Genomic DNA, 114,181 nt, shown 5'->3' with positions numbered 1-114,181 from the left:
TCCATATGCAGCACGCTGACGCGGCCGGCGTTGAGCGCCTGCGCCACCTGCGCGTCGGCGCCGAGCCCGCGCGCGACTTCGTCCAGGCCGACTTCACGCTGTTGCCCGCGCCGTTCGCTGCTCTTGGACGCGAAGCGCCAACGGTTGTACTCGGCCCAGATCAGCAGCAGCGCGACCACCACGCCAGCGGTGGCGGGCAGGGCGAGCATCAGGAACGGGTCGACCTCGTGCTCACGCAGGTACAACTCCGAGGCGACGCTGCGGATGCCGAGCAGCCACATCACCAGGGTCACCACCGGCGTCCACAGATACAGATACGCCAGCCAGAACGCGCCGGTGATCACGCCCCACATCGTGCGCGGCAACGCGCGCTGCGCGCCGGGTTTCTGGATCAGGCGCGAGTCGTGCTTGTGCGCGTTCGGATTGATTTTGACCGGCCGACCGCTGCCGGTGCCGCCTGCGTCGGCGGCATTGCGAACATCCGTATTCATCGAATTCCCCGATCCGGGCTGACCCAGGTCGCGCGGGTGCCGCGGCGCTTGAGCAACGCCTTGGGCACGGCGGTGACCGTGGTCGCGAAGCTCAACAACCAGTACGCCATCGGGTACCAGATCATCCAGTAGTAGTTGCGGCCGACCCCGGTTTCGTAGCGGCGGTCGATGATGATGCTGGCGGCGAACTGCAGCAGGCAGATCAGCGCCAGGATCACGCCGTGCCACGACGGCAGCAGCGTGGTCACGCGCAACTGCACAGGCAGTTCGACGAACAGTCCGATCGCCCACAACGCGATGATCAAGGCCATGGTGTAAGCCCAGATCACGCTGAGCACATACTCGGCCAGCACCACCCACATGCGGCGCTTGCGCCACGAGAACAGATCGCGGGTGTGGCGCATCAACACCTCGACGCCGCCCTGGGCCCAGCGCAAACGCTGTTTCCACAAGCCCTTGAGGGTTTCGGGCATCAGGATGAAGCACATCGCGTTGGGTTCGTAGCGGATGTCCCAGTGGTCCATCTGCAGGCGCCAGCTGATGTCGATGTCCTCGGTGACCATGCTGTCGGACCAGTAACCGATCCGGTGCAGGGCGCTGCGCCGGAACGCGCAGATCACCCCGGACACGGTGAAGATGCGGCCGTACACGCGCTGGGCGCGCTTGATCATGCCGATGATCGAGGAGAACTCGCCGACCTGCAGGCGGCCCAGCAAGGTCGAGCGATTGCGGATGCGCGGATTGCCGGTGACCGCGCCGACCCGCGCGCCCTGGCACAGGTGCCAGACCATCCAGTGGGTCGCGTATTCGTCGAGCAGGGCGTCGCCGTCGATGCAGACCAGATACTCCGAACGCGCGGCGAGCGCGCCCATGCGCATCGCATTGGCCTTGCCGAGGTTGCGGTCCAGATGGACCACGCGCAGTTGCGGATGCTGGGCGGCGAGGCGGTTGAGCTTGTCGCCGGTGTCGTCGCGGCTACCGTCGTTGATCGCGATCACTTCGAACTGCGGATAGCGCTGGGCCAGCGCGGCGGCGATGGTTTCGTGGACGTGGTCGCCTTCGTTGTGGCACGGGATCAGGATCGACACGAACGGTGCGTCGTCCATCGCCGGCGGCGTGGTCCGCGGCAGCGAACCGCGTTCGCGGCGGAAGTAGTAGTACAGCCCGCCGGAAATCCAGAAGAACGACATCACGATCGGATAGAAGAACGCGAACTGGAACAGCAAGGCGAGCAGCGGACTGGCGGCTTGATTCATGACGGTCTCGGGACGATCGTTCCGATGCGCTGGGCGGCGGGTGGCCGCTCAGCGCTCGAGGTAAGGGAAGCCGCGCGCGGACATGATTTCGCGCGCGTCGCGGGTCGAGGGCTGATCGTCGATGAAGTTGTCCGGGTACCAGGCCAGGTGGCGCGCGCCGTCGGCCTGCAGGCGATGGGCCATGGCTTTCAGACGCGCCGCAGGAATAGGGCATGTCGACCGGCCCTGCCGGTCAGGCTTATCGCACTGTCGCCAGTCGACGGTCTGCAATTCGAAGATCGTGCGCGCCAGGCCGCGCGGCGACTTTTTGACCTGCGCGACCAGATGATCCATCCACGCCTGCGGGTCGCGGCTGTTCTCCATCCACGGCATCGCCATCACCGCGGTGTAGTCGTAGGCGCGGTTGAACGCGGCCAGGTCCTGGGCGAACCAGGCCTCGCTCTTGGGATCGAGCACGGGCGCGGCGAACAGGTTGCGCACGGTGATCAGCTTCGGCCGCCATTTGCCGGCGGCGCGCGCGAGTTCTTGGGTGAAGTCGATCAGCGCGGCGGTGCGCGCGGCCGGATCGGCCGGCGCCTGGCCGCGCAGTTCGTCGTCGCGCAGCAAGGCGTCGTCGTGGAACAGCAGGCCTTCGGTGTAGCCGCTGATCGCGAGGTCTTCGTAGATGTCGGCGACGATGCGGCGGGTGTCGGGCGCGAACGGATTGAGGCGGAAGGTTTCCTTCGGGTTGCTGGCCTTGATCGCCAGACGCTCGCGCAGGGCCGCGTCGGGCAATTCGTAGCCGAGCACCGGCAACCATGCGAACACCTTGACGTGGGCGCGGGTCTTGAGCTGCCAGGCGACGCGGTTGTACAGGTCGGCGCGCATCGGCATGTGCCGGTTCGGGAAGTACAGCGCGTCGGCCGAGCCGTTGCCGTCGGGATCGGCGAAGGCCTGCAGGAAGATGTGGCTCGGGCCGATCTGCTTGACCCGCTCGATCAGCTTGTCGAGATTGCGCGCCTGCTGGGCCGGGTCGGCGTCGTAGACGTAGTCCAGGTCGATCTGCAGCGCGCGCACGCCGTCGAGTTCTTCGTCGTGGCGCAGTTCATAGGCCAGATCGTTGACGGTCGGGTTGTCGAACATCAGCAGACGCGCCAGCCCGTGCAGGTCGGCGCCGATCTTCTGGTGGCGGCCTTCAAGGTCGAAGGTCACGGTCATGCCGAGCTGGTCGGCGATCGCGTTGGTCTGGCTGTTGTAGGCCGCGTACGGCCACACCACCGATTGCGGCGCGACGCCGAGCTCGCGCTTGATCTTGGTGGCGCTGTCGGTGAGGTCCTTGCGCACCCGCGCCAGGTACTGCGCTTCGGTTTCGTAACGCTGCGATTGCGTGTTCCATTCGCGGGTGATCGCCGCGGGCATGGTGTTGCCCTGCGGGTTGGAGGTCACGCCGCGGTGCAGGTTGTCGCTGTGCGAGGCGATCTCGATCAGGCCCGAGGCCTGCATTTCGCGCAACTGGTCCCAGGTGACGAAGTCGTCGTGGGTGAACATGCGCGGGCCGTAGTCGACCTGCTGCTCGCGCGGCAGATCGACCCAGCCGGTCACCACCGCCATCAGCGCCGGATAGCGATAGGCGCGCAGCAGCGGGAACACTTGGGTGTAGATGCTGCGCAGGCCGTCGTCGAAGGTCAGCAGCACGGCCTTGGGCGGCAACGGCTTGCCGCCGCGCGAGGCGGCGATGACGTCGCTGAGCGGCACCGGGCGATAGCCGTGGCCGGACAGCCAGTCCAGGTGCGCGGCGAAGTTCTGGGTGCTGACCGCGTAGGCGTCGGGGTCGCCCTTGCGCGCGACGTCGTCGCGGATGTCGTGGTAGCTCAGCACCAGCAGTTCGCCGTTGCCTACGTCGACCCGGGTCATGTCCGGCGCTTGCGCGGCGGTGTTGGCATCCGCGGCCCAGGCCGAACCCACGCTCGCCATCGCCAGCATCAACACGAAAATCATCCAGCGCCGCATCGCGCCGCCCATCAAACCGCTCATTGCTCACCCCAACGGAAAGTCATATCGAAGCCCAGCCGGTCTTCGCGCACGCCGTCGTAGACGGGGCGCGACCAGTTGATGCCGTAGTCGAGCGTGCGGCCGGTGGCGAAACGCCATTCGTGTTCGTAACGCAGCTGCGGCACCCAGTAACTGCCGTAGCCTTGCTGCCAGTACGGGCCGGCCTGCACGGTCAGGCGCTGGCGGAAGTGGCGCTCGTAGCGGCGCCAAGCCAAGTGATCGATGCGCAGGCCCAGATTCAAGGACGCGTCGCGACTGGGATTGAAGTAGGGCACCTCGGCGTCGCGGCGGCTGGCGCGGCTGGTCGCCAGATCGGCTAGGCCGTCGATCAACAGATGCGGCTGGGTGTACAGACGCTGCGCGCCGCTCAGGCCGAACGCGGTGCGGGTGTTGTCGTCGCTGTAGCGCAGTTGCTGCGCGCTCGCGCTCAGCGAAGTGCGTTCGCTCGGCGTGTAGCGCAGGCCCAGGCTGAAGGCATCGGCGTTGATGCCGGCGCGGCGCGCCTGCAACGAAGCTTCGGGCGTGCCGCGATACCACGACGCGGTACCGCGCCACAGATCGTTGAAACGCCAGCCGGCATCGAGGTAATAGCCGGTGCGGTCGCTGCTGTCGAGCCAGCGATCGTTGGCGCGATCGACGCCGAAACCGACGGTCAGGCGATCGTAGGCGTACAGGCCGCCGACGCCGCTGCGACGGTCGTGGACGCGATCGGTGCCGAGATCGCCGTTGGGGTAATCGGCCCAGGCGTCACGCGCATGCGCGGTCAGTCGCCAACGGTCGTGGATCAGCGGGCTCATGATTTCGAAGCGGTGTTCGGCATCGCGCGAGCCCAGCGGCGACGCGGTCGCGCCGCCGCCGCGCGCCTCGCTGCGGCCGCCGGCGGTGCCGATCAACCATTGCCAGCCCAGGCGCCGATCCCAGGATTCGGCCATCTGCTTGACCTGCACGTCGCGCGCGCGATTGGCCAGCAATTCGTCGTGGATCGGACGGGCGAGATCGACCCGTTCGTGTTCCAGATACGCACCGATCTGGCCGATGCGCGCGCCGACGTTGGTCGGCTCCAGGGTGTTGGCCATCTGGAAACGTTCCAGCGCGCGATCGATCCAGCCGCGCTTTTGATAGGTCACGCCCAGATCGCTCTGCAGGCCGGCGTTGTTCGGTCCGATCGCGGCCATTTCCTCCAGGCGCCGCTGCGCGCCGACCGTGTCTTCGCCGTACAGGCGGATCATGGTCTGGTGGCTGTCGGCGTCGTAGTGGCGCCAGTTCTCGTGGCTTTCCTTGGCGCCCTTGACCCGCACGAACGCCGGCTCGGCGGCCTTGATCTTGTCGAGTTGCGCGTAGGCGTCGTCGAAGCGCTCGCTTTCGGAATAGGCGTAGGCCAGTTGCAGCTGCGAGTCGTTGTCCTCGGGCCACTCGCGCACAACGTGCTCGAGCACGCTCGCGGCTTCCTGCGGATGCTTGTCGGCGAGCAGCGATGCGCCGACCTTGGCCAATGCGTACATCGGCAGTTGCACGTTCTCGGCCTGCAGCGCGCGGTAGCGCTGCACGACCTCGGCGTGGCGCTCGAGATGGTTGAGCATCACCAGTTCGTCGAACCGCGTGCGCAGTTCGGCCTGCTGTTGCGCCGGGGTCTGGTTGGCGCGGTGTTGTTCGAGGATGCCGCGGGCGTCGCGCATCTCGGTCAGGCGCTGCGCTTCGTTCTCCGGAAACAGGGTGCCCCACAGCACCCGGCGCGCCAGGCGGTCCGAGCTCAGGCGCTGGCGTTCGGCATCGCTGAACAATGCCGGCCGCGCCTCGGCGAGGGCCCAGGCGCGCTCGGCGCCGCCCAGGTCGGCCAGGGTGAGCACCTGCAGCCGGTACAGTTGCTCGTCGTCCGGACGCTGTACTTGTGCACGTTCGATGCGCGCAAGCGCGGCCAGCCACTGCCGGTCGGAGCGCAGGCGCTCGATTTCGGGCAGGGGGTCGGAGGCGGTTTGTTGACGCGTAACGGCAAAAGCTGACGTAGCAGGACAAGTTGCGGCTGCGGTCGCCAAGGCGATGGAGAGGGCAAGACGATGCTGTATCGGCATGGGCAACCGAGATCCGTATGGCGGGGGAGATTTCAGAGGGTGAAGCAGTTCCGAATGAAATGTGATTTGCATCACATTGCGAAGTATTGACGCAAAAGCTGTGCCAAAGCTCTGTGAATACGGCGCGGATCGCGTGTCACAAGTGCTTGTCTGAATTGGTTTTTTTGCAGAGTGAAGCGGTCATCGGATGCTGCGTCGCGGTTTGACAAGCCCGATTTAGATCGATTCAAATCGGGGTATAAGGGGCGCTGGCAACGTTTTCAGTGTTGCGGCGAATCACGGGCGACAGGCCCGCGTGAACGGGAGCGGGCATGTCGGCAATCAGCAGCAATCGCCGGGGCGGCAGCGCGGGCAACGGCGCCTGGATCTCGGCTCTGGTCGGTTTGATCGGCGTGTGCATGGCTCAGGGCGCGCTCGCCAAGCCCGCGCGGACCTTCTGGACCTCGTTCGAAGCGGCCGATCCGCCGCTCGCGCTCGGCCCGGCCGACAGCCCGCGCTTGAGCGCCGACGGCGGCCCGCCCGCGGCCGCGGCCTTGACCGCCAAGCCGGAGGTCGGTTTCAGCGGGCTGCGTTCGCTGCGTTATGAAGGCATCAGCGGCGGCGAACAGCAGGCGCAGGTGTTCAATGTCGACATCGCGGTCGGCAAGGACAGCGAACTGTCCTACAAGGTGTTCCCGCTGTCGGCCGCCAATCAGCCGGTCGTGCCCGGACAGCCCGCGGTGTCGCCGCTCGACAATCTGCGCAACGCCTCGACCTATGTAGCGATCGACCTGCTGTTCGACGACGGCAGCCGCCTGTCGCAGCGCGCGCCGCTGGATCGCCATGGCTTCGCCTTGAGCGCGCGCGGCCAGGGCCAGGCGCGGCTGCTGTATCCGGATCAATGGAACGCGGTCGCCAGCCGCATCGGCGAAGTCGCGGCCGGGCGGCGCATCCGCCAGATCCTGGTCGTGCACGACGGCGATCGCGGCCTGGCCTATCGCGGTTATCTCGACGATCTGCGCATCGGTCCGGTGAACACCGCGCCGGTGTCGGACGCGCAGGCCGCGCAGCATCCCAGCGACTACGTCGACACGCGTCGCGGCAGCAATTCCAACAGCCGTTATTCGCGTGGCAATACCTTTCCCGCGGTCGCGCTGCCGCACGGTTTCAACTTCTGGACACCGACCACCAACGCCGGTTCCCACTGGATTTACCAGTACCAAGAGCGCAACGGCGACGACAACCGGCCGCGCATCGAAGCCTTCGCGCTGTCGCACGAGCCCAGCCCGTGGATGGGCGACCGCCAGAGTTTCCACATCCTGCCGGCGCTCGGCGGCGGCGCGGTCGAACTCGATCGCGGCAAGCGCGCGCTGAGTTTCGGCCACGATCAGGAAACCGCGCGCCCGGATTACTACAAGGTGCGGTTCGACAATGGCCTGATCGCCGAACTGACCCCGACCGACCACGCCGCGATCCTGCGTTTCACCTATCCCGACGCGCAGGCGCGATTGCTGTTCGATCAGCGCGACGAGCACGGCGACATCGTTGCGCATGCGGACGGCCGCGGCCTGAGCGGCTGGACCGAAAGCAAGAGCAAGCTGTCGACCGGCGCGAGCCGGCTGTATCTGTACGCGCGTTTCGATCAGCCCGCGCGCGAGGGCAAGCGCGAGGCGCCAAGCGCCGGCCGCGAGCGCGTCTCGGCCTGGTTCGATTTCGATCTGGCGCGGGTGCGCGAACGTCAGGTCAGCCTGCGCATCGCGACCTCGCTGATCTCGGTCGAGCAGGCGCAGCGCAATCTGGAACTGGAAATCGCCGCGGACGACAGTTTCGACACGGTGCGCGAACGCGCGCGCGCCGCCTGGGACGCGAAGCTGGGCATCGTCCGCATCGACGGCGCGCCGGAACACGAACGCGCGACCTTGTATTCGAATCTGTACCGACTGTTCCTGTACCCCAACAGCGGCTACGAGAACACCGGCAGCGCGCAAAGCCCGCGTTATCAGTATGCCAGCCCGTTCTCGCCGGCCGCCGGCGCGAGTAACGGCGAACGCACCGGCGCTGCGATCGTCGACGGCAAGGTCTACGTCAACAACGGTTTCTGGGACACCTACCGCACCGCGTGGCCGGCCTACGTGCTGCTCACGCCGACCGCAGCCGGCGAGATGATCGACGGCTTCGTCCAGCAGTACCGCGACGGCGGCTGGATCGCGCGCTGGTCTTCGCCGGGCTATGCCGACCTGATGGTGGGCACCAGTTCCGATGTCGCCTTCGCCGATGCCTGGCTCAAGGGCGTGCGCAATTTCGATGTGCGTTCGTTCTATCAATCGGCGATCCGCAACGCCTCCAGCGTCAGCACGGTGCCGGGCGCGGGGCGCAAGGGCATCGAACGCGCGATCTTCAGCGGTTATGCCGACAGCACGGTCGACGAAGGCCTGTCCTGGTCGATGGACGGCTACATCAACGACTTCGCGATCGGCCGGCTGGCTTCGGCCTTGTCGCGCGAACCGGCCGGCGACGATCCGTACCGCGCGCATTACGCCGACGACGCGGTGTACTACCGCAATCGCGCGCTGGGCTACGTCAATCTGTTCAATCCGGCCGTGGGTTTCTTCGTCGGCCGCCATCGCGACGGCCGCTGGCGCTACACCGCCAGCGAATTCGACCCGACCCGCTGGGGCGGCGACTACACCGAGACCAACGCCTGGAACATGGCCTTCCACGCGCCGCAGGACGGCGCCGGTCTGGCCGCGCTGTACGGCGGTCGCACCGCGCTGGGCAACAAGCTCGATCAGTTCTTCGCCACGCCGGGCACGTTCGAAGTCGGAAGCTACGGCGGAGTGATCCACGAAATGATCGAAGCGCGCGACGTGCGGATGGGCCAGTACGGCCACAGCAATCAGCCCTCGCACCATATTGCGTACATGTACGCGGCGGCCGGGCAGCCGTGGCGGATCCAGGAAAAGGTGCGCGATATTCTCGATCGCCTGTACGTCGGCGGCGAGATCGGTCAGGGCTATCCGGGCGACGAGGACAACGGCGAGATGTCGGCGTGGTGGTTGTTCAGCGCGGCTGGGTTCTATCCCTTGCGCATGGGCTCGCCCGAGTACGTGATCGGCGCGCCGCGCTTCGAGCACATGAGCATCCGCCTGGAAAACGGCAAGGAACTGCGGATCAACGCGCCCAAGGTGAGCGAGCGCAATCGCTATGTGCAGTCGTTGAAGGTCAACGGCCAGCCCTGGGATCGGCTGAGCCTGCCGCACGAGCTGTTGGCGCAGGGCGCGGTGCTGGATTTCCGCATGGGTCCGTCGCCGTCGAACTGGGCCAGCACGCCGCAGGCGCTGCCCGAATCGCTGAGCGCCGACGGCGAAACGCCGGCGCCGCTGCGCGATCTGAGCCGTCGCGACAATGCGAGCGTGGCCGGGCTCAACGCCAAGCAGGCGGCGGGCTTGTTCGATAACGATGCGACCACCGCGGTGCGGCTCAACGCGCCGATGCCGCTGCTGAGCTGGAGTTTCAAGACCGCCGCCACGGTGCGCGTGTACACGCTGACTTCGTCGAACAAGCGTAGCGATCCGCAGGCTTGGGCCTTGCAGGGTTCCAACGACGGTGCGCAATGGGTGACGCTGGACGAGCGCCGCGACCAGGCGTTCGCCTGGCGCCGGCAAACGCGTGCGTTCGCGATACGCGAACCGGCGGCGTATGCGCGGTATCGATTGCGCCTGGTCAACGATGGCGAGGGGCCGGGCGGAATCGAGTTGGCCGAGGTGGAGTTGCTGGGCGAGGCGAATTGATTCGGGTTCCCGCCTGAGCGTGTCGTGGCTTCGGGCTGGCCTTGTAGGAGCGGCGCGAGCCGCGACCGCGGCAACGCAACTACGGCGTAGGTTTCGCCACAGGCGTGATTTCGCGGCCGCGACTCACCTCGCTCCTACAGGGGCGCATCGTGGCTTCGGGCTGGCCCTGTAGGAGTTGCGTAAGCTGCGACCACGACAACGCAGCCACGGCGAGGGTTTCGTCGCAGGCGTGATCCCGCGGTCGCGACTCACGTCGCTCCTACAGGACGCATCGTGGTTTCGGGCTCGCTCTGTAGGAACTGCGTAAGCTGCGACCACGACAACGCAGCCACGGCGAGGGTTTCGTCGCAGGCGCGATTTCGCGGTCGCGACTTGCGTCGCTCCTACAGGGGCGCATCGTGGCTTCGGGCTCGCCCTGTAGGAGTTGCGTAAGCTGCGACCACGACAACGCAGCCACGGCGAGGGTTTCGTCGCAGGCGTGATTTCGCGGTCGCGACTCGCGTCGCTCCTACACGGGCGCATCGTGGCTTCGGGCTCGCCCTGTAGGAGCTGCGTAAGCTGCGACCACGACAACGCAGCCACGGCGAGGGTTTCGTCGCAGGCGTGATCCCGCGGTCGCGACTCACGTCGCTCCTACACGGGCGCATCGTGGTTTCGGGCTCGCCCTGTAGGAGCTGCGTAAGCTGCGACCGCGGCAACGCAGCCACGGCGTTGGTTTCGTCGCAGGCGTAATCCCGCGGTCGCGACTCACGTCGCTCCTACACGGGCGCATCGTGGCTTCGGGCTCGCGTGATGCGTCGTCGTGAATCGACGGGCGACAACGCAGCGCCGTCGATCGGAAAGCCGCGCAAGATGAATCGCGATCGGCCGATGCGCTCATTCCGACTGTGACGCGCCGAACGTTTTTACGAAAACCTCATGCCGATGTCGCAAATCGCGCCGGCCGCTGGCGCGAATCGTTCCCGTTGTGTCCCGGTATCGCCCCTGAATCGTCCTCGGAACCCGCTTCCGCGCGCGCTAGCTTCGGCGATGCAGTCGACCCATCCACGCAGAACGATTCTGCAAAGAGGCTCACCATGGAACTGGAAAGCAAAGGACCTGGCGTTGCGGCGTTGAGGCGCTGCGCCGCGGTGCTGGTATCGGGCTTGTTGCTCGCCGCGCCGATGGCGCAGGCGCAGAACTACGAGGGTTATTACGGCAATACCGAGTGGCGCGATATCGGCGAAGACGTGAAGACGGTGAAGTACTGCCCCGGCAACGGCTCAATCGCCGTGGGCACGCGCCGCAACAGCGACACCGATCAGGTGTTGGTCACCCGCGTCACCGATACCGGCGTGACCGACAACGTGCTGCCCAACACCTGGCAGCGGGCGTACTACATCGGCGGCGGCAAGCACTCCGCCGGCTACGGCATCATCGAACTCAGCGGCGGCGCGGGCTTCGCCGTGACCGGCGGTCTGCGCACCGACCAGGGCAGTTACGCCTTCGTCATGCGCCTGGATTGCGAGGGCAATCCGGTGTGGACCACCTTGCTCGACAACCGCGAGCCGGCCAATCGCGCCACCGGTTACGACCTGATCCAGAGCGGATCGGTGATGCCCAGCAGGGCCGCCGCGGGCGGCGACATCGTCATGGTCGGCGAGGAAATCCAGAACGGCCGCACCGTCGGCCGCATCGCGCGCGTCGACCTGGCCGGTAACGTGGTCTGGGACCACCAGTACGATGGCCACGAATGGCCGTCGCTGCAGTTCCGCGCGGTCACCGAAAACCTCGCCAATACCGGCGCGTGGACCGACCTGGTGATCGCCGGCACGGCTACTTCGGCCAACGGCGTTCGCAACGCGCTGATGTTCCGCGCCACCGGCGCCGGAGCGCCGGTGTGCAGCACGACTTTGGGCGATGAAAAGGATCATCGCGACTTCCATGGATTGACCCCGTTGCTCGGGCGCAACTTCATGGGCGAGACCGTACTGGTCGGCGCGGCGACGGGCTTCAGCGAAGGCGCGCCGTCGCAACCGTACCTGGTGCGTTACTCGCGCGCGAGTTGCAGCCCGAAAGTGCAGGCGGTCTGGAACGATCGCGAGAAGCTCAGCTTCACCGCCTACGACGTGGTCGAGGCGACGATGTTGGACGGCCTCAACGGCGCGCTCGCGGTCGCCGGCACGGTCGGCGCCAGCCAGGGCTTCGTGCTCGCCGCCGACCCGGCGACGCTGCGCGAATACGGCGCGCTGACTCAGCGCCGCTACGGCGACAACTTCCGCGAAAGCCTGTATGCGATCGACCGCAAGGCCGACCGCTTCATCATGGCCGGCACCACCGGCGCCGACTGGGCCGGCAACGGCGATCCGCAGGATCTGTACCTGGTGCAGGTGGATGCGGCGCTGCATACCCAGTGCGCGGACCTGTGGTATCCGCAGGCCGTCAACGTCGATCTGCCGCCCAAGGACCTGTGGCCGCAGTACCAGCGGGTCGACAAGTTCTTCGCCACCCAGACGCCGTTGGACAAGGCCAGCGAATGGGGCTATGCCTGCGAACTCGATCCGCCCGAAGGCTGTCCGGGCGTGATCGACAACGGCACGGTCATGCTCGGCGTGCATCCGACCGCGTACTTGAACATCGAGTGCCCGGCGATTCCGATGTCCAGCGGCCTGTACGGCACCACCCTGGTCGGCTTGCGTTTTCTGCCCACCAATGGCGAAGCCTCCGCGCCGGGCGCGCCCTGCGAAGGCTGGGGCGTCGCCAATGCCGACCCGGCCGCGCCGATCAGCGGGCATACCTCGCGCTGCAACGGCACGGTCAACATGGTGGTGAATTCGTTCACCACGCCGACCTCGCCGCCGATCGACACGGCCAATTCGGTGGTCACCGTCGCCAACACCTTCCGGGTCACGCACCGGTTCACGCCGGCCCCGCAGACGCCTTACCTGTATCGCGTGGACGTGTCGATCCAGAACGTCGGCAGCAAGGCGATCAAGGATCTGCGTTATACCCGCGGTATCGACTACGACGTACCGCCGAATACCTTCTCCGAGTACATCACCCTGGCCGGCAGTTCGCCCTTGCTGTTCGCATGGAACACCAACGGCTTCACCTCGCTCGACCCGTTGGCGATCCATCCCAGCAGCGGCGCGGTGACCGACAGCGGTCCGAGCGATCGCGGCTCGCACATGGACTTCCGGCTGGGTTCGCTGGCGGTGGGGGCGACCCGTTCGTTCGTGACTTACTACGGTGCGGCGCCGAACGAGCCCGCTGCCTTGGGTGCGTTGGGCGCGGTGGGGGCGGGGCTGTATTCGCTCGGTCAGGCCAACTGGGACGGAATCAGTCTGTGGACCGCGCCATTGCCGGGCATCGACGGCCGCGACAACGGCCGGCCGGGCACCTTCATGTACGGCTTGCAGACGCGTTAATCGTCGATCGTCATCGATGAGGGCATCGGACCGCGCAGGCCATCGGCCTGCGCGGTTCGCGCATCGGTTCGACAGCGCCGCAACCACAGGTGGATCGCGCCCGCGAACGCCGCGGCCACGATCAGCACGGCCAGCCACTTCGCGGCTGGCATCCGGCCTTCGCGTTCGATCAGCCAGCCGGCGATCACCGTCGCCAGCGGCATCGCGCCCATGGTCGCCGCCGAAAACCAGGTCATCTCGCGGCCCATGCGGCTCGCCTCGGCGTTGCGTTGCAGCCACGACAGCGATTGGATGCCGTAGAAATTGGATGCGCCCGCGAGCAGGCAGAATGCGAGCAGAGTCGCCGCGAGGTTCGCGTTCCAGGCCAGCAGGCCGTAGGCGAGGGCGGCCAGGCTCCAGCAGGCGAGGATCTTGCGCAGCACGCCGTGCATGGCCGCGCCGACGGTCGACGCCAGGCCGGCGGCGATCGCGATGCCGATGAACTGGCCGACGTAGATCAGGAAATAGCGCGGGTCCTGGCGTTCGACCAGCAGCACCGGCAACAGGATCTGCACCGGTCCGAACACCAGCACGGTGCTGATCAACAGGTACAGGTAATAGCTGCGCGGAATCTGCGTGGCTTTGATGAAATCGCTATCGCTCGCGACCGTCTCGACCGACACCTCGCGCCGCCGCACCGGCCCGCGCCGTCGCACCGCGGCGATCAGCAGCAACGACACAGCGACGCTGACGGTATCGATCGCGAACGCGAGCGCCAGCCCATGGTCGCCGCTGGACGCGAGGATCAGGCTGCCGGCCAGCATCGGCAAGGCCATCGTCGCCAGACTGGAGGCGACCGCGAACACCGCATTGCCCGCGGCCAACAGGCCCTTGCGGATGTACAGGCCGAACGCCGCGCGGCCGGCCGGATAGGCCACCGCCCACACCAGGCCGCCGATCAGCGCGAGCAGATAGATCAGCTCGATGCTGATCCAGCCGAACCAGGTGGTGATCGCGAGCGCGGCATTGATCGCGACGTAAAGCGCGCGGCACCACCACAGCACCCGCGCCGGATCGGCGCGGTCGAGCGCGCCGCGAAAGAAGAACAGCAGCAACAGGCTCGGCAGCGCTTCGATCGCCGCGGTCAGACCGAGGTCGAGCGCGCTGCCGGTCAGGCGCATCACCAGGAACGGCAGTGCGATCAAGGTGAAGCTCGCGCCGAAGGTGGTGATCAGATTGTCGAGCAGCAGCCACCCGAAGCGTCGATCGCGCAGGCTGATACGGCCGATCCGCAGCAGCGTGCGCAGGCGCGCGGACACAACCGTGCGCGACGCGCTCAGCACGGTAACCGACACCGACACGCGTGAATCTTCGCAGCGCCCTGGAAAATCAGGATCGCGCGGCCGCCGCGGCACCCTGCGCGCGTCGCAGGAAGAACAATTCGTCCTGGCGTTCGACCGCCAGGCCGTAGGCGCTGGCGATCGCGCGCAGCTTGCCCGCGTCCAGGCGCCACACCGGCTCGACATCGTCCACGCCGATGTCGAGCGTCCATTGCATGCCCAGCCAATGGGTCAGCACGAAGCCGTCGGGCTTGAGCAGCCGCACCAGGGTTTCGAAATAACGCTCCACATGGCGCTGGCAGCAGCCGAAACTGGCCAGGTTGTTGTCGAGGATGACGTCGAAACTCGCCGTTTCGAATTGTTCGGCGAAGGCCTGACTGTGTTTGTTCAACAGATGGACGCGGTAATCCTGAAGGTTCAAGGCGTTGCCGTGTTGCCATTCGTTGCGCGCCACCGTGACCGACTCGATCCGCCGCGCGCTGCCGGCGAGCAGGCGCGCGACCGAGGAATTGCCGGTGCCCACGTGCAGGATGTCGCGGCCGCGCAGATCGGTCGAGGCCAACCAGCGGTTGATCGCGGCCTGATCGTCGGTCGGCTCGCATTCGGAATAGTCCAGCACCGGCCAGGTCGCATGCCGGTCGGCGGCCTCGTGGGTGTCGACCCACGGCTCGTGGCCGCAGTCGATGCGCGCCGCGCCGATATCGAAGCGCGGCCGGAACGAGAGCGAGGCGGAATGGGCTGCGGCGCTGGCCGCGGCAGCGGTCGCGGAATCGTTCATGGGGGAGGGCATCCAGGGCGTGGCGCGGGAAAGAGTCGAACGCGATCGTGCGTGTTCGATTCTTCAACGATCGTCGAGCAAGTGTCGAGCGATGCGACGCATGACGATCGCGGAACTGCTTGGCGTCGTCACAGAATAAATCCGTCCCGGCTTTCATTCTTTCTTGCGAAAACGCGACTATGCATCGTGTTTCGTCGTTCGACGGTTTCGCAAGCAACCTTATCCAAGCAGACGTTCCACCCGTTCTCTCCCCCAATCAAGCACCTGGCGTGCGGGCCCGCGTGATGCGCGGCGACCCGTATCGACGCGTCCGGTCTGCCAATCAGACCCAGCGATTCGCGGCAACGCATCGGCTTGCGCCGGGCGTGCGCGTGTCGCGCTGCCGGATGCGCGTCCCTCATGCTGAGCCAGTTCGTCCTGACCCTGGTCGTCGGTTTTTCGACCCTCGTATTGCTGTGCTGCCTGCTGTTCCTCGCCGGCTGGGCGTTCTATCGGATGCTGCGGCGGCCTTCGTCGCCGACGCTCGCGGACTATCCCTTCGTCTCGATCCTGGTGCCGTTCTACAACGAGCCCGAAGCCTCGTTTCGTACCACGCTGGAAGCGATCGAATGCAGCGACTATCCCGGCCGCATCGAAGTGCTGCTGGTCGACGACGGTTCGACCAACACCACCGCGGCGAGCGTGGTCGAATGGCTGGCGCAACCGCGGCGCAAGCACTACCGCCTGCTGTCGATCGAGCGCAACGGCGGCGCCAAGGGGCTCGCGCTGGATGCCGCGCTGCCGTGGCTGGCGGCCGATTCGGACGTGGTCACGGTGATCGACAGCGACACGGTGATCGCGCCGTGTGCGCTGCGCCGCGCGGTCGAGGCGCTGTATTCCTCGCCGCGCCACGCCGCCGCCTGCGGGCTGATCGTTCCGGCCGGTCGTCACGATTCGTGGCTGCATCGTCTGCAGTTCTACGAGCATGTCGGCGCGCTGGCGGCGATTCGCTACGTGCAGAGCAAGATCGGCGTGGTCAACGTGGTGGCCGGCGCGTTCTCCTTGCATCGCACGTCGGTGATCCGCGAACTCGGCGGCTGGGGCGAATGGCTGGTCGAGGACATCGCCTGGACCTGGCGCGCGCTCGCCCACGGCTATTCGATCGCCTACGCGCCCGACGCGGTCGCCTACACGATCTGTCCGACCACCTTGACCGGACTGTTTCGGCAACGGCGCCGCTGGGCACGCGGGCGACTGGAATCGTTCCGCGTCGCCTGGCGCATCTCCTGGCCGCGCACGATGAAGATGTTGCCGTGGTGGTTGCTGTGGGCGCAGTCGGCCTTGGTGCCGACCTTGCTGCTGCTGATCGCCGGCGCGTTGCTGTATCGCAGCCACGCCTTGCTCGGCGTCGCCGCGTTGAACTGGCTGCTGATGGCGACGCTCAACTTCATCGCCGTGCTGCATGCGCGCATCCGTCTGCAACTGGGGCCGCTGGATCTGGTGCTGGTGTCGATCTGCAACACCGTGATCGACGTGCTTCTGCTGCCGGCGAACGTGATCGGCCTGCTCGACGAATTGCGCGGACAGCGCAAGACCTGGATGACGCGCTGAGGACGGGCATGGACTGGCATCGATTCCTGCAAACCACGCCACAGGCCTATCTAGGCCGTGGCGCAACCGACCGGCGCGCGCTGGCGCTGACCTTCGACGATGGTCCCGGACAGGCGACGCCGGCATTGCTCGAGCTGCTGCGCGAGTTGGAGGTCGGCGCCAGTTTCTTCTGCACCGGCGAAGCGGCGCGCGCGCATCCGCACTTGATCGAGCGCATGCAGCGCGAAGGCCACGAGATCGGCAATCACTCGCTCACCCATGCCGACGCGCGCGGCTTCACCGCGCAGGACTGGCTGGCGCGCGAAGTGCTTCCGGCGGCGGTCGCCTTACGCGAGGCGGGACTGGCGCAGGCGCCGAACCTGTTTCGTCCCGCCTATGGCGAGATCGACGAAGCGCAGTTCCAGGCGCTGGCGGGCGAGGGTTACGCCGTGGTCGGCTGGTCGGTCGATCCGCGCGACTGGCTGGAGCCGCAGGCGCCCGGCTATGTGTCGTGCGTGGTCGAGTCGGTGCTGGCGCGCATCCATCCGGGCGCGATCGTGTTGCTGCACGACGGCGACGACGAACAGGGCCGGGCGCGCGACGGCATCGTCGAGATCGTGCGCCGGCTGGTGCCGGCGTTGCGCGGGCAGGGTTACGAGTTCGTCACCGCGGGGCGGTTTGTTCGCGCCGACTAAGGTTCAAGCCGCGGCGCAGTGTTGGTCACAATTGCTCGAAGTAGCGCTGATAGCAGATCCAGGCGGACGCGGCCGCCGCCACAAACGGCAAGCTCAGCGCCTTGAGTTCCCACGGCCGGCGCAACGCGTGGTCGGTCCAGTACAAGAGCGCGCAGTGCAGCCCGTACAGCACGACCACGACGACGCTTGCTGCGGGGAAGTAGTGGCCGACGATATGGGGCATATACAAATCGTAGGTCGACGACAGGAAGATGCTTTCCAGCGCGCAGAAACAGGCCATCGCCAGATTCAGCCGGAACATCAGCCGTGAGCTTGCCGGGTCGTGCCACATTGCGTTCATCGCGACCTTCTTGTTGTGACGATGCAGCGAACGGCTTTGCGGGATCAATCCTTGCGCACGCAGGCCTTGCAGGCTTGCGCATAGACCCGGGTCAACCCGCGTTTGAGTTCCGCCTGCGCTTGCGCGACTTCGGCGGCTCGTAGCTGCTGCGCGCTCAAGGGCGCGTGCGGGGCTTCGTGTCGAGGCCGCAGCGGTCCGGTTTGGGACGGATCGTGCTTGGGCAATTCCTGGAAAGAGGCCGGTCGCCGTGTCATGCGCCTGTCCATCTGGGAGGTAAGGGCGAATCTAGCACTGCGCGCGGATAGGCCCAAAATGCATGGCTTGCGCTTGGTTGGCGGCGACTTTGCCAGAATCGGCGGGTTTGCCGATGCATCGCCGGAAGCGGCGAGTAGCGGGCGGATGAGTCGCCTCGGTGCCGGGCGTGAACCCGAACAACAAAAAAGCCGGCGCAAGGCCGGCTTTTTGCTTTCAACGATTGGTCGGGGAGACAGGATTCGAACCTGCGACCTCTACGTCCCGAACGTAGCGCTCTACCAGACTGAGCTACACCCCGACTTCGTGAGCCGCAAATTCTAGCGGCGACCCCGGGGCCGGCGCAAGGGGTCGATGCGAATAAAATCGAAGTCGGTGGCCCGAGGGCCGTCGTGGCTGGGTTTGCGAGCCCTGAGCGGGACGCGATCCAAGCCAGGAGGCGGGGGCGGGCGCTAGACTATGACCATCGGTAACGACCCGCGCGTTACCCGTGTTTACCATCGCTGACGCCGCCCCGGCCGCAATCGCCGCACGTAACTGGAGTTTTGCTTGATCAAGCCTCGCACCCCACCCGGGGTCATGGAGCTGCTGCCCCGTGACCAGATCGCGTTCCAGCGCATGCTCGATACGATCCGCCGCAATTTCGAGCGTTTCGGCTTCCTGCCGGTGGAAACCCCGGTCATGGAGCTGACCGAGGTGCTGCTGACCAAAAGCGGCGGCGAGACCGAGCGCGAGGTGTATTTCGTCGAATCCACCGGTTCGCGCGCGAAGAACAACAAGGCCGAGGAGCGCGCCACGCCCGAGTTGGCGCTGCGTTTCGACCTGACCGTGCCGCTGGCGCGCTATGTGGCCGAGCACGAGCACGATCTGGCGTTTCCGTTCCGCCGGTATCAGATGCAGCGCGTGTATCGCGGCGAGCGCCAGCAGGCCGGCCGTTATCGCGAGTTTTACCAGTGCGATATCGACGTGGTCGGCAAGGATTCGCTCAGTGTGCGCTACGACGCCGAGCTGCCGGCGACGATCTACGCGGTGTTCTCCGAACTCGACATCGGCGCGTTCACCATCCAGCTCAACAACCGTAAGCTGCTGCGCGGCTTCTTCCAGGCCCAGGGCGTGGCCGAGGGCGAGTTGCAGGCGCTGGTGCTGCGCGAGGTCGACAAGCTCGACAAGCGCGGCGCCGACTACGTGCGCGAGACGCTCACCGGGCCGGACTTCGGCCTCAGTGCCGAGGCGGTCACGACGATCCTGGACTTCGTCGGCGTGCGTTCGACCTCGCACGCCGATGCGCTGGCGCGGCTGGACGCGCTGGGCGAGGGCAACGACACCTTGCGCGAAGGCGTGGCCGAGCTGCGCGAAGTGCTGGAACTGATCCGCGCGCTGGGCGTGCCGGAGCAGAACTACGCGCTGAACTTCTCGATCGCGCGTGGCCTGGACTATTACACCGGCACCGTCTACGAGACCACGCTCAACGATTACCCGGGCCTGGGCTCGATCTGCTCGGGCGGCCGTTACGAAAACCTCGCCAGCAACTACACCAAGTCCAGGCTGCCGGGCGTCGGCATCTCGATCGGCCTGACCCGCTTGTTCTATCAGTTGCAAAAGGCCGGCATCGTCAGCACCGCCGAAAGCACGGTGCAGGTGTTGATCACCCAGATGGAAGACGCGCACCTGCCGCATTGCCTGGCGCTGGCCAACGAACTGCGTCACGGCGGCCTCAACACCGAAGTGGTGATGGAGGCGTCCAAGCTGAAGCAGCAGTTCAAGTACGCCGACCGCGCCGGCATCCGTTTCGTGGTGGTGCTCGGCGAGAACGAAATCGCCAAGGGCACGGCCACGGTCAAGGACCTGCGTCGCGAAGACCAGTTCGAAGTGCCGCGCGGCGAGTTGGCGCGGACGCTGCGGATCGAGCTGGAGCAGTCGCGGGTGATGCCGCGGGCCGCGGCGGAGTGAGCATGCCGCGCGCGAACAGCATCGGCGGCGCGGATCGTTCGATCCCGCTGCCGGCCGTTCGCGCGCATGGATCGCGGGCCGGGCGCGGGAGTCTGCGCCCGGAGTCCGCTACACGGTTCGCCACTCGCCGGAGCGGAATCCGGAGTCATGGCGAACCGCTTTCACCCCGCGACGCGCATCCGCCGTTGCGGTTCTCAATGTGGCATTGACGCACCGACTCCCGAGTACGCTCGGCCGGGTTTGACCGTTCGCGGTTAAGCCCGCCGTTCAGATGATCGCCAGGGTGCGAGGCGAGGTTACAACTTGAACAAGATCCAACTCGATGGCCGTTCGCTCACGCGGTCGCAGCTCGTTGCCGTGGCTTACGGCGCACAGGTCGAACTGGCCGCGGCGCAATTGCCGGCGGTGGCCCGCGCGGCCGATTTCCTGGCCGAACAGGTCCGCCGCGAAGAACCGATCTACGGCGTATCCACCGGTTTTGGCAGCAACGCCGACCGTCTGCTCGGTGCGCATCATCTGCGCGACCAGTTGCCCGGCGCGAAGCCCGCGACCGAAACCCTGCACGAGGAATTGCAGCGCAATCTGATCGTCACCCATGCGGTCTGCGTCGGCGAGCCGTTCGCGCCGGAGATCGTGCGCGCGATGCTGTGCATCCGCATCAACACCCTGATGCGCGGGCATTCGGGCATCCGCGTGCAGACCCTGCAGGCGCTGGCGCAGATGCTCAACGCCGGGATCGTGCCGGTGGTGCCGCAACTGGGTTCAGTCGGCGCCAGCGGCGACCTGGCGCCGTTGTCGCATCTGGCGATCGTGCTGCTCGGCGGCGGCGAAGCCTTTTTCGAAGGCGAGCGCATGCCGGGCGCGCAGGCGCTTGAACGCGCCGGCCTGCAACCGGTCAAGCTGTCGTACAAGGAAGGCCTGGCGCTCAATAACGGCACCGCGCAGATGCTGGCCTGCGGTGTGCTCGCGCTGGCCAAGCTCGAGGACCTGGCCGACACCGCCGATCTGGCCGCGGCGATGACCATCGACGCCTTCGCCGGCCGTCTGGGCGCGTTCGCGCAGGAAGTGCATGCGCTGCGTCCGCACCCGGGGCAAGTCGAAGTGGCCGCGAATCTGCGCCGCCTGCTCGACGGTTCGACCCTGGCCGATATTCCGTATCACCTCGTGCCGCGGTTCCGCCCGTGGTTGCCGCAGAGTTGGGATACGCCAGCCGCGCAGCAGCTCAGCTTCGACATCGGCTGGGACTGGGTGCCGTTCACCCAGCGTCACGGCCGCGAGAAGTTCTACCAGCGCTTCCGTCCGTTCCGCGGCGGCAAGAAGCATCAGCCGCAGGACAGTTATTCGCTGCGCTGCATTCCGCAGGTGCATGGCGCGGTGCGCGACGCGATCGCGCAGGCCGCACGGGTGTTCGAGGTCGAACTCAATTCGCTGACCGACAATCCGATCGTGTTCCCGGATGCGCAGGCCGAACACGTCGAGCAGCAGGTGATCTCGGCCGGTCATTTCCACGGCATGCCGCTGGCGCTGGCGATGAGCTACGTCAAGGCGGCGATCCCGGTGCTCGCGAGCATTTCCGAGCGTCGCCTCAACAAGCTGGTCGATCCGGCCACCAACGATGGCCTGCCGGGGTTCCTGATCGGCAACGAGGACGCGACCGAGTCGGGTCACATGATCGTGCAGTACACCGCCGCGGCGATCGTCAACGATCTGGCCAGCCGCGCGCATCCGGCGTCGGTGTATTCGATTCCGACCAGCGCCAACGCCGAGGATCACGTGTCGATGGGCGCCAACGAGGCGCGTCACGTGCTGGCGATGGCCGACGATCTGGGCAAGGTGCTGGCGCTGGAGTTGTACACCGCCGCCCAGGCGCTGGACCTGCGTCGCGACATGATCAACGCCGCGCGCGATCTGGCCGATCGCACCGATGCGAAGGTGCTGGCCGGCAAGGTGTTCGGCGGCCCGGTCGCGGATGCGGCCGACCATGCCGGTTTCATCGCCGAGGTCGAGGGCTTGCGCGCCGAGCTGTCGGCGGCGCAGGAGTTCCGTCCGGGCCGCGCGGTCGCGATCGCGCACGCCAAACTGCGCGAGTCGATCCCGTTCCTGGATCGCGATCGCGCGCTCGACGGCGAAGTGGCGACGGCGGTGATGCTGGTGCGCGACGGCATTGTGCTGTCGGCGGTGCGTTCGGGTCTGCAGGACTGAGTGCAACACTGAGTGCGACATCTTTCTGCGCGCGCGGCCCAGCCCGCCGCGCAGACCAAAGCCCCTCTCCCGCCCGCGGGAGAGGGGTTGGGGTGAGGGCCGCCGCGGAGCTGCCCATGCCAACGGCGACGGTTTCCAATACGCTGGCGCGGTGTGCTTCCAGCCAACCACCGCCATGAACCTGATTGCCCATTCCGATCGCGCGTTCACTGTGCAGGCCATGCTGTCGCCGGCCGAATGCGAGACCTTGATTGCGCTGGCCGAACACAACGGCTTCGAATCCGCGGGCGTGCGCACCGCCGCCGGCGCGCAAAAAGCCATGCCGCATGTGCGCAACAACGAGCGGGTGGTGTTCGAGTCGGTCGAGTGGGTCGATCGGCTGTGGCAACGCCTGGCCCAGGTCGATCTGCCCGAACTGGACGGCCAGATCCCCGTCGGCCTGCCGCGCCTGCTGCGTTTCTACAAATACTGGCCGGGCCAGCGCTTTCGCATGCACAAGGACGGCCCCTGGCTCGAAGACGGGCTGAGCAGCAAGCTGACCTTGCTGGTCTATCTCAACGACGGCTTCGTCGGCGGCGATACCGATTTCCGCCAGTTCCGGGTGACCCCGAAAACCGGCGACGCCTTGCTGTTCGTGCACGACACCTGGCACGAGGGCGCGGCGGTGGAAGAGGGCGTCAAGTACGCGCTGCGCTCGGACGTGATGTACGCGCCGCGAGGCTGATCGGCCCGCGCCTAGGCGACCGCGCCGGTCGCCGCGGCCCCCCACACCCGCACGCAATCGCGCCCCTCGGCCTTGGCCAGGTACAGCGCCTGATCGGCGAACTGCAGCGCCGCTTCCACGCCCATGTCCGAGTCCGGGGTGATTTCATGGACGCCGATGCTGGCGGTGACCGGGATGTCGTGGCTGCGGCTAGGGCAGGGCTGCGAACTCAGGCGCGCACGCAGTTCCTCGGCGACGCGCGCGCCGCTGCTCAGATCATGATCGGGCAGCACGGCGACGAATTCCTCGCCGCCGAACCGCGCCAGCAGCGCGTGCTGCGGGATCAGGCATTGAGCGATCAGCCCCGCCGCCCAGCGCAGGCATTCGTCGCCGACCAGATGGCCATGGTGATCGTTGATCTGCTTGAAGTGATCCAGGTCGATCATCATCAGCACCAGCGGCCGGCTCTGCCGGCGCGAGCGATGCAACAGCGCCTCGAAGGCTTCGCGGAAATGGCTGCGGTTGTGCAGGCCGGTCAGGCCGTCGCGCTGCGCGGTTTCGCGCAGGCGCGCATGCACCTCCTCGAGCTGGGCCAGCGCGCTGCGCAGTTCGGTGGTGCGCTGTTCGACCTTGTGTTCGAGCTGATCCTTGGCTTCGCGCACCACCCGCTCGTTCTCGTTGCGCAGCGCCGCGTAGCGATAGCCCAGCGCGACCGAGAGCAGCAGCATTTCCAGGGCCGAGCCGATCTGCACGCCGTATTCGGTGATGAAGATCTTCGGCAGCAGGTCGAACGCGATCGCCGCGAACATGCCGGTGCCCAGCAGGAACGCCGACCACGCCAGCAGGAACAGCCGCGCCGGCTTGTAGCCGCGACGCAGCACGACGATGGTTTCCACCGCGATCCAGGCGATGCTGACGAACACCGCCGCCGAGGCGATCGGGGTGGCGATGCGGTACGGCGCCTGGGTCGCGATGATGCCGAGCACGACGAAGAACCCGATCATCGCCAAGCCGACCCGGTCGCCGAATCGCCAGCGCTGTTGCAGGCCCAGGAAGTTGCGCGCGAACTGTTGCATGCCGACCTGGGCCAGACAGATCGACAGCGGCACCGAGTGGTCGGCCAGCCACGGCGAGCGCGGCCACAGGTATTCGAAGCCCAGGCCGTTGAGGGTCAGCAGCACCAGACCGAACGCGCAGATATGGAACAGGTACCAGAAATAACTGGCGTCGCGCAGGGTCAGCCACAGCACCAGGTTGTAGAAGAACAGCGCCAGCAGGATGCCGTAGTACAGGCCGATGCCGAGCTGGGCATCGCGCGCCAGCTCGGTGAACGCGGTCGGCGTGTACAACGTCAGCGGCACCTGCATCGAGCTTTCGCTGCGCACGCGCATGTAGATGTCCACCGGCTCGCCCTGCGGCAGATCGATCCAGAAATTCGGGTGTCGGTAGCGGATCGCGCGCGCGCTGAACGGCTGGCTGTCGCCGCCGACCTGATGGGTCGGCGCGCCGCCGTTGCGCGGCTGGGTGTAGACATCGAGCCGGTCGCTGAGCGCGAACCCCTGCACCAACAACCAGCGCGGCACCTCGGCGCTGTGGTTGACGGTGGTGATGTGGAACCAGAACGCGCCGGGCTGGAAGCCGAACGAGCTGTTGCCGTTGGGCACCGGCCGGAACCCGCCCTGCGCCTGCAGCCGGCGGGCGGCGTCCAGGTCGAGCTTGCCGTCGCGGTCGTGGTAGTAGGCGGTGAACGGCGCCAGCGCGACCTCGCGGCTGGCGCCGTCCAGTTCCAGCGTGCTCTGCGCCGTGGCCGGCCAGGCGAGCGCGCCCAGCGCGACCCACATGAGCAGCAACAGGCAGCGCCAGCGATCGCGCAGGGTGGGGCGTGGCCGCGGCGGGGCGGCGTCGGTCGGGCGCGGGGCGCGGCAGGGCTTCGTATTCATCTTCCGTGGCGATAACGGACGCAGGCCATTGCGTCGCGGCAAGGAGGGGGAGGGCGATGGGGCGGGGCGCAGGGCGAGAGGCATGCCTGACTTCTTAACGCAAATTCGGTCCCGCTCAGGCCGGCTTGACGACCGTTCGGCGGATCGTTAATGTATTAACGCGTTAGTACATTAACGCACTCATTCAGCTTTCGCGGCCGGGCAGGTGCCTGGACGACGACGATCACTACGCACAAAGGCACAGGTTTTCCACGATGAAGCGCCGTTCCACCGACACCGACCACAGCGAAGACGCGCTCGCCGACCTGGCCACCGCGCTCGCCGGCCTGCGCACGGCCGAGCAGGTCCGCGCCTTCCTCGAAGACCTGTGCACGCCGGCCGAGCTGGAAGCCATGAGCGACCGCTGGCGGGTCGTGCCCTTGCTCAGCGAGGGCGTGCCGTACCGCGAAATCCACGACCGCACCCAGGTCAGCGTGACCACGATCGGGCGGGTCGCGCGGGTGTTCGAACGCGGCGCCGGCGGCTACGCGGCGGCGCTGCAGCGGCGCGCGGCGCGACATCGCTGATTCCGCCATCGCCTGTCCGGCCCCCCGACACAGACACCGATTCTCCCTGCGGACGCCGCGACCGGCCCACCGCACCGCCATCGCCCCGCACCGACTTCCTTTCGAGACCTTCTTCATGAGCCCTCCCGCCAGCGCCGCCGCGCGTGACCGCTTGCGCATCGCGATCCAGAAATCCGGCCGTCTCGCCGAGCCGGCGCGCGCGCTGCTGGCCGCCTGCGGCTTGAGCTGGCGCGAAAGCCGCGACCGCCTGTTCTGCTACGGCGAAACCCTGCCGGTCGATCTGCTGCTGGTGCGCGACGACGACATCCCCGGCCTGATCGCCGACGGCGTCTGCGACCTGGGCGTGGTCGGTCGCAATGTATTGCTAGAACAGGACGGCGATCGCCGGGGCCGCGGCCACGCGCCTGCGTTCCGCGAGTGGCGTTCGCTCGGCTTCGGCGGTTGCCGGCTGGCGCTGGCGGTGCCCGACGCGTGGCAATGGGACGGCCCGCAGCAACTGGCCGGCAAGCGCATCGCCACCAGCTACCCGGCGCTGCTGTCGCAATGGCTGGCCGAGCAGGGCGTCGATGCGCAGGTGGTGTTGCTGTCGGGTTCGGTCGAGATCGCGCCGCGGCTGGGCCAGGCCGAGGCGATCTGCGATCTGGTGTCCAGCGGCGCGACCCTGGTCGCCAACCAGCTCAAGCCGGTGCAGACCCTGATCGAAAGCGAAGCGGTGCTGGCCGGGCCGGTCGACAAGTTCGACGACGTGCGCGGTGAATTGGCCGACCTGCTGCTGCGCCGCCTCGACGGCGCGATGCGGGTGCGCAACAGCAAGCTGCTGATGTTCCAGGCGCCGCGCGCGCTGCTCGCCGAATTGCTGCCGATGCTGCCCGATGCCGAGGCGCCGACGGTGATGCGTCTGGACAACGGCGACGACATCGCCCTGCAGGCGCTGTGCCACGGCGCGGTGACCTGGCAGCGGCTGGAGGAACTCAAGCGCGCCGGCGCGCGCGGGCTGATGGTGCTGCCGGTGGAGGGCATGCTGGCATGAGCGCGTTGATGCAGCGCTACGACTGGAGCGCGCTGGACGAAGGCGAGCGCGAGCGCATCCTGCGCCGGCCCGCGCAGGAGACCCGTCAGTCCACCGCCGACACGGTCGCCGAGATCCTGGCCACGGTGCGGCGCGATGGTGATGCGGCGTTGCGTGTTTACGCCGAACGCTTCGATGGCCGCGTACCCGAGGCGTTCGCGGTCGGCATCGAAGAATTCGACGCCGCGCAGCGCGACCTTACGCCCGCGTTGCGCGCGGCGATCGACGAAGCGGCCGAACGCATCGCCGCGTTTCACCGCGCCGGCATGACCCCGGCGTATGCGCTCGACACCGCCGATGGCGTGCGCTGCGAACGTATCCTGCGGCCGATCCAGCGGGTCGGCCTGTACGTGCCGGCCGGCTCGGCGCCGCTGCCGTCGACCGCGTTGATGCTCGGCGTGCCGGCGCAACTGGCCGGTTGCCGCGAAATCATCCTGTGCACGCCGCCGCGCCGCGACGGCAGCGCCGATCCGGCGGTGCTGTACGCCGCGCGCCGCTGCGGCATCGAGCGGGTGTTCAAGCTCGGCGGCGCCCAGGCGATCGCGGCGATGGCCTTCGGCAGCGCCAGCATCGGCAAGTGCGACAAGTTGTTCGGGCCGGGCAATGCCTACGTCACCGAGGCCAAGCGCCAGGTCGCGCTGATCGAAGGCGGCGCGGCGATCGACATGCCGGCCGGGCCGTCGGAGGTGCTGGTGATCGCCGACCGCGGCGCGCGCGCCGATTTCGTCGCCGCCGATCTGCTGTCGCAGGCCGAACACGGCGCCGATTCGCAGGTGATCCTGCTCAGCGACGACAGCGCGCTGCTCGATGCGGTCGATCGCGAACTCGAACGCCAACTGGCCGATCTGTCGCGCGCGCCGACCGCGCGCAGCGCCTTGCAGTCGTCGCGTTCGATCCGGGTCGGTTCGATCGATGAAGCCCTGCAAGTCAGCAATCGCTACGCGCCCGAGCACCTGATCCTGGCCTTGCGCGACGCGCGCGCGGCGTTGCCGGCGGTGGACGCGGCCGGGTCGGTGTTTCTCGGCGACTGGGCGCCCGAAGCGCTGGGCGACTATTGCAGCGGCACCAATCATGTTCTGCCCACCAGCGGCGCGGCGCGTTATGCCGGCGGGCTCAACGTGGCGAGTTTCCAGATCGCGATCACGGTGCAGGAAGTGACCCCGCAAGGGTTGCAGGCGATCGGCCCGTGCGCGGTCGAACTGGCCAGCGCCGAAGGGCTGGACGCGCATCGCCAGGCGGTGCAGATCCGCCAGCGCGCGCTGGCCTCGCACCCGCCCATTCAGAACGCGCCGTCGCAATCCGTGTGATCGTCGCGTCCGACTATTCCCACCGCAGCCCGAGCATCGTGCAGCAACCCGCAGGCAGGACGAGCAAGACCATGATCGACGACAACCCCATGCAACTGCTGCGCGAGGATCTGCGCGATTTCGCCGGTTACAGTTCGGCGCGCAGCGAAAAACGCGCCGGGCGGGTCTGGCTGAACGCCAACGAGGCCGCCTGGCCCAGCGTCGCCGACGGCGAGGGCGCGGTGCGCCGCTATCCCGATCCGCAGCCGCAGCGCCTGCGCGAAGCACTGGCCGAGCTGTACGGCTGCGCGCCCGAGCAGTTGCTGGCCGGACGCGGCAGCGACGAAGCGATCGATCTGCTGGTGCGCGCGTTCTGCCGTCCCGGCGGCGACGCGATCGTGATCACCCCGCCGACCTTCGGCATGTACGCGGTCAATGCGCGCCTGCACGGCACCCGCACGGTCGAGGTCGCCTTGCGCGATACGCCGGCCGGTTTCGTCTGCGATTTCGCCGCGGTCGCGCAGGCCGCGGAAAGCGAGGGCGCCAAGCTGGTGTTCCTGTGTTCGCCGGGCAATCCTTCCGGCACGCTGTTGCCCTTGTCCGAAATCGAAGCGTTGGCCGAACGCCTGCGCGGGCGCGCCCTGGTCGTGGTCGACGAAGCCTATATCGAGTACGCCGACGGCGAATCGGCGACGAGCCTGCTCGCGCGCCGACGCAATATCGCGGTGCTGCGCACCTTGTCGAAAGCGCACGCGCTGGCGGCGGCGCGGATCGGCAGCGTGATCGCCGACGCCGGCCTGATCGCGGTGTTGCAACGCTGCCAGGCGCCGTATCCGCTGCCGACCCCGTGCGTGCAGCTGGCCCTGCGCGCCTTGGCCGAGGTACCGCGCAACACCACCAAGGCGCGGGTCACCACCGCGCGCAGCGAGCGCGAGAAATTGTTCGAAGCGCTGCGTGTATTGCCGGGGCTGCGCCAGGTCTATCCCTCGCAGGCCAACTTCCTGCTCGCGCGTTTCGAGGATGCGCAGGCCGCGTTCGACGGATTGCTGGACGCCGGCGTGGTGGTGCGCGATTTCCGCGCCGCGCCGCGGCTGGGCGACGCGTTGCGGATCAGCCTGGGCACGCCGGAACAGAACGCCGCGGTGATCGAGGTATTGACCCGGCTGGCGCGGGTGCGCGGAGTCGCAGCATGAGCGCGCTCACCCCGATTCTGTTCGTCGATCGCGACGGCACATTGATCGAGGAGCCGGCCGATTTCCAGATCGACAGCTTCGCCAAGCTGCGCTTCGTCGCCGGGGTGATCCCGGCGATGCTGAAGCTGCGCGACGCCGGCTATCAGTTCGTGATGGTCACCAATCAGGACGGCCTGGGCACCGATGCGTATCCGCGTTGGAGTTTCGACGGCCCGCATCAGTTGATGATGCAGGTGTTCGAAAGCCAGGGCATCGTATTCCGCGATGTGTTGATCGATACCAGTTTCCCGGCGGAAAACCTGCCTACGCGCAAGCCGGGCATCGGCCTGGCCCTGCCGCTGTTGAAGGATCGGAGTATCGATTGGGAACGCTCGGCGATGGTCGGCGATCGCGAGACCGACAACGGCTTCGCCGCCAACCTCGGCATTCGCGCGTTCCAGTTGCGCACGCCGCAGTTCGGCGGCGAGTGGGATTGGGCCGGGATCGCGCATGCCCTGGCCGATCGGCCGCGCACCGCGCGCGTGCAGCGCACTACCCGCGAGACCCGGATCGAGGTCGTGGTCGATCTGGACCGCGCCGGCGAGCCGCAGGTCCACACCGGGCTGGGGTTTTTCGATCACATGCTCGAGCAGATCGGCAAGCACGGCGGTTTCGCGCTGCAGCTGCGTTGCGAGGGCGATCTGCATATCGATGAGCACCACACCATCGAGGACAGCGCGCTGGCGCTGGGGCAGGCGTTGCGTGAGGCGCTGGGCGACAAGCGTGGGATCGGGCGGTATGGGTTTGATCCGCGGGTGGGCTTGGGTGATGAAACGGTAGAAGCAGGAGCGAAAAGCGAATCCCCCCTGGCCCCCCTTTTGCAAAGGGGGGAACCCGATCGGGTGGATTCGTCCGCAAGCGATTCATCCGCCCTGAATTCCGCCGCGGCGGTTTCATCCACGCAGGCTACGCACGACGAGGTTTCGTCGGCGCACGAATTCGTCCTGCCGATGGACGAAACCCTCGCGCGCGCCGCGCTGGATTTCTCCGGGCGTCCGTACTTCGTGTTCAACGGCAGTTTCGCGCGCGAACGGGTCGGCGACTTCCCGACCGAACTGGTGCCGCATTTCTTCCGCTCGCTGTGCGAAACCGCGGGCCTGAATCTGAATCTGAACGTGGAAGGTGATAACGATCACCACAAAATCGAGGCGTGTTTCAAATCGGTGGCGCGCGCACTGCGTCAGGCCATCGCCCGTCAAGGCCGGGAACTGCCGAGTACCAAAGGAGTTTTGTGATGACGGTTGTAGCTGTCATCGATTCGGGTGGGGGGAACATCGGCTCGGTGCGTTATGCACTGGAGCGGCTGGGTGCGCGTTCGATCCTGAGCGTGGACCCTGCAACGATCGCCTCCGCCGATCGCGTGATCCTGCCGGGCGTGGGCGCCGCCGCCCCCGCGATGGCGCGATTGCACGCGCTGGGACTGGTCGATCCGATCCGCCGCTTGCGGCAACCGTTGCTCGGGATCTGCCTGGGCATGCAGTTGCTGTACGAATCCTCGGAAGAAGGCGAGGTCGAATGCCTCGGACTTCTGCCGGGCCGGATCACCCGATTGCAACCAGCGCCAGGAGTACGTGTGCCTCATATGGGATGGAATCTCCTTCAGAAGCATGAATCGCAGGCCGGCAGCGAGCCGCTGCTGGCCGGCATCGGCGAACGCGATCACGCCTACTTCGTCCACAGCTACGCCGCGCCGCTGACCGAACACACCCTGGCCAGCGCCGTGCATGGCGCGCGCTTCACCGCCGTGGCGGGGCGCGGACGCTGTTTCGGCGCCCAGTTCCACCCCGAGCGCTCGGCCGCCGTCGGCTCGCGCCTGCTCGCCAATTTCCTGGCGCTGGAGGCGTGAACATGGGCAACAGCACGCTGTACCCCGCGATCGACGTTCGCGACGGCCGGGTCGTGCGCCTGCACCAGGGCGACTACACCCAGGAAACCCGCTACGAGACCGAACCGCTGGCGTTGGCCACGCGCTACGCCGAGGCCGGGGCCAAGTGGCTGCACCTGATCGACCTGGACGCCGCGCGTTACGGCGGCTACACCCTGGCGCCGCTGCTGCGCGCGATCACCACCTCCAGCTGGATGCGCGTGCAGACCGGCGGCGGCGTGCGCAGCGAGGCCGATGTCGAGGCGATCCTCGATGCCGGCGCCGACCGGGTCGTGGTCGGTTCGCTCGCGGTCAAGGACCCGGACCTGGTGATCGGCTGGCTCAAGCGTTTCGGCTCCGAGCGTATCACCATCGCCCTGGACGTGCGCCAGACCGCCGACGGCGCCTGGGAACTGCCGGTCGCCGGCTGGACCGAGGACAGCGGCGTGCGCCTGGAAACCCTGCTCGAACGCTACGCCCAGGCCGGCCTGCGCCATCTGCTGTGCACCGACGTCTCGCGCGACGGCACCATGACCGGGCCGAACCTCGATCTTTACCGGCATATCCATTCGATCGCCCCGGACGTGCAGTTGCAGGCCTCCGGCGGCATCCGCGACATCGCCGACATCGTCGCCGCCGACAGCGTGGGCTGCAGCGGCGCGGTGCTCGGCAAGGCGCTGATCGAAGGCCGTTTCCAATTGACCGATGCACTCAAACAGGTACGTCGATGTTGAATGCTGCAAACACTGACGCGGTCGGCGGCTCGCAGCTGAGCCGCCGGATCGTGCCGTGCCTGGACGTGCGCGACGGCCGGGTGGTGAAGGGCGTGCGTTTTCGCGATCACGTCGACATGGGCGACATCGTCGAACTGGCCTTGCGCTATCGCGACGACGGCGCCGACGAGCTGGTGTTCTACGACATCACCGCCAGCCCGCAGGGCCGCAGCGTCGACCGCGGCTGGGTCGAGCGGGTCTCGCGAGCGATCGACATTCCGTTCTGCGTGGCCGGCGGCATCCGTTCGGTGGACGATGCGCGCGGCGTGCTCAACGCCGGCGCCGACAAGATTTCGATCAATACCCCGGCGCTGGAACGGCCCGAGCTGATCGGCGAGATCGCCGCCGAGTTCGGCGTGCAATGCGTGGTGGTCGGCATCGACAGCCTGCGCGACCCCGACGGCGAATGGCGCGTGCGCCAGTACACCGGCGATCCTTCGCGCACCCAGGCCCTGGCCAAGCGCACCCTGGATTGGGTGGTCGAGGCGCAGCAACTCGGCGCCGGCGAAATCGTGCTCAATTGCATGGGCAGCGACGGCGTGCGCAGCGGCTACGACATCGAACAACTGCGCGCGGTGCGGGCGATCTGCGAGGTGCCGCTGGTGGCGTCCGGCGGCGCCGGCGCGATCGAGCATTTCGGCGCGGTGTTCCGCGACGCCGACGTCGACGCGGCGTTGGCGGCGAGCGTGTTCCACTCCGGCAGCATCCGCATTCCGGTCCTCAAGGCAGCCTTGCGAGAACACGGTGTCAGCGTCCGCGAACTCCACTGATCAGACCGTTCCTACGACGATCCCCGCGAGCGCGTCGTTGACGCCGCAGCAGATCGACGCCCTGGACTGGGACAAGCAGGACGGGCTGATCCCGGCCGTGGTCCAGGACGCGGCCTCGTTGCGCGTGCTGATGCTCGGCTACATGGATCGCGCCGCGCTGCGGGCGACCCTGGACAGCGGCCACGTCACCTTCTACAGCCGCAGCAAGCAGCGACTTTGGACCAAGGGCGAAACATCGGGGAATTTCTTGGACCTGGTATCGATCGAAACCGACTGCGACCGCGACACCTTGCTGGTCAGCGCGCAGCCGCACGGCCCGACCTGCCACCTCGGCCGCGACAGCTGTTTTCCCAGCGCGGCCGGCGTGTCTGAATCGTCTGACGCGTCCAACGACGCGCTGGCGTTCCTGGGCGAACTCGACGCGCTGATCGCGACGCGCGAACGTGAGCGGCCGCAGGGTAGCTACACCACCGCGCTGTTCGACAAGGGCGTGCGCTCGATTGCGCAGAAGGTCGGCGAAGAGGGCGTGGAAACCGCGCTGGCCGCGGTCGCCCAGGACGACGCGGCCCTGTGCGGCGAAGCCGCCGACCTGCTGTTCCACCTGCAGGTCCTGCTGCGCGCACGCGGCCTGTCGCTGAGCGACGCGGTCGCGGTGTTGCGCGAACGCCATGGCAAACCGCATCGGGGATCGCAGCCGGCGGGTTGACCCGTGCATTGGCGCCACGCCGCCGCTAGCCCCGTGGGCAAACTGTAGGAGCGGCGTAAGCCGCGACCGCGACACCGCGGCTACGACGCACCTCCCATCCGGGCGATCAAGGTTTCGCCGTAGCCGCCATTGCGCGGTCGCGACTCACGTCGCTCCTACAGCCTGAAACGTCAGATCGCGAAGAGAATGGGGCGCCCCCCGTAGGAGCGGCGTAAGCCGCGACCGCGAAACCGCAGTTATGACGCAACTCCTATCCGAGCGAAACAAGATTTTGTCGTTGTCGCTATGGCGCGGTCGCGACTCACGTCGCTCCTACAGTCTGAAACGTCAGATCGCGACGGCAATGGGGCGCCCCCTGTAGGAGCGGCGCAAGCCGCGACCGCGACACCGCATCCACGGCGGAACTCCCATGGACAACAACGCGCGCCGCCCGCCCACCTGTGCACACCCGTGCAAGCACGCGATACACACAGCCACCGCATAATGGCCCCGACCCACGGAGCCCGCCATGCGCCCATTCGCATCCGCCGCCTTGCTGCTGACCCTGATCGCCCCGGCCGTCGCGGCCCAGACCGCCGCGCCGTCCTGCGAGGGCAGGGTGTTCGAGGACCGCAACGGCAACGGCCGCCTCGATGCCGGCGAGCCGGGCCTGGCGAATCAACGCGTGTCCGACGGCGAACGCATCGTCACGACCGATGCGCAGGGCCGCTATCGCTTGCCGGCGGCCGACAAAACCAGTCAGTTCCTGATCAAGCCGGCCGGGTACACGACGCCGTCGCGGATCGACAGCGGCCTGCCGGATTACTGGCTCAACCTGCGCACCGCCGACGGCCTGGCGCGCGATACCGCGAAACTGAAATACGGCGGCATGCCGGAGGGTTCGACCACCTGCCGCGACTACCCGCTGGCGATCGACCGCAAACCGCGCGAGACCGATCTCGACGTATTGGTCTTCGCCGATCCGCAGACCAAGAGCGCGATGGATGTCGAGTACTACCGCCGCGACATCGTCGATCCCTTGCGCGCCGCAAGCCGCGGCAAGGGCATCGCCGACCTGGGCCTGAGCCTGGGCGACATCACCCACGACGACCTGTCGCTGTACGCGAAGCTCAACCAGGTGACCGCGCGCCTGGGCGTGCCGTGGCTGCATGCGCCCGGCAATCACGATCTCGACTTCGATGCCACCAGCGATCAGGACTCGCTACTGAGCTTTCGCCATGTCTACGGCCCCGACACCTTCGCCTGGGAAGAACCGCAGGCGAATTTCGTGGTGCTCGACGACGTGGTCTATCAGCCCGGCGGCAAGCCCGATTACATCGGCGGTCTGCGCGCCGATCAGTTCGCGTTTCTCGAGCGTTACTTGGCCGGCGCCGACAAGCGCCGGCTGCTGGTGCTGGCGATGCACATCCCGCTGTTCGACGCCGCGCCGGGGCGCGAAACCTTCCGCCACGCCGATCGCGATCGGCTGTTCGCGCTGCTGCGCGAGTTCCCGCACGTGCTGGTGCTGAGTGGACACAGCCACACGCAGCGCCATGTCCATCACGATGCCGCCGACGGCTGGCACGGTGCGACGCCCTTGCACGAATACAACGTAGGCGCGGCCTGCGGCGCGTTCTGGTCCGGGGTCAAGGACGCGCAGGGCCTGCCCGATAGCACCATGAGTGACGGCACGCCGAACGGCTACGCGCGCCTGTCGGTGCGGGCGAACGCCGAGTACGCGTTGAGCTGGCATCCGGCGCCGAGCGCGGGCAAGGCGCTGGAATCCAGCGCGGTCGCCAATCAATACCTGCGTTTGTACGCGCCGAAGACCCTGCGCCGCGGTTCGTATCCGATCCGCGGCATCTACGCCAATGTCTTCATGGGCGCCGACGACAGTCGGGTCGAGTACCGTTTGGACGACGGCGAATGGAAGCCGATGAAGCGGGTCGAACAGCCCGACCCGGCGCTGCTTGCCGAAAACGCGCGCGACGACGCCGCCGAGCGGTTGCGCGGCTACGATCGCGCCGCGATCGCCACGCCGACGCCGCATCTGTGGAACGCGCCGCTGCCGACCGATGCGGCCGCCGGCGAGCATGCGATCGAAGTGCGGGTGTTCGACCGCTGGCACGGCGAGCAGCGTCTGCGCAGCTCGTATCGGTTGCTGGAGGCCGCGCCGTGAGCGCGAAGCCAAAGGGCGGAGTAAGTGGGACCTCCAAGGGCGATGTGAGCGCGAAGGCCAAGAACGCTGTCACGCCATCGTCCATGAGAGGTAACAGCGCGACGCTCAAAGAAGTTATTAGCGCGAAGCCGAAGGGCGGTACCAGTGCGACACCCAAGGGCGCCGCGGACGATCTGCCGGTGATCGTGTTCGAAGACGCCGCCGCGTTCGAACGCTGGATACTCGCTCACCCCGAGGCCAAGGGCGTGTGGGCCAAGATCGCCAAGAAAGGCCAGGCCGTCGCCAGCATGAGCAACGATCAGGCGATCGAGGTGGCCTTGTGCACGGGCTGGATCGACGGCCAGCGCCGCGGTTTCGACGACTGCTATTTCCTGCAGCGCTACACGCCGCGCCGGCCGAAGGGGCTGTGGTCGAAGATCAACATCGGCAAGGTCGAGCGGCTGACCGCCGAAGGCCGCATGCGCGAGGGCGGCCTGCGCGAGGTCGCCGCGGCGCAGGCCGACGGTCGCTGGGACGCCGCTTACGACCCGGCCTCGACCGCGGAAATTCCCGAAGACTTGGCCGCGGCCCTGGCAGCGCGGCCCGAGGCGCGCGCGTTCTTCGAACAGATCGATCGCACCAATCGCTATGCGGTGCTGTGGCGGGTGATGACCGCGAAAACGCCCAAGACCCGCGCGGCGCGGATCGAGAAGCTGGTGGCGATGCTGGCGCGCGGGGAAAAGGTTCACGCTTGATCGATGGGGCAAGGGCTGAATGTCCTTGCCAGCGACTGGCGCGGTTTCGGGCTTGTCATGGATCCGCGGCGATCGGGCGGCCCTCACCCGCGCCTTTGGCGCGACCTCTCCCGCGAGCGGGAGAGGTGTTCTGATTTTGCCGATTATCGAAGCATCGAAGCATCGAAGCATTGAAGCATTGAAGCATTGAAGCATCGAAGCATCGAAGCATTGAAGCATTGAAGCATTGAAGCATCGAAGCATTGAAGCATCGAAGCATCGAAGCATCGAAGCATCGAGTTATGTCGTGGCAGAGGTTCCAATCCTGGCGCTTTCGACTCGGATATTGAGGCTTTCGAACCCACACGCGCACGGCGATCGCAAACAAAGCATCGGACCCGAAGCTTTTCCCCAAAGAGCCCCCGACGACGGAGCCGATCGGAATACCTCTCCCGCTAGCGGGAGAGGTCGCGCCGAAGGCGCGGGTGAGGGCCTCTGGCCGCAGCTCACGACCACAACCATACGAACACCCTCCACCAGGAATTGACGCAGGCTTTACGCCACCCGCGACCGCGCGAATAGCGCCTTTACGCCCCCGATTCCTACAGTGGCTTCCAGGCGCACCGCTCCGAGTGCGCAGTGAGTCCCGACGTGTCGATCCTGATTGTGCGCGGCCCCAATACCGATGCCGCCGTCGATTCGATGGTCCCCCCGCTGTCCGGCGAAGTGCGCGCCGCGCTGGTCGAACGCGCGGCCAGCGCCGGCAAGGCGATCTGCGTGCGCAGTTGCCGCAACGAAAACGAACTGGTCGAATGCCTGCGCGGCATGCGCGCGGCCAACACCGAACTGCTGTTGCTTGATCCGGGCGATTGCCTGCCCGCGAGCGCCAACCTGCGCGGCGCCCTGGCGCAATTGCCGGTGCCCTACATCGAGGTTCACGACGACGACATGAGCGCACCGGAGCCGTCGATCGCGCCGCATTGCGGCCAGCGCCTGCGTCGGGTGCACGGCTACTCCGCGCAGAGCTACACCCTGGCCCTGGCGATCGCGCTGGAGCACCTGGGCTGCGCCGACAGCGGCAACGACGTCCACGTCGGCACCTGAGCCGCGGCCGCAGCATGAGCGCGCATTATTTTTACTTCGCCGACTACGAAATCCTGGTCGGCGGCCGGTTCATCGTGTGGGGGCAGACCACGCTCGACTACGCGCCGGCCGAGACCGGCGCATTCGATCCGGCCGAACTGTTGAACCTGATCCGCCAGCGCGCCGCGAACGAGCACGGGGTGGAGCGCGATGAAGTGCGGGTGCGGAATTTGAGCCGGTTGTAGCGTTGGCTGTTGGTCGATGGGCGGTTGCGGGTTGCGTTGCCCGCTTGAGTTTGCGCCGTTGTTGAAATGACGCGGTCGCGGCTCGCGCCGCTCCTACATGGCCTACCTGTAGGAGCGGCGCGAGCCGCGACCGCGAAATTTCAAACGTCGGTGAGCGTCGCTCAAACCGAGTGAATCAAACCACGACCTGATCGAACCCCGTCACCCGCACATGCCCATGGGTGGCTTCGCCTTCGCGCGGCTGCGGATAATCGTCGAGACGATCCACCAGCACCGTGCCGACGCCGGCGTCGCGCGCGGCATCGAGTTCCTCGACCACGTCCGACAGGAACACGATCTCGTCCGCCGGCAGGCCGATCGCTTCGACGATGCGCGCGTAACTCGCCGCCTCACGCTTGCCGCCGACTTCGGTGTCGAACCAACCCGAGAACAGCTCGGTCAGATCGCCGGCATCGCTGTGGCCGAACAGCAGCCGCTGCGCCGGCACGCTGCCGGAGGAATACACGTACAGCTTCAGGCCGGCGTCCTTCCACTGGCGCAGCGCGGGCGCCGCGTCGGGGTACATGTGCGAGGTGAAGTCCGCGCTCTTGTAGCCGTCGGCCCAGATCATGCCCTGCAGCGCCTTGAGCGCGGTGTGCTTGCGGTCTTCGTCGATCCAGCCCTGCAGCACCTCGACGATGACCGAGTCCTGGCAGGCGCCGCCGTTCTCCAGCGCGACCGTGTCCAGCCACTTGCGCACCGCCGGCTCGCGTCCGCGCGCGGCGACGAAACCGGGCAGAGCGCGGCGCGCGTACGGGAACAGCACGTCCTTGACGAAGGAAATCGAGCTGGTGGTGCCTTCGATGTCGGTGAGGATGGCGCGGATGGGCATGGGGTCGGGGGACGAGTCGAGGCGGGGACGCCGATTGTCGCCTTTGCGGCGGCGCTCAGGCAAAAAATCGCGCCGGACGACGGCGGACAGGGTTCACGCCATGGCGGCGGCGACGTTGTTGTAGATAAGCGGGCCATTCCGGTCCGATCGGACCATTCGCATGACCCTCGAAGCGCTCGTTCTCATCGCCGACACCCCGGAAAACCACTCCATCAACGAAAACGACGCGATCGAACTGATCGGCAAATACGGGATCGCGCCGGGCAGGGTGCTGATCAAGATCCCGACCGACGACATCATTCCCGAGTTGAAGCTGCACCTGCGCATGAACCGCGACGTGGCGGTCTGGCAACTCAACGATGTGACCAAGCTGCGGCGCTTCGACCCGCTGGTGCTGGCCGACGTGGTCGAGCTCAGACGCCTGGGCGACTGAGCTCAAGCGGCTATCCGGCGCGAGCCAGGCGGCTCAGCCCGCCTGGCCCTTCTCGTAGCGCGGAAATTGCTGGGCGATGTCGGTGCCGGTGAAATGGCCGACCCAGCCGTCCGGCTCGGTGAAGAAACGGATCGCCACGAAGCTCGGTTCCGGGCCCATGTCGAACCAGTGCAGGGTGCTGTCGGGCACTGAGATCAGGTCGCCTTGTTCGCACTTGATCTCGTACACGTTCGGCTCGACGTGCAGGGTGAACAGGCCGGAGCCGGCGACGAAGAAACGCACTTCGTCTTCCTTGTGGTAATGCTCGTCGAGGAACTTGCCGCGCATGGTCTCGCGCTGCGGGTTGTCCGGGGCGATGCTGACCACGTCGACGGTCTTGAAGCCACGCTCGGCGATCAGACGGTCGATGTCGGCGCGGTAGGCGGCCATGATCGTTTCGGAACTGTCGCCAGGCTTCACTGGCTGCGCGGCCTGCCATTGTTCGAAGCCCACGCCGATCTTGGCCAGTTCGCTGGCGATTTCGGCCTGGTCGGAGGTGGTCAGCCGCGGCGTGTCGGTCTGGTCTTCGGCGAAAATGCGCAGACGGCTCATCGCTGCAGTCTCCTGAGTTCGAGTTCGCATCCGAGCAGGAATTCGAACGCCTCCAGATGGCGTCGCGCTTCGGCCATGTCGCGGCCCCAGGCGTACAGGCCATGGCCATCGATCAGATAGCCCCACATCGGCTGCCGGTCGAGGGTGGCGTCGACCTGGGCGGCCAGGGTCGGCATGTCCTGGGTGTTGGGATAGACCGGCAACTCCAGCGCCATTTCGTGGGTGGTGTTGCCGCTGAAGGCTTTCAACAGCTCGTAGCCTTCCAGATGCACGTGGCCGCGGCCGGCGTACAGGCGCGAGGCGACGGTCTGGGTCTGCGAATGGGTGTGCAGGACGCAGCCGACCTGCGGGTAGCGCTTGTACAACTGGGTATGCAGCAAGGTCTCGGCCGAGGGCCGGTGGCTGGTCGCGACCGGCGTGCCGTCGAGGTCGACGACCATGATGTCGGCCTCGGTCAGGCGGCCTTTGTCGCGGCCGGACACGGTGATCGCGACATGGCCGGCGTCGATCCGGGTCGAGAAATTGCTGCTCGTGGCCGGGGTCCAGCCGCGCTGCGCGAGTTCGCGCACGTTGACGATGATTTCCCCGGCGCAGTGCGACAGGCGTTGCGGGTCGTAGGGCAGGGCGCTGTTCATGGGGGCGAGTTTAGCGCCCCGGTGTGTCGCTTGGCAGCCGGGATTGGGGATTGGGGATTCGGGATTGGCAAGCAGCGGCTGGCCGGTGCCCCGTTTATCCCCGAATCCCTAATCCCGAATCACGAATCCCGGCTCTTCCGCAGATTGCTATGCCGCACGCTGTAAGCGAAATAGATCGCAAAACCGACCGCCGTCCACACGCCCATCAGCATCCAGTTGTGCGCGGTCATGGTCGACAGCAGGATCAGGCAGCTGACGATGCCGGCCAGGCAGACCGGCCACACGAAGGGGATCCGGAACGGGCGCGGCAGGTCGGGTTGGGTGCGGCGCAGGATCAGCACGCCCAGGCAGACCGTGGCGAACGCGATCAGGGTGCCCATCGAGGTCATGTCGCCGAGGATGTCGAGGGGGAACAGCGCCGCCAGCAGAGCGATGCCCACGCCGGTGATCACGGTGTTGATGTGCGGGGTGCGGTACTTGGGGTGGATCTTGGTGAACACCGGCGGCAGCAGGCCGTCGCGCGCCATGATCATGAAGATGCGCGGCTGGCCGATGATCATCACCAGCACCACCGACGACAAGCCGACCAATGCGCCGATCTCGACCACCAGGCGCAGCCAGCCCAGCGCCGGATGCGCGGCGATCGCGGTCACTACCGGCTCATCGGTGCCCAGGGTGGTGTACGGCGCCAGCCCGGTCATGACCGCGGCCATGCCGATGTAGAGCACGGTGCAGATCGCCAGCGAGGCGAGCATGCCGATCGGCATGTCCTTCTGCGGCTTGTGCGATTCCTGCGCCGCCACCGATACCGCCTCGAAGCCGATGTAGGCGAAGAACACCATCGAGGCGCCGCGCAGGACGCCTTCCCAGCCGTACTTGCCCGGGCCTTGCGATTCGGGGATGAAGGGCGTCCACAGTTCGGGATTGACGTACTTCCAGCCGACCGCGATCACCAGCACGATCAGGCCCGATTTCAGGATCACCATCGCCATGTTCATGGCCGAGGACTTGCGGATGCCGACGTAACACAGCCAAGTCAGCAGCAACACGATCGCGGCGGCCGGCAGGTTGGCGATCGCGCCGGTCGGACGCAGTTTGGCGTCCAGCGGCGCCTGCACCAGCGCCGCCGGCAGGGTTATGTCGAAATGTTCCAGCAAACTCAGGAAATACCCGGTCCAGCTGACCGCGACCGCCGACGCCGACACGCCGTATTCCAATATCAACATCCAGCCGATGAACCAGGCCGCCAGCTCGCCGAGGGTCGCGTAGGTGTAGGTGTAGGCGCTGCCCGAGACCGGCACCATCGCCGCGAACTCGGCATAGGCCAGCGCGCAGAACGTGCAACAGATCGCGGCCAGAATGAACGACAGCATGATCGCCGGGCCGGCGTGCTCGGCCGCGGCCTTGCCGGTGATCACGAAGATGCCGCCGCCGATCACCGCGCCGATGCCCAGCGCGGTCAGGCCCCACGGGCCGAGCGTGCGGTGCAGGCTCAGGCCCTCGGCCTCGGTATGCGCCGCGTGCGGGTGTTTGGTCGCCCAGAGTTGTCCCAGCATGTGTTTCTTCCTGGTGCTGCTTACGGCCGTGCGGCGACCTTCCGCTCGTCATTCCCGCGAATGCGGGAATCCAGGGCCTTTCATGCGGGACGCTTTGAAGTCGAGCGATCCCCGCGTTCGCGAGGATGACGATCAAACGCCGCCGGGCCTGGTGACTCGAATCCGATCGCCGATGCGATGCGCGTTACATGAAATGGAAAAAGGCCGGCGGAAAACCCCGCCGGCCTTGAGGACTTGCGCGCCGCTCAGGCCGCGTTGGCGGCCTTGCGCAGCTTGCTGTTGCGGTAGCCGTAGCCGAAGTAGATGAGCATGCCGATCACGGTCCAGCCGGTCATCAGGTGCCAATGCTCGGAGAACGGCTTCCAGAACAGGTACAGGCAGGCGATCGCGCCGAGCGGACACACCAGCACGGCCAGCGGCACCCGGAACGGACGCGGCAGGTCCGGGCGGGTGCTGCGCAGGATCAGCACGCCGATGCAGACGGTGGCGAAGGCGAGCAGGGTGCCCATCGACACCAGTTCGCCGAGCAGGCCGATCGGCAGGAAGCCGGCCAGCAGCGCGGCGAAGATGCCGACGATGATGGTGCCGATGTACGGGGTCTGGAACTTCGGATGGACCTTGGCGAAGAACTTCGGCAGCAGGCCGTCCTTCGACATCGAGTAGAAGATGCGCGGCTGGCCCATCAGCATGACCAGGATCACCGAGCTCAGGCCGGCGATCGCGCCGATCTCGACCGCGAACTTCAGCCAGCCCAGCGCCGGGAACGCTTCCAGCGCGGTCGCGACCGGCTTGGGCGTGCTCAGCATGTGGTACGGCACCAGGCCGGTCAGCACGCCGGCGACGATGATGTAGATGATGGTGCAGATCACCAGCGAGCCGAGGATGCCGATCGGCATGTCGCGCTGCGGGTTCTTGGCCTCGCCGGCGGCGGTGGAGACCGCGTCGAAGCCGATGTAGGCGAAGAACACCACCGAGGCGCCGCGGATGATGCCGTCGAAGCCGTACTTGCCCGGACCCTGACTTTCCGGGATGAACGGCACCCAGTTGTCCGGGTTGATGTACTTGGCGGCGAAGGCCACGAACAGGGTGATCACCACGACCTTGATCGCGACGATGATCGAGTTGACGAACGCCGACTGGGTGATGCCGACGTAGCACAGGCCGCTGATCGCCGCGATGATCGCCACCGCCGGCAGATTGATCAGGCCGCCGGTGTAGACGATGCTGCCGTCGACCACGTTCAGCGGCGCGGCCGCGAGCGAGGCGGGCAGGCCCATGCCGAAGGTGGTGAGCAGACTGTTGAGATAGCCCGACCAGCCGACCGCGACGGTCGAGGCGGCGAACAGATACTCCAGCACCAGGTTCCAGCCGATGAACCAGGCGACGAACTCGCCCAGGGTGGCGTAGGAATACGAATAGGCGCTGCCGGAGACCGGCATCATCGCCGAGAACTCGGCGTAGCACAGGCCGGCCAGCGCGCAGGCGATGCCGGCGACGACGAAGCTCAGCACGATCGCCGGGCCGGCATGCTCGGCCGCGGCATGACCGGACAGGACGAAGATACCGGCGCCGATCACCGCGCCGATGCCGAGCATCACCAGTTGAGTCGCGGTCAACGATCGTTTGAGCGTCGCCTCGCCTTCCAGGCCGCCCTCCACGGGTTCGCCGGCGTCCACGTGGCCGGCTGGCGCCACGGGTTTGGTGATGAACAGGCCTCTCGACATCGAACTCCCCTCTCTCTCGTAAGAAGTGATCTACGTGCCCGCCGTTCTGATGACGACGATGACCGACCCCGGAGCGGGGCGGCGGGCCACCTTAACCCAGGGTGGAAATCACCGGCAAGCTCACATCGTCATGGTTCTTGCCGCCATAATCGCGCCCCACACCGCCAGCCACACTGCAGTTTGCACATGCCAGCGAAACATTCCGACGCCATCGGCGAACTTCGTTCCAATCTCATCGAATATGCGCGACGTTGGCCGGCGGAGGCGGAACATACGCAGCCGTTTCTGGACTTGCTCGACGAGGCCGCGCGTGCCGCCGAGGGCGTGCCTGGCACGATCGACCGCGCCGATGACGCAGCGCAGCACGACGCGGCGCCGCCGGCCGACCCGTTTCTGCGCGAGCGCCTGGCCGGCCATTTCACCGGCGGCGCCTGGCTGATCGATCGCGCCGGCCGGCGGGTATTGCTGACCCACCACCGCAAACTCGGCCGCTGGCTGCAACTGGGCGGCCATGCCGACGGCGACCGCGATCTGGCCCAGGTGGCGCTGCGCGAAGCCGAGGAAGAATCCGGCCTGACCGGGCTGTCGGTGGATCCGGAGCTGTTCGACGTGGACCGTCACTGGATCCCCGAGCGCCGCGACGTGCCCGGTCACTGGCATTACGACCTGCGTTACGTGGTGCGCGCAGGCGACAACGAGGACTACGTGATCAGCGAGGAATCGCTGGATCTGGCCTGGCGCGAGATTTCCGAATTGCTCGACGATCCGGGCAGCGATGAGTCGATGCGGCGGATGGCGGGGAAGTGGTTGGCGCGTGGTGGTTCGGGCGGCTGAGCCGGCGGGATGGTTGTCGCGTGAGTACGCCACGCGCGCGCCGTCGTGGCGGTTGCGGGCCCTGTAGGAGCGACGCGAGTCGCGACCGCGGCATGTCGGCCACGTCGAAACTCGCGCCGTAGTTGTATTTTCGCGGTCGCGGCTTGCGCCGCTCCTACAGGTAGGCACGCGGCTTTTGCTCGGGCTTGAAGCCGCGCAGTTCATCCAGCGCTGCGATGCCACGGACTCGCGTTAACAACAGCGCACCCGTGGGGCGGCGCACATCCCTGTGCGCCGCCCCACGGGTGTTCTTTTGCTAACGCTAATCAGCGACTTCTCGGTGCTGGGTGAACTGCGCGACATCAGACTCAAGCAAAAGCTAAATGGCGCCCTTCGGTAATCGAAAGCCGACCTCAGGCGAGAGCCACATGGCCTCCCTGTAGGAGCGGCGCAAGCCGCGACCGCGAAACCACAACTACGGCGCAGGTTCCGACGTGGTCGAAATGCCGCGGTCGCGACTCACGTCGCTCCTACAAGAGCTGCAACGTCGCCACTTTGCCTCTTGGTGCGCGGCGCCCTTCGGGAATCGAAACCCGATCTCAGACTAGAGCCACATGGCCACCCTGTAGGAGCGGCGTAAGCCGCGACCGCGAAACCACAACTGCGGCGCAGGTTTCGACGTGATCGACATGCCGCGGTCGCGACTTACGTCGCTCCTACAGGGACTGTGATGTCGCTACGTCTTCTCGTGCTTCAACGACAACGCGCGGCGTCTACCTCGATCGATGACCGATCGAATTCAAGCCCCGATCGCCGGATCGCTGAAGCTCGCCGCGCCGTTTTCCGCGTGCCCGGCGAAACGCCGCAGGTAACCGGTATCGGTGTCGGAAGTGATGCTCAGGTCGTACCAGTGCTGACTCGCGGCGAGTGGCCAGTGGTCGCTGAGCCGCGCGCCGGGCGCCAGCGCGTACTGACGCGCGGCGGCGGTGCTGTAGCGGTTGGGTTTCAGGGTCAGGCGGCACGCGGCCTTGCCGGTGTTGACGAAGTTCAGGACCAGGCGCTCGCCAGCGGCATCGTGACGCATCGAGATTTCCGGATTGGCGCCGGTCGCGCTCAGCGCCTTGTTGAGATCGCCGCGGAACGCGCGCAGGAACCCGTTCGGCCCGAACGCGGACAGGTCGTAGACGCCGCCGCTGTATTGCCGGGCGCTCCAGTAATCCGACAGTTGGGTGCCGGCGTCGAGCGTGTAATACCACGGCCCGTCGCTGCGATTGCCGGCGTAGACGTTGTAGCAGGCGCCGGCGATGCCGTCGTTGCCGAAGTCCAGCCAGTAGCGCCCGCTCGAAGCCTCGATACGACCGTCCACGCGCAGCTCGTACGGCAGCGCGCGCGCCGGGCGCTGGCCGCGCTCCTGGCGCGGCATGCGCGGCTGCGCCGGCGCGCTGGGCTTGGCGAGTTTGCAGCTGGCATCGGCGTTGGCCATGCTCGATGCGGTGTCCGGCAGCGTCGGCCACGCCGCGTTGGGATTGGCGAAGTCGAACGCGGTGCTCAGATCGCCGGCCACGGTGCGGCGCCAGGCGCTGATGTTGGGCTCGGCGATGCCGAAGCGCGCTTCCAGGAAACGCAGCACCGAGGTGTGATCGAACACCTGCGAATTGACCCAGCCGCCCTTGCTCCACGGCGAAATCACGAACATCGGCACGCGCACGCCCAGGCCGACCGGGATGCCGTTGTAGTTCTCGGTGGCGGTGTCGACCGTGCTCTTGCCCAGGTTGGCGTTGATCGCCGGCAACGGCGGCGGCAGGTGATCGAAGAAGCCGCCGTTCTCGTCGTAGTTGATGATGAACACGGTCTTCGACCACACCTCGGGATTGGCCACCAGCGCTTCCAGCAAGCGCGCGGTCAGCGATTCGCCGTAGGCCGGCGTGGCCTCGGGGTGCTCGCTCATGATGTACGAGGGCACGATCCACGACACCGCGGGCAGGGTGCCTTCGCGCACGTCCTTGGCGAACTCGGCGATCAGGTGCTCGCCGCGCGAGGTCTTGGCGTTGGCTTCGTTGGAGCCCGGGACGATGGCCCGCCCGCGCTTGTACAGCTGCGAATTCGTATCGAGCTTGCGGAAGTTGGCGAAGTAGGCCAGCGAGTTGTCGCCGTAGTTGTCGTGTTCCTGGTACACCCGCCAGGCGATGCCGGCGTTCTGCAGGCGTTCGGCGTAGGTGGTCCATTTGTGCCCGACGAAGGTCGGCTTGTCGCGCGCCATGTCGCCGGTCCAGTTGCCGTCGTCGGCGTTGTTGACCGCCTGCGGCCCCAGATCGCCGACGGTCATGCCGCTGGTGCCGGCGAACAGATGCATGCGATTGGGATTGGTCGGGCCGTGGTGCGAACAGTAGTACGCGTCGCACACGGTGAACGCGTCGGCCAATGCGTAATAGAACGGCATGTCCTCGCGGGTGAAGTGGCCCATGCACATCGGGCCCTTGACCGAGATCCAGGCGTTGTAGTCCTTCCAGCGCGAATACGCGCCTTTCCAGCTGTGGTCGATGTCGGCCAGGCAGTGCGCGGCGGTGCTCGCGGTGTCCAGGTGGAACGGCAGCACCACGTTGTTCGGGTTGGTCGCGGTCTTGGGTTGTTCCCACACGGTCTTGCCGCCGGGCAGCGGGATCGGCCGCGGGTCGTCGAAGCCGCGCACGCCGCGCAAGGCGCCCAGGTAATGATCGAAGGAGCGGTTTTCCTGCATCAGGATCACCACGTGCTGCACGTCCTGGATGGTGCCGGTCACGCGCGCGGCCGGCGTGGCCAGGGCGGCGCGGATCGAGGGCGGAAGCAGGCTCAGCGCGGCGGCGCCGCCGGCGAGTTTGAGGAAGTCGCGACGATTCGAGGAAACCAAGGCCTTGCTCCGAAGCTGGGCGGGCACGGCATCCTGCCGTCGGGAAGCGCATCAGCGTGCGGATCGCAGGTTGCAGGATCATGGCATTGCGGTGAGCGTTGCCAGTCACGCTTTGGAAATTGCGACCTGCGTTGGCGGAGCGATTCGGCGGGATGATCGCCGCGGCGTTGCATTGCGCGTGTGTTGCGTCGCTTGCATGCCTGCATGACTGCAACAGTGAAACGAAACTGTACGGCCGCGAATTCTTTCGTATTCCGGCGCCTGAGTGGTGCGATGAATGCCGATGCAGAAGCGATGTGAGTTGCGATCGTATGGATTAAGCCGATTGAGTAGCGCCGCGGATTTCGCGGTTTACGCACGCGGTTCGAGGTTCGGCGTTCGTGTTGTTTCGTGGTCGCGGCTTGCGCCGCTCCTACAGTGGGATGGCGGGTTTTCGTCGTTCGCTAGGGCGGCGCGGCGGCGATTCGATTCAGGCCTGCAACCACAGCGTCATCAAGCGCCGCGGATGCGCGACATAGCCGGCGCGCTCATAGATGCCGCGCGCGTGCGCGTTGTCGTCGTTGACCTCCAGCCGCAACGCATCCAGGCCTTCGGCCCGGCACAGCGCTTCGACTTCGGCCAGGGCGCGCTTGGCCAGGCCGCCGCCGCGATGCGCCGGCAGCACGAACAATTCGTCGAGCAGGCCGAAGCGGCCGCCGAATTCCAGGCTGAAACAAAAGCCCAGCACGAAGTAACCGGCGATCTCGCCGTCGCGCAGGATCAGGCGCAGGTGCCCGGCGTTGGCATCGGCAACTAGCACCGACAAGGCGCGGCGCAGGGCCGTTTCGTTCCAGGGCAGATGTTCGACTTCGTAGAACGCCCGCAACACCGGGATCAGTCGGTTCAGATCGGACTCGGTCGCGGCGGCGAAAACATAGCCGCCGTTGTCGGCGGTAGCGGGATCGTTGGAGTTCATCGCAGTTGCGTCTCCTCGCCGTAGCGGTCCAGCCACGCGGTCGTGGCCGGGTCGCGCTGATGGCGAGCGCGCAGCTTCGCCCATTGTTCGCGTTCGTGCCGCAGGCGTTGCTCGGCTTCTTGCTGCAGGTGCTGCATCGCTTCGTAGTCGGACGGCTCGCCGCCGGAGAAACCGCGCAGGTCTTCGTGCTCGCTCGCGAACGCGCGCACGTCAGACGGCAGCGCGCACCAGCCGGGGCGATGCATCTGCGGCAGCTGCTCCGGTGTGCGGCACGCCGCGGTCGGGCCGGATGCGGCGTCGTGATCGGGTGCCGATGGCTGGCACCCGATCAGCAGCGCCAGCGCCAGCGTGCAAACGCACGCATTGGCGCCGGCGCCGGTGCGCCGATCAGTCCGCACGGCCGGCGAACTCGCCGGTCGCGGTGTTGACCAGCACGCGTTCGCCGTTGCTGATGTACTCGGGCACCATGATCTCCAGACCGGTCGACAGCTTGGCCGGCTTCGGACGCTTGGTTGCGGTGCCGCCCTTGAGTTCCGGCGGGGTTTCGATCACTTCGATCGCTACGCTGGCCGGCAACTGCAGGGCCACCGGCTGTTCGTCGATGATCTGCACGTAGCAGCCGCTGAGGTCGTCGATGATGTAACCGGCGTCGTCGCCGACCACGTCGGCATCGAGCGTGTACGGCGTGTAGTCCTCGTCGTCGAGGAACACGAACGCATCGCCGTCCTTGTACGAATAGGTCACCTGGCGGCGGCTGAGCTCGACTTCCTTCAACTCGTCGTCGCCGCCGACGCTGAGGTCGTACTTGGTCCCGCCGGGCACCGAGTACATGGTGAAGCGGAACTTGACGTTGCCGCCGCGGCCCTGCGGCGAGCTGCGTTCGATATCGCGCACCTGATACACGGTGTTGTTGTGCTCGATTACGTTACCTTTTTTTACGTCGTAGGCTTTCATGAGTTCGGGATTCGAGATTGGGGATTAGGGATTAGGGATTGGCGACAACATGGGACGGGGTGGGGTGGGCGGCTGTTGCCAATCCCGAATCCCCAATCCCGAATCACTGCTTACTTAGGCGCCAACCGAGTAGCGCCATCCAGGCGGATCGTCTCGCCGTTGAGATAGCGGTTGCCGAGGATGTAGGCGACCAGATCGGCGAATTCTTCCGGCTGGCCCAGGCGCGAGGGGAACGGGATCGAAGCGCTGAGCGACTGCTGCACCGACTCGGGCATGCCGTCGACCATCGGGGTCCAGAAGATGCCCGGCGCGATCGTCATCACCCGGATGCCGAAGCGCGACAGCTCGCGCGCCATCGGCAGGGTCATCGCGACCACGCCGCCTTTCGACGCGGAATACGCGGCCTGGCCGATCTGGCCCTCGTAGGCGGCGACCGAGGCGGTGTTGACGATCACGCCGCGCTCGCCGTCTTCGCCGGCCGGGTTGTGCTGCATCAGGTTGGCCGCGGCCTTGGCGACGTTGAAGCTGCCGATCAGGTTGACCATGACCGTGGTCTGGAACTGCGCCAGCGGCATCGGCGATTCCTTGCCGAGCACGCGGCCGGCGCCGAGGATGCCGGCGCAGTTGATCGCCGCGTTGAGCCCGCCGAGAAATTCCTGCGCGGCGGCGAGGTTGGCGACCACGCCGGCCTCGTCGGTGACGTCGGTCTTGAAATAACGGGCCTGGTCGGCGCCGAGCGCGGCCACGGCCTGCGCGCCCTTGTCGTCGTTGACGTCGAACAGCGCGACCTTGCCGCCGCGGGCGACGAGGTGCTGGGCCACGGCCAGGCCGAGGCCGGAGACGCCGCCGGTGATCACGGCGCGGGCGTTGTCGAGTTGCATGGGCGGTCCTGAAGGCGGAAAAGTCGCCATTCTAAAGGACCGGGCGAATCGAGGGCGGAGCCGATGGCTGGCGGGGGCGATCGCCGCCGGGGCCGGCCACGCTGGCTGCCGCCGGCTGGGTCTTCTGGCGGTCCGGTCGCGATCGCCCCGGCCGCCGTGGCGGCCGGGGCAAGCCCGATCAGCGCGCAGTCGCGCGCTCGAACTGAGGATCGGAGAACAATTGCTGCAACAGCTTCTGCACCGTGGCCGTGTAGTTGTCGAACGCCGCGGGAATGGCGATCGGCCCCATGAACGAGGACGGCCAGTGGTGCTCGGCGGTCAGGGTGCGGTCGTAGACCTGCGAATCGCCGCGCTTGATCACGAAGCGCGCCTGCACGATCGCATGGCCGTCCCCGGCCGCGGCGCCGCCGCCGTTGAGCCGGTTCTGCAGCAGTTCGCCGCCTATCTCGAGTGCGGCGTTGTCGTCCAGGCGCCCAGCGGTCTTGAGTTCGGTGCTCAAGGCATCGCGCAGGTAGGTCGAGAACTTGCCGTCTTCGCCGCCGCTCAGCGTCGAGCCACGCACGTTGAGCGGCTTGCCGTCGAGCTTTGGATCGGCGGAAAACGCGCCGACCCGCAGCGGTGCCGCGCCACTTTGACGGCTCAGCACCTCGGCGTTGGCCATGCCGGGCTGGTACTTGCTCGCGACCATGCTCACGCAGGCGCTTTGCAGCGCAAGCGTGGCGATCAAGGCCATGCGGACTAGTGCGTTCACCGACTTATTCCGCGTCGAACGCATGCTTTTCCGACAACTGCTTGAGGCCGTTCCAGACGATCTGGTCCATGACCTGATGCGCCGCGGCCTGCGGGGCGACCGGGGTCAGGCCGGCCGGGCCGGCCTTGTTGCCGATGGTCGAATGGATGGCGTGACGCACCACGGCTTCGGTGGTCTTGCCGTTGGCGGTGTAGCTGACGGTGGCGTTGTAGCCGTCGGTGACCATCGAGCCGGCCAGGCCGAAGGTCAGGCCGGTGCCGAAGCCCTTGGCGGCGGCGTTGTCGGTGATCGGCACGTTGTCGATCATCACCCGCAACTGGCCGGCGCCGGGCGTGGCCTCGCCGCTGACCTGACTGAACAACCCGGACTCGGTGGCCGCCGCCAGCGCGCGCGGCCGCAATTCGGCGGTGGCGCGGGCATTGGCGTTGCCCTTGGTGCGGAACTCGGCCAGCACCTGCACCGGCCTGGGCGTGGCCGGCGCGGCGATGTCCTTCTTGGCGACCGTCGGCAGCGCCGGATCGACATACATCTTCATGCTCAGGCAGCCGGTCAGCGACATGCTCAGCGTGAGCGCCGCCAGCGCCGCGCGCAGGGCGCGCGGTCGGATCGCGATGGACATTGGTTTGAATCCCCTGTTGATTGTTTGCTTGATTTCCCCGGAACCGCCGTGAGCGGTCCGACGGGCTTTATAGCGTGACGCCGTTCCTTTTCCAATAAGCGAAACGCTACAAATTCGCCGGCGATTCTTGCGATCACGGCGAAGCTCGGCTCAAGGCACCAGTGCGGTGTCCAGGCCGATGGATTTATGTGCTGGCGATCGTGATCGCGGGCTTACAGCGTGCGCAGATACCAGGTATTGCAGCCGCGCAATCCGCCGTAGCCCATCGGCGCTTCCAGCAACTGGAAGCTGTTGCTTTCCAACAGGCGCTGCGCGTCGCTCATGCGGTCCAGGGTTTCGGCATAGCACTGGGCGAAACCGAAGCCGCGTGCGGTCAGCAGGCAGCGTTCCAGCAAGGCCTGGCCCAGGCCCAGTCCGCGCGAGGCCGGTGGCAGGTAGAACTTGCGCAGTTCGCACACCCGGTCTTCACCGCCGAGCAGCGGCGCGATCCCGGCGCCGCCGGCGAGGCGGCCTTCGCGTTCGACCACGTAGTAGGCGCTGCGCGGCAGGCTGTAGGCGCGCTGCATGGCGTCGACTTCGCTATCGGCGACCGCGCCCGCGCCGAACTCGGCCATCACCTGGCGTATCAAGTTGGCGACGGCGGCATCGTCGCGCGCTTGGATCGGACGCAGTACGACGCCGGGCGGCAGGGTCATGGCGGTTTCCTTATCGCGGATGGCGCATCCTCGCTCAAGCCGGCGCGCTTGCGAAGGGCGCCGCTGCATCACCGCGCCGTGATCGAGGCCGGGACTTCGACGGCATTCGCATTCTTCGCGCCGATATGCGGCGCTGGCCGGGGCCGCGTGGTTTTGACGTTCCGACCCGCAAGACGGTTACAGGCCGGGGCGTCTAACCGCCGCAATCAGGGAGCGATGTCCGGCCACGCGCCGGCGTCGCGCATCAACCGCATCACTACAGGGGGATGCTTCGATGATCAGGACACTCACACGCACTGCGTGTCCGTTGTCGGCTGCGTTGCTGTTGCTTATGGCGGGAGGCGCGTCGGCTTACAAACTCTCCACCCATTCCAGCGCGGAAGAACGGCGCCTGAGCGGAATCACCACGGGCAGGTGGGCGATGGTGGAGCGCGAGGCGGCTCGATTTTCGATCAGCACCTTCACCGAGCCGGTGCATGAAGAAATCACCAATCGCAGTTATGGCTGCAATATCGCCTGCGACGGCAGCGAGGCGCTCAACGCGCCCTCGGCGGTGTTGGCGGGCGTGCGATGGAACGACGATCCTCCCTTCGCGATGACCGTCAATCAGGCGCGCGGTATTCGCTGCAACATTCGCGATACGATCCGTTTCGAAACCCAGCCGGTGTGCTGGGTCAAATTGTTTATCGACGCCAACAAGGGCGCGAAGGCGGGCAAAAGCTACGGTCCCGGCGATGCGATGCTGTATCGCACCCATTTCGGCGACCTGCAATTCCTGCATGCGATGGCCGCTCGCAACGGCGAGCCGGCTTTCGTCACCAAGGAGCGGATCATGGGGTGGTCCGAATTCGCATGGCGCGCGTCGCTGGGCGAGTACACCCTGGACACGCGCTTGAAGGAGATCCAGATCCCGGTCATCCAATCGTCGTTCGGCCGCAGCGAGTGGCGAATTCTGGACCTGTACACCCAGGGCGCCGGCGGTGGTCTGCGTCGGGTGTATGAGGATGTCGCCTTCGGCTCGCTGTTGCATACGTTGCAGGACAGCTATGCGGCCGGGCACGCGCAACGCGAAGAGGCCAGTGGGGTCGGGACATGTCCGCTGGCGAGCGGCGCGGTTGCGGCGCCGGGCGCCATTGTCGAATTTCATGCCTACAACCAGCAGAATCACGGCCTGCATGCGGATGCCGACACCGGCGCGGCGTTCGCCCGACACCTGAACAATCCCGGAAATTCAGTCGATATCGGACGCGCGTTGGTCGATGCGCGTCGGCGCAAACTGCCGTGGAGCGAGATGCAACCGTTCTTCGATTGCGTGTTCACCCTGCAACGGCCCGATGCGCCGGCCGGTCCGGGCGATCATTTCGGCGGCGGCGCTTCTTCGAGTTGACGACGGATTTGGCGCGGCCGCGACTGGCCCCATCCGGCCGCTGGACGCGGCGGCGTACCGCGCCTCGCGGCGTTTCGCCCAATTGCCGTTCGGCCGCATCGCCTACATCGAACGCGGCGAGGGCGCGGCCGCGCTGTTCCTGCACGGCGCGCCGCTCAACGGCTACCAATGGCGCGGCGCGATCGATCGCCTGGCCGCGCATCGACGCCGCATCGCCCCGGGCTTCACGGGCCTGGGCTATTCGCAGATTCTCGCCGGGCAATCGCTGGCCGCCGACGGCCAGGCCGCGATGCTCGCCGCGTTGCTGGATTCGTGGGCGATCGACGCGGTCGACCTGATCGCCCGCGACAGCGGCGGTGCGGTCGCGCAGTTGTTCGCGGTGCGTTACCCGCATCGGGTCCGTTCGATGCTGCTGAGCAATTGCGATGTCGAAACCGACAGCCCACCGCCGAAGGTGATGCCGGCCATCGAGATGGCGCGCGGCGGCCGCGCGTGAATCGAAACCTGCGCTTCGTCACGGTTGCCCCGCGCCGTGGCCCCTGGCCGCGCCCGACCGCGTTAGCAGTGGGAACATCAGGTGTCGAAACAGGGGAGTGGACATGAAGACAGCACTGACCGTGGCTGGAATGCTGGTGTGCGTCGTGGCCGCCGCCGCGCCGCTGGACGTCACCAAGCCCGCCGATCAAGGTGCCGAGCTGCAGCGCAAGCTGCTGGCCACGCCGAACCCCGCGCCAGCGCGCTTTCCGAGCTTCGATCCGCACTACCCGCCGCCGCCGGGGACGCCGGATGTGTTCCAGCTCAGCCAGGACTACCCCAAGACCTTCAAGCAAGAAACCTTTCCGTGGATGGCGATCGACTTCAAGGCCTTCCCGACCGAGTACATGGGCGCGGTGCTGAGCTACTGCCTGGAAGGCAATGTCGAGGTCGACTTCAAGGTGCAGGACAACAAGGTGCGCAAGTGGTACCACGCGCCGTGGCTGCACGACGACGGCGATCAATTCGGCGCCGGCCGCGAGTACCACCACGGCTTGACCCGCGAACGCAAGGCGCGCCCGTTCGAACTGCACCGCAGCCAGAGCGCGCCTGGGCAGAACTGGGCGGTCGGCTTCTATAACGACCGCGGCGGCACGGCCCTGGGCAAGGTCTGGCGCACCGCCAGCGGCTACCCCGATCCGTATGCCTCGACCTTCCCCGAGAACAGCGTCGCCTGCAAATTGCTGTTCACCGACGCCAGCGTCGAACAGATCCCGTACCTCGTCGGCAGCAAGACCTGGACCGCCAACATCTACCCCGACACCGCGTACAACAAACCGCGTGTCGACAAACCCATGCGTCTGCTGCAACTGGACGTGGCAGTCAAGGACCCGCGCGTGGCCGACACCACCGGCTGGATCTACGGCACCTTCGTCTACGACGGCGGCGGCGCCGGCAAGACGGTGTGGGACCGCATGGTGCCGGTCGGCCTGAGCTGGGGCGATGACCGTCAGGACCGCACCGACGCCAACCGCGACGGCGTATTCGTCAACACCTCGCTGACCCAGGCCCGCATCACCTCCTCATTGGTCGAACAGACCGGCTGGGACTACGGCAACCGCGCCTACGTCCGCCACCATGGCCTCGGCGGCCGCGTCAACGGCCCGATCGACAGCCCGGTGTCCTCGTGCATCTCCTGTCACGGCCGCGCCGGCACCTACGCCGGCACCAGCATCGGCCCCAAGAGCGGCCAGCCGATGGCGATGGCGTACTTCGCCGCGAGCAAGCCCAGCGATTTCCCGCTGAGCCAGTTCGACGAATTCTTCAAACCCATCCGCGGCGGCGCCCACATCGAAGTGCAGAACAACGAGCGCTTCGTGACCACCGACTACTCGTTGCAACTCACCGGCGGTATCCGCAACTTCTATCAGAACCTGCGCAGCCAGCCGGTCATGAAGACCTTGCATGCGCGCGGGGTGTCGGCGATGGCGGCGAAGGAGCTGCAGGCGGAGGAGCCGTTGCCTAAGGTGGCGCGGGATGCGGATTGAGGGTCGGGGCGCGCAGACGCGGTGTTGTGGTCCACAATGGGCGCTCTGAGTCCTCTCGCCGTCAACCGCACAAGGTGATCCATGGCTATCGTTGATCTGACTGGGGAAGAGATGGCGCTGATTCGCGAGGCGTTGCACTACTCAAAGCGCGCCAAGCGCGACGGCCCCGCGCCGAAAAGCCTGACCGACCAATCCATCCGCACGATAGATACTGTGTTGGCCAAGTTGACGGACGCAAAAGAACAGCAGTAATCCTGCATAAGAAAAAAGCCCCGCTCAGCGGGGCTTTTTTTAGCTTGCCGACCGCGAGCGAGGCCTACGATGCGCTCGGCGCCGAAGCCGGCACTTCCGGCCGCGCCCTATTGAATCGGGCCGACAAGGTCTTGCGCAGGCCTTCCAGCCCTTCGCCCTTGCCGGAAATCTTCAAGAACGCATAGCCCTCCAGCGCATTGCTCATCAGGTCGCTGCCCAGCGCCATGTGGGTGTCGTTGGCGCGCTCGAACAAGCGCGTCAACCGCACCAGCCGCGGCCGCAGCGCATCGAACGCGGCCAGGTCGCGGCGCATCGCCTCCAGGTCGAAATTGCGCGGCAGGATGTTCGGGTTCTGCTGCATCACGTCCACCGCCTGCCGGCAGAACGACTCCGACTTCTCGCCCATCTTGGTCAGCTGCCGGCGTTGGTCCACGTTCAAGCCGATCAACGGCGCCAGTTGCGCTTCCAACTGCGTGAGCGCCGCATCCACGGCGTCCAGTGCCTCGGCGGACAGATTCAAATCGATCAGGTTCTGACTCATCTTCGTTCCTTGATAGTCCATGTCAGTACGCCGGCCGACACGGCCGACGCGCGCAGCCTAGACCGCCGCCCGCGCGCCGAAACCCGACCCGCGCCCGCTCGCGCGCCCGCATTCACGCCCCCGAAAGCTTGCGCACACCGCATGCACCCTTGCGTGCGCAGCGCCGATGCCGGCGCGCAAGCCCGTGAGCATCGCGCGCAAGCCTTCGCGCCCGGTCGCAAGGCTCGCAGGCTTGCGATCGCAGACCTCGATGCTCCGACCGCAAGGCTCGCGATCCCAAACGCAAGGCGCAAAGTCCCGCGCGCAAGCCTTGATGCTCGCGCGCAAGGCTCGGAACCTTGCGATCGCAAGCCTTTTCGCTCCATTCGCAAGGTTCCGAGCCTTGCGGCCGGCTCTCAAAGCCTTGCGGCCCCAGCCGCGAACCTTGCGCCCGCAGCCGCCGACGCGGCGCTTGCGATCCCGACCCGCAACCGCCGCCTATCTCGTGCCATGAATGCAGCCATCAGGCACACGCCTGCGCCGCAGCGCTCCAAACCCAAAACTTTTTCGGCCGACGTCCGGCCCAGACGCCGGACGACCGCAGCGCCACACCCCGAACGCCGCCATTTGCGCGGCACGAGCGCTGCCCCCAACGACGACGGCCGGGCCTGCGAGGCTCGCTAAGCCGGGCGCACCGATTCCAGACTACGGTCGACCTGATCCGCCCAGGTCCGGAACACCGACGCCAGCGCGCGATGCCGCGACTGCTCGTGCGGACGAGTGGAGGGGCAGGGGGACGTAGCCGGATCGAGCGTGCGGGCCGCGCTCAGCAACTGATCCTGAAACTCCCGCAACTCAAAAAACGCATTCAGCGGCAGCGACACACTGAAACTGTCCAGATCGCCGCCGGACGAAGCCTTCGGGGGCATAGGGCACTCCTTCTTCCTAGGACACAACACCAGGGCCCGCGCTGCGCTCAGTCACAGGCGGGAAGTCGGGAGGCTCAAAACCGTACAGAGACGGCGGGCTTATTCCCCTTGCGGGTGTTGTATTCGCCGCCCTCCCGACGCAGGAACGCGCCGAGCTTGTGCCCGAATAGCAGACACAAAAAAACCACCGGATATTTCGGGCGTGGCAACCGCTCTGTAAGGAGTTTTGAGTCTCCGGTCGAAAGCATCGGACTCCACGTTGAGCTAGTCAAGTAGCCGAGATAAAAATTTCTTGTTTCGCTTGGGCGTCCTTACCTAACGCAATGTCACGGATCCTGCTTTGGTCAAAGCTAACTCTTTTAACTGATTTCATCTAAACGGGATTCGATCGCGAAACCGGCCAGTAACAGAAGGGGTGTTTTGGGTGCGGTCATTCTGCCTATAGAGTGCAAATTATGTCTTCGTCGCTATATGCTAAGGCGCGCTTGACAGGGGGCAGAAATGCGTCATTGGGACCATGAATGGGTCCTCCTGTTTCGGATAGGAGATTCACCTTGAAGCCAGCACGAGTCCATATTCATCTGTACAGGGTGTTTAATGCCGTCGAAGACGCGAGATCAGCCACTTCGATGATTAGGCTAATCAGTCAAGAAGCGCTTGGTGAGCGTATCCGCCAAGTCAGTGGCTCCAACGTTCGGCTTGAAATTGCTGAGCAATTCGCGGCAGGAGAAGGATTGCCCCGGAGGTGGAGATTAGACTTTGTAAAGCTTAGAGATACGGCGGGACCCGGGAAAGGTACGCGCCATGATCCTATCGAGGATTTAGATATTGAAGACGATGAGTACTTTGGAGAGGAGTCGGCCGCACTATTTCTGCCGCAGTCTGGGTATATGTTGATCCAATATAATCACTATGGAGTGAGGCCTGGTGCGATTGAAAAATACTTGTCTGGTTATGCTGCGGATGAGGCGAATGACTATGAGCTAAAAGTTGTGCTTGATCAGGATGCAGAAGCCAAATATGAAAGAGTGACTGAAGTTCGAAGGCTGTCGGTAGGAGTTGATCTAAAGCAACTTTCAGCGAATCAGCGTAGACGAGGCGATGCCTTGACGCAGGCGCTTGGTCGCGGGGCCGATATGAATGGTGCGAAGATGAAGATCGAAATTAGCGTAGGTCATGACCGTCAGCAATCACTGGTAGGGGCCAAAGCTTGGCTTAACTCACTACTTCGAAGTCCTGCCGTAGTTGCAGCTGAGGTCGCAGGCCGTGAGACTACTGACGGTAAAATTGAAACGGTTGATCTAATCAAAGAGAAGCTTTTGCATTCTCTTGATATCACACCAAACTCTGGGCGACGACTCGCTGCGGAGGATCGTTTTGTTGCGCTTGAAAGAGCATATAGAAAATGGGCGGATCGAATTCGAAATGGCTGACTCCATTGCTGCGCGAGCGATTCGCGCCTTGGTTGTTGGCGGGTCTCTGTACTCTAGCTGCCGTCATATTTCATGGGCGAGGATGGATAAAGCTTCCAATAAATTCTCCTGATAATTATTTGTCCGCCGTGATATCGCTTGGGGGCGTCTTAACGGGTTTTATGGCGACACTCAAGGCTCTGCTGTACGGGATGGGTGATGAGACCTTTAGGCGCCTTAAGAAAAGCGGATATCTCAAGGACCTTCTTCGTTATCTTCGGGAGGCGCTTTGGGGTAGCGTATTCATGTGTGTGATAGCGTTAGTTGCTTTTTATATTCCTGGTGAAATTTCGTTGCATGCAATGGTGGTTGGCGTATCTGCCTTTGCGCTCTCATCTGTAGCTCGAATAGCAAACATCACATCGCAATTATTGGCCCGGCGCGAAGTAAAAGATGATGATGTCTAACTTATCGTGTGTAGTCGAAAACCAGGGCGGCAGAAGATGGTAGTCGCACACTACCAAGGTGTTGCTACTCATCACGGCCGCACTGACCATTGCCTCTGGCATAGCGACAGCCAAGGAATGCGTGTTGCCGATTGCGGACGGTGGTGGCGTCGAGCCCTGCGGCCTCGTTGATCGGCTATATCGTCCGAGCCGAGCCGAGCCGGGACAGGTCATGGTCAAAGTCGCCGGCAAGTCCAAGCCTGTTCGAATCGTCGTCGCTCCGGATACGGAGCTTTTCACGGTGTACGGAGACGGCATCGATGCCGAGGACCTCGCACCGGGACAGCACGTCCTGGTTTGGTTTGACGGCTGCGTGCTCCCCAAACACGCAGAGCCGAGGGCTGCCGTCCTGCAGGTATGCTCGCTCGCCGCGGAGCCTTGCCCTACATAAGGCGAAAACTGGGGTCAGCAGCGACCGATATCCCAACTAGCGCAGGATGCAACCCCATGCAAATCCACTACCTCGAAATCGTAACCACCGAAGTCGACGCCGTATGCGCCGCCTACGCATCGACCCATGGCGTGCAGTTCGGCGAACCCGACGCGAGCCTCGGCAACGCGCGCACCGCGCCGTTGGCGGGTGGCGGCTTCGTCGGGGTACGCGCGCCGTTGCGCACGACCGAGGCGCCGGTGGTTCGGCCTTATTGGTTGGTGAAAGATATCGAGGCGGCTGTCGCCGCCGTGGTGGAGGCCGGAGGTCAGATCGCGGTTGAGCCGATGCTGATCCCCGGGCACGGAACCTTCGCCATTTACCTGCAGGGCGGCAACGATCACGGCGTATGGCAGCTGTAGTCGAGGATGGGTTCGTTCGTCAGTGACAGGGCGACGAATCTTTGAACTGACTGCGCGCACCGTGTGATTCAACTCGCGTACGAGCCAACGCCGAGGTGCGGCCTGCTACGGCTCAATCCGGACGCACTTGCCGACGATCTCCGACGCCGCGATCCAGCCGTTGATGAAGCCGCGGTTGTTGCCGGTCTGGAATTCCCCGGCGTTGATCGCCTTGACCAGATGCAGGTTGTCGTTGCTGTCGACGCGGCACAGCGCGATGTCGCCGACGCGGAGCGTGACGGTATCGACCGGGGCCACGGTGCACAGTTGCCCGGACTCGATCTTGCCGGTCATGGAGCCGCCGGCGGGACGAAACGTCACGTTCTCGCCGGCCTGCAGTCTGGCGATGTAGTTCTTGGCCCAGCCCACGATCAATCTCCTGCGGCTCGGCGCCGTTATCCCATCCTCTGGCCGCGTCCGTGCTCGGTTGCGGATTGGGTCTCTTGCGCCGCTGTCTGCGAGCGGGCTTGTTCCTGCTTCATTGTGTCCATCTGTTGCAGCGAACGGTCGAGCGGCTGATTTAGCGCTTCGACCGTCGATACCCGGGCGACGGCGTTGCGCACGTCGGTCGGGTCCTGGCCTTGCACGACGAACACGAACGAGCCCGCGGCATGGTGTGTGCCCTGTCGGCTGAGTGCAACGTGGTCGGCCAAGTCGATGCCCTGGGCCTTGGCTGCGACGAACGCGCTCATCGCAAGGCGCTCGCTGCCGGCGTCCGGCGTTCGACCCAGTTGGGCGTCGATGCGATGCACGCCCTGTTCGATCTGCGTGTACAGGCGGTGGTCCGGATGGTCCGCGACGCGCGGATCGGCGGGATGCCGTGCATTGGCGGGCGAGGGCGTAGCGGGCGTTGTGCGCGGCGCGGGAGATGGATCATGGGACGGCTCGGAGGCGTCGCCAGTCGTGGTAGGGCCACGCTTCGCGGTTTGCGCGTGTTGTATCTCTTCAGGCGTGGTCACCGCCGCGATCACATAGGTCTTGCCGTCGGTGTCCAGGCGCAGGCTCGCGATAGGGCTGTCCTGATCGTAGCGGCGGTCGGCGTTAGGCTGCAGTTGCAGGGCCGTGGTGTCTGGGTTTAATCCGTGCGCCGCCCAGGTGATGCGAACCGCTGCCGCACTCGCCTCGATGCGTTCAGCGCTCGGCGAGACGCCGGCATTGGCATACGCGCCCATGACGGTATCGCGTAAACGGGCCTCAGGCGTCGGCGGCGGCGGCGCTTGCACCGCTTGCGGCGGTGGGAGTGTCGCGCGCAGGACTTCGCGGGTGGCGTTCAATTCCTCGCGCAGATTTCCGCTGGCGGTGGAGTCGTAGATCATGCCGTCGCTGACCCATTCGCCGTCGGCGCGGCGCTGGTAGCGGTTGTCGTCGGAGGCGACCAGGGTGTCCACGTTCGTGCGCGCATGGGTCACGGCATCGGGCATGGGGCCGTGGGCCGCCCAGCCATTACGTGCGTAGGCGTCTTCGTAACGCGCTGCGATGGCCGGCGGACTGTTCGCGGCATTGTGCAGCACGGTATTGGCGGCGGCTTGATCCAGCTCTGCGGCGCGCTCCGGGCCGGCGGTCTCGATGCGCTTGGGGCTCATGCCGCGCTCGACGAACGCGATGACGACTTCGCGTCGCCATTCGTTGCTGTCGGCGTCACGGGTCCAGCTTGCCGGCGTGATGCTGGGTGTGTCGCTCGCGTTGGAGGATTGAACGAACGGATCGCGCTGTTTCGGCGGGCCGCCGAGCACCAGTTCGGCCGAGACGCTGGTCGATTTGTAGTTGAGTTCGTTGGCCAGCGCGGGACTGGCTCGCAACTCACTGCGTGCCGGATTGTCGATGCGGTCGTCGCTGGCATCGACCGGCGCCGTTCGCCGCCAGCCGCGATCGGGTTGGTCCGGGTCGTAGTTCCAGGTATTGCCTTGTCCGTCGTCCTGGCGATAGATGCGGCGGTCGTCGGTCCACTGCGCGATCTTGTCGCCCGCGAACACGCCCACGACTCCGCCGATGGCGCCGGTGACCAGCAACCCCGGGCCGGTCTCGACGCCGGCAATAGCGCCGGCCGTCACGCCCAGACCGGCTCCCGCGAAGCCGCCGACGGTGCGGCTGCCGAAATGGATCAGCTCGGAGGCGGCCGCGGTGTCGTTGCCTTCGCCTCGCAGACGATTACTGGTTCGAAGGGTGTCGGCCGCGTCGTAGGCATCGAGCGCCAGACCGGCGATGCCGAGGACCTTGCCTGCATGGATGCGCGTGGGCCGAACCCGGGTGGCATGGTCCACATCCAGCGCCTGCGCCGCGGTGCTGTCGACACGTTCCACCACGCGGTTCGCGCTGCGCTCGACCAGCAGATTTTCGCCGGTGGCCCGGTCGACCTTCGGGTGGGTGGGCAACTTCTCGGGCAGTTCCTGATGCCAGCTCTGCTGTTCTTGCCATGCGTCGCGGAGCGCGCGGGTCAGCACCGGGTCTTTCAGTCGAGCTTCGCGGGCTTGTTCCAGCGCGGCACCCGGCAACTGTGTGCTGGTGCGACTGTCATAGAGTTCGACGCCTTCGCGATTGAAGATCCGGATTGGTGCGTCGGTCTGCGCGTGAACTGTATCCAAGCTGGCGGGCAGCTTGTCGTATATGGCGTCGCGGGCGCCTTCGGGGACGTGGCGGCCGAAGCCGTCTCTATCTAGTTTATGTGTGAATCGGCGGTCGACGCCTAGTTCGCTTTCTAGCCGATGTGCAGCAATTGCACGTACTTCAACCTCGTAGCCCTTACTTTGCAGGTCCTTAATCAGTTCAGATGTCCATTGACCGTTGCTGAGCGTTGTATCGAAGATCAGGTTTTTCTTGGCCGAGACGGTTGCATCCAGTAGTTCATCCGCCCATTGACTTGCATCAGCGTGTGTCCGTCCTGACCACGTGTACGGCGTTTCGCGGCGAAATTCCGTAACGTGGGGGTGTGCGTCACGAAGATTGTCTGGGTCGATGACAATCGCATCGTTTCGCAACTCGCCGCGAACGGTTTCAACGAGTCCGCCTTTTCCCGCTCCGGGCTGGCCACCTAGAATTACGGCCTTGGGATGATTGAGGGATGTCTTGGAGGCAAGATTCGCATCGACAAGAATTTTTTCTTGGAAGGTCTGAGCATGTTCTTGCTCAGAAATCTTGGCATCGGTCGTGTTCATATCACATCCTTGTGTATTGCTGAAAGTACGCCCGCAATTCATGGAGATCCGACATTCCTCCGTTAACGGAATGCGCCCGGAACATCAGGACATCCTTAGCTTTCGCCTTTTCAATCGCTTCAGCATTTCCACTGGCTTCGGCTATTTTTAATTCTTCGCGCGCTTCGGAGATAAAGCTCCCTAAAGTGCCTTCAAGCGACCAGATGGCGCCATCAAATGGCATGACGCGAAAAGGGGCGCGGATGTAATCGTTTAGAGATTCTTGCAGTCGCTCGAGATGATCTGGATAGTCTTTTAGAAGTTCACGCAACCTTGGTGGAATCGGCGGCAAAGATGGCATGGGCATTCCCGTGGCTTTTAATTGGTAGGTGTGCGAGCGTTAAAATATTCTGCCAGTTCGCCGAGGTCGTATTGCGACACCAAGCAGACATGTAGCATCAAGATTTCTTTTTCTTCCGCTCGTGCGATGTCTTGATCATCTCCGGATGCCTTGGCTTGCTTGAGTTCTTTGCGCGCTTCTGACACGAAAGTGTCGAGCCTTCCTTCAAGCGCCCAGATGGCCCCATCAAACGGCATGACACGAAAAGGCTTTTTGGCGTAGTCACTCAAGGCTTCTTGTAGGCGTCGAATGTGATTTGGGTAGTCTATGAGAAGTTCGCGGATTCCCTGCGGAACTGGGGGTGTCGGCAAGGTGGACATTTTCGTGTAGTCCTTATGAGCCCGTAAGTCGGGGTGTTTTCCAACGATATGATAGCGCTGGTAGCGCGTACCAGCATTGCAAGGGGTTAGGTTAAAAGCGCACTAGCAGGGCCGCGGATTGGGCGTGTCTTTCAGGTGCTTTCGGTGGCTGAGCTGAATGACGAGTCATTCGCGATGCCCCGGGTGCCGAGTGTGTTTCGTCCGCTCATCCTGAGTTCCATGTATCGAAGTAAGTTCGAAGTTCGGACAATAGGCCCATGTCGGCTCGTGCCGAACCAAAGGTGGACCTCTTTGCCCTGGCTAGTGCGATAGCTTCCGGGTCGCCGCCGGTCTCGGCATTTCCTATCTCTTGACGCGCTTCGGCGATGAAGGTCTCCAGACTGCCCTCGAGCACCCATATCGCGCCATCGAATGGCATAAGCCGGAACGGCTTTTGGACGTAGCTGTTCAAGGCTTCTTGCAGGCGCTGGATATGGTCCGGGTAGTCCTTGAGCAGTTCGCGCAGTCCCTGCGGAACCGGAGGAGGAGGCAAGGTGGACATTCCCGTTTCTTCCTTTGAGCGCTCGGATCGACCTGGTACTTGGGTGTGAGGATAACGTCGGCCGAACGAGACGAGGTGAAGCAATTGACTCGGTTTGGCGCAAACAATCAACGTGTGCGAACAAATGTGATTCCGTTGCCGTGTATGGCGCAAGCGTTGGGCAGCGGTGTCTGCGCAATCTATCGAGCACCGGAATGGAGCGGGCAGTCCGACCGGTTTAGGAGTTTGACTGGCGTCGCGCAAGTCACTCCGTTACTTTCCCGATATCGGCTCGATGGAGCGCAACCTCAGGACGCATGGCGATATGGAGGTCCCGGAGCATTTGTGGCGGCATCCCACGGCCGCGGCGCTTGAACGGCTTGCCGCTCGGTTCGGATTTGTCGCCCATCCCTCGATGCAGGACCCCGAGGCCGAGTGGGCGGACTGCGGGCGTATCGATGAGTTTCTGGGGTTCTATGAGGCGGGCGAACTCGGTGATGATGAGCGCTTCGTGCTGATGGCGGTGGTGCTGAATTCGTTCGAGTTCGCCGATCGTGCGTTGGCGCATTGGCCGCAATGGCCGCGGACGCTGCATTTGCTGGAGCGCGATATCGCGATTCATATCCACTCGGTGCTGTATTTCGCCGGTCCCGGCGGCGGCGAGCGCAACTGGCGCATCGGGCCGGATCTTTGGGCCATCGCCGCGAGGCATACGGCCGCATTCGGGTATGTTTTGCCTCTCGGGGACGAATCGTCCTGTTCGCCGCCGGATCGTTCTTGAATCGACTGATTGGGGTTGCGATCTCAGATCCCCATGCATGGCCAACAAGCCAGTCGGCCGGCATGCACGGTTGGCGTTGGAACTGACCTATCTGTGCGGGCAACGGGTCGACGATGCGATCGCGCTGGTGGATGAGTTGAATGCGGCGGGTCGACTCGACGACGACGGCGGCTACGCCTTCCTGGTCGCGGCTACAGATGTCTTCAAAGGGCCATCCGCGCAGGCCGCGAAATTCGCCGACGCCTTGCTCGCCACGAACCCGGGCGACGCGGGGTTCAAGGCCCGAATCGTCGAGTTCGGCAAAGCCAGCCGGTCGTAATCGCGGCTTGACCGGCGATGCGCTTCACTGTGCACTTGTGGCCATCCACTCACAGAGCAATCGCGTGAAACGACTCGTACTGGTTTTGTCCTTGGTGTTCGCCACGCACGCCGCGATGGCCGGGCAGACGCGCTGTTCCAGCGACGGGTACGGCAGGACCGATTGCCGCAACAGCGACGGCACGACCACGCGCGCGCGGTCCGACGGGTATGGCAACACCACCTATCGCCGCAGCGACGGCACCAGCACCCGCGCGAGCGCCGATGGGTATGGCAACACCTATCTTCGTCACAGCGACGGCTCGGTCACGCGCGGCCGCTCCGACGGGTACGGCAACACCACCTATCGCCACAGCGACGGCACGACCACGCGCGCGACCACCGACGCTTACGGCAACACGACGTATCGTCATAGCGACGGCAGCACCCGGCGATGCCATACGGACGCTTACGGCAATACCAGTTGCCGTTGAGGGGGCGGGGCAAGGACCTTCTTAAGCCCTGCATCCGCGCGGCGCCCCGAGGCGCATGAGCAGGGCGCCGAATCGTAAGCCCGGCAGCACGACGCACAGTAGACTGTCGCGATGGACTCCCTGATCGCCGCCGCGGGGCGCGCACTGGCCGTCGGCGATGCGCTCGGCGCGCTGGATCGTGTCGCGCTGCGCGACGATCCACCGGCGCTCGCCTTGCGCGGGATCGCGATGGCCCAGTTGGGCGAGTACCCGCGCGCCCGAGAGTTGTTGCGCCGCGCCGCGCGCGGCTTCGGTGCGCGCGAAGCCTTGTCCCGCGCGCGTTGCCTCGTCGCCGAGGCGGAAGTGGCGCTGGCCATGCGCGACCTGGGCGGCTCGCCGCGACCGCTCGCGGAGGCCGCGGCGGTGCTGGAAGCGCGCAACGATCGCGCCAATGCCCTGCAGGCGCGTCTGATCGCGGTGCGCCGACAGCTTCTGCTCGGCCGTCTCGACGAGGCCGCGGTTTCGTTGGCCGGGCTGGATGCATCGGGCTTGCCGCCTTCGTTGGCGGCCGTGGCCGAGTTGGCGGCCGCCGAGTTGGCGTTGCGCTCGTTGCGAACGGCGGTGGCGCGAGCGGCACTGGAGCGCGCGTTCGATGCGGCGCAACGCGCGCGCGTACCGGCCTTGATCGCCGAAGTCGCCGAGGCGCGGGCCGCGCTCGTTCGCAGCGCCGCGCGCACCATTCACGCCGGCCATGAGCAGCCGCTGCGGCTCGATCAGGTCGAAGCATTGCTGGCATCGGACGCGTTGGTGGTGGATGCCTGCCGGCGCGGCCTGCGCGCTGGCGATCGGTGGCGGTCGCTGGCGCGGCGGCCGGTGTTGTTCGCATTGCTGTGCGCGCTCGCCGAAGGCTGGCCCGGCGATGTCGAGCGCAATGGTCTCATCGCCCGCGTGTTCCGCACCAAGCATCCCGACGACACTCACCGCGCGCGTCTGCGGGTCGAGATCGGCCGGCTGCGCGCCTTGATCGCGCCGTTGGCGGCGGTCGAGGCGACCGCGGGCGGTTTCGAACTGGTCCCGCGCGACAGCCGCGCCGTGGTCGTGCTGATGCCGCCGATCGACGGCGATCAGGCCGCGCTACTGGCCTTGCTCGGCGATGGCGCGGCCTGGTCGACCTCGGCGTTGGCGCTGGCCCTGGGCGACAGCCAGCGCACGGTCCAGCGGGCTTTGGTCGAGCTGGAGGCGGCCTCGCAGGTGCGCTCGATCGGGCATGCGCGCGCGCAACGCTGGCTGGCGCCGCCGCTGGTGGGATTCACGACGATCTTGTTACTCCCGGCCGCGCTGCCGCCTGAGTAGATTGATCTCACGGCGCCGCCATGAGCGCCCCAAGGAGACGGATGATGAGCAGCAACGACAGCACCACTCGGCAAGCCCCGACCCGGCAAGTCCCGACCCGCGCGGCAGAAATCGTGCGCGAATACGGCCCGTTCGACGGCGCCGAACGGATTCACGGCGTCACCCACGACGGCGAGCGGGTGTGGGCCGCCACCGAAGCGAACGTGCTCGCGTTCGATCCCGACAGCGGCCAGGTCGTGCGCAAGCTCGATTGCGCCGCGCACGCGGGCACCGCGTTCGACGGCACCCATCTGTATCAGATCGCCGAAACGCGCATCGACAAGATCGATCCGGCCACCGGCGCGGTGGTCGCGTCGATTCCCGCGCCGGGCAACGGCGGCGATTCCGGCCTGACCTGGGCCGAGGGCAGCCTGTGGGTGGGGCAGTACCGCGATCGCAAGATCCATCGGATCGATCCGGCCACCGGCGCGATCCTGCGCACGATCGAATCCAACCGCTTCGTCACCGGCGTGACCTGGGTCGACGGCGAGTTGTGGCATGCGACCTGGGACGGCGACGACAACGAACTGCGCCGCATCGATCCGGCCAACGGCGACGTGCTCGAGCGCCTGGAATTGCCGCACGGCATCGGCGTCAGCGGGCTCGAATCCGACGGCGCGGATCTGTTCTATTGCGGCGGCGGTTCCAGCGGCAAGGTCCGCGCGGTGCGCCGGCCGAAATCGGCGGCGTAATGCCGGCCGAAGCGATGCGCCGCCAGCGCCACGGCGGCCCATCGCGGCGAATGCGCTGAGGCGCGATTCGTCGACGATCCAGCCGCGAACACTCAGCGGCTTTCCAACCGCCACATCCATCCGGTCGATCGGCCGGAGACGGCGACGCCTTGCCCGCGATCGGTCATGGCGTCCCCCAACGAAGGCCCGTCGGGCCGAGGAGCACCGCATGAACACCGCGATAGCCGCAACGAACATCGTCGATCACCCGATCGTGTCCAGGGACCAATGGCTCGCCGCACGCATGACCCTGCTGGCGCGCGAAAAGGAACTGACCCGCCTGCAGGACGAGATCGCGCGCGAGCGCCGCGCGTTGCCGTGGGTGCGGGTCGAGAAGGAGTACCTCTTCGACACCCTCGATGGGCCGCGTCGCCTCGCCGACCTGTTCGACGGACGCAGCCAGTTGCTGGTGCAGCACTTCATGTTCGCGCCGGGTTGGGAGCAGGGCTGCAAGAGCTGCTCGTACATGGCCGATCACAACGACGGCGCCAATCTCCACCTCGCCCAGCGCGATGTCACCTTGCTCGCGGTCTCGCGCGCGCCGCTGGCCGATATCGAACGCTTCCGTCGGCGCATGGGCTGGCGCTTCCCGTGGGTGTCCTCGCACGGCGGCGATTTCAACCGCGATTTCGGCGTGAGCTTCAGCCAGGACGAATTGTCCAGCGGCAAGGTCGACTACAACTACGTGCGCCAGCCGTTTCCGCACGAAGAGGCGCCCGGTATCAGCGTATTTCATCGCGACGAAACCGGCGCGGTCTTCCACACCTACTCGCGTTACGGCCGCGGGGTGGAAGTGATGATGCACGCCTATGCGCTGCTGGAACTCACGCCCAAGGGGCGCGACGAGGACGGGCTGGATTATCCGATGGCGTGGGTGCGCCATCACGATCGCTATGAGCCGGCCGCGAGCGTGAGCACGCCGCCGTCGACGAGCGCGTGTTGCGCGAAGGCATGAACCGGCGATCCCCGGGCGAGGACGGATCATGGACATGGCATGGGCATGGCTGACCATCGCCGGACTCGGCGCCGCGCATGGCGCGAGCCCGGCGAACGGCTGGATGTTCGCCGCCGCCTGCGGCGTGCAGGCGCGCGACGACGCTCAGGCGCGACGCGCGTTGCTGCCGATCGCGATCGGGCATGCGGCATCGGTCGCGATCGTGGTCTGCGCCGTCGCCCAGGGCCTGTTGATGGATCGCGCATGGGTGCAGGGTCTGGGCGGTGCCTTGCTGATCGGCGTGGCGATCCATCGCGGGCTGCGCGGCGCCGAGGCGAGTGCGACACGCTCGGCGCTTGCCGGTCGATTTCGCACACCGGGCGGCCACGTCGGGATCGCGCTGTGGTCGTGCCTGATGGCCACCGCGCACGGCGCCGGCTTGATGCTGGTGCCGGCGCTGGTGCCGATCTGCATGAGCGGCACGCCGGCGCGGGAAATCACCGCGTCGGGTTCGATCGTGCTCGGGTTGGCCGCCGTCGGTGTGCATCTGGCGGCCATGCTGATCACGACCGGCGCCATCGCGACCGGCGTGTGTCGCGGCATCGCGCTGCGTCCGGGCTGGATGAGCGGACGCGTGCCCGCTCGCGCATGGACGGCCGCGCAGGTCGTCACCGGTGTGGTGTTGATGCTGCGAGCGGGTTAGGCGGCCCGCTCGCTGGGGTTCACTCGCTCTTGGTTTTCTTCGCGGCTTTCTTTGTGGCTTTCTTCGCGACTTTCTTCACGACTTTTTTCGCGACTTTCTTCGTGGCGCCGGCAGGGCGGGGCTTGGCGCGCGCCGCGGTATTCAGCGCCACCGCGGCGCGGATCAGCGTCTTCAAGGCTTTTTCGTTGAGCTTGTCGCCTTCGTGGACATCGATGGCGCGGCGGGTATTGCCGTCGAGGCTGGAGTTGAACAGACCGGCCAGATCGTCCAGCGACGCGCCCTTGGCGAAGGTCATCTTCACCGCGGCCTTGTAGGTCTCGCCGGTGCACACGATGCCGTCGTGCGACCACACCGGAACCCCTCGCCATTTCACTTCCTCGACCACATCGGGGTCGGCCTGCTTGATCAGCATGCGGATGCGCGCGAGCGTTTCGCCGCGCCAATCGCCCAGTTCCTGGATTTTCGCGTCTATCTGTTCGGACGCGGAGGTGTTCGCGCTTGCGTCCGCGGCCGGGTCGAGCGTGGTCGTTTTCTTCATGGCGATGGCTTCGTCTGCAGTGGTGTGCGGGGCGATGGGATGGTGCGGCGCGCACATGCTACGCATGCGCCCGGCCGGAGCGGCTCACATTTTCTCACCGGGCAGCCGCCGGGCCTGCTTCACCCAGGCGATGAACTGGGCTTCGTCGATCGGTTCGTCTTCGCGCACGTTGAGGTAGCGCGTGTGCGGGGTCCGGGATTCGCCCGGCGGCATGGGGTCGAGCGAAGCGCCGCGGAAAAACGCCACTTTCACGTAGTGGTTGAAGGTATGCATGCTGAGGAACCAGCCTTCGCCCGCGATGCCGTACAGCGGCGAGTTCCATTTGACCGCCTTGTAGACCTCGGGAACGGCCCGTTCTACCAGGGTATCGATCTGGCGGCCGATCGCGCTTTTCCAGTCTGGCATCGCCGCGATGTAGGCCTGCACGGGGGCGCCGCCGTAGGCTTTGGCTATCTGCGGATTGCCGCCGGACAGCAGGCGCGGCGTGGCGGTCTTTCCGGCTTGCGGTTTCGCTGCCGCCTTGCGCGGCTTGGGCGTCGTGGCGGCGGTTTTCTTCGCGACTTTCTTGCTGGCTTTCTTCGCGACTTTTTTCGCGGCGGGCCTGCTGGCGCTCTTCGCTGGCGGTTTCGATGTCTTGCCGGGCATGGTGTGTGCTCCAACGGACAGGTCCCTGTGCGGGCGATGATACTGATTTGGTCGGTGAATGCGCCGCGGGATGCGGGTGGCGCGGTGGGCGGGGTTGCGATGTCGCGGCTTGCGCCGCTCCTACAGGGGGCTGTGCGGGATCGTCGCAATCGGGATACTTGTCGCCGGGCTCAGGGAGAGGCAGGCATGAAGTACGTTTTGGCATGGCTGGTGATGGGATTCGCCACGGCGGCGTCGGCGACGTCGGTTCCGCAGATACCGCTCGAGGACATCGTTCGCTTGGCCGATCACGTGGTGGTCGCCAACGTCGCCCGCGTCGATATGGTCGATGGGCGCGGGCGACCGGTGACCAATCCGCAGGCGCGTACCGGTCCGGGTTTGAAGAATCAGATCCGGTTGCATCTGCGCGTCAAGCAGGTGCTGTTTTCGCGGGCCGGCGCGGTGCCGCCGACATTGACGGTGCCGCTGTGGACGATGTGGCATTACCAACTGGGCGACATGCAGGAGGTCGTGAGCGAGGAGGACAGCGTCTTCCTGCTCAAGGGCGACGGCTACGAACCCGCGTATCGCAATGGGTTCCAGCGTTCGATCGACGAAAGGGAACAGATCGAGCAGTTGCTGGCGCCTCGATAAGAATCAATGCGGGCCTGCGCCCGCTCACGGAATAAGCGCGATCATGAGTGTGTACTGGAAGGACATCGAAACCGATGCGGGCCGCTGGTTCGGTCTGGCACTGGAATGCCGCGAGGATGATGGCGGTCATCGCAAGCCGGCGTTGCGTCTGGAGAGCGGCCATAACGCCCGCATTCGTCTGGTGCAGGATCGGGCGGGCGGCGGCGAGCCGGTGACTCGCTTGTGGGCCACGCCGCTAAGCGACTATTACGGAGTGCATCTGTTGCGCAGCGATGTGCCGCTGGAGTCGCCGGTGCCTGCATCGGCGCTGGACTCGGCGGTCGTCGAACGGCATGCGGCATTGCCGGAACCGCAGCGGCTGGCGAGTTGGAGCCGCGTGTTCGCGCAGGCGCTGAGCGACGGGCCCGCTTCGTTCCTGCATGCGGGCATGTGGATGTTCATCGGGGTGCGTCCGCGCGCGGACACTTGGCAGTTCGAGGCCGGAAAGCTGCGTTTGAACTACTGGAACTGGCCGGTCAATGGCGTGCGCGATGCGCTGCGCGACGATCCGGTGCTGTTCATCGATTGGGGCGGTCAATACCCCATCGACCAGGTGTTGAACCTGCGCGCGCCGTCGTCGCCCGACGATGGCCGGGTCAAATGGTGGCGCAAGAAGGCTCGCGAAGGCGCGCTGCCGCCGATAGTGCTGTGGCGGCTCGGCTGTCTGCAGGCGTATGTGATCGTCGATGGTCATGATCGTCTGCAGGCAGCGTTGCTGGAAGATCGCCCGCCCGATTTCCTGGTGGCGTGTTCGGCCTACGAACAACCGGTCGAGCGCGATCCGGTGTCCCAGCAGGCGATGATGGCTTCGCTGCAACGGCATGCGAGCGAGTTGGCCGCCAACATGCCCGGCCGCAAGCTCATCGCGACCGACTCGCTCAATACCACCTTGATCTCGGCGTTCGACGACCGTCCCATCGTGACGCCGCGGACCTATGCCTGGGCGAGCCGGCGACCGGAATCGGAATGGCTGGCCGAGGTCGAAGCGCGGCTTGCGGCGCTGGGGCGCAGCGAGTTGTTTTGCGAGTTCGCAGAGCGCCGCTGAGCGGTTGCCGTCGGCGATGCGCCGGCTGGGTGAAGCGCACAGCCGACGGTGCGCGTTCTCGCGCGCACCGTCGGTTCGAAGGAGGGACGCAATCGTCCCTGCTGGCCCGCGTACCCGAACAACATCGATGCATGCCGCGTTATCGTCACGCTCGCCGATCGCGTCGCATCGCGCGGCATCGCATCAGAACGCGATCCACGGCCTCGTCGCACTGCCCGCGGCTTGCTTGCCGGGAACGCAGTAGTGGGTGATGTAGGCCATCGGAATCACGGTGAGGAAGGCCGCTTCCACGCCCGGATCGACCGGGCCGCCGGAAATGCCGAACAGGGTCGAGGTGGCCAGGGTGGCGCCGTCGAAGAACACATTGGCCTTGGTCGCCGAGGCCAGTTGGGTGTCGGCGTTGACCGGCGTCACCGCGCCCTGGCCCAGGGCCTGGACGTTGAGGTTGAAGGTCATCTGATAGATGTAGCCGGTCGAATAACCGCCCGCGTCGATGGTGGTGTCGGTCGACAGGTGGATGGTGCGGCGGGTCTTTTCGGATTTGATGTCGCGCAGCACGTCGATGAGGCTGACGTTCGGCGTGGCCAGCAGCGCCTGCAGGCCGGTCTGGTCGGCCGGTGGCGGCAGCGCGGGGACCGGTCCGCGCGGCGGCAGGCAGCGGTTGATGACTTCGCGTCCCGTCGCCAGCGGCGTGACCACCCAGGGTTGAAAGCCGCCGGCGCCGCGAATGCTGTTGGCCGCGGTGGGGGCCTGGGTGGGGTCGAGCGGATCCGGTGGCCGCGAATCGCCACGGTACAAAGTGATGGGCATGCTGGAACTCCTGATGGATGCGGTGCCCCGCGACGCGCGGGGCGTGGGTGCGGATGCGCAACGCGCGGCGTTGCGAGCGGCTTGGATGGGTCGTGTGCGCGGCCACGGCGTCGCCGATCGCGTCGATCGCACGCGCATTCGTGTCATGCACGACAGTTCAAACGTCGCGATCGCGACGTCGTGAAGTGGGTCGAACGAATTGCGCTGACTGTCGGAGGACCGCGTTCAACCGCGTTCGATGGGGGCGGCGCGGACCGCCGGACTCACGACCGCAGGCGCAACCACGCGCCGAAGGTTTTCGCGTCGTCTGGGCGCAATACCGCTATCGACGATCGGCGCGGCGTGCGCATAGGTGCATGCGATGGTCGGTCATGTCGGCGCAGGCGAGGATCGCGTCCTTGCCGACGAGCGATGCTGAGGCATTGGCCGATGACGCGATCGCCGCCCAGCCCGATCAGAGCAGCTTCTGCGCCCGGCAGTAATCGCGCAGGTCGTCCGGCGCCAGCCCCGGCGCGAACAGAAAGCCCTGGCCGATCAGCACGCCGAGTTCGCGCAGGAACACGCGCTGGCGTTCGGTTTCCACGCCCTCGGCGACCATGCCCAGGCCCAGGCTGCGGGCGATGCCGGTGACGGCCTGGCAGACCGCGACGTCGGACTGGTTGTCGGGCACGCCCTGCACGAACAATTGGCTGAGCTTGAGCCCGTGGATCGGCAAACGGCGCAGATAATTCAGGGCGCTGTAGCCTTCGCCGAAATCGTCGATCGACAGGTTGACCCCGAGTTCGCGCAGGCGGGTGAAGGTGCGCACGGTGTCGGGCGCGTCCTCGATCAGGACCCGCTCGGTGAATTCCAGTTCCAGCGCGCTGCCGGGCAGGCCGTATTCGGCCAGGGCGGCGCCGACGTTGTTGGCCAGGTCGTCGCCGAGGAACTGGCGGTAGGACACGTTGACCGCGACGCGCTCGATATGCAGGCCTTCGTCGCGCCATGCGCGCAACTGCCGGCAGGCTTCGTGCAGGACCCAGCCGCCGATGCCGACGATGTCGCCGGTGGTTTCGGCATGGTCGATGAAACGGTCCGGGCGCATTTCGCCGAGCGAGCGGTTGCGCCAGCGGATCAGCGCTTCGATCGCCACCACCCGGCCGTCGCTGAGATCGACCTGCGGCTGATAGACCAGATGGAATTCGTCGTTGTGGACCGCGCGGCGCAGATGGGTTTCCAGCTGCAGGCGGTGCAGTTGCTGTTCGGCCAGTTCCGGGGTGAACGCCTGCCAGCTGTTGCGGCCGCGGCGCTTGCTGTCGTACATGGCCACATCCGCGCTCTGGATCAGCTGCTGCGCGGTGCGGCCGTCGAGCGGCGCCTGGGCGATGCCGATGCTGGCGGTGATGCTGAATTCCTCGCCGTCGACGCGGAAGCTGTCGCCGAAGATCTCCAGAATGGCATCGGCGAGGCGTTCGCCGCGCAGCGGATCATCGTCGAGCGAGCACACCAGCAGAAATTCGTCGCCGCCGAAACGCGCGATCAGCGCCTGATCGCCGGCGGCCAGGCGGATACGGCGCGCGGCCGAGGCCAGCAGGCGGTCGCCGGCGGCGTGGCCCAGCACGTCGTTGACCACCTTGAAGCGGTCCAGGTCGATATACAGCACCGCCAGCGGCGAGTGCGGGTAGATGTCCAGGCGGCGTTCGAGTTCGGCCTGGACCGCGTCGCGGTTGAGCAGGCCGGTAAGCGGATCGCTGCGCGCCTGGATGCGCAGTTGTTCTTCTTCGTGCTTGCGTTCGGTGATGTCCTGCAGGGTGCCGGTGAGCACTTGCCGAACCGGATCGGCGGCGCTGGCATCGCCGATCGCGCGCACCCAGAAACCGCCGCCGTCCGCGCGCATGCCCTGCAGTTCCATGTCGATGCCGCGGCCGCCGGCGAGGGTGCGTTCGAGCGCGTTGCGCAGGCGGTGGCGATCGAGCGGCAGCAGGCATTCGAGCAGGTCGTCGATCCGCTCCGGCTCGGCTTCGCGGCCGATGATGCGCGCGGCCTCGAAGGTCAGGTACAGGCGATCGCGGCCGGCGTCCCATTCCCAGCCGCCGATGTGGGCCAGCGCCTGGGCGCGGTCGAACAGGGCGCTGTCGCGCTTGAGCGCGGTGACGTTGGAGAACAGCGCGAACACCTGGTGCGGACGGTCGCCGCCGGGCGGGAACTGCGGCACCGCGGTGACCGCGAGCCAGATCAGTTCGCGACGTTCGCGGTGATACAGCCCGAGCACGGTGCTGTCGACCACGCGGCCGGTGGCCAGCGCGATCTGCGAGGGGTATTGGTCGGTGGCCAGTTCGTGGCCGCGTTCGTCGACCAGCAGCCAGTCGCCCGAGCTGAGTTCGTCGGCGATGCTCATGCCGCTGTGCAGCGACAGCAGGCGCATCGCCGCGCTGTTGGCGTAGATGATCCGCAGCGAGTGGTCCTGCACGATCACGCCGCGATCGATCGACTCGACCAGTTCGCGGAAACGCAGTTCGGTGTCGGCGCGGCTGCTGAGGTCGCGCGCGACCGCGATGATCCGGCGCTGGCCCTCGTGGTCGAAGCCGGCCGAATGCACTTCGACCGGGAAGCGGGTGCCGTCGCCGCGCTTGTTGGTGACCTCGATGATGTAGCTGTCGCCACGGTTCAAGGATTCCCATACCGGCGCCAGATGCTCGCGCGGCAGTTCGGGATTGAGCACGTGGATCGGCTGGCCGACGATTTCCTCGCGCACGCGCCGGTGCGCGCGGGTGCCTTCGCGATTGATCTCGATCACCGTGCCGACTTCGTCGAGCACGGTGACCAGGTCGGGAATCGCGTCGAAGGCGGCGCGGTACAGCGAGCCGTCGCTGCGGCGCAGCGCGTCGATCGCCTCCGACAAAGTCGCGCGCAGGCTGTCGCTGAGGCCGGGTTCGTCGAGTGCGCGTTGCAGCGCGGCGATGGTGGCGTCCGTCGTGTCCGTCGCCGCCGCGGAGGCGGGCGGAGCCGGGCGATCGGCGGGCGCGTCGGCGTTCACGCGGCCGCCAGCGCCTTGCCGACCTTGCTGCCGGTCTCGCGTCCGAGCAGCCCGGCGAGCCAGCGGCCGGTGTCGGCCAGTGCGTTCAAGTCGACGCCGGTCTCGATGCCCAGGCCGTGCAGCATGTACACCACGTCCTCGCTGGCGACGTTGCCGCTGGCGCCCTTGGCGTAGGGACAGCCACCGGTGCCGGACACGGCCGAATCGACCACCGCCACGCCTTCTTCCAGGCAGGCGAGGATGTTCGACAGCGCCTGGCCGTAGGTGTCGTGGAAATGCACCGCCAGCGCCGCGACCGGAACTTCGGAGGCGACCGCCCTGAACATTGCGCGCGCCTTGCCCGGCGTGCCCACGCCGATGGTGTCGCCGAGCGAAACCTCATAGCAGCCCATCGCGTGCAGCGCCTTGGCCACCCGCACCACGTCGCTGACCGGCACTTCGCCTTGATAAGGACAGCCGAGCACGGTGGAAACATAACCGCGCACCGCCACGCCGTCGGTCTTGGCCCGCGCCAGCACCGGCGCGAACCGCGCCAGCGATTCGTCGATGCTGGCGTTGATGTTGGTGCGGTTGAACGCTTCGGATGCGGCGGTGAACACCGCGATCTCTTCGACCCCGACCGCGCGCGCGCGCTCGTAGCCTTGTTCGTTGGGCACCAGCACCGGGTAATGCACGCCGGGCCGGCGCGCGATGCCGGCGAAGACTTCGGCCGCGTCGGCCAGTTGCGGCACCCACTTGGGGCTGACGAAACTCGTCGCCTCGATGCTGCGCAGCCCGGTCGCCGACAGACGGTCGATCAACGCAATCTTGTCGGCGGTGGCGATCTGCGATTTCTCGTTCTGCAGTCCGTCGCGCGGACCGACTTCGACGATGCGTACGCAAGCGGGTTGGGTCATCTGGAATCCTTGCTTTCAGAGGCAGCGCTAGCAGGAGCTGTGCTTGCAGAGGCGACGCGTCGCAGCACGATCGCCTCCTTCTGGGTGTCGTACAACACCGCGCCGTGTTGGGTCAGCGCGGTGCGGATGTCCTGCGCCGATCCTTCGATCAGCGCGAATTTCTCGTCGAGTTTACGCCCGCTCAGGGTGCCGGCCGCTATCGCGTCGAGCGCGCGTTGCGAATCCGGAAGCCAGGCCCGGGCCCGGCCGTCGTCGATACGGTACAGGATCAGGAACACCGAACCGGCCGGCGAGCCCTTGACCAGCGCGTCGCCCGGCGCGCCGATCGCGCGCTGGGCGACCGACGGCGGCAGCACGATGTAGCGGTCGCGGCCCAGGACGAAGCCGGTCAGGTCCAGCGCCATGGTCTGCTCACCCATGTTCGGCCAGTCTTCGGTGTGGCAGCGCGCGTCGATGTGGATGGTCTTGGCGACGCCCTCGGCCTTCAGATGCCAGGTGCCGGGCAGGTCGGGGTCGCAGGCGAGTTCGTCGACCGGCGCGCGTTCGAAGGCGACGCAGCCGCTCAGCGCGACCAGCGCCACGGCGAGCGCGGCGCGCAGTAGGTGGGCGCGTGGCCGCCCAGGCCCGCGCGCGAGTCCGGCTGGACCGCGATAGCCCAGGCGAGGGCCGGACGCCGGAACGTGAGGATCGGCGAGGCCGGGGGCGGCGCTGGAGAGGCGGGGATCGGACAGGGTCATGGCAGCCTCTCAGCGCGCAGCAGGGGATATACGTTTGAAACGATAAACCGTGTCGCCATCGGGCAGGGAGAAAAGCTGCGGATTGTCACGCAATAGCTGACGAATCTGCTTGGCGTCGCCGGTGAGCCAGTCCGGGCGATCGGCCTCGGCGCTCGGGGTCTTGGCGTTGCGTTCTTGAACGATGCGCTTGAGCTGATCCGGATTGCCCACGTCGATGCTCAGCGAGTCGGGCCCGGCTTGATAGCGCAGCAGGCTGACCACGTTCGGGTAGTCCTTCGCGGCCTGGTTTCTGGCCGCTTCCGCCTCGCCCTTGCCGCCGGCCAGCAGCATCCAGACATCGGCGAAGTCCAGCCCCAGATAGCGATGGCCGTCGGCTTTGTACACGCGCAACTCGACTTGCCTGGATTCGAATTTCGCCGGCAGGTAGGCGCGGCACTGCGCGTCGATGCGCAGGCGGCGTTCGTCGTCGTCGCTGAATTCGGTGTCCTCGTCGGCGCGGGCGGACGAGCCGAGGATGCCTTCGCCCTTGACCAGTCCCCAGTCGCCGACCAGGGCCGGATCGCAGGCCACCGCGGCCGAGGGCGGATGTTCGACCATCAGGCAGCCGCCTAGCGAGGCGGACAGGACGATGGCCGCGGCTAGCGCGCGCAAACCGGCGATCGGGTGGAAGTGGGCAGGCATTGAGGAAGTCTCCGTAAACAGATGGCGACTGGCGATATGCATTCAAGCCGTATCGCGGTCGTAAACAGGGGATGCGGCGTTGCGCGGATCGTTGCGATCGCGCCAACGGGTTGGGTCGGCGCGCTACGGATTCGCGTTGGGTGCGTTAGCGGTTCGCACGTGGCGCCGGTTTCGTCGCCGCCTTGCGCGGCGGCGCAGGCGAGGCCTTACCGTCGCGTCGCAGGATGGCGCCAGGCGTGGCGAAGAACAGATCCTTGCGCGAGGCCAGCAAGGCATCGACCTGCCGACTGCTGCCTTTCACCGATGCGGCGATCTGCGGCTCGTCGTGGTTCGCCTTCTTTTCGCGCAGCAACGTGTCCAGTTGCTTGGCCGAGGTGATCTTGCCGTCTTCGATCCCGAGCTCGGTGTTCTCGATGCTGCCGGGTAGCGTTCCCGCGGCGATCAGGCGCGCCACGCGTAGCGTGTCGACGCCGTGGATGGCGACCCGATCCGGGGCGACGACATAGCGCAGGATCATGTAACCGTCTTGCCGCGGTTCGCTGTCGTCCTGCGACTCGTCCTGCTGCATGCGCCGGCACGACGCCGGTTGCGTCGCGGGTGTGGCCTGAGTCGCGACGATGTAGCCGCCGGTGGCATCGGGCAAATACGAGAATCGGTAGCCGATCAGGTCGGAAGGACACGCGCCGGTGTCGCGCCGGATCAAGCCGCAATCCTTGGGCAGGATGCTGATCCGCTCGGTGTCTTCATGCCCGCGCCGGGGTTCGTGCGCGCCGTGTTCCACCCATTCGCCGCTGAGCCATTGGCCGACCAGGCGCGGATCGCAGGCGACCTGGGTGCCGCTGGGCGGCGATTCGAACGAGGTGGTGCTGCATCCGCTCAGCAGGGCCAGCGCGAGGCCGGCGGCGAACAGCTTTCGTAGGTGCGACGACAGCGCGCAAAAACGCATGGGATGTCCCTCCATAGAACACACAGACCAGGGGCCGCCGAAGGTTCGGCGGCCGAGGAATCCGGCGCTCCCAGCCGGGATTGAAGCGTTTGCGCGGCCATTATTCGGCGCGGATGGGGGTGGCGGTCAAGCGGGTGGGGTTCGGCCGGTTCTACAAGGCCTTCAGCTGCTTGTTTCGTTCAAGGCCGCCATCCCTTCGTTTCCTTCAATCCGTCATTGCCGCGAAGGCGGGAATCTAGAGACTTTAGCGCCATCGTTCAGTCCGTCATTCCCGCGAAGGCGGGAATCCAGAGACTTCAGCGCGCTCTCTAGATCGTCATTCCCGCGAACGCGGGAATCCAGCGACTTCAAAGGTTCTCGCACGAAAGTCACTGGATTCCCGCCTTCGCGGGAATGACGGTAGGAAAGGACGTGCAGACCGTGAAGGTTCGATCTAAGTCCTTCGTAGTGCCTCCGACAATGCAACCGCGTACGCATACCGCCGCAGCGATCCGCGCACATACACGCACACGCACAAACTCAAACTCAAACTCAAACTCAAACAGTCTCCAACGTCACCAACACCGCATCAGCCTCGACGAAATCCCCAGCCGCCGCGCGCACTTCCGCGATCGTCCCCGCGCGCGGCGCCTTCAGGCTCAGCTCCATCTTCATCGCCTCGATCACCATCACTTCCTGGCCGGCTTCGACGCTGTCGCCGGGCGCGGCCTTGACCACGACCACGCGGCCGGGCATCGGCGCGTTGACGTTGTTACCCGAACCGGCGGCGGCGCTTTGCTGGTGGTGGTACATCGGCACCGCGTCCAGGCGCAGGCGGCGTTCGCCGTCGTGCATGACCACGCGGGTGCCGTCGCCGAGCGCGCTCAGCCGACGCGCGCGGCCGTCGATGCGCAGGCTCAGTTCGCTGCCCTGCAGGCGCGCGCCGTTGACCACGTGGGCGGCCTCCGACTGCGCCGGAATTTCGATCCGGTACTCGCCGCCGCTGCCCTGCGCCTGCAGTTCCAGGCGTTCGTCGCGACGCACGAAGGCGAGGCTGCGGCGGCCGCCGTGGCCCAGGCGCCAACCGTCGGCGATCGCCCACGGCGAACTCGGGTCGTTCGACGCCGAGGCCGCTTCGCGGCTGCGCTGTTCCTGGCTCAGCAGTTCGGCCACGGTCGCGCCGATCAGCAGGTCGCGATCGCCCTCGACGTCGTCGCCGTTCGCCGCCGGCATGAACTCATCGAGATGACGGTCGAGATAGCCGGTGTCGATCGTGCCGCCGACCACCGCCGGATGGCGCGCGAGGCGTTCGAGAAATTCGATATTGGATTTCGGCCCGACGATCTCGCACTGCGCCAGCGCCGCGCGCAAGCGCGCCAAGGCGCGCTGGCGATCGAGATCGAACACGATCAGCTTGGCGATCATCGGGTCGTAGAAGATCGTCACCGTGTCGCCTTCGATCACGCCCGAATCCAGGCGCACGTGCGCATCGGCCCGCGGCAGGCGCAGGCGTTCGAGCTTGCCCGAGCCGGGCAGGAACCCGGCTTCCGGGTCTTCGGCGTACAGCCGCACTTCGATCGCGTGGCCGCGCTGGACGATCGCGTCCTGCGGCTGCGGCAACGGTTCGCCGGCGGCGACGCGCAGTTGCCATTCGACCAGGTCCAGGCCGGTGACCAGTTCGGTGACCGGATGCTCGACCTGCAGGCGCGTGTTGATCTCCATGAAATAGAAACCGCCGTCCTGGCCGACGATGAACTCGACCGTGCCGGCGTTGACGTAGTCGATCGCGTGGCCGGCCATCACCGCCGCCGCGCCCATCTGCGCGCGCTGCTGCGGGCTCAGGAACGGCGAGGGCGATTCCTCCAGCACCTTCTGGTAACGGCGCTGGGCCGAGCATTCGCGCTCGTTGAGGTGGATCACCTGGCCGTTGGCGTCGCCGAAGATCTGGATTTCGATGTGGCGCGGTTGTTCGACGTAACGCTCCAGCAGCACCCGGTCGCGACCGAAGGCGTTGCGCGCTTCGCGCTGGCAGCTTTCAAGGTTGGCGAGGAATTCGCCGCTGTCGCGCACGATCCGCATGCCCTTGCCGCCGCCGCCGTGCGCGGCCTTGATCATCAGCGGATAACCGATGCGATCGGCTTCGCGGTGCAGATGCGCCGGGTCCTGGTCTTCGCCGGTGTAACCGGGCACCACCGGCACGCCGGCGGCCTGCATCAGTTCCTTGGCCCCGGCCTTGCTGCCCATCTTGCGCATCGACGCGGCTTTCGGGCCGATGAAGGCGATGCCCGCGGCTTCGACCGCGTCGGCGAAATCGGCGTTTTCGCTGAGGAAGCCGTAACCGGGATGGATCGCCTGCGCGCCGCTGCGCCGCGCCACGTCGATGATCGCGTCGCCGCGCAGGTAGCTGTCGGCCGGACGCGGCCCGCCGATCGGGTAGGCCTCATCGGCCTGGCGCACGTGCTGGGCATCGGCGTCGGCTTCGGAGTAGACCGCGACAGTGCGGATGCCGAGCTTGCGGCAGGTGCGGATGACGCGACAGGCGATCTCGCCGCGGTTGGCGATCAGGATCTTTTCGAACATGTCAGGTCGGGTCGCAAGTCAGTCGCGCCGGGGCGCGGTGGAAGGAGGTGCGGACCGCGGAACGGCGCGCGCGATAAGCGGATTCTCGCCGAAATCAGCGGGGTTTGTAGCGCGTGGCGGTCGCGGAATCGGGTTGCAGCGTGGCGCGGAGCATTGATCGTGCGTTTTTGGTGCGCATCGTTGCGGACGATCGTGACGAACGACGGCGATGGGGTCAGAGGCACCAGTTGGCTTTGCGCTTGTCGAGGAAGGCCGTCAGACCTTCCTGGCCTTCGGCGGACACGCGCAAGCCGGCGATCAGCGCGGCGTTGTCGGCGTCCAGGCGCGCGCCGTCGCGTTCGCCGGCGACCCGGCGCACCAGCGCCTTGGCCTGCGCGGCCGCGCGCGGGCCGGCCTTGAGCAGCAGGCCGATCTGCCGGTCGATCGCCGCATCGAGCTGATCGGTGGCGACGACGTCGTGCAGCAGTCCGATGCGCAGCGCGGTGGCGGCGTCGAAGATTTCCGCGGTCGCGAACCAGCGGCGCGACTCGCGCGCGCCGATTGCTTCGATCACGTACGGCGAGATCACCGCCGGCAGCAGGCCGAGCTTGCTTTCGGTCAGGCCGAACTTGGCTTCGGGCGCGGCGATGGCGATGTCGCAGCAGGCGACCAGGCCGACCCCGCCGCCGAACGCCGCGCCCTGAACCCGGGCCAGGGTCGGCTTGGGCAGTTCGTTGAGCGTGCGCATCAAGCGGGCCAGCGCCAGCGCGTCCTCGCGATTGGCGTCCTCGCCGGCCTGGGCCATGCCGCGCATCCAGTTCAGATCGGCGCCGGCCGAAAACGAGGCGCCTTCGCCCTCGATCACCACCACCCGCACGCTGTCGTCGGCGGCGACCGCGTCCAGGGCGCCGGTCAGCGCGGCGATCAGGATGGCGTCGAAGGCGTTGTGCAATTCGGGGCGATTCAGGCGCAGGCGGGCGACAGGCCCTTCGCGCAGGCTCAGCAGCGGGTGGCTCATCAGGGCGAGGGAGTTTGTGGGAGTTGGCGAATCATAGCGTTGCGCCCCTCGCATCCGCCCCTGTACGGCGGTCGGTGCTAGAATGAGAACAATTCCCATTTGGGACGCCACCCTTCGTGGAAGCCGCCTCTTGAAGCTGTCCGAACTGCCGCGCCGCACCGCCGCCACGGTCGAGACCGTCGATGACCACACGTCCAACGACACCATCGCAAGACGCCTGCGCGAATTGGGTTTCGTCGCCGGCGAGCGGGTCGAGGTGATGGCGGCCGGGCCGATCTCCGCCGAGCCGCTGCTGGTGCAGATCGGCTACACCCGCTTCGCCCTGCGCCGCAGCGAAGCCGCGCGCGTGCAAGTACGACTGATCGAGGAGTCCGCATGAGCGCCGCCGCACCCGCTGTCGCCGCCGCTTCGAACACCGCCGCGCAGCCGATGCGCGTGGCTCTGGTCGGCAATCCGAATTGCGGCAAGACCGCCTTGTTCAATCTGCTGACCGGCAGCCGGCAGAAGGTCGCCAACTACGCCGGCGTCACCGTCGAGCGCAAGGAAGGCCGGCTGCACGCGCCGTCGGGACGCAGCTACGCGGTGCTGGATCTGCCCGGCGCCTACAGCCTGAGCGCGGCCAGCCTGGACGAAGCGGTGACCCGCGATGTGCTGCGTGGTTTCTATCCCGGCGAACGCGCGCCCGACGTGCTGCTGTGCGTGGTCGATGCGACCAACCTGCGCCTGCATCTGCGCTTCGCTTTGGAATTGCGCGAACTCGGCCGGCCGATGGTGATCGCGGTCAACATGATGGACGCGGCCAAGCGTCGCGGCATCGACATCGACCTGGCCGCGCTGGAGCGCGAACTCGGCGTGCCGGTGGTGGCGACCGTCGCGGTCAAGCGCAACGGCGCGCAGGAACTGGTGGCGATGCTCGACCGCATCGCGATCGCGCCGCGCGAACCGCACGAGCCGACGGTGCAACTGCGCGAAGGCGCCGACCTGCACGCCGAGACCCGGCGCCTGCTCGAACTCACCGTCAGCATGCCGACCCGCACCGCCAAGATCGACGACGCGCTCGATCGCTGGCTGCTGCATCCGGTGCTGGGCTTGGTGTCGCTGGCGCTGGTGATGTTCCTGATCTTCCAGGCGGTGTACGCCTGGGCGACGCCGTTGATGGACGGGATCGAGGCGATCACCGCGTGGGTCGGCGGCTGGGTCGGCGCCAACATGCCCGACGGACCGCTGCGCAGTCTGATGGTCGACGGCATCATCGCCGGCCTCGGCGGGGTGGTGGTGTTCCTGCCGCAGATCCTGATCCTGTTCGCCTTCATCCTGGCGCTGGAGGAATCGGGCTATCTGCCGCGCGCGGCGTTCCTGCTCGACCGGATGATGGCCGGCGCCGGCCTGTCCGGCCGCTCGTTCATTCCGCTGCTGTCGAGTTTCGCCTGCGCGATTCCCGGGATCATGGCCACCCGTTCGATCCAGGACCCGCGCGACCGACTGGCCACGATCATGGTCGCGCCGCTGATGACCTGTTCGGCGCGCTTGCCGGTGTATGCCTTGCTGATCGGCGCGTTCATTCCGCAGCAAAAGGTCTGGGGTCTGCTCAATCTGCAGGGCCTGGTGCTGTTCGCGCTGTACATGGCCGGCATCCTCAGCGCGCTGATGGTGTCGTGGGTGATGAAGAAGTGGCGTCGCGACAAGAGCGAGCACGCATTGCTGCTGGAACTGCCTTCGTACCGCATTCCGCATCCGCGCGATCTGCTGATCGGCCTGTGGGAACGCGCGTGGATCTTCCTGCGCCGGGTCGGCGGCATCATCCTGGCGCTGACCGTGTTGCTGTGGTTCCTGCTGTCGTTCCCGGGCGCGCCCGAGGGCGCGACCTTGCCGGCGATCGATTACAGCTTCGCCGGCCGCATCGGCCATGCCATGACCACGGTGTTCGCGCCGATCGGTTTCAACTGGCAGATATGCATCGCGCTGATCCCGGGACTGGCCGCGCGCGAAGTCGCGGTGGCCTCGCTGGCGACGGTGTATGCGCTGTCGGCGGCCGACGACGAAGCCGCCGCGCAGGCGCTGACCCCGATCATCACCGACGGCTGGTCGCTGGCGACCGCGCTGTCGCTGCTGGTGTGGTTCATCTATGCGCCGCAGTGCATCTCGACCTTGGCCACGATCCGGCGCGAAACCAATTCGTGGAAGCAGGTCGGTATCAGCGCGGGCTATCTGTTCGCGCTGGCCTACCTGGCCTCGCTGCTGACCTATCAGGTCGCGGTCGCGCTGGGCGCGGGCTGATGGCCATGGATGCCGGCCTGTTCGCGCAGTACGTGGTGATCGCGATCGCGGTGCTGGTCAGCGCGATCGTGGTCGCGCGCAAGCAGTTCCCGAGCGGCGTGCGCCGGCTGCGCATCGCCTGCGCCTTGCCGCTGGTGCGCGACGGTCGGCCGCGCTGGATGCGCGAACTGGGCAAGCGCATCGCACCCGCACCGCGCGCGGGCGGGCCGAATTGCGGCGGTTGCGATAATTGCGGGCCGTCGGATTGATACGAAGTCTGGCTGCGCCAAGAGCCTGAGTTCGCCGCGCAGGGCGCGTATTGCACTGTAGGAGCGGCGTGAGCCGCGACCGTCATGCATGAGTTTGCGTCGTAAGCGCGATGTCGCAGTCGCGGCTTACGCCGCTCCTACAGGTAGCCCATGAAAGTGCCGGTCGATTGCGGCAAGTTTGCGGCGCAGGGCGCGTATTGCACTGTAGGAGCGGCGCAAGCCGCGACCGTCATGCAGGAGCTTGCGTCGCAAACTTGATGCCTCAGGCGCGACTCAACCGCCGCGGCTCTGCATGTAACTCAGCGCTTCCTCGAGATACCCCCGCGCCTCCTGCATATGCCGCGGAGCACACGCCTCGTCGAAACGGCTGCGGCCCTGGTCGAGCAGCAGATACGCACTGATCTCGCTGTCGCCCCACAGGTAATCGAAGATCAGCACGAAATCGTCGGCGCTCGCCTCGTTGAACGCCGCCGCGCCGCGCAACGGCGTGAGCAGGCGCAGCATTTCGATGTAGTTCTCCGAGGCCTGCAGCATCGCGATGCGCAAGGTGCGGCGCAGTTCGTCGTATTCGACCGGCGGGGTGCCGGTCCACGGGTCTTCGCGCCAGGCCTTGATCACGTCGGCCACGGTGGCCGCGTCGAGGTCGGTCAGCATGTCCGCGCCGACCCGGCCGTCGCCGGCCATCGAACGACCATCGAACCAGGCCTGCCAATCGTCGAACGACGCCGGACGCGCCGGCGTGGAATTCATGAAGGCTTCGTATTGCTCATGGCTGAGCGTGAATCGCGCATACAACGAAGCGGGTTCCGACATCGAGTGGGGTCCTTTCCTGGCTGGCGGCGCGGCGTGGCTTCAGCGACGCAGCCGTCCTTTGTTCGCGGCCTTGTAGCCGACCGCTTCGAATGCTTCGACCGAGAGGGTGAAGGTGCGTTCGTCGCCGGGGAACAAGGCCCCGACGCCGACCACTTGGCGGGTGATCTCCTCGCCGCGTTCGTTCTTGATCGACAGGACCATCGAATATTCCCAGGCGCCGTCGCTGGGCGGATGGCGGATCGTGCCCTCCACGTGCAGCGGCGAGAATCTCGCCGCCGCGCGCGCGTTCGCATCGGAATCGAAACGCAGATGGTGCCGGCAGGCCGGACAGACGCTCGCTGTTTCCAGGATCGTCGCCTTGCAATGCGGACAAATGCGCGTCGCCCCGGGCATGCCCTGGCGAACGGCGCTCATGAGTCGGCGCTGGTCTCCGTCTTGGCGTTCTTGTCGGACTTGTCCGCCGATTTATCGGACTTGCCGCCGTCGTTGCGCGCGACCGCCTTGCCGCTGTCTTCCCAACCGAACTCGACCTGACCGCGCACGCGCGCGCCGGCCGCGACGGTGACCACGCCGGCCTTGACGTCGCCGATCATTACGCCGCTTTCGAGCAGCTCGACCCGCTGCGCCGCGTCGATGTTGCCTTCCAGTTCGCCCGCGATCACGACCTTGCGCGCGCGCACGCCGCCGTTGAGCTTGGCACCGAGTTCGACGGTGAGATCGCCGTCGACCTGCACGTCGCCCTTGAAACGACCGGCGATGCGGATGTGGCCGGAGCCGTGGATCTTGCCTTCGATGGTCAGGTCGGAGGCGATCAGCGACTCCTTGACCACCGGCTGTTCGGCCTGACGCGGAGCCGGCGTGGGCGTCGGCGCGGGCGCGGCGGCGACCGGCGCCGGCGCGGTGGGCTGGCCGAAGGAGAATTCGTTGAGCGTGTCGGGTTCGCGCTTGAGCGCGGTTTCAGGCTGCGGCGGCGGGACCGGATTGTCGCGCTTGGGCGGGGCGGGCTGGTTGAAGATGGCCATGACGCGGTGTTCCTCAGGTCGGGGGATCAGGTGATGACACGCGTGAACTTTGGAGCCTAACACGCTGATACGAAGCGCCCACTGTGATGAATCTCACCATTCTGAGTTGCGGAAAAAGGCGACTCCGATTCAGTTTTCGCAGGCAACGACGCGAATGCGAAAGCACCCGTAATGACGCGTGTTCAGCCAATCGCGACGGCTTGCCCCATGGCGAAAATAATTCAGAAATTTTTCAGGACGATGAACGGGCCGATTAAGTCGCTGATCGAACCAGCCGTGCTGAGCGAGCTTCGTATGCGTGCGCGGCGCGCGATGCGGCGCTAACCGTTCGCCATCTTGTACAACCCCACCGCGATCGCCACGCCCGACACGCCGATCAGATACCAGTACCAGCCGACCTGCGTGCGTGCCTGCGGCACACTGATGCCGCGGAACCACGCATAAGCCACCGAGTGGATGATATGCAGCGCACCGGTGCCGATCAGCGCGTACGGAATGGTCAGGCGCCACGAACCGGTCGTCAGCAACAGCACGGTGCCGAGCGCCGCGCACATCGCGTAGGTCGCGTATTGGGCCAGGCTTCCGTGGGTCGGGCTGCGTTCGGAACCGGCCAGCAGCGCGACTGTCAGTCCGAGCCCGCTGGCGACGAAAGGATCGATGGGGGCGAGCACCGCGGCGCCGATCAAGGCCACCGTCGAGAACACGGTGCGACGATCCAAGCGCTCGACCAGGACGCTAGGCCACCAGCGCAGGCTCGCGGCCTGCGCGCAGGCCCAGCCCGCCCACGCCGCGAAGGCGATGCCGAGATCGCGCACGGGCGAGGGCGTCAGTGCGTCGATCAACACCGTCATCAGGCCGGTCAAGGCGAGGTAATACACGACGATCCGCATCGACGCGATCGCCAGCCGCGGCGGCGACAGCCGGCGCGGATCGGTCGCGCGCTGCCAGAAGCTCACGCTTTCGTCGTCGAGCCGCGCGGCCGCCTGTTGCGGATCGATCCCTTGCAGGGCCTTGAGCGCGCCGATCAGCCGCATCGGCAGCAACGGCACCAAGGCAATGAACGCGCGTCGCGGCCAATGTCGCGGCCGCGCCAGTTCGCGGACCAGCAACCGGTCGACCGGTTTGACCCGCGGCGACTGCAGCGCTTGCAAGGTGTGGTGGAAACGCTGGTTGGACTCGGAGCGCGCGCGCGCCCTCGCCGCATATTCGTGCAGCCAGGCATCGTGTTCGCCGACCGCGTCGAGCGAAAAGAATTCGAAGATCACCGCGATGGCTTCGATCGGCGGCGGATGTTCGATCTCGGCCAACACCTGCGAGACCGGGGCGCGCAGCGCGAGCTTGAGGTCCAGCGAGTACAGCGGCTCGGATTCGCGCAGCCAGCGCGCCAGGCCGGCGCTGGGTTGACAGGCGGCGCGTTGCAGCAGTTCGTGCATGAACGCGTTGAAGTCGAATTCGCGCAGCGGCGGCGTGAGTTCGTCTGGCTCGTGGTCGGGCTTGCGGTCGGCCTCGTCGTCGGTTCGCGTTTCGCGAGTGCGATCGTCATGGTCCTGCGCTTGCGCGACGACGCCAGCATCGGTTGCGATATTTCCATGTTCGTTTGCGTGGCTCGCGGGCGCGGGATCGTCGGATCCGACCTCGGCGTCCTGCATCGCCTTCCATCGCAGATGCTGCGCATAGCCCAAGCAAGCCTGATAGGCCTCGTGCAGCGCCTGGAAACCGACCGGATCGTCGTCGGGACGCACCTGCCTGAGCCGACGCGCATACGCGCGCTTGATCTCGCGCTCGTCCGCGCCCGGCTCGATGCCCAGATGCTCGAACGGGTTCATGACGTACGCGCCGCGCTGAACATGCGCACGAGCGCCACGGCGAACATCGCCACGATCCAGAACCAGAACCAGCGCACTTCGCCGCTGCGATAACGCCGATGGGCGACCGGGCTGCGATGTTGGCCGCGCAATTCATCGATGACCATGCCGTGGTGCAGCGATTGGCTGCGCAGCACCGCCACGTCTTCGTGCCGGCGCGGGAATCCGGGGTGGATGGCGTCGAGATCGAAGAACCGCAGCAGCGTTTCCAATGCCGCCGGCGGCAACGGCGGTTCGTCCAGCAGATGCTCGACCAGGGCGTTGGCCACGGCCTGCTTGTGTTCGAGCGAGTACAAGTCCGGATGCGCATGCAGCCAACGCTCGATCTCCCGCACCGGGCGACGGCGGGCGAGGTCGACCAATTCGTCGAGCAGTCCGGCGGATGCGAATTCGCCTTGCCAGGCGATGGCAGAGGCTTCGCTCGCGACGGGAATGTCGAGTCGCGGCCAGGCGTCGGGACCGGGCGCGGGCGAGGTCTGCTGGAACTGCCACGGCGCGGCTTGCATCGGTTCGGCGAGATCGGGATCGATCGGCAACGGCGTCGCGGGCGCGGTCACTTCGATCGCGGTGTGGGTGGTTTCGTGCGCGCTTTCGGCTTGCGCAACCCGGTCGAGCATGCGCCGGAATTCGTCTTCGTCCAGGCGAATGCTCAACACGTCCTGGTCGTCGTCATCGTCGCGGTCCGGGTCCGGCGTGCGCCGCGCCCAGGCCAGGCATTGCGAATAGGCATCGTGCAAGGCCTGAAAGCCCTGAGGGTCTTCGTCGGGACGCACGCGTTTGAGTTCGCGCGCGTAGGCGCGCTTGATCTCGCGTTCGTCCGCGTCCGCGGTCAGGCCGAGGCGTTCGAACGGGCTCATCCGTCGTAGGCCGTGCGCATCGTCATTGCGATCGACAGCACCAGCATCGCCAGGAAAAAGCCGATGCCGCCCCACGGAATCGAAATGGGGTGCTCGCCGCGCTTGCTCGGACGCGGATCGCGCTGGAACCTGATTTCGCGAAAATCGCCGCCGCGCGCCTTGGCCCGCGCGCGCAATTCGTCGATCCGCAACTGCGTCGACGAGACGCCCGCGCCCACGGTATCCAGGCCGAAGAATCGCAGCAGTATGTCGAGTTGGGCGATGTACAACGACGGCGCGTAGCTCAGATGGGCGACCAGCTCGCGCGCGACGGCTTGCTGCTGGGTCAGCGAGTACAGTTCCGGGTGACGATCCAGCCAGCGTTGCAGCGTTTCGGGGGCCTTGGTCTGGGCGGCGTGGCTGAGTTCGTCGAGAAACCCGGCCGGATCGAACGCGGGCTCGGCATGCGCGGCCTTTGCCGTCGCCGGCGCGTGCAGGTCGGCCAATAGCGGATCGGGGCCCGTGGCGGTGTGCGCGGATGCATCCGCCGCCGGGTTCGGGCGGGCGAACGGATCGGGCGGAGCGACGATGTGCGGTGACTGGCCGCCATCGGATGCCCGCACGCGCGGTTCGAACGCGATCGGCGTGAACTCGTACGCATCGGCCGCGGCCCAGGCGTCGTCGTCTTGTGCGTCGTCCTCGTAGGCGTGGTGGTGGTCGTGAGCATCGACGCCGACCTCGACCGTCGCGAGCGCTCGCTGCCGCGCCCACGCCAGGCAATGTTGATAGGCCTCATTCAACTGCTGAAAACCCGCCGGATCGTCGTCGGGCCGGGTGATCCGCAGCAATTTGGCGTAAGCGCGCTTGATCTGCGCTTCGTCCGCGTCCGACGACAGCCCCAGCCGGACGAACGGGCTCATGTGTAGCCCTGGGATTCGACCGCGTCGAGGAAGCGCACGAATTCGCCCCGGTGCTCGCTGATCACCGAGCTGTCCTGCAAGTCGAGCACACCGCGGAACTGCACCAGCGCGGCCTGCAGCTGATCGCGCGCCCACAGCAGTTCCTCGTACAGGCGCTCGGCGCGCGCGATCAGGGCGATGTTTTCCTGCTGGTCGCGCGGATGCACCTTGAGCGCGGCCAGCGCGGCCAAGCGTTCGCGAATTTCCTCCTGGCTCAGCACGCCCGGGTTCTTTTCCACCAGCACTTCGTGGCGCAGCCCGGTCGAGGCCAGGGTCGCCTCGACCTGCAGCAGGCCGTTGATGTCGTAGGTGAAACGCACGTCGATCGCGTTCTCGTCGCGGCGCCGTGACGGCAGGTCGATCGAGATCGCGCCCAGGCGCACGTTGTTTTCGACCCGCGGGCTTTCGCCCTGATAAATCTGGATCTCGACCTGACGCTGGCCGTCGTGGGTCGGGTAATAACGTTCGACCCGGCTCACCGGCACGGTGCTGTTGCGATGAATGATCGGCGAGAACACCCCGGAGGTGTAGCCGCCTTGCGATTCGCGGGTGGTGTTCACGCCGAGGGTGTGCGGGCACACATCGGTGAGGATGATTTCTTCCAGCGACTGATCGCGCGCCTTCATCCCGGCGGCGACGCAGGCGCCCAGGCCGATGGCTTCGTCGGGATTGACGTGGCGCAGCGGCAGCCGGCCGAACATGCGCGAGACCAGGCGCGCGCTGAGCTGCATGCGCGAAGCGCCGCCGACCAGGACGATTTCGTCGAGCTGGCCGGGGCTGAGCTTGGCGTCGCGCATCGCGCGTTCCAGCGGCGCGCGCAGGCGCTGCACCAGCGGTTCGCAGACCCGGGCGAAGCCGGCTTCGTCGATCCGCCATTGGCGCGGCTCGCCGGCCAGCGGCAGTTCCAGCGTGGCTTCGTTGCCGCGCGCCAGATCGTGCTTGAGCGTTTCGATCCGGCGTTCCAGTGTCGCCAGTTCGCTCAATGCAAGCTGGCTTGCCGACAGGCCGCTGTCGTTGAGAAACGCATTGAGCAGGGCCTGGGTGAAATCCTCGCCGCCGAGGAAGTTGTCGCCGGCGCTGGCATGCACTTCCATCACGCCTTCGAACAATTCCAGGATCGATACGTCGAAGGTGCCGCCGCCCAGATCGAACACCAGGTAGCGACCGCCGCCGTCGCGTTGCTGCAGGCCGTAGGCCAGCGCCGCCGCGGTGGGTTCGTTGATCAGGCGTTCGACCTTGATCCCGGCCAGCTCGCCGGCGATGCGCGTGGCCTTGCGCTGGCTGTCGGAGAAATACGCCGGCACGCTGATGACGGCTTCGGCGACTTTCTCGCCGAGTTCGGCCTCGGCGTCGGCGATCAGCGATTTGAGGATCAGCGCCGACAGTTCCTCCGGCCGGAACCGGTGCGTGCCCAGCGCGGTGACCCGGTCGGTGCCCATCCAGCGCTTGAACGCGGCGACGCTGCGCTGCGGGTGCGAGACCAGCCGCTCGCGCGCGGCGCGGCCGACGATGACCTTGTCGTCGTCGCCGACGCTGACCACCGACGGGGTCAACAACGCGCCCAGCGCATTGGGGATCAGGCGCGGGCCGTCGGGCCCGTAAACGCCGATCAGCGAATGGGTCGTACCCAGGTCTATCCCGACGATCATGCCAAGCGGTCTCTTGCAGCCGGTTACAGGCGGAACATTACATGCGGAACACGCCAAAGCGGGTGCGGTCCTCGATCGGCGCGTTGAGGCTGGCCGACAAGGCCAGGCCGAGCACGCGGCGGGTGTCGGCCGGATCGATGATGCCGTCGTCCCACAGCCGCGCGCTGGCGTAGTAGGGGTTGCCCTGGCTTTCGTACTGGTCGCGGATCGGCGCCTTGAAGGTTTCTTCTTCGTCCGGCGTCCACACCTTGCCGGCCGCTTCGATGCCGTCGCGGCGCACGGTGGCGAGCACGGACGCGGCCTGTTCGCCGCCCATCACGCTGATGCGCGCGTTCGGCCACATCCACAGGAAGCGCGCGCCGTAAGCGCGGCCGCACATGGCGTAGTTGCCGGCGCCGAAACTGCCGCCGATCACCACGGTGAACTTGGGCACGTGCGAGCAGGCCACCGCGGTGACCATCTTGGCCCCGTCCTTGGCGATGCCGGCGTTCTCGTACTTCTTGCCGACCATGAAGCCGGTGATGTTCTGCAGGAACACCAGCGGGATGCCGCGCTGGTTGCACAGCTCGATGAAGTGCGCGCCCTTGAGCGCGCTTTCGGCGAACAGGATGCCGTTGTTGGCGACGATGCCGACCGGATAGCCGTGGACGTGAGCGAAGCCGGTGATCAGGGTCTTGGCGTAGCGCGCCTTGAATTCCTGCAGGTCGCTGCCGTCGACGATACGCGCGATCACTTCGCGGATGTCGAACGGACGGCGGGTGTCTTTCGGCACGATGCCGTACAGCTCGTTGGCGGCGTACAGCGGTTCGCGCGAGGGCTGCACCGCGACCGGCAGCACCTTGCGCCGGTTGAGGTTGGCGACGATCTCGCGCGCGATCTGCAGCGCGTGGCGATCGTCCTCGGCGAAATGATCGGCCACGCCGGACACGCTGGTATGCACCTCGGCGCCGCCGAGCGCTTCGGCGTCGACCACTTCGCCGGTCGCGGCCTTCACCAGCGGCGGGCCGCCGAGGAAGATCGTGCCTTGTTCCTTGACGATGATCGATTCGTCGCACATCGCCGGCACGTAGGCGCCGCCGGCGGTGCAACTGCCCATGACCACGGCGATCTGCGGGATGTTCTCCGCGCTCAGCCGGGCCTGGTTATAGAAGATCCGGCCGAAGTGTTCCTTGTCCGGGAAGACTTCGTCCTGCAGCGGCAGGAACGCGCCGCCGGAGTCGACCAGGTAGATGCACGGCAGGTGGTTCTCGCGGGCGATCTCCTGCGCGCGCAGATGCTTTTTCACCGTCATCGGGAAGTAGGTGCCGCCCTTGACGGTGGCGTCGTTGGCGACGATCACCACTTCCTGGCCCTGGACCCGGCCGATGCCGGCGACCATGCCGGCGGCCGGCGCGGCGCCGTCGTACATGCCTTCGGCGGCGAGCGGGGCGATTTCCAGGAACGGCGAACCCGGGTCGAGCAGGGCGGCGATGCGGTCGCGCGCCAGCAGCTTGCCGCGTTCGGTGTGCTTGGCGCGGGCCTTGTCGCCGCCGCCGTGCGCGGCGCGCGCCAGCCGCGCGTCGAGTTCTTCGACCAGGGCCTGGTGATAGGCCACGTTGTCGCGGAAATCCTGCGAGCGCGGGTCGAGTTGGGAAGTGATCGCGGGCATTGCGTGACGGCCGGATGCTTGGACGCGGCATCAAAGCATAAAGCGCCGTCGCGGGCCAATCACTTTCGGCTCAGGTTTCGCAACGCACGCGAGCGTATGCGCACGGAAGGTGTATCCGGTGGCGACGAGGCGCGGTGGAGTGGCGTGGGGGCGATCCGTGTTTCGCGATTGGGTGACGGAGTTGATGAAGACGTCGATCGGCCTGAGGCCCTCACCCCAACCCTCTCCCGCAAGCGGGAGAGGGAGCGTATTCACTGTTTGCTGGTTGACCGTGCGCGAGTGGGGTATCGGAACTGCTCATGCAGCGATGACGTTCCCTCTCCCGCTTGCGGGAGAGGGTTAGGGTGAGGGCCTGCAAGCGCCAGCGTCGTCACACGTCATTACAAAGCCACCCAAACAAAAACCCGCTCGCGCGGGCCTGGCATCTGCGACAAAGCCGCACCCACAAAAAGAAAGACCCGCTTGCGCGGGCCTTTCAGTGAACGAAACGCAAGCCGATTAGTGCTTGGCTTCTTCCTTCTTGGCTTCAGCGGCGGCAGCATCGGCCTTGTCGGCGACCTTGTTCGCAGCGTCGGCGGTCGCGTTGGCGGCCTTGGCGGCAGCGTCGGCGGCACCGGCGGCGGCGGAGTCGGCAGCGTCGCTGACGGCGGCGGCGGCCGAATCGGCGGCGTTGCCAGCAGCAGCGGCGGCGTTGTCGGCGGCGGCGCCGGCATTGGCGGCGGCGTCGGACGCGGCGGCGGCGGCGGCGTTGGCGCCTTCGGCGACGGCGGTGCCGGCGGCGTCAGCAGCCTTGGCGGCGGAATCGCCCGCCTGCTCGGCGGCGGCCGAGGCTTCGGCAGCGGCGTCCTTGGCTTCTTCGGACTTCTGGGCGCAAGCCGACAGTGCCAGGACGGCGGCGGCGAGCAGGACGTAGAGATGGGTCTTCATGAGATGTCTCCTGAGGAGTTGTCTGAGATAAAACGTCTAGTGGATCTGTCAGGCAACGCCAGTGCTCGCAGCGGTCCGGTAAGCCGGCTTCGATCGTTCACTGACCTTACGGAAAAAGCCGCCGGATAACCGGCGGCTTTCCCGTTCGACACGAGGTTTTCGCGTCGGAACTAGCAGTATCGCTCGCGCGATATTACTTCTTGGCTTCTTCCTTGGCAGCTTCCGCCGGAGCGGCAGCGTCCTTGGCAGCGTCGGCAGCCTGGCCAGCGGCGTCGGCAGCGTTCTTGGCGGCGTCGGCAGCGGCGTCGGCAGCAGCCGGGGTCGCAGCGTTGGCAGCGGCGTCGGCCGAGGTGGCGGCGGCGTCGGCAGCGGAAGCAGCGGCGTCAGCCGAAGCAGCAGCGGCGTCGGCGGTGGCGGCGTCGCCAGCGGCAGCGGCGGTGTCAGCAGCGGCCTGAGCTTCGGTCGAAGCGGCAGCGGCGTCGGCGGAAGCTTCTTCGGCCTGCTTCTGGTTCGAGCAAGCGGCCAGGGCCAGGCCCAGAGCCAGGGCGATCAGCGCCTTGTTGAAATTCATGATGTCGGATTCCTCGTCGTTTAGTTAGGCAACGCGCAGTTGCGCGCCGATAACATGATGACAAGCCGGTGACGTGTGTCAAGCGGCATGCCGGTTTTTTTTGTGCAACGCGTTTTTAACTTCTTGCTTACAGCAGTTCTTGCTTACAGCAGCTCGATAGCGATCGCGGTCGCTTCGCCGCCGCCGATGCACAGCGACGCGACGCCGCGCTTGCCGCCGCGGATGCGCAGAGCATTGATCAGGGTGACCACCAGGCGGGCGCCGCTGGCGCCGATCGGGTGGCCCAGCGCTACCGCGCCGCCGTGGACGTTGAGCTTGTCGTGGCTGATGCCCAGGTCCTTCATCGGCGCCATGGCGACCACCGAGAACGCCTCGTTGATCTCGAACAGATCGACGTCGGCGACCGTCCAGCCAGCCTTTTCGAGCACGTTGGAAATCGCTTTCACTGGCGCGGTGGTGAACCATTCCGGGGCCTGCGCGTGGCCGGCGTGGGCGACGATCCGGGCCAGCGGCTTGAGCCCGCGCGCGGCGGCTTCGTCGGCCGACATCAGCAGCGTTGCGGCGGCGCCGTCGGAAATCTTCGAGGACGCGGCGGCGGTCAGCACGCCGTCCTTGCCGAACGCCGGACGCAGGGTCGGGATCTTGGCCACGTCGATCTTGGCCGGCTCTTCGTCGGCGTCGACGACCACGTCGCCCTTGCGGCCCTTGACCGTCACCGGAACGATTTCGTCCTTGAAATGGCCGCCATTCTGCGCGGCCTGGGCGCGCTTGACGCTCTCTTCGGAGTAGGCATCGATCGCGGCGCGGTCGAAATCGTACTTGGCGCAGGCGGCGTCGCCGAACACGCCCATGGCCTTGCCGTCGTAGGGATTGGTCAGACCGTCCCAGGCCATGTGGTCGAGCATTTCGGCGCTGCCGTAGCGGATGCCGGTGCGCGAGTTGTTGAGCACGTGCGGGGCATTGGTCATCGACTCCATGCCGCCGGCGACGACCAGCTTGGCCGAGCCGGCCTTGATCAGATCGTGGCCCAGCATGATCGCCTTCATGCCCGAGCCGCAGACCTTGTTGATGGTGGTGCAGCCGGCCGAAACCGGCAGGTTCGCGCCGAGCGCGGCCTGGCGCGCCGGGGCCTGGCCGAGGCCGGCCGGGAGCACGCAGCCCATGATGACTTCGTCGATCTGGTCGGCGGCCACGCCGGCCTGCTCAAGCGCGCCGGTGATCGCGGCGCTGCCCAGGGTCGGGGTCGGGACGCCGGTGAATTGGCCGAGGAAGGAACCGATGGCGGTGCGCTTGGCACCGACGATGACGACATCGCTCATGGCGGAACTCCGAAACTGTGGCGTGAGGGCCGGCCCGCGAGGGTGGTGGCCGGAACCCATCGATTATGCGGCGCCATGCTGCGGTGCCGCAAACATCCGCTGTAGGATGGATTTGGATTAGCGGAAAATTAACGAATGAGGGGTTTGGGGCGGTCGCTAACCGGCGCCCAGCTGAATGGGGAGACTTCCGGGCGATGCCGCGAAACCGATTACAGGGTCGGCGCGCGGCGGCGACAGCCGGATTTTGCGCGGATACGGCGACGGGCCCTCGGTGCGTTTGCCGCCGATTTGCACGCGGATACGGGTTCGGCCAGCCGATCACCGCGGCCCACGTCGTGATCGAACCTCGGCGCTGGCCGGGCAGTCGCGCCGCCTCGGCTGTCCCGCGTGCCGACGCCCGCATCCGAATTCTCCCGGTTCTGCGTAATAAACCGACGAATGGATTGTCGGTTCGCGGTGCTTGGATTAAAACGAATGCGAGATGCGATCGATCCGCTGGGGAGCGGACGAGACGCGTCGCCAGCGGGGTGAGCCATGAAAAGTTACCGATCGGCAGTGCGGCGTAGTTCGCGGTTGACGCTGTGCGTACTCAGCGTCGCCATCCTCAGTGCTTGCGGAGGTGGCGGCGGAGGTGGCGGCGATAACGTCAAACCCACGCCGCCGCCGACCACAACGCCGCCACCGCCACCGCCACCGCCTTCGACCCCGCCGCCGCCGATCGGCGCGCACCTGGACCTCACCAATGCGCGCTCGGCGCAGGCGTTGGGGCTGACCGGGCAGGGCGTGCGCATCGGCGTGGTCGACAGCGGCGTGCGTCGCGACCATCCCGCGCTCAACGGCCGGGTCGGACCGCATCTGCTCTACACCGATCCGCGCAGCAACAACCATCGCATCGACGACGTGCTCGGCCACGGCACCTATGTCTCGCAGATCATCGCCGGCACCCCGGTCGGGGCCTGGCCCGGCGGCATCGCCCAGGGCGCCAGCATCGTCTCCGCGCGCATCCTCAGCGACGTCAGCCCGCCCGACGACGGCTCTGGCCAGGGCAACCAGGCCACCGGTAACGGCGGCCTGGACATCGTCAGCCGCGACCTCATGAACGCCGGCGTGCGGATCATGAACAACTCCTGGGGCGGCCTGTACTGGACCGGCGACAACGTCACCCGCAGTTTCATCGATGCCTACAAGCCCTTCATCGACAACGGCGGGCTGGTGGTGTTCGCCACCGGCAACGAAGCCAAGCCGCAGCCGTCCGACAACGCCTCGCTGCCGAGCCAGGGCGCCGGCGCGAACGTGCTCGAGCGCGGCTGGATCGCGGTGTCGGCGCTGGACACCAACACGCCTACGCAACTGGCGAGTTACTCCAACGCCTGCGGCATCGCCATGAACTATTGCCTGGTGGCGCCGGGCAACGTGCAGGCGACCGGCGTCAACGATGCCGTCGGCAATCCGAGTTACTGGGTCGTCCGCGGCACCTCGTTCGCTGCGCCGCAGGTGTCCGGTGCGGCCGCGCTGATGTGGCAGGCGTTTCCGTACTTCAACAACGACCTGGTGCGGCAGGCACTGCTCGGCAACGCGAGAGACCTGGGCGCGCCCGGTGTCGATCCGGTGTTCGGCCAGGGTCTGCTCGACGTCGGCGCCGCCGTGCGCGGTCTGCGACGGCTGGATTGGGGCGACGTGCGGGTGAGTTTCGACGGTGCATCGACCTGGTCGAACCCGATCAGCGGCGCCGGCGGCCTGATCAAGGACGGCAGCGGCACCCTGCGCCTGGACGCGACCAGCGCGAACACCTACACCGGCGCGACCGATGTCGTCGGCGGCAGCCTGCGCTTGAATGATGGCGGCAGCATCGCGTCGGCGGTGACCATTCGCAATGGCGCGACCTTCGCCGGCGGCAATGGCGCGCGGGTCGGCAATCGCGTCGACAATCAAGGCGCGTTGCGCCTGGATGGCGCGGGTTTGCGCATCGACGGTAGCTACGCGCAGTCCGCCGCCGGCCAGTTGCAATTCTTCATCGGCTCCAAGCTCGACGTGGGCGGCAGCGCCAGCCTCGCCGGCGATGCGCGCGTGCTCGGGCAATTGCCGGGGTATGTGCGTTCCAGCCGCGAAGTGTTTCTCAACGCCGGCAGCGTCAACGGCCAGTTCGGCTCGCTGTCGACCACGCCGGGTGTGTTCCTGACCGCGACCCTGGGCTACAGCGCGACCCAGGCCTGGCTCGACATCTCCGCCCTGAGCATCAGCGCGACCGCGCAGGCGATGGGCGTGCAGGGCGCCGCCGCTTCGGCCGCGGTGCGCGTGGACGACGCCTTGCGCGGGCTCGATCAAGGCGCGGCGCCAGTCGGCGCGCCGGGTGCGTTCGGCGCCGCGGCCGGCGCCTTGCAACAATCGGCGAGCGAACAGATTGCAAAGCAATCGCTGGCCAGCCTGTCGGGCGAATTGCACAGCGCCGACGTCGCCTTCGCGATGATGGCGATCGAAGGCAATCGACATGCATTGGAATCGCGTCTGGATGCGCAATCCCTGCAACCGCGCGACGGCGCCTGGGCCGACCGCATCGACGCTCAGCGCGCGGCGGCGGGTCGTTTCGACCTCGACGCCAAGGGCTGGATCGTCGGTCACGACCGGCGTTTGAATTCGCTGCGCGTCGGCGCGGCGTTGAGCCAGACCGACGGCTACGCCTACACCCGCCTGCGCGGCGATCGCGAACGCAATCGCCAGATCGAAGGCCAGTTCTACGCCAGTTGGGATCGCGCCGGCAGCTATCTGCTGGGCCGCGCCGCGTTCGGCCGCATGGACCGCGACATGCGCCGCGACGTCATGCTGGGCGACAGTCAGTTCGGTACCGGTTCGAACTACGCCGATCGCTATTTCAATGTCGGCGTGCAGGCCGGCCACCGCTTCGAACTGCGCAACGGATTACTGACGCCGTATGTCGGCGTGCAGAGCCTGCGTCTGCAGCGCGGCGGTTTCGCCGAGGACGGCGCGGCCGGGTTCGGCCTGAGCGCGGACGATTCCAGCCTGAGCGCGACCCAACTGCTGGCTGGCGCGCGGGTGCAGCGCGAATGGCTGCTCGGCTCGGCGTCGTTGACGCTGAGTGGCCGCGCCGAATGGCAGCGCACCTTGGCCCAGTCCGGTCGCTATATCGATGCGCGTTTCACCGGGCTGGATGTGTGGTCGCCGATCGCGAGCGATCCGTTCGCGCGCGAGGCCGGGGTGCTGGGCGTGGGGTTCAGTGCGCGGTTTGCGCGCGGCGGGGTGTTGAGCCTGGATCTGGATAATCGTTATGAGTTCGGGCAGCAGTACCCGCGCGCGCTGGCGAATTGGTCGTTTTCGTTTTGAGTTGGGCGAGGGCGAGGGCGAGACGGATTCGTTGAAGCGCGCCGGGTGACGCTGCTTGGCGGTGGGCATTTGTTGGCTGGCATGTTGATACGCAGCGTCGGCAGGCAAAAGCGAATCTCCCCCAACCCCTCTTTTCCAAAGAGGGGAGCTGATCTTGGCGATCGGGGAGGTTCGTCGGCGCGCTTGCGCGCGAGTGAGGTTTTGCTGCGCAAGCGACACGATCGCCGCGAATGCGCTCCCCTCTTTGGAAAAGAGGGGTTGGGGGAGATTCGCTTTTCAAGCGCCGACAAGCTCCAGGCAGAACCCGGAAGCCCCTCGCCCAACACCGCAACCCAGCCCCCAATCCCCAATCCCCAATCCCCAATCCCCAATCCCCAATCCCAAATCCCAAATCCCAAATCCCAAACCAAAAACGCCGCCGCGAAGCCGCGACGGCGTTTCCAGACAACCCAAGCCGAAGAACCCTCAGCTCTTGCCGTCGAACAATTCCCGCCCGATCAACATCCGTCGAATCTCGTTCGTCCCCGCGCCGATCGCATACAACTTCGCGTCGCGCAGAATCCGCCCGGTCGGGTACTCATTGATATAGCCGTTGCCACCCAGAGTCTGGATGGCCTCCAGCGCCACCTGCACCGCCGCATCGGACGCATGCAACAGGCACGCGGCCGAATCGATCCGGCTCTTGTGCCCGGCATCGAAATCGCGACCGACCTGGTACGCGAACGCGCGGCTCGACTGCAGCGCCGTATACATATCGGCGATCTTGCCTTGCATCAGGCTGAAGGTGCCGATCGCGACATCGAACTGCTTGCGCTCGCGCACATAGGGCAGGGCGATGTCCAGCGCCGACTGCATCAGCCCGATCGGGCCGCCGGTCAGCACCAGCCGCTCGGTATTCAAGCCGCTCATCAGCACCTTGACCCCGTGATGCACCTCGCCGAGCACGTTCTCGGCCGGGATCTCGCAGTCCTCGAACACCAGTTCGCAGGTGTTGGAGCCGCGCATGCCCAGCTTGTCGAGCTTCTGCGCCGTGCTGAACCCCTTCATGCCCTTTTCGACGATGAACGCGGTCATGCACTTGCTGCCGGCGTCCTTGCCCGCGGTGCGCATGTACACGATCAGCACGTCGGCCTCGGGGCCGTTGGTGATCCACATCTTGTTGCCGTTGGCGACCCACGCGCCGTCGCGCAGTTCGGCGCGGCAGCTCATCGAGCCGACCACGTCCGAGCCCGCGCCGGGTTCGCTCATCGCCAGCGCGCCCTTCCATTCGCCGCTGCACAGCTTGGGCAGGTACTTTTCGCGCTGCGCCTGATTGCCGTTGGCGTACAGGTTGGACACGCACAGGTTGGAATGCGCGCCGTAGGACAGACCGACCGAACCCGATGCGCGCGAGATTTCCTCCATCGCGACCAGATGCGCCAGATAGCCCATTTCGCTGCCGCCGAATTCGCCCGGCACGGTCATGCCGAGCAGGCCCATCTCGCCCAGCTTGAGCCACAGGTCTTGCGGAAACGCGTTGTCGTGATCGATCTGCTCCGCGCGCGGAGCAATCTGTGCGTCGGCGAAACGGCGCACGGCATCGCGCAGCGCGTCGATCTCTTCACCCAGGGGAAAACTGCGCATATCAGCCCTCGTAACGAATCAGCGGCCGCCCGTTGAGCGGTTGGATGTTGCGGTTGTTGCGGCGGTAGTGGCTCAGGAACGCGTCGATCTGCTTCTTCGACATGGTCACCGGCGCCGGCATCACGTACCACTCGACATTTTCGGTCAAAGGCGGGGTCGTAAGCGAGCCCAGGTAGTGGTAGTAGCCGCGCGATTTCGGCAGCAGGCCTTCGATATCGATCTCGTGCTGGGCCGGCTTGGCTTTTTTCTTCTTCGGCTTGAGGTCGTCGAGCACCTCTTGCGCGACCGGATTGGCCGCGCCGGTGTCGTACATCACCCCGACCACCGCCAGACGTCCGTCCTGGGCCTTGAACACGAAATGGCCTTCGAGCGGGAAATGCTTGCCGTCCAGGGTGTGCTCGCTGGCGGCGTGGAAGTGGAACTGGGCCAGGGTGAAATGGCGGCCGCGGATCGTCGCCTCGGTGGCGTGAGTGTCGACCTGCACCGCGTGGCCGTTGTCTTCGACCGCATCCACCGCGCCGCGGGTGTGCTCGAACTGCAGCGCGCGCGGCTCGTTGTCGGCGGCGTCGACCGCGCTGGAGGTAACGATGTCGATCGGCGACTGCGACTTGTCGTGCGCGGCCTGCCACTGTTCCTGATGTTCGTAATCGATCGCGTCGTGATGAGCCGGCGCGGTCGGTGCGGCTTTTTTAGCCGGCTCGGCTGCATAAGCGGCGAACGCCAGATTCAGTGCCACGAAGGTGGCGAGTGCGTGTTTGCGCATGTCGAATGTCCTCACGTTTGCACAACATTGAGACGTTTATCGCACTACCGCGCGCGGGCCGCGGCGCTCCCGCGCATTCATTTCAACGCAGACCGGCGCGAAAACCCTACGCCGGATACGACGACGGGGCCGATGGCCCCGTCGAAGTGACTCAGTGACCGCCGCGGATTCGCCCGCGGAAGCTCGGGGCCGAACGGCCCATTGGCAGCTTGAGCTTGCCGATCGCGGTGATGCGCTCTTCGGCCAGACGATCGGCCGCGGTGTAGGTCGGGATGCTGTCGCGCTCGGCGATCTCGAAGATGCGGCCGAGGTTGTGGTAGATCGTGCGCATCATGCGCATGGCGCGCTCACGGTTGTAGCCGTCGAGTTCCAGCGCCACGTTCATCACGCCGCCCGCATTCACCGCGTAGTCCGGCGCGTACAGGATGCCGCGCTTGGCCACTTCGTCGCCGATGGCGTTGTTGGCCAGCTGGTTGTTGGCCGCGCCGCAGATGATCTTGGCCTTCAAGCGCGGCAAGGTCTGCTCGTTGACGGTGCCGCCCAGCGCGCACGGCGAGTACACGTCGGCGTTGACGTCGTAGATCTCGTCCAGGCCGACCGCTTCGGCGCCGTACTCGGACACGGCCTTGTCGACCAGGCCCTTGTTGATGTCGGTGACGAAGATCTTCGCGCCGCGCTCCTTGAGCAGCTTCACGAATTCCATGCCGACATGGCCCAGGCCCTGCACGGCGTAACTGTACTTGCCGACTTCCTCGTCGCCGAAACGCTTGTTCAGCGCCGCCATCAGACCCTGCAGGGTGCCGTAGGCGGTGAACGGCGAGGGATCGCCCGAACCGCCGTGGACCTGATGCACGCCGGTGACGTACTCGGTCTCGCGGTACACGTATTCCATGTCGTTGACGTCGATGCCGACGTCCTCGGCGGTGATGTAGCGGCCGCCCAGCGAATCGACGAACTTGCCGAACGCGCGGAACAGCGCCTCGGACTTGTCGGCCGACGGATCGCCGATGATCACCGCCTTGCCGCCGCCGATGTTCAGGCCGGCGACCGCGTTCTTGTAGGTCATGCCGCGGCTCAGGCGCAGCACATCATTGAGCGCGTCCTGCTCGGTCTTGTACGGCCACATGCGCAGGCCGCCCAGCGCCGGGCCGAGCACGGTGTTGTGGATCGCGATGATGGCCTTCAGGCCGGCGTCCTTGTTATGGCAGAAGACGACCTGCTCATGGCCGAAGGTGTCGAGGGTTTCGAAAATCATCGGGTGCTCCGGACCGGGCGGGATTGCGCGGGATTTTCCGCCTGCGCGTCACGCCTGGGTGTGGTTAAGTCGTTGAAAAGAAATGAATTCGCCTGTGCGGCGGCGCCGTGCTGCCCGTCGCAGGGGCGCTAGTCTAAAGCAATCGGGCAATACGGCTAGGTATGCGTGTCGCGGCGGCCGCGCGCGGCATCGGCGGCTTTGCCGGGATGGGCGGTTGCCACGATCCAAAGGGGTGTTGCCGAGGTTCGCCGAGTGGCGTCGAGGGTCGCGGTGGCTTGCGCCGGCTTTGAGCGGCCGACGACTTTTGGAGATCGGCCGCTTGGCGGGAGCCGCGTTGATCGTGCTCCCAGCACAAACGCCTCCAACACAAACATTCACGAACGTCGCGAACGTTAACGTGTCGACACAAACGCCCAAAGACAAACATCCCAACACAGACGTCTGCAGCGCAAACGCCCACAGCGCGAACGTCCGTAACGCAAACGATCGCCCACTTTGAAAAAGGGGGCGCGGCGCCTGCGCAAGTCCGAAGTCCAGCGACTTTGACTGCGCCGGGGGATTTGCTTTCCACGCCAAAGCGCCAAAAGCAAATCCCCCCTTGGCCTCTCTTTTTTAAGCGGGGAACAGCCGCTTTCGCGAAGAGCGCGGGACTTCGAAATCAGAGTCGAAGCGAAGCGGGCAGGGCCGAGGTCACCGCTGTTGGCCGCGACATCCCTTAGATCGCCACCTCATCGCACATAGCCTCAGCCCACCCCACTCAGCCCAACCGCAATCGTCCCAACCTCAACGCCGCCGCCAATGCCCCTCATTGAACCGCCACGCCGGCCCGTGTGGGTTCCAGCGTGGCGCGACATACACATACCCGCGGCGCGCCGGTACGTAATTACCGCCGATCCAGTAGTAACGCCGGCCGTCCCAGCGCCAATGCCCCGGCGTCCACACATAGCCCGGACGCACCCGCACGCGCTCGTAGCGCGGCGGTGGCGGCGCCACCCGCACATCCACGCCTACGTACGTACGCGCCTGCGCTTCGGGCGCATGCACACCCGCCGCGGCCGCCACACCGATGATCGCCGCCAACACCAAAGGACGCATTGCCATGACCCTTCTCCTCGACTCGGCGGCCACCCGCCTGTGTCGATGGCAACGTCGTGGCCGCAACTCTGTTGACGCGGGCGCTGGACGCGTTCATGACCACGCCAGATTGCTGAAGGCCGGCTGCATGGATTGAGGTAGCGAGGCCATAGTGAAACCTCCCAGTCGTCATTCCCGCGAACGCGGGAATCCAGTGACTTTCGCGCCCCATCGACAGCGACGCAAACAAGTTCGGCCTGCGTCAATACCGCCTTTGACTACGGGGATCTTCAGGCCTTCCTTGTGGGCACGTTTGAAGTCACTGGATATTCGGCTACGCCGAAGTAAAGCGGAGCCCGCGTTCGCGGGAATGACGACTTGGGAGATGCGGGCGGCCAACCCCTGTCGCGTCAGAGCCGAAGCCAATCACTAAATGCACCCACCTGCGATCAAAGCGGCCAAGCCACCAAAGGCGACCAAAGCGTCCAACCCACCAACCGCGAACGCAGCAGCGCAAGCACCGACCCCCATCACCGCCAACCCCGCCACGCTTCCACCAACCCCCGCCACCCCAAACCCCATTGACGCCGCCACCCCACCTGCCGTAGCGCAGCCGCCCATCCTGCACCGCACGGCCACCCGCCAAACCGTGCCTGCTTCACGGAGCTACAATACGCACAGCCCGTACTGCGTATCGAGACCGCCATGAGCACGACTGCAGCCAACCTTCCCGCCGCCCAGGCCGACGCCACCCCGTTGCGCTTCGTCACCGCCGCCAGCCTGTTCGACGGCCACGACGCCGCGATCAACATCATGCGTCGCCTGATCCAGGGTCAGGGCGCCGAAGTCGTCCACCTCGGCCACAACCGCTCGGTCGAGGACGTCGTGCGCGCCGCCTTGCAGGAAGACGCCGACGGCATCGCCCTGTCCAGCTACCAGGGCGGCCACGTCGAATACTTCAAGTACATGGTCGACATGCTGCGCGAACGCGGCGCCGGCCACATCCGCGTGTTCGGCGGCGGAGGCGGCACCATCACGCCCGAGGAAATCCGCGAACTGCAGGCCTACGGCGTCGAGCGCATCTACCATCCCAACGACGGCATGCACATGGGCCTGGTGGCGATGATCGAAGACGTCGTGCGCCGCGCCAGCGAAGGCCGCCAGGCCGACACCACGCCCGACAAGCCGGCCGCGATCGACGACGAAATCACCATCGGCAAGATGCTTTCGGCGATCGAAGAAGGCCTGCTCGACGAAAGCCAACTCGCGCACCTGCGCAAGCAATGGCAGCTCGCCGGCGGCAAGACCCCGGTGGTCGGCATCACCGGCACGGGCGGCGCCGGCAAGTCCTCGGTCACCGACGAACTGCTCAACCGCTTCCTCGCCAACTTCCCCGACATGCGCATGGCGGTGATCTCGGTCGACCCGACCCGTCGCCGCACCGGCGGCGCCTTGCTCGGCGACCGCATCCGCATGAACTCGCTGCGCAGCCCGCGCGTGTACATGCGCTCGATGGCCACCCGCCGCCAGCACTCGGCGACCAACACCGTGCTCAAGGACTGCATCGGCTTCCTGCGCGGCCTGGGCTACGACCTGGTGATCGTCGAAACCGCCGGCATCGGCCAGAGCGATTCGGAAATCGTCGACCTCGTCGACTTCCCCATGTACGTCATGACCAGCGACTTCGGCGCGCCGAGCCAGCTGGAAAAGATCGACATGCTCGACTACGCCGAACTGGTCGTGCTCAATAAGTTCGACAAGCGCGGCGCCGAAGACGCCCTGCGCGACGTGCGCAAGCAGTGGAAGCGCAACCGCGTCGCCTTCGCCACGCCCGACGAAGACGTGCCGGTCTACCCGACCATCGCCAGCCAGTTCAACGACCCCGGCATCAGCTGGATGTTCGTCAACCTGTGCCGGTTGCTGCGCGAGAAGCTGTCGCTGCCGGCCGAGAAGTGGACGCCTGAAGTCGATACTTCGTTAAAGGAGCCGCGCGCGACCGTGCTGATTCCTGGCGCGCGTGTGCGGTATCTGGCCGAGATTGCGGAGCAGGGCAGGTCGATCAATCGCCAGATCGAAAGCCAGTCGGAAGTGGCTGATCGCGCGCAGTCCTACTGGCAATCGCTGCACGACCTGAACGATCCGGAGTTGCCGAAGGCGCTGGACCTGTTCGCCGCCGATGCGCTGTTGCCCTCGCACCCTCACCCCAGCCCTCTCCCGCAAGCGGGAGAGGGAGCAGGAGCCGCGTCGAATACCCCAGCTGCGTCGAATACCTCTCCCGCAAGCGGGAGAGGTCGCGCCGAAGGCGCGGGTGAGGGCAGCCCGATCGCCGCAGACCGCACCCTGCTAACCCTGCGCCAGCGCTACAACGACGCCGTCCAGACCCTCTCGTCCGAAGCCCTGAAACTCCTGCGCGACTGGCCCGCCCGCCTGAAATCCATCACCGACGACATCACCGAATACGAAGTCCGCGGCAAAGCCATCCGCGTAGAAAACTACCGCGACTCCCTGAGCCACCAGAAAATCCCGAAGATCGCCGCGCCCACCTACAAGAGCTGGGGCGAACTGCTGACCTTCCTGCAAAAAGAAAACCTGCCCGGCTACTACCCCTACACCGGCGGCGTGTACCCCTACCGTCGCACTGGCGAAGACCCCATCCGCATGTTCGCCGGCGAAGGTACGCCCGAGCGCACCAACCGCCGCTTCCATTACCTCAGCGTCGGCCAACCCGCCGCGCGCCTGTCGACCGCGTTCGACAGTGTCACCCTGTACGGCGAAGACCCCGCCGTGCGCCCGGACATCTTCGGCAAGATCGGCAACTCCGGCGTCAACATCGCGTCCCTGGACGACATGAAGAAGCTGTACTCCGGCTTCGACCTGTGCGCGCCGACCACGTCCGTGTCGATGACCATTAACGGCCCCGCGCCGATGCTGCTGGCGATGTTCATGAACACCGCCATCGACCAGCAAGTCGAGAAATACCTGCGCGAAGACGGCGCCCGCTGGGACGCCGCCCACGACAAGATCGAAGCCATCTTCAAGGATCGCAAACGCCCGCAATACAGTGGCCTGCTGCCCGAAACCAACGACGGCCTCGGCCTGGGTCTGCTCGGCATCACCGGCGACCAGGTCGTCGACGCCGAAACCTATCAGCGCATCAAGGACAAGACCCTCGCCACCGTGCGCGGCACCGTCCAGGCCGACATCCTGAAAGAAGACCAGGCCCAGAACACCTGCATCTTCAGCACCGAATTCGCCCTGCGCATGATGGGCGACATCCAGCAGTACTTCGTCGACAAGAACGTCCGCAACTTCTACTCGGTGTCGATCAGCGGTTACCACATCGCCGAAGCCGGCGCCAACCCGATCAGCCAGCTCGCCTTCACCCTGTCGAACGGCTTCACCATCGTCGAGTACTACCTCGCCCGCGGGATGAAGATCGACGACTTCGCGCCCAACCTGTCGTTCTTCTTCAGCAACGGCATGGACCCGGAATACACCGTCATCGGCCGCGTCGCCCGCCGCATCTGGGCCCGCGCCATGCGCGAGCGCTACGGCGCCGACCCGCGCAGCCAGATGATGAAGTACCACATCCAGACCAGCGGCCGTTCCCTGCACGCGCAGGAAATCCAGTTCAACGACATCCGCACCACCTTGCAGGCCCTGTACGCGCTGTTCGACAACTGCAACAGCCTGCACACCAACGCCTACGACGAAGCCATCACCACCCCGACCGAGGAAAGCGTGCGCCGCGCGGTCGCGATCCAGATGATCATCAACAAGGAACTGGGCCTCAACTTCAACGAAAACCCCTGGCAGGGCAGCTTCGCCGTCGACTACCTCACCGACATCGTCGAAGAAGCCGTGTACAAGGAATTCGAAGCCATCAGCGAGCGCGGCGGCGTGCTCGGCGCCATGGACACCATGTACCAGCGCGGCAAGATCCAGGAAGAAAGCCTCTACTACGAACACAAGAAGCACGACGGCAGCCTGCCGCTGGTCGGCGTTAACACCTTCCTGCCGAAGGACCACGGTGGCGACATCGTCACCGAGATCGAACTGATCCGCTCCACGCCGGAAGAAAAGGGCCAGCAGATCGACAACGTGCTGTCGTACCAGCAGGGCCGCAACGACTACGCCGCCGAAGGCCTGCGCAGCCTGCAGGCCGCCGCGCGCGACCGCAAGAACGTGTTCGCGTCCTTGATGGAAGCAGTGAAGACCCACAGCCTGGGCCAGATCAGCCACGCGCTGTACGACGTGGGTGGCGAATACCGCCGCAACATGTAACCAACCCCGCAACCGTTAAATAAACAGGCCCGCACCCGCGGGCCTTTTTATTGCAATCACGACAGAGCCCCGTACCCGACTGTAGGAGCGGCGCAAGCCGCGACCACGCCCCCGCAACCGCCGGCGCAACCCCGAAAGGCAGCCGCCACAGGAACTCATCTACGGATGGAAGCCCAGCTCGCCTAAAAATCACACGACCCACCCCAGACGCCCCGCCTGGCGCTACCCGATAATCCCCCCATGACCATCATCCTCACCGACTTCGCCCGCGCCCGGCTGTTCCCGCGCGAACCGCGCCGCAACACCATCCAGGACATCACGCCCGAGCAATTCGAGCGCCACCTCAACGGCGTCCCGCCGCTGACCGTCCTCGACGGCTACGCCCCGTTCTGCAAACTGCACGTCCACCGCAACTGGACCAGCACCCGCTGCCTGACCGCGCCGATCACCGACGCCAACCGCCACCTGCTGCGCACCGACTACGAGGCGCGCACCAAGGACGAACTGCCCGTGCTGGTGCGCTGGTTCGAAGGCCTCGACCCGCCCGTGGCCGACTACCTCATCGTCATCCTCTACAGCCGCGAACAATTGGCGAAAGAGGGCACCGACACCACCGCCGACTGGGGCGTGGTCGGCTGCATGTACACCGCCGAGCCGGTCGAGACACCGATGGCGCCGATTACGATGATGCGTAATGCGCTTGGGGTGGAAGAGGGCGGGTCGGGGGTGGGTTTGGATCGGGAGGCTTATCTGCGCAGCGTTGAGTTTTGGCGGACGCATGCCAATTGGCGGGGGTAGGGCGAAACCGGTTCGTTAACGCACCGAATCGATTAACGAATGGCCCTACTTTTTTGGCTGGGTTTTTGCTTTATGCGTAATTCCGTTCGCTCAATCTGCCGAGCCGGCGCAACTCGCACTAGCGGATCTATGCGCACTCACACAACCACGCGCTCTACTTACGAAACCACGAAGGTGTCTCCCTACTTGATGCGTCCCTAGAGCGAGCGCGCGACGCGAACAGCGAACGCCTCGCCGCCAGCTTGACTTTCCTGGCGAAAGCGCGGGGCCTGTCGGGGATCGATCATATCGTGCTGAGCAAGGGGCAGCGCCGGCCTCAAGCCAAGCGAGAGCGTCTTCGTGAGGATACGGCGTATTGGCGTGTATCTATCGACTGACCAAGCGGCGATGACGCCGGTTGAGGCTTCGTATGATCGGCTGCCAGTATTGAATCAGACTCTGGCGGTTGAGCGCACCCAGTAGCAAGCGCGACACTTTGAGATGCCTACGCAAGAAAGTACGGGCCTTTCACAAAAGCCGCTTTCCCCGCTTTTGCGTTAGCACTTGCCTTAATCATCTCTGATGATGTTTCTCCGAATGACCACGAGTAGCTGAAAGAATTTTGCTCGTGGCCGCTTTCGTTTGTGTTTTACGTATGCACGACGCGCTTGCTACGCGTATATTTCTTTTCGTTAAGATACTGCGGAGCCCAGCGAGGAAGCTATTTTGGGGGGGCATTTGTAAGTCTAGGGGGTGCTTGCAACGAGTTATAACTTGATGTGCGCCATCTGGATGGAGCTAGATAGGGTCCGGCAATTTACTCATACGACGCGTTGATACAAAAAGGGGGGGGTATGGTTATTCGAGTGGATGATTCATCTGGTGATAAAGGGGGCTACATTGCGATTGGTATAGCGGCTACGCTCAGCGCCTTCGGCTGGTTCGCGGTTGATCGTTGGTTGCCTTCAAGTGGCGATGGCTCATCAATAATTATTGCTGTCTTGCGAACAATGTTTACTTTATTGCCTGCAGTAGCTGGGTTCATGATTGCTAGCCGCAGGCAGAGAAAAACCCATCGAATGATTTCGGCTAAGCTAGAAAATCTTCGCGGCAGCATGAGTGAATTTCAACGTATAAGAGGGATCGAGCACGAGTTGCATACAATTGATCGTCTGGCAAAAGTTGCAAGAGAGGCTGTTAAAAATACCGCGTCCAGTGCTAAAGAATTGTTTGGCGCTATTGAGGCTGTGGACGATCCGCGTGTCAAAGAGCGGCTCGTAGAAAGATACCGGTATCATACCAATAACGTAGTAACGGTGCTGTCGGCGGTCAGCGAGCAGATGGAGGAAAGTGGTCGCTCAATTCAGCGCGAACTTACGGCAGAAGATTCCGTGCATATTTTAGAGCGTGAAAAAACTAACACGGCGCGAGGCGTGGAGTACGCGCGCGAGATCATGGAGCAGAGGGGTATTTCGGATGGTCTTAAGCAGTTAACTTTTGCAGCGGAGCAGGCATCTCAGCTCCAGCTTGAGCTTTCATCCCTTAAGGCTATTTCGCATGGGGCGGGGGGATCCAATGGGCAAAAGTGATTTTACAAAAACTGGAGTGCAAGTTGAGAGAGAAATTCTAGACTTGATAGACTCAGTGGATCGCTCTCTGGATTCTTCGACTGGCGAATCTGAGCGGAAAGGACAGTTGGTCTTGACGGCATTCTTATCAGTTGCCGTTTTCCTGAGTGTGCTTGCGTTTGAGCACTTGGTTGGGGCCAAACAAAAAATCGCCGACAAAACAATAGCTACTACGTTAGAAAGTGGGAAGATGCTTAGCTCAAGAGATACCAATTTAACAGCCTCTTATCTGGATAGAATTGAAATAAATACGCAGGCAGTCCTGGAAACAAAGAATCGAGTTGCTCCATCCATGCCAGTTGATGGGCAGTTAGGCGCCATCAAAAACTCTGTTTCTGACGTGAGAAGTATTTTGGGAATTTCGCCTGAAAATAAGAGTGACTAGGTATTATGTTGGCTGTAAATTTTTATATTAAATTTTCTCTAAATAACTATTGCGGATGGTAGTGATGGCAATCGAAGATCAAATTTCTGAAGCAGCAAAACAGATAGCTACCGACCGGTATTCAATGTCAATCGGTGAGCTGCTTTCATTGTATAAAGATGGCGAAATAGATGTTCATCCGGATTTTCAGCGCTTCTTTCGCTGGACTGACTTTCAAAAATCACGATTGATCGAGTCATTGTTGCTTGGACTTCCTATTCCACCAGTATTCGTGTCTCAGAAGCCAGATGCTAAATGGGAATTGATTGACGGTCTTCAAAGAATTTCAACTTTGCTTGAGCTTTTTGGGGAATTAAAGGGGCGGGATGGGGCGGTAAAGCCGCCTTTAGTGTTGACTGCTACAAAGTATCTCCCTGATCTTGAGGGTATGGTCTGGGACGCGACTAAGAATCCAGGGAAGACTGAGCTTCCGGCTGAGGTGAAGCTACAAATAAGAAGGGCGCGCGTCGATATAAATATCGTTCTTGCCTCAAAAAGTCACAAGGATGGAAAATTTGAGCTATTTGATAGGCTGAACACAGGAGGGACCGTCGCGACTGAACAAGAAGTTCGTAATTGTTTGCTGTTGATGGCCGGTGGTGGGTTTTACGAATGGCTGACAGAACTGGCAAATGAGCAAAATTTTAGTGCGGTCGTGCCTCTAACTGAGCGTCAGAAAACTGAGCAGTATGATCTGGAGCTGGTAGTTAGATACCTAGTTCTCAAGAATCTAAATGCTGCAGATGTTCGGCCCATTAATGATTTGCATAATTATCTGACCGACCGGGTGCTTGAGTTCGCAAAAGATGCAACGTACGACAGAGCGGCGGAGCAAAGGGCATTCAGGCGTACCTTTGAACTTCTTAATGACGCTCTCGGCGAGAATGCATTTCGACGCCTTCGAGTGGATGAAGACCGCAGCGTCGGCCCTTTTTTGCTAGCTGCGTATGAAGTTTTTGCACTCGGTCTTGGTGCCAATATCGCTAATGGCATAGATGTGGGGACTGCAGGAGAAGTTAAAGCCCGTCATGTTCAAATTTGGAGGGATAGTGCTGAGCTAGTAACAAGTGTTGGTAAGCGTGCATCGGCGCGTTTGGCGGAAACGCTTGTGCTGGGTAAGGGGGCCTTTCGTGTATGAAGTTGAGAACCTCGCAGGAAGTTCTTGATGCTATAGATGGTGAGGTTGCTTGGCGCACTAAGGAAATGGCAAACGTGTGCGCTGCTGTACGAGACGCTCGGGACACATTCTCTGGAAATTTGTCGCGAGCCGCATTCCCATTGATCTATGCTCATTGGGAAGGTGGGGTGAAAAGATGCGCGTCCTATTACTTGGAATATGTAGCGCGACAACGTCATAGCTATAGTGAGCTTCGATCTAATTTCATAACTATTTCGTGTGCATCTTCAATTCAGCAAGCTGCGGCGTCTGGGCAGCTTCATGTATATGCTCAGGTTGTTGATTTTCTTTTATTCAATCAATTTGATCGGTACCAGAAGCCGTCGAGCTTTGAAATACAAACTGAGTCAAATTTGTCATCAAAAGTGATGGACAATATATGTTTTAATGTCGGGGTCGCGCTTGGTGATGATTTCGAAATTAATAGAAATTTTATTGACAGGAGCTTAGTTAGTACTAGGAATAAGATAGCTCATGGAATGTTTGAAGAAATATCGGAGAAATTTCTGATAGAGGCAAAGGATAAGGTTTTATTTCTTTTGAGGGTTTTTACTATTGAGCTGCAAAATTCTATAGTTCTAAAAAAATATTTGAGGTAGGAGCGGGGTTGGAGCGCAATTTAGTTATTGAGAGTATTGGATTTTGACCTCTATTTCTGCCTTTGCGGCGCTTTTCGTGCGTGTAGGCCATGTCGTACAGTTGCGCTGACACGAGCAAGTGCCTTGCTGTCGTGCGCGCCTCCGCAGAACAGAAAAAGACAGGGGAGTAGGAGGCGGAGTGCGGTTTGGTCATTTAGAATATTGCGCATTACGGCTATTTCGAGACCTGTGCATTGCTGAGCGTTTTTGCCGTATCGGACAGGCAGGTTTCGTTTCGCGATTTAGAGTCGGAGGGTCAAAAACAGGGGTCAGAGTGCAATTTTTCAGTAGCGAAATTGCACTCTGGACTGCCCCGCCTTTCACAGACACCCGACAATGGGGTCATCCCGGAGGTGTTGAATGACAAGGCAACGGTTTACT

The 114,181-nt window shown here is 65.6% G+C and carries 102 protein-coding genes, 1 tRNA gene and 1 pseudogene (1 of these 104 cut by a window edge); 50 read left to right on the top strand and 54 right to left on the bottom strand.

Annotated features, from left to right (window positions below):
- The 4 genes in view from pgaD to pgaA are tightly spaced (at most 56 nt apart) and all read right to left on the bottom strand, a layout consistent with a single transcriptional unit that may run on beyond the window.
- Positions 1-491: the start of a poly-beta-1,6-N-acetyl-D-glucosamine biosynthesis protein PgaD gene (gene pgaD / locus AC3A4T_RS00520; protein ID WP_487673606.1), read on the bottom strand. It extends 715 nt beyond the left edge of the window; only the first 491 of its 1,206 coding nucleotides appear in the window; the start codon lies at positions 489-491; the stop codon falls past the left edge of the window.
- Complete coding sequence (gene pgaC, locus AC3A4T_RS00515) at positions 488-1,747, bottom strand: poly-beta-1,6-N-acetyl-D-glucosamine synthase (protein ID WP_215494877.1); 1,260 nt, start codon at positions 1,745-1,747, stop codon at positions 488-490. Before pgaC ends, pgaD begins: the two co-directional genes overlap by 4 nt.
- A gap of 48 nt (positions 1,748-1,795) precedes the next feature.
- Positions 1,796-3,700, bottom strand: coding sequence for a poly-beta-1,6-N-acetyl-D-glucosamine N-deacetylase PgaB (gene pgaB / locus AC3A4T_RS00510; protein ID WP_487674021.1), 1,905 nt, complete (start codon positions 3,698-3,700; stop codon positions 1,796-1,798).
- Between the two features lie 56 nt (positions 3,701-3,756).
- Positions 3,757-5,847, bottom strand: coding sequence for a poly-beta-1,6 N-acetyl-D-glucosamine export porin PgaA (gene pgaA, locus AC3A4T_RS00505; protein WP_487673605.1), 2,091 nt, complete (start codon positions 5,845-5,847; stop codon positions 3,757-3,759).
- Positions 5,848-6,158: 311 nt separating this feature from the next.
- On the opposite strand from pgaA, the gene AC3A4T_RS00500 reads away from it, so the two are divergent.
- Positions 6,159-9,617: a GH92 family glycosyl hydrolase gene (locus AC3A4T_RS00500; RefSeq protein WP_487673604.1), complete on the top strand. Its 3,459-nt coding sequence runs from the start codon at positions 6,159-6,161 to the stop codon at positions 9,615-9,617.
- A gap of 1,076 nt (positions 9,618-10,693) precedes the next feature.
- Complete coding sequence (locus AC3A4T_RS00495; protein WP_487673603.1) at positions 10,694-13,024, top strand: hypothetical protein; 2,331 nt, start codon at positions 10,694-10,696, stop codon at positions 13,022-13,024.
- Here the strand turns inward: AC3A4T_RS00495 and AC3A4T_RS00490 are convergent.
- Positions 13,021-14,364: an MFS transporter gene (locus tag AC3A4T_RS00490; RefSeq protein WP_487673602.1), complete on the bottom strand. Its 1,344-nt coding sequence runs from the start codon at positions 14,362-14,364 to the stop codon at positions 13,021-13,023. The genes AC3A4T_RS00495 and AC3A4T_RS00490 overlap by 4 nt on opposite strands.
- 28 nt (positions 14,365-14,392) lie before the next feature.
- Positions 14,393-15,121 (bottom strand): methyltransferase domain-containing protein, encoded by a 729-nt coding sequence (locus AC3A4T_RS00485; RefSeq protein ID WP_487673601.1) that lies wholly within the window; start codon positions 15,119-15,121, stop codon positions 14,393-14,395.
- A 399-nt stretch (positions 15,122-15,520) separates the two neighbouring features.
- On the opposite strand from AC3A4T_RS00485, the gene AC3A4T_RS00480 reads away from it, so the two are divergent.
- Both AC3A4T_RS00480 and AC3A4T_RS00475 read left to right on the top strand, forming a co-directional pair.
- The gene (locus tag AC3A4T_RS00480) at positions 15,521-16,711 is read left to right on the top strand and encodes a glycosyltransferase family 2 protein (RefSeq protein ID WP_487673600.1); all 1,191 of its coding nucleotides are present in this window, start codon (positions 15,521-15,523) and stop codon (positions 16,709-16,711) included.
- A gap of 8 nt (positions 16,712-16,719) precedes the next feature.
- Positions 16,720-17,385 (top strand): polysaccharide deacetylase family protein, encoded by a 666-nt coding sequence (locus AC3A4T_RS00475; protein ID WP_487673599.1) that lies wholly within the window; start codon positions 16,720-16,722, stop codon positions 17,383-17,385.
- Between the two features lie 25 nt (positions 17,386-17,410).
- Here the strand turns inward: AC3A4T_RS00475 and AC3A4T_RS00470 are convergent, their stop codons facing one another.
- On the bottom strand, positions 17,411-17,725 hold the full coding sequence (locus tag AC3A4T_RS00470; protein ID WP_157476663.1) for a hypothetical protein: 315 nt from the start codon (positions 17,723-17,725) through the stop codon (positions 17,411-17,413).
- A 476-nt stretch (positions 17,726-18,201) separates the two neighbouring features.
- A tRNA-Pro gene (locus tag AC3A4T_RS00465) sits at positions 18,202-18,278 on the bottom strand.
- A gap of 248 nt (positions 18,279-18,526) precedes the next feature.
- On the opposite strand from AC3A4T_RS00465, the gene hisS reads away from it, so the two are divergent.
- From hisS to AC3A4T_RS00450, 3 genes are all read left to right on the top strand, one after another.
- Positions 18,527-19,927: a histidine--tRNA ligase gene (hisS, locus tag AC3A4T_RS00460; RefSeq protein WP_487673598.1), complete on the top strand. Its 1,401-nt coding sequence runs from the start codon at positions 18,527-18,529 to the stop codon at positions 19,925-19,927.
- Between the two features lie 303 nt (positions 19,928-20,230).
- On the top strand, positions 20,231-22,129 hold the full coding sequence (locus AC3A4T_RS00455) for an HAL/PAL/TAL family ammonia-lyase (protein ID WP_487673597.1): 1,899 nt from the start codon (positions 20,231-20,233) through the stop codon (positions 22,127-22,129).
- Positions 22,130-22,304: 175 nt separating this feature from the next.
- Complete coding sequence (locus tag AC3A4T_RS00450; RefSeq protein ID WP_487673596.1) at positions 22,305-22,853, top strand: prolyl hydroxylase family protein; 549 nt, start codon at positions 22,305-22,307, stop codon at positions 22,851-22,853.
- 11 nt (positions 22,854-22,864) lie between these two features.
- Here AC3A4T_RS00450 and AC3A4T_RS00445 read toward each other — a convergent pair whose 3' ends face one another.
- On the bottom strand, positions 22,865-24,772 hold the full coding sequence (locus AC3A4T_RS00445) for a sensor domain-containing diguanylate cyclase (protein WP_487673595.1): 1,908 nt from the start codon (positions 24,770-24,772) through the stop codon (positions 22,865-22,867).
- Between the two features lie 254 nt (positions 24,773-25,026).
- On the opposite strand from AC3A4T_RS00445, the gene AC3A4T_RS00440 reads away from it, so the two are divergent.
- From AC3A4T_RS00440 to AC3A4T_RS00380, 13 genes are all read left to right on the top strand, one after another.
- Positions 25,027-25,338 (top strand): YerC/YecD family TrpR-related protein, encoded by a 312-nt coding sequence (locus AC3A4T_RS00440; RefSeq protein ID WP_036102632.1) that lies wholly within the window; start codon positions 25,027-25,029, stop codon positions 25,336-25,338.
- 115 nt (positions 25,339-25,453) lie between these two features.
- Entirely contained in the window at positions 25,454-26,368 is a 915-nt protein-coding gene (hisG, locus tag AC3A4T_RS00435) for an ATP phosphoribosyltransferase (protein WP_036102631.1), read from the top strand.
- Between the two features lie 8 nt (positions 26,369-26,376).
- Entirely contained in the window at positions 26,377-27,714 is a 1,338-nt protein-coding gene (gene hisD / locus AC3A4T_RS00430) for a histidinol dehydrogenase (RefSeq protein WP_487674020.1), read from the top strand.
- 71 nt (positions 27,715-27,785) lie between these two features.
- A complete protein-coding gene (gene hisC / locus AC3A4T_RS00425) occupies positions 27,786-28,886 on the top strand; it encodes a histidinol-phosphate transaminase (RefSeq protein ID WP_487673594.1) in 1,101 nt (366 codons plus the stop codon).
- The gene (gene hisB, locus AC3A4T_RS00420; RefSeq protein ID WP_487673593.1) at positions 28,883-30,160 is read left to right on the top strand and encodes a histidinol-phosphatase; all 1,278 of its coding nucleotides are present in this window, start codon (positions 28,883-28,885) and stop codon (positions 30,158-30,160) included. The genes hisC and hisB overlap by 4 nt, the downstream gene beginning before the upstream one ends.
- Positions 30,160-30,771, top strand: a complete 612-nt coding sequence (gene hisH / locus AC3A4T_RS00415; RefSeq protein WP_036102629.1) for an imidazole glycerol phosphate synthase subunit HisH — start codon at positions 30,160-30,162, stop codon at positions 30,769-30,771. Before hisB ends, hisH begins: the two co-directional genes overlap by 1 nt.
- 2 nt (positions 30,772-30,773) lie before the next feature.
- Positions 30,774-31,523 carry a 1-(5-phosphoribosyl)-5-[(5-phosphoribosylamino)methylideneamino]imidazole-4-carboxamide isomerase gene (hisA, locus tag AC3A4T_RS00410; RefSeq protein ID WP_487673592.1) on the top strand — a complete coding sequence of 250 codons (750 nt, stop codon included), beginning with the start codon at positions 30,774-30,776 and terminating at the stop codon, positions 31,521-31,523.
- Positions 31,517-32,332, top strand: coding sequence for an imidazole glycerol phosphate synthase subunit HisF (gene hisF, locus AC3A4T_RS00405; protein WP_487673591.1), 816 nt, complete (start codon positions 31,517-31,519; stop codon positions 32,330-32,332). The genes hisA and hisF overlap by 7 nt, the downstream gene beginning before the upstream one ends.
- A gap of 37 nt (positions 32,333-32,369) precedes the next feature.
- Complete coding sequence (gene hisIE / locus AC3A4T_RS00400) at positions 32,370-33,038, top strand: bifunctional phosphoribosyl-AMP cyclohydrolase/phosphoribosyl-ATP diphosphatase HisIE (protein WP_487673590.1); 669 nt, start codon at positions 32,370-32,372, stop codon at positions 33,036-33,038.
- A 508-nt stretch (positions 33,039-33,546) separates the two neighbouring features.
- A complete protein-coding gene (locus AC3A4T_RS00395; RefSeq protein ID WP_487673589.1) occupies positions 33,547-35,196 on the top strand; it encodes a calcineurin-like phosphoesterase C-terminal domain-containing protein in 1,650 nt (549 codons plus the stop codon).
- 83 nt (positions 35,197-35,279) lie between these two features.
- Entirely contained in the window at positions 35,280-35,930 is a 651-nt protein-coding gene (locus AC3A4T_RS00390; protein ID WP_487673588.1) for a YdeI/OmpD-associated family protein, read from the top strand.
- Positions 35,931-36,560: 630 nt separating this feature from the next.
- Positions 36,561-37,013, top strand: coding sequence for a type II 3-dehydroquinate dehydratase (locus tag AC3A4T_RS00385; protein ID WP_487673587.1), 453 nt, complete (start codon positions 36,561-36,563; stop codon positions 37,011-37,013).
- Positions 37,014-37,027: 14 nt separating this feature from the next.
- The gene (locus AC3A4T_RS00380) at positions 37,028-37,237 is read left to right on the top strand and encodes a hypothetical protein (RefSeq protein WP_056111953.1); all 210 of its coding nucleotides are present in this window, start codon (positions 37,028-37,030) and stop codon (positions 37,235-37,237) included.
- A gap of 175 nt (positions 37,238-37,412) precedes the next feature.
- Here AC3A4T_RS00380 and mtnC read toward each other — a convergent pair whose 3' ends face one another.
- The gene (mtnC, locus tag AC3A4T_RS00375) at positions 37,413-38,108 is read right to left on the bottom strand and encodes an acireductone synthase (protein ID WP_487673586.1); all 696 of its coding nucleotides are present in this window, start codon (positions 38,106-38,108) and stop codon (positions 37,413-37,415) included.
- Between the two features lie 160 nt (positions 38,109-38,268).
- On the opposite strand from mtnC, the gene AC3A4T_RS00370 reads away from it, so the two are divergent.
- Positions 38,269-38,541: a hypothetical protein gene (locus tag AC3A4T_RS00370; protein ID WP_487673585.1), complete on the top strand. Its 273-nt coding sequence runs from the start codon at positions 38,269-38,271 to the stop codon at positions 38,539-38,541.
- 33 nt (positions 38,542-38,574) lie between these two features.
- On the opposite strand, the gene AC3A4T_RS00365 is transcribed toward AC3A4T_RS00370, so the two are convergent.
- From AC3A4T_RS00365 to AC3A4T_RS00350, 4 genes are all read right to left on the bottom strand, one after another.
- Complete coding sequence (locus AC3A4T_RS00365) at positions 38,575-39,132, bottom strand: 1,2-dihydroxy-3-keto-5-methylthiopentene dioxygenase (protein WP_487673584.1); 558 nt, start codon at positions 39,130-39,132, stop codon at positions 38,575-38,577.
- A complete protein-coding gene (locus AC3A4T_RS00360) occupies positions 39,129-39,767 on the bottom strand; it encodes a methylthioribulose 1-phosphate dehydratase (protein ID WP_487673583.1) in 639 nt (212 codons plus the stop codon). The genes AC3A4T_RS00365 and AC3A4T_RS00360 overlap by 4 nt, the downstream gene beginning before the upstream one ends.
- 119 nt (positions 39,768-39,886) lie before the next feature.
- Entirely contained in the window at positions 39,887-41,323 is a 1,437-nt protein-coding gene (locus tag AC3A4T_RS00355) for an amino acid permease (protein ID WP_487673582.1), read from the bottom strand.
- 245 nt (positions 41,324-41,568) lie between these two features.
- The gene (locus AC3A4T_RS00350; RefSeq protein ID WP_487673581.1) at positions 41,569-43,047 is read right to left on the bottom strand and encodes an amino acid permease; all 1,479 of its coding nucleotides are present in this window, start codon (positions 43,045-43,047) and stop codon (positions 41,569-41,571) included.
- Between the two features lie 186 nt (positions 43,048-43,233).
- Here AC3A4T_RS00350 and AC3A4T_RS00345 point away from each other — a divergent pair, with 186 nt between their 5' ends.
- Positions 43,234-43,881, top strand: a complete 648-nt coding sequence (locus AC3A4T_RS00345) for an NUDIX hydrolase (RefSeq protein ID WP_487673580.1) — start codon at positions 43,234-43,236, stop codon at positions 43,879-43,881.
- Between the two features lie 778 nt (positions 43,882-44,659).
- Here AC3A4T_RS00345 and AC3A4T_RS00340 read toward each other — a convergent pair.
- From AC3A4T_RS00340 to AC3A4T_RS00305, 8 genes are all read right to left on the bottom strand, one after another.
- Positions 44,660-46,747: a phosphocholine-specific phospholipase C gene (locus AC3A4T_RS00340; protein ID WP_487673579.1), complete on the bottom strand. Its 2,088-nt coding sequence runs from the start codon at positions 46,745-46,747 to the stop codon at positions 44,660-44,662.
- Positions 46,748-47,216: 469 nt separating this feature from the next.
- Positions 47,217-47,702 carry a GNAT family N-acetyltransferase gene (locus tag AC3A4T_RS00335; RefSeq protein WP_487673578.1) on the bottom strand — a complete coding sequence of 162 codons (486 nt, stop codon included), beginning with the start codon at positions 47,700-47,702 and terminating at the stop codon, positions 47,217-47,219.
- Entirely contained in the window at positions 47,699-47,947 is a 249-nt protein-coding gene (locus AC3A4T_RS00330) for a hypothetical protein (RefSeq protein ID WP_487673577.1), read from the bottom strand. Before AC3A4T_RS00330 ends, AC3A4T_RS00335 begins: the two co-directional genes overlap by 4 nt.
- Positions 47,948-48,089: 142 nt before the next feature.
- Positions 48,090-48,656, bottom strand: a complete 567-nt coding sequence (gene yeiP, locus AC3A4T_RS00325; protein ID WP_036108330.1) for an elongation factor P-like protein YeiP — start codon at positions 48,654-48,656, stop codon at positions 48,090-48,092.
- 110 nt (positions 48,657-48,766) lie between these two features.
- A complete protein-coding gene (locus AC3A4T_RS00320) occupies positions 48,767-49,537 on the bottom strand; it encodes an SDR family NAD(P)-dependent oxidoreductase (RefSeq protein ID WP_487673576.1) in 771 nt (256 codons plus the stop codon).
- Between the two features lie 178 nt (positions 49,538-49,715).
- Complete coding sequence (locus AC3A4T_RS00315) at positions 49,716-50,288, bottom strand: hypothetical protein (RefSeq protein WP_487673575.1); 573 nt, start codon at positions 50,286-50,288, stop codon at positions 49,716-49,718.
- Positions 50,289-50,292: 4 nt separating this feature from the next.
- Positions 50,293-50,907: a hypothetical protein gene (locus AC3A4T_RS00310; protein WP_487673574.1), complete on the bottom strand. Its 615-nt coding sequence runs from the start codon at positions 50,905-50,907 to the stop codon at positions 50,293-50,295.
- Positions 50,908-51,119: 212 nt separating this feature from the next.
- Complete coding sequence (locus AC3A4T_RS00305; RefSeq protein ID WP_487673573.1) at positions 51,120-51,602, bottom strand: GNAT family N-acetyltransferase; 483 nt, start codon at positions 51,600-51,602, stop codon at positions 51,120-51,122.
- A 274-nt stretch (positions 51,603-51,876) separates the two neighbouring features.
- On the opposite strand from AC3A4T_RS00305, the gene AC3A4T_RS00300 reads away from it, so the two are divergent.
- The 4 genes from AC3A4T_RS00300 to AC3A4T_RS00285 all read left to right on the top strand — a co-directional run bounded on the left by AC3A4T_RS00300 (position 51,877) and on the right by AC3A4T_RS00285 (position 55,262).
- A complete protein-coding gene (locus tag AC3A4T_RS00300) occupies positions 51,877-52,989 on the top strand; it encodes a hypothetical protein (RefSeq protein ID WP_487673572.1) in 1,113 nt (370 codons plus the stop codon).
- An 82-nt stretch (positions 52,990-53,071) separates the two neighbouring features.
- Positions 53,072-53,485, top strand: a complete 414-nt coding sequence (locus AC3A4T_RS00295; RefSeq protein WP_487673571.1) for an alpha/beta fold hydrolase — start codon at positions 53,072-53,074, stop codon at positions 53,483-53,485.
- Positions 53,486-53,588: 103 nt separating this feature from the next.
- A complete protein-coding gene (locus tag AC3A4T_RS00290; protein WP_487673570.1) occupies positions 53,589-55,010 on the top strand; it encodes a hypothetical protein in 1,422 nt (473 codons plus the stop codon).
- A gap of 81 nt (positions 55,011-55,091) precedes the next feature.
- Positions 55,092-55,262: a hypothetical protein gene (locus AC3A4T_RS00285; protein ID WP_487673569.1), complete on the top strand. Its 171-nt coding sequence runs from the start codon at positions 55,092-55,094 to the stop codon at positions 55,260-55,262.
- Between the two features lie 64 nt (positions 55,263-55,326).
- Here the strand turns inward: AC3A4T_RS00285 and AC3A4T_RS00280 are convergent, their stop codons facing one another.
- Together AC3A4T_RS00280 and AC3A4T_RS00275 are read right to left on the bottom strand one after the other, a co-directional pair.
- The gene (locus tag AC3A4T_RS00280; RefSeq protein ID WP_487673568.1) at positions 55,327-55,803 is read right to left on the bottom strand and encodes a hypothetical protein; all 477 of its coding nucleotides are present in this window, start codon (positions 55,801-55,803) and stop codon (positions 55,327-55,329) included.
- A 659-nt stretch (positions 55,804-56,462) separates the two neighbouring features.
- Positions 56,463-56,711, bottom strand: coding sequence for an XAC0095 family protein (locus AC3A4T_RS00275; protein ID WP_487673567.1), 249 nt, complete (start codon positions 56,709-56,711; stop codon positions 56,463-56,465).
- 554 nt (positions 56,712-57,265) lie between these two features.
- On the opposite strand from AC3A4T_RS00275, the gene AC3A4T_RS00270 reads away from it, so the two are divergent.
- The 3 genes from AC3A4T_RS00270 (at position 57,266) to AC3A4T_RS00260 (ending at position 59,421) form a co-directional block, all read left to right on the top strand.
- Complete coding sequence (locus tag AC3A4T_RS00270) at positions 57,266-58,144, top strand: DUF6731 family protein (RefSeq protein ID WP_487673566.1); 879 nt, start codon at positions 57,266-57,268, stop codon at positions 58,142-58,144.
- Complete coding sequence (locus tag AC3A4T_RS00265; protein ID WP_487673565.1) at positions 58,117-58,590, top strand: hypothetical protein; 474 nt, start codon at positions 58,117-58,119, stop codon at positions 58,588-58,590. Before AC3A4T_RS00270 ends, AC3A4T_RS00265 begins: the two co-directional genes overlap by 28 nt.
- 486 nt (positions 58,591-59,076) lie before the next feature.
- A complete protein-coding gene (locus AC3A4T_RS00260; RefSeq protein WP_487673564.1) occupies positions 59,077-59,421 on the top strand; it encodes a VOC family protein in 345 nt (114 codons plus the stop codon).
- 105 nt (positions 59,422-59,526) lie between these two features.
- Here AC3A4T_RS00260 and AC3A4T_RS00255 read toward each other — a convergent pair whose 3' ends face one another.
- From AC3A4T_RS00255 to AC3A4T_RS00235, 5 genes are all read right to left on the bottom strand, one after another.
- The gene (locus tag AC3A4T_RS00255; protein WP_487673563.1) at positions 59,527-59,829 is read right to left on the bottom strand and encodes a hypothetical protein; all 303 of its coding nucleotides are present in this window, start codon (positions 59,827-59,829) and stop codon (positions 59,527-59,529) included.
- Positions 59,830-59,855: 26 nt separating this feature from the next.
- Positions 59,856-62,612, bottom strand: coding sequence for a zeta toxin family protein (locus AC3A4T_RS00250; protein WP_487673562.1), 2,757 nt, complete (start codon positions 62,610-62,612; stop codon positions 59,856-59,858).
- A 1-nt stretch (position 62,613) separates the two neighbouring features.
- The gene (locus AC3A4T_RS00245; protein ID WP_487673561.1) at positions 62,614-62,952 is read right to left on the bottom strand and encodes a hypothetical protein; all 339 of its coding nucleotides are present in this window, start codon (positions 62,950-62,952) and stop codon (positions 62,614-62,616) included.
- Between the two features lie 17 nt (positions 62,953-62,969).
- Positions 62,970-63,311, bottom strand: a complete 342-nt coding sequence (locus AC3A4T_RS00240) for a hypothetical protein (protein WP_487673560.1) — start codon at positions 63,309-63,311, stop codon at positions 62,970-62,972.
- 205 nt (positions 63,312-63,516) lie between these two features.
- A complete protein-coding gene (locus tag AC3A4T_RS00235; protein WP_487673559.1) occupies positions 63,517-63,852 on the bottom strand; it encodes a hypothetical protein in 336 nt (111 codons plus the stop codon).
- A 274-nt stretch (positions 63,853-64,126) separates the two neighbouring features.
- Here AC3A4T_RS00235 and AC3A4T_RS00230 point away from each other — a divergent pair, with 274 nt between their 5' ends.
- From AC3A4T_RS00230 to AC3A4T_RS00200, 7 genes are all read left to right on the top strand, one after another.
- Positions 64,127-64,612: a hypothetical protein gene (locus AC3A4T_RS00230; protein WP_487673558.1), complete on the top strand. Its 486-nt coding sequence runs from the start codon at positions 64,127-64,129 to the stop codon at positions 64,610-64,612.
- A 76-nt stretch (positions 64,613-64,688) separates the two neighbouring features.
- Positions 64,689-64,931, top strand: coding sequence for a hypothetical protein (locus AC3A4T_RS00225; protein ID WP_487673557.1), 243 nt, complete (start codon positions 64,689-64,691; stop codon positions 64,929-64,931).
- A gap of 64 nt (positions 64,932-64,995) precedes the next feature.
- The gene (locus AC3A4T_RS00220) at positions 64,996-65,403 is read left to right on the top strand and encodes a hypothetical protein (RefSeq protein ID WP_487673556.1); all 408 of its coding nucleotides are present in this window, start codon (positions 64,996-64,998) and stop codon (positions 65,401-65,403) included.
- A 111-nt stretch (positions 65,404-65,514) separates the two neighbouring features.
- Positions 65,515-66,735: a helix-turn-helix domain-containing protein gene (locus AC3A4T_RS00215; protein WP_487673555.1), complete on the top strand. Its 1,221-nt coding sequence runs from the start codon at positions 65,515-65,517 to the stop codon at positions 66,733-66,735.
- Positions 66,736-66,779: 44 nt separating this feature from the next.
- Positions 66,780-67,466, top strand: coding sequence for a Vgb family protein (locus tag AC3A4T_RS00210; RefSeq protein WP_487673554.1), 687 nt, complete (start codon positions 66,780-66,782; stop codon positions 67,464-67,466).
- Positions 67,467-67,674: 208 nt separating this feature from the next.
- Complete coding sequence (locus AC3A4T_RS00205) at positions 67,675-68,460, top strand: DUF899 domain-containing protein (RefSeq protein WP_487673553.1); 786 nt, start codon at positions 67,675-67,677, stop codon at positions 68,458-68,460.
- A 34-nt stretch (positions 68,461-68,494) separates the two neighbouring features.
- On the top strand, positions 68,495-69,142 hold the full coding sequence (locus tag AC3A4T_RS00200; protein ID WP_487673552.1) for a hypothetical protein: 648 nt from the start codon (positions 68,495-68,497) through the stop codon (positions 69,140-69,142).
- A gap of 121 nt (positions 69,143-69,263) precedes the next feature.
- On the opposite strand, the pseudogene AC3A4T_RS00195 reads toward AC3A4T_RS00200, so the two are convergent.
- Both AC3A4T_RS00195 and AC3A4T_RS00190 read right to left on the bottom strand, forming a co-directional pair.
- Positions 69,264-69,680, bottom strand: a pseudogene (locus AC3A4T_RS00195) (DUF1801 domain-containing protein); the annotation flags it as partial.
- 84 nt (positions 69,681-69,764) lie between these two features.
- Positions 69,765-70,325, bottom strand: a complete 561-nt coding sequence (locus tag AC3A4T_RS00190; protein ID WP_487673551.1) for a DUF1801 domain-containing protein — start codon at positions 70,323-70,325, stop codon at positions 69,765-69,767.
- Positions 70,326-70,511: 186 nt separating this feature from the next.
- Between AC3A4T_RS00190 and AC3A4T_RS00185 the strand changes: the two genes are divergently transcribed.
- Positions 70,512-70,958: a hypothetical protein gene (locus tag AC3A4T_RS00185; RefSeq protein WP_487673550.1), complete on the top strand. Its 447-nt coding sequence runs from the start codon at positions 70,512-70,514 to the stop codon at positions 70,956-70,958.
- Positions 70,959-71,001: 43 nt separating this feature from the next.
- On the top strand, positions 71,002-72,042 hold the full coding sequence (locus AC3A4T_RS00180) for a hypothetical protein (RefSeq protein WP_487673549.1): 1,041 nt from the start codon (positions 71,002-71,004) through the stop codon (positions 72,040-72,042).
- A 183-nt stretch (positions 72,043-72,225) separates the two neighbouring features.
- On the opposite strand, the gene AC3A4T_RS00175 is transcribed toward AC3A4T_RS00180, so the two are convergent.
- Positions 72,226-72,852 carry a hypothetical protein gene (locus AC3A4T_RS00175; RefSeq protein WP_487673548.1) on the bottom strand — a complete coding sequence of 209 codons (627 nt, stop codon included), beginning with the start codon at positions 72,850-72,852 and terminating at the stop codon, positions 72,226-72,228.
- Between AC3A4T_RS00175 and AC3A4T_RS00170 the strand changes: the two genes are divergently transcribed.
- Entirely contained in the window at positions 72,851-73,036 is a 186-nt protein-coding gene (locus AC3A4T_RS00170; protein WP_487673547.1) for a hypothetical protein, read from the top strand. The genes AC3A4T_RS00175 and AC3A4T_RS00170 overlap by 2 nt on opposite strands.
- Positions 73,037-73,306: 270 nt before the next feature.
- Here the strand turns inward: AC3A4T_RS00170 and AC3A4T_RS00165 are convergent, their stop codons facing one another.
- From AC3A4T_RS00165 to AC3A4T_RS00135, 7 genes are all read right to left on the bottom strand, one after another.
- Entirely contained in the window at positions 73,307-75,868 is a 2,562-nt protein-coding gene (locus AC3A4T_RS00165) for a sensor domain-containing protein (RefSeq protein ID WP_487673546.1), read from the bottom strand.
- Complete coding sequence (locus AC3A4T_RS00160) at positions 75,865-76,764, bottom strand: hydroxymethylglutaryl-CoA lyase (protein ID WP_487673545.1); 900 nt, start codon at positions 76,762-76,764, stop codon at positions 75,865-75,867. The genes AC3A4T_RS00165 and AC3A4T_RS00160 overlap by 4 nt, the downstream gene beginning before the upstream one ends.
- A complete protein-coding gene (locus tag AC3A4T_RS00155) occupies positions 76,761-77,501 on the bottom strand; it encodes a hypothetical protein (RefSeq protein ID WP_487673544.1) in 741 nt (246 codons plus the stop codon). The genes AC3A4T_RS00160 and AC3A4T_RS00155 overlap by 4 nt, the downstream gene beginning before the upstream one ends.
- Before the next feature lie 9 nt (positions 77,502-77,510).
- Entirely contained in the window at positions 77,511-78,182 is a 672-nt protein-coding gene (locus tag AC3A4T_RS00150) for a hypothetical protein (RefSeq protein ID WP_487673543.1), read from the bottom strand.
- Positions 78,183-78,327: 145 nt separating this feature from the next.
- Positions 78,328-79,128, bottom strand: coding sequence for a hypothetical protein (locus AC3A4T_RS00145; RefSeq protein WP_487673542.1), 801 nt, complete (start codon positions 79,126-79,128; stop codon positions 78,328-78,330).
- 537 nt (positions 79,129-79,665) lie between these two features.
- Complete coding sequence (locus tag AC3A4T_RS00140; RefSeq protein ID WP_487673541.1) at positions 79,666-81,687, bottom strand: acetyl/propionyl/methylcrotonyl-CoA carboxylase subunit alpha; 2,022 nt, start codon at positions 81,685-81,687, stop codon at positions 79,666-79,668.
- Between the two features lie 214 nt (positions 81,688-81,901).
- Positions 81,902-82,684, bottom strand: coding sequence for an enoyl-CoA hydratase-related protein (locus tag AC3A4T_RS00135; protein WP_487673540.1), 783 nt, complete (start codon positions 82,682-82,684; stop codon positions 81,902-81,904).
- Positions 82,685-82,814: 130 nt separating this feature from the next.
- Here AC3A4T_RS00135 and AC3A4T_RS00130 point away from each other — a divergent pair, with 130 nt between their 5' ends.
- From AC3A4T_RS00130 to AC3A4T_RS00120, 3 genes are read left to right on the top strand one after another with little or no spacing between them, the layout of a single operon-like run.
- Positions 82,815-83,063 carry a FeoA family protein gene (locus AC3A4T_RS00130; protein WP_046656967.1) on the top strand — a complete coding sequence of 83 codons (249 nt, stop codon included), beginning with the start codon at positions 82,815-82,817 and terminating at the stop codon, positions 83,061-83,063.
- Positions 83,060-84,961, top strand: coding sequence for a ferrous iron transporter B (gene feoB, locus AC3A4T_RS00125; protein WP_487673539.1), 1,902 nt, complete (start codon positions 83,060-83,062; stop codon positions 84,959-84,961). Before AC3A4T_RS00130 ends, feoB begins: the two co-directional genes overlap by 4 nt.
- A gap of 5 nt (positions 84,962-84,966) precedes the next feature.
- Positions 84,967-85,209: a DUF6587 family protein gene (locus AC3A4T_RS00120; RefSeq protein ID WP_056112116.1), complete on the top strand. Its 243-nt coding sequence runs from the start codon at positions 84,967-84,969 to the stop codon at positions 85,207-85,209.
- A gap of 273 nt (positions 85,210-85,482) precedes the next feature.
- Here AC3A4T_RS00120 and AC3A4T_RS00115 read toward each other — a convergent pair whose 3' ends face one another.
- From AC3A4T_RS00115 to AC3A4T_RS00065, 11 genes are all read right to left on the bottom strand, one after another.
- Positions 85,483-86,022 carry a hypothetical protein gene (locus AC3A4T_RS00115; RefSeq protein WP_487673538.1) on the bottom strand — a complete coding sequence of 180 codons (540 nt, stop codon included), beginning with the start codon at positions 86,020-86,022 and terminating at the stop codon, positions 85,483-85,485.
- Between the two features lie 39 nt (positions 86,023-86,061).
- Positions 86,062-86,436: a hypothetical protein gene (locus AC3A4T_RS00110; RefSeq protein WP_036108424.1), complete on the bottom strand. Its 375-nt coding sequence runs from the start codon at positions 86,434-86,436 to the stop codon at positions 86,062-86,064.
- Positions 86,433-87,044 (bottom strand): bactofilin family protein, encoded by a 612-nt coding sequence (locus tag AC3A4T_RS00105; RefSeq protein ID WP_487673537.1) that lies wholly within the window; start codon positions 87,042-87,044, stop codon positions 86,433-86,435. Before AC3A4T_RS00105 ends, AC3A4T_RS00110 begins: the two co-directional genes overlap by 4 nt.
- Before the next feature lie 320 nt (positions 87,045-87,364).
- Positions 87,365-88,870, bottom strand: a complete 1,506-nt coding sequence (locus AC3A4T_RS00100) for a J domain-containing protein (protein ID WP_487673536.1) — start codon at positions 88,868-88,870, stop codon at positions 87,365-87,367.
- The gene (locus AC3A4T_RS00095) at positions 88,867-89,766 is read right to left on the bottom strand and encodes a J domain-containing protein (protein ID WP_487673535.1); all 900 of its coding nucleotides are present in this window, start codon (positions 89,764-89,766) and stop codon (positions 88,867-88,869) included. Before AC3A4T_RS00095 ends, AC3A4T_RS00100 begins: the two co-directional genes overlap by 4 nt.
- Positions 89,763-90,665 carry a J domain-containing protein gene (locus AC3A4T_RS00090; RefSeq protein ID WP_487673534.1) on the bottom strand — a complete coding sequence of 301 codons (903 nt, stop codon included), beginning with the start codon at positions 90,663-90,665 and terminating at the stop codon, positions 89,763-89,765. The genes AC3A4T_RS00095 and AC3A4T_RS00090 overlap by 4 nt, the downstream gene beginning before the upstream one ends.
- Positions 90,662-92,353 (bottom strand): Hsp70 family protein, encoded by a 1,692-nt coding sequence (locus AC3A4T_RS00085; RefSeq protein ID WP_487673533.1) that lies wholly within the window; start codon positions 92,351-92,353, stop codon positions 90,662-90,664. Before AC3A4T_RS00085 ends, AC3A4T_RS00090 begins: the two co-directional genes overlap by 4 nt.
- A 37-nt stretch (positions 92,354-92,390) precedes the next feature.
- Positions 92,391-94,001, bottom strand: coding sequence for a carboxyl transferase domain-containing protein (locus tag AC3A4T_RS00080; protein WP_487673532.1), 1,611 nt, complete (start codon positions 93,999-94,001; stop codon positions 92,391-92,393).
- A 498-nt stretch (positions 94,002-94,499) separates the two neighbouring features.
- Entirely contained in the window at positions 94,500-94,928 is a 429-nt protein-coding gene (locus AC3A4T_RS00075; RefSeq protein WP_487673531.1) for a hypothetical protein, read from the bottom strand.
- Between the two features lie 193 nt (positions 94,929-95,121).
- Positions 95,122-95,499, bottom strand: a complete 378-nt coding sequence (locus tag AC3A4T_RS00070; RefSeq protein ID WP_056112151.1) for a hypothetical protein — start codon at positions 95,497-95,499, stop codon at positions 95,122-95,124.
- Positions 95,500-95,642: 143 nt separating this feature from the next.
- Positions 95,643-96,818 (bottom strand): thiolase family protein, encoded by a 1,176-nt coding sequence (locus tag AC3A4T_RS00065; RefSeq protein WP_487673530.1) that lies wholly within the window; start codon positions 96,816-96,818, stop codon positions 95,643-95,645.
- Between the two features lie 534 nt (positions 96,819-97,352).
- Here AC3A4T_RS00065 and AC3A4T_RS00060 point away from each other — a divergent pair.
- Positions 97,353-100,157 carry a S8 family serine peptidase gene (locus AC3A4T_RS00060; RefSeq protein ID WP_487673529.1) on the top strand — a complete coding sequence of 935 codons (2,805 nt, stop codon included), beginning with the start codon at positions 97,353-97,355 and terminating at the stop codon, positions 100,155-100,157.
- Positions 100,158-100,622: 465 nt separating this feature from the next.
- On the opposite strand, the gene AC3A4T_RS00055 is transcribed toward AC3A4T_RS00060, so the two are convergent.
- The 4 genes from AC3A4T_RS00055 to AC3A4T_RS00040 all read right to left on the bottom strand — a co-directional run bounded on the left by AC3A4T_RS00055 (position 100,623) and on the right by AC3A4T_RS00040 (position 104,899).
- A complete protein-coding gene (locus AC3A4T_RS00055) occupies positions 100,623-101,780 on the bottom strand; it encodes an isovaleryl-CoA dehydrogenase (RefSeq protein WP_487673528.1) in 1,158 nt (385 codons plus the stop codon).
- 1 nt (position 101,781) lies between these two features.
- Complete coding sequence (locus AC3A4T_RS00050; protein ID WP_487673527.1) at positions 101,782-102,543, bottom strand: carbonic anhydrase; 762 nt, start codon at positions 102,541-102,543, stop codon at positions 101,782-101,784.
- A gap of 151 nt (positions 102,544-102,694) precedes the next feature.
- Positions 102,695-103,798, bottom strand: coding sequence for a Glu/Leu/Phe/Val dehydrogenase dimerization domain-containing protein (locus tag AC3A4T_RS00045; protein WP_036110968.1), 1,104 nt, complete (start codon positions 103,796-103,798; stop codon positions 102,695-102,697).
- A gap of 783 nt (positions 103,799-104,581) precedes the next feature.
- On the bottom strand, positions 104,582-104,899 hold the full coding sequence (locus AC3A4T_RS00040) for a YXWGXW repeat-containing protein (protein ID WP_487673526.1): 318 nt from the start codon (positions 104,897-104,899) through the stop codon (positions 104,582-104,584).
- A gap of 678 nt (positions 104,900-105,577) precedes the next feature.
- Between AC3A4T_RS00040 and AC3A4T_RS00035 the strand changes: the two genes are divergently transcribed.
- From AC3A4T_RS00035 to AC3A4T_RS00005, 7 genes are all read left to right on the top strand, one after another.
- Entirely contained in the window at positions 105,578-109,156 is a 3,579-nt protein-coding gene (locus AC3A4T_RS00035; RefSeq protein WP_487673525.1) for a methylmalonyl-CoA mutase family protein, read from the top strand.
- Positions 109,157-109,396: 240 nt separating this feature from the next.
- On the top strand, positions 109,397-109,954 hold the full coding sequence (locus AC3A4T_RS00030) for a DUF3228 family protein (protein ID WP_487673524.1): 558 nt from the start codon (positions 109,397-109,399) through the stop codon (positions 109,952-109,954).
- A 125-nt stretch (positions 109,955-110,079) separates the two neighbouring features.
- Complete coding sequence (locus AC3A4T_RS00025) at positions 110,080-110,331, top strand: XVIPCD domain-containing protein (protein ID WP_487674019.1); 252 nt, start codon at positions 110,080-110,082, stop codon at positions 110,329-110,331.
- A gap of 468 nt (positions 110,332-110,799) precedes the next feature.
- Positions 110,800-111,522 (top strand): hypothetical protein, encoded by a 723-nt coding sequence (locus tag AC3A4T_RS00020; RefSeq protein ID WP_487673523.1) that lies wholly within the window; start codon positions 110,800-110,802, stop codon positions 111,520-111,522.
- Positions 111,509-111,946 (top strand): hypothetical protein, encoded by a 438-nt coding sequence (locus AC3A4T_RS00015; protein WP_487673522.1) that lies wholly within the window; start codon positions 111,509-111,511, stop codon positions 111,944-111,946. Before AC3A4T_RS00020 ends, AC3A4T_RS00015 begins: the two co-directional genes overlap by 14 nt.
- Positions 111,947-112,010: 64 nt before the next feature.
- A complete protein-coding gene (locus tag AC3A4T_RS00010) occupies positions 112,011-113,123 on the top strand; it encodes a GmrSD restriction endonuclease domain-containing protein (protein ID WP_487673521.1) in 1,113 nt (370 codons plus the stop codon).
- Positions 113,120-113,761 (top strand): MAE_28990/MAE_18760 family HEPN-like nuclease, encoded by a 642-nt coding sequence (locus AC3A4T_RS00005; RefSeq protein ID WP_487673520.1) that lies wholly within the window; start codon positions 113,120-113,122, stop codon positions 113,759-113,761. The genes AC3A4T_RS00010 and AC3A4T_RS00005 overlap by 4 nt, the downstream gene beginning before the upstream one ends.
- The last annotated feature ends 420 nt before the right edge of the window (positions 113,762-114,181 follow it).

The sequence above is a fragment of the Lysobacter sp. Soil_N_51 genome (genome assembly GCF_057655755.1).
This window is presented reverse-complemented; position numbering and strand designations above follow the sequence as displayed.

Bases quoted from the DNA above. Each gene is read 5' to 3' on its own strand.
- hisC (WP_487673594.1), top strand. From the start codon at position 27,786: ATGATCGACGACAACCCCATGCAACTGCTGCGCGAGGATCTGCGCGAT.
- AC3A4T_RS00335 (WP_487673578.1), bottom strand. From the start codon at position 47,702: ATGAACTCCAACGATCCCGCTACCGCCGACAACGGCGGCTATGTTTTC.
- hisB (WP_487673593.1), top strand. From the start codon at position 28,883: ATGAGCGCGCTCACCCCGATTCTGTTCGTCGATCGCGACGGCACATTG.
- AC3A4T_RS00055 (WP_487673528.1), bottom strand. From the start codon at position 101,780: ATGCGCAGTTTTCCCCTGGGTGAAGAGATCGACGCGCTGCGCGATGCC.
- AC3A4T_RS00360 (WP_487673583.1), bottom strand. From the start codon at position 39,767: ATGAACAGCGCCCTGCCCTACGACCCGCAACGCCTGTCGCACTGCGCC.
- pgaB (WP_487674021.1), bottom strand. From the start codon at position 3,700: ATGGCGAGCGTGGGTTCGGCCTGGGCCGCGGATGCCAACACCGCCGCG.
- AC3A4T_RS00390 (WP_487673588.1), top strand. From the start codon at position 35,280: ATGAGAGGTAACAGCGCGACGCTCAAAGAAGTTATTAGCGCGAAGCCG.
- AC3A4T_RS00345 (WP_487673580.1), top strand. From the start codon at position 43,234: ATGCCAGCGAAACATTCCGACGCCATCGGCGAACTTCGTTCCAATCTC.
- pgaA (WP_487673605.1), bottom strand. From the start codon at position 5,847: ATGCCGATACAGCATCGTCTTGCCCTCTCCATCGCCTTGGCGACCGCA.
- AC3A4T_RS00200 (WP_487673552.1), top strand. From the start codon at position 68,495: ATGGCATGGGCATGGCTGACCATCGCCGGACTCGGCGCCGCGCATGGC.
- mtnC (WP_487673586.1), bottom strand. From the start codon at position 38,108: ATGCCCATCCGCGCCATCCTCACCGACATCGAAGGCACCACCAGCTCG.
- AC3A4T_RS00185 (WP_487673550.1), top strand. From the start codon at position 70,512: ATGAAGTACGTTTTGGCATGGCTGGTGATGGGATTCGCCACGGCGGCG.
- hisG (WP_036102631.1), top strand. From the start codon at position 25,454: ATGAGCCCTCCCGCCAGCGCCGCCGCGCGTGACCGCTTGCGCATCGCG.
- AC3A4T_RS00310 (WP_487673574.1), bottom strand. From the start codon at position 50,907: ATGTCCATCGCGATCCGACCGCGCGCCCTGCGCGCGGCGCTGGCGGCG.
- AC3A4T_RS00050 (WP_487673527.1), bottom strand. From the start codon at position 102,543: ATGCGCAAACACGCACTCGCCACCTTCGTGGCACTGAATCTGGCGTTC.
- AC3A4T_RS00240 (WP_487673560.1), bottom strand. From the start codon at position 63,311: ATGTCCACCTTGCCGACACCCCCAGTTCCGCAGGGAATCCGCGAACTT.
- AC3A4T_RS00230 (WP_487673558.1), top strand. From the start codon at position 64,127: ATGGAGCGCAACCTCAGGACGCATGGCGATATGGAGGTCCCGGAGCAT.
- AC3A4T_RS00320 (WP_487673576.1), bottom strand. From the start codon at position 49,537: ATGCAACTCGACAACGCCCGCGCCGTGATCACCGGCGGCGTCTCCGGC.
- AC3A4T_RS00085 (WP_487673533.1), bottom strand. From the start codon at position 92,353: ATGATCGTCGGGATAGACCTGGGTACGACCCATTCGCTGATCGGCGTT.
- AC3A4T_RS00275 (WP_487673567.1), bottom strand. From the start codon at position 56,711: ATGCCCCCGAAGGCTTCGTCCGGCGGCGATCTGGACAGTTTCAGTGTG.
- AC3A4T_RS00040 (WP_487673526.1), bottom strand. From the start codon at position 104,899: ATGGCAATGCGTCCTTTGGTGTTGGCGGCGATCATCGGTGTGGCGGCC.
- AC3A4T_RS00005 (WP_487673520.1), top strand. From the start codon at position 113,120: ATGAAGTTGAGAACCTCGCAGGAAGTTCTTGATGCTATAGATGGTGAG.
- AC3A4T_RS00395 (WP_487673589.1), top strand. From the start codon at position 33,547: ATGCGCCCATTCGCATCCGCCGCCTTGCTGCTGACCCTGATCGCCCCG.
- AC3A4T_RS00205 (WP_487673553.1), top strand. From the start codon at position 67,675: ATGAACACCGCGATAGCCGCAACGAACATCGTCGATCACCCGATCGTG.
- AC3A4T_RS00155 (WP_487673544.1), bottom strand. From the start codon at position 77,501: ATGACCCTGTCCGATCCCCGCCTCTCCAGCGCCGCCCCCGGCCTCGCC.
- AC3A4T_RS00120 (WP_056112116.1), top strand. From the start codon at position 84,967: ATGGATGCCGGCCTGTTCGCGCAGTACGTGGTGATCGCGATCGCGGTG.
- AC3A4T_RS00160 (WP_487673545.1), bottom strand. From the start codon at position 76,764: ATGACCCAACCCGCTTGCGTACGCATCGTCGAAGTCGGTCCGCGCGAC.
- AC3A4T_RS00065 (WP_487673530.1), bottom strand. From the start codon at position 96,818: ATGAGCGATGTCGTCATCGTCGGTGCCAAGCGCACCGCCATCGGTTCC.
- AC3A4T_RS00485 (WP_487673601.1), bottom strand. From the start codon at position 15,121: ATGAACGATTCCGCGACCGCTGCCGCGGCCAGCGCCGCAGCCCATTCC.
- AC3A4T_RS00150 (WP_487673543.1), bottom strand. From the start codon at position 78,182: ATGCCTGCCCACTTCCACCCGATCGCCGGTTTGCGCGCGCTAGCCGCG.
- AC3A4T_RS00145 (WP_487673542.1), bottom strand. From the start codon at position 79,128: ATGCGTTTTTGCGCGCTGTCGTCGCACCTACGAAAGCTGTTCGCCGCC.
- AC3A4T_RS00305 (WP_487673573.1), bottom strand. From the start codon at position 51,602: ATGACCCTGCCGCCCGGCGTCGTACTGCGTCCGATCCAAGCGCGCGAC.
- AC3A4T_RS00265 (WP_487673565.1), top strand. From the start codon at position 58,117: ATGGGCGGATCGAATTCGAAATGGCTGACTCCATTGCTGCGCGAGCGA.
- AC3A4T_RS00215 (WP_487673555.1), top strand. From the start codon at position 65,515: ATGGACTCCCTGATCGCCGCCGCGGGGCGCGCACTGGCCGTCGGCGAT.
- AC3A4T_RS00180 (WP_487673549.1), top strand. From the start codon at position 71,002: ATGAGTGTGTACTGGAAGGACATCGAAACCGATGCGGGCCGCTGGTTC.
- hisD (WP_487674020.1), top strand. From the start codon at position 26,377: ATGCAGCGCTACGACTGGAGCGCGCTGGACGAAGGCGAGCGCGAGCGC.
- AC3A4T_RS00110 (WP_036108424.1), bottom strand. From the start codon at position 86,436: ATGAGCGCCGTTCGCCAGGGCATGCCCGGGGCGACGCGCATTTGTCCG.
- AC3A4T_RS00285 (WP_487673569.1), top strand. From the start codon at position 55,092: ATGGCTATCGTTGATCTGACTGGGGAAGAGATGGCGCTGATTCGCGAG.
- hisA (WP_487673592.1), top strand. From the start codon at position 30,774: ATGGGCAACAGCACGCTGTACCCCGCGATCGACGTTCGCGACGGCCGG.
- AC3A4T_RS00250 (WP_487673562.1), bottom strand. From the start codon at position 62,612: ATGAACACGACCGATGCCAAGATTTCTGAGCAAGAACATGCTCAGACC.
- AC3A4T_RS00280 (WP_487673568.1), bottom strand. From the start codon at position 55,803: ATGAGTCAGAACCTGATCGATTTGAATCTGTCCGCCGAGGCACTGGAC.
- AC3A4T_RS00245 (WP_487673561.1), bottom strand. From the start codon at position 62,952: ATGCCATCTTTGCCGCCGATTCCACCAAGGTTGCGTGAACTTCTAAAA.
- AC3A4T_RS00190 (WP_487673551.1), bottom strand. From the start codon at position 70,325: ATGCCCGGCAAGACATCGAAACCGCCAGCGAAGAGCGCCAGCAGGCCC.
- AC3A4T_RS00235 (WP_487673559.1), bottom strand. From the start codon at position 63,852: ATGTCCACCTTGCCTCCTCCTCCGGTTCCGCAGGGACTGCGCGAACTG.
- AC3A4T_RS00100 (WP_487673536.1), bottom strand. From the start codon at position 88,870: ATGAACCCGTTCGAGCATCTGGGCATCGAGCCGGGCGCGGACGAGCGC.
- yeiP (WP_036108330.1), bottom strand. From the start codon at position 48,656: ATGAAAGCCTACGACGTAAAAAAAGGTAACGTAATCGAGCACAACAAC.
- AC3A4T_RS00260 (WP_487673564.1), top strand. From the start codon at position 59,077: ATGCAAATCCACTACCTCGAAATCGTAACCACCGAAGTCGACGCCGTA.
- AC3A4T_RS00060 (WP_487673529.1), top strand. From the start codon at position 97,353: ATGAAAAGTTACCGATCGGCAGTGCGGCGTAGTTCGCGGTTGACGCTG.
- AC3A4T_RS00135 (WP_487673540.1), bottom strand. From the start codon at position 82,684: ATGAGCCACCCGCTGCTGAGCCTGCGCGAAGGGCCTGTCGCCCGCCTG.
- hisH (WP_036102629.1), top strand. From the start codon at position 30,160: ATGACGGTTGTAGCTGTCATCGATTCGGGTGGGGGGAACATCGGCTCG.
- AC3A4T_RS00495 (WP_487673603.1), top strand. From the start codon at position 10,694: ATGGAACTGGAAAGCAAAGGACCTGGCGTTGCGGCGTTGAGGCGCTGC.
- AC3A4T_RS00370 (WP_487673585.1), top strand. From the start codon at position 38,269: ATGACCCTCGAAGCGCTCGTTCTCATCGCCGACACCCCGGAAAACCAC.
- AC3A4T_RS00290 (WP_487673570.1), top strand. From the start codon at position 53,589: ATGAAGACAGCACTGACCGTGGCTGGAATGCTGGTGTGCGTCGTGGCC.
- AC3A4T_RS00365 (WP_487673584.1), bottom strand. From the start codon at position 39,132: ATGAGCCGTCTGCGCATTTTCGCCGAAGACCAGACCGACACGCCGCGG.
- AC3A4T_RS00095 (WP_487673535.1), bottom strand. From the start codon at position 89,766: ATGAGCCCGTTCGAACGCCTCGGCCTGACCGCGGACGCGGACGAACGC.
- AC3A4T_RS00355 (WP_487673582.1), bottom strand. From the start codon at position 41,323: ATGCTGGGACAACTCTGGGCGACCAAACACCCGCACGCGGCGCATACC.
- pgaC (WP_215494877.1), bottom strand. From the start codon at position 1,747: ATGAATCAAGCCGCCAGTCCGCTGCTCGCCTTGCTGTTCCAGTTCGCG.
- AC3A4T_RS00090 (WP_487673534.1), bottom strand. From the start codon at position 90,665: ATGAGCCCGTTCGTCCGGCTGGGGCTGTCGTCGGACGCGGACGAAGCG.
- AC3A4T_RS00470 (WP_157476663.1), bottom strand. From the start codon at position 17,725: ATGAACGCAATGTGGCACGACCCGGCAAGCTCACGGCTGATGTTCCGG.
- AC3A4T_RS00140 (WP_487673541.1), bottom strand. From the start codon at position 81,687: ATGTTCGAAAAGATCCTGATCGCCAACCGCGGCGAGATCGCCTGTCGC.
- AC3A4T_RS00440 (WP_036102632.1), top strand. From the start codon at position 25,027: ATGAAGCGCCGTTCCACCGACACCGACCACAGCGAAGACGCGCTCGCC.
- AC3A4T_RS00450 (WP_487673596.1), top strand. From the start codon at position 22,305: ATGAACCTGATTGCCCATTCCGATCGCGCGTTCACTGTGCAGGCCATG.
- AC3A4T_RS00380 (WP_056111953.1), top strand. From the start codon at position 37,028: ATGAGCGCGCATTATTTTTACTTCGCCGACTACGAAATCCTGGTCGGC.
- AC3A4T_RS00030 (WP_487673524.1), top strand. From the start codon at position 109,397: ATGACCATCATCCTCACCGACTTCGCCCGCGCCCGGCTGTTCCCGCGC.
- AC3A4T_RS00015 (WP_487673522.1), top strand. From the start codon at position 111,509: ATGGGCAAAAGTGATTTTACAAAAACTGGAGTGCAAGTTGAGAGAGAA.
- AC3A4T_RS00210 (WP_487673554.1), top strand. From the start codon at position 66,780: ATGAGCAGCAACGACAGCACCACTCGGCAAGCCCCGACCCGGCAAGTC.
- AC3A4T_RS00445 (WP_487673595.1), bottom strand. From the start codon at position 24,772: ATGAATACGAAGCCCTGCCGCGCCCCGCGCCCGACCGACGCCGCCCCG.
- AC3A4T_RS00500 (WP_487673604.1), top strand. From the start codon at position 6,159: ATGTCGGCAATCAGCAGCAATCGCCGGGGCGGCAGCGCGGGCAACGGC.
- AC3A4T_RS00300 (WP_487673572.1), top strand. From the start codon at position 51,877: ATGATCAGGACACTCACACGCACTGCGTGTCCGTTGTCGGCTGCGTTG.
- AC3A4T_RS00170 (WP_487673547.1), top strand. From the start codon at position 72,851: ATGCTGGAACTCCTGATGGATGCGGTGCCCCGCGACGCGCGGGGCGTG.
- AC3A4T_RS00115 (WP_487673538.1), bottom strand. From the start codon at position 86,022: ATGTCGGAACCCGCTTCGTTGTATGCGCGATTCACGCTCAGCCATGAG.
- AC3A4T_RS00105 (WP_487673537.1), bottom strand. From the start codon at position 87,044: ATGGCCATCTTCAACCAGCCCGCCCCGCCCAAGCGCGACAATCCGGTC.
- AC3A4T_RS00080 (WP_487673532.1), bottom strand. From the start codon at position 94,001: ATGCCCGCGATCACTTCCCAACTCGACCCGCGCTCGCAGGATTTCCGC.
- AC3A4T_RS00330 (WP_487673577.1), bottom strand. From the start codon at position 47,947: ATGCATCGCCCCGGCTGGTGCGCGCTGCCGTCTGACGTGCGCGCGTTC.
- AC3A4T_RS00075 (WP_487673531.1), bottom strand. From the start codon at position 94,928: ATGAAGACCCATCTCTACGTCCTGCTCGCCGCCGCCGTCCTGGCACTG.
- AC3A4T_RS00010 (WP_487673521.1), top strand. From the start codon at position 112,011: ATGGCAATCGAAGATCAAATTTCTGAAGCAGCAAAACAGATAGCTACC.
- hisF (WP_487673591.1), top strand. From the start codon at position 31,517: ATGTTGAATGCTGCAAACACTGACGCGGTCGGCGGCTCGCAGCTGAGC.
- AC3A4T_RS00480 (WP_487673600.1), top strand. From the start codon at position 15,521: ATGCTGAGCCAGTTCGTCCTGACCCTGGTCGTCGGTTTTTCGACCCTC.
- AC3A4T_RS00045 (WP_036110968.1), bottom strand. From the start codon at position 103,798: ATGATTTTCGAAACCCTCGACACCTTCGGCCATGAGCAGGTCGTCTTC.
- AC3A4T_RS00035 (WP_487673525.1), top strand. From the start codon at position 105,578: ATGAGCACGACTGCAGCCAACCTTCCCGCCGCCCAGGCCGACGCCACC.
- AC3A4T_RS00475 (WP_487673599.1), top strand. From the start codon at position 16,720: ATGGACTGGCATCGATTCCTGCAAACCACGCCACAGGCCTATCTAGGC.
- AC3A4T_RS00350 (WP_487673581.1), bottom strand. From the start codon at position 43,047: ATGTCGAGAGGCCTGTTCATCACCAAACCCGTGGCGCCAGCCGGCCAC.
- AC3A4T_RS00175 (WP_487673548.1), bottom strand. From the start codon at position 72,852: ATGCCCATCACTTTGTACCGTGGCGATTCGCGGCCACCGGATCCGCTC.
- AC3A4T_RS00070 (WP_056112151.1), bottom strand. From the start codon at position 95,499: ATGAATTTCAACAAGGCGCTGATCGCCCTGGCTCTGGGCCTGGCCCTG.
- feoB (WP_487673539.1), top strand. From the start codon at position 83,060: ATGAGCGCCGCCGCACCCGCTGTCGCCGCCGCTTCGAACACCGCCGCG.